112 protein-coding genes (2 of these 112 running past the window's edge) are annotated in these 112,408 nt (G+C 71.3%); 47 read left to right on the top strand and 65 right to left on the bottom strand.

All coding sequences use genetic code 11. The features are described 5' to 3' along the window. Positions 1-3,049, bottom strand: partial view of a UPF0182 family membrane protein gene (locus ACXJKD_RS06645; RefSeq protein ID WP_457253672.1) — the 5' portion only. The gene continues 26 nt to the left of window position 1, outside the view; 3,049 of the gene's 3,075 nt are visible here — the first part of the coding sequence; the start codon lies at positions 3,047-3,049; its stop codon lies off the left edge, out of view. Between the two features lie 155 nt (positions 3,050-3,204). On the opposite strand from ACXJKD_RS06645, the gene ACXJKD_RS06650 reads away from it, so the two are divergent. Then, positions 3,205-3,741, top strand: coding sequence for a PPA1309 family protein (locus tag ACXJKD_RS06650; RefSeq protein ID WP_457253673.1), 537 nt, complete (start codon positions 3,205-3,207; stop codon positions 3,739-3,741). Between the two features lie 37 nt (positions 3,742-3,778). On the opposite strand, the gene ACXJKD_RS06655 is transcribed toward ACXJKD_RS06650, so the two are convergent. Genes ACXJKD_RS06655 through ACXJKD_RS06665 form a run of 3 tightly spaced genes read right to left on the bottom strand, consistent with a single transcriptional unit; the run spans position 3,779 to position 6,458 of the window. After that, positions 3,779-4,852 carry a YlbL family protein gene (locus ACXJKD_RS06655; RefSeq protein WP_457253674.1) on the bottom strand — a complete coding sequence of 358 codons (1,074 nt, stop codon included), beginning with the start codon at positions 4,850-4,852 and terminating at the stop codon, positions 3,779-3,781. Next, complete coding sequence (locus tag ACXJKD_RS06660) at positions 4,849-5,301, bottom strand: molybdenum cofactor biosynthesis protein MoaE (protein WP_457253675.1); 453 nt, start codon at positions 5,299-5,301, stop codon at positions 4,849-4,851. The genes ACXJKD_RS06655 and ACXJKD_RS06660 overlap by 4 nt, the downstream gene beginning before the upstream one ends. Continuing rightward, positions 5,298-6,458, bottom strand: a complete 1,161-nt coding sequence (locus ACXJKD_RS06665; protein WP_457253676.1) for an NAD-dependent epimerase/dehydratase family protein — start codon at positions 6,456-6,458, stop codon at positions 5,298-5,300. The genes ACXJKD_RS06660 and ACXJKD_RS06665 overlap by 4 nt, the downstream gene beginning before the upstream one ends. A 61-nt stretch (positions 6,459-6,519) precedes the next feature. Between ACXJKD_RS06665 and ACXJKD_RS06670 the strand changes: the two genes are divergently transcribed. After that, positions 6,520-8,040 carry a zinc-dependent metalloprotease gene (locus tag ACXJKD_RS06670; protein WP_457253677.1) on the top strand — a complete coding sequence of 507 codons (1,521 nt, stop codon included), beginning with the start codon at positions 6,520-6,522 and terminating at the stop codon, positions 8,038-8,040. Beyond that, positions 8,037-8,621, top strand: coding sequence for an NUDIX hydrolase (locus ACXJKD_RS06675; RefSeq protein ID WP_457253678.1), 585 nt, complete (start codon positions 8,037-8,039; stop codon positions 8,619-8,621). The genes ACXJKD_RS06670 and ACXJKD_RS06675 overlap by 4 nt, the downstream gene beginning before the upstream one ends. Before the next feature lie 28 nt (positions 8,622-8,649). On the opposite strand, the gene ACXJKD_RS06680 is transcribed toward ACXJKD_RS06675, so the two are convergent. From ACXJKD_RS06680 to ACXJKD_RS06700, 5 genes are all read right to left on the bottom strand, one after another. Then, on the bottom strand, positions 8,650-9,219 hold the full coding sequence (locus tag ACXJKD_RS06680; RefSeq protein WP_457253679.1) for a M48 metallopeptidase family protein: 570 nt from the start codon (positions 9,217-9,219) through the stop codon (positions 8,650-8,652). A gap of 89 nt (positions 9,220-9,308) precedes the next feature. Further along, the gene (locus ACXJKD_RS06685) at positions 9,309-10,376 is read right to left on the bottom strand and encodes a phosphotransferase family protein (protein ID WP_457253680.1); all 1,068 of its coding nucleotides are present in this window, start codon (positions 10,374-10,376) and stop codon (positions 9,309-9,311) included. Next, positions 10,373-11,134, bottom strand: coding sequence for an SDR family NAD(P)-dependent oxidoreductase (locus tag ACXJKD_RS06690; RefSeq protein WP_457253681.1), 762 nt, complete (start codon positions 11,132-11,134; stop codon positions 10,373-10,375). The genes ACXJKD_RS06685 and ACXJKD_RS06690 overlap by 4 nt, the downstream gene beginning before the upstream one ends. Then, positions 11,131-12,381 carry an acyl-CoA dehydrogenase family protein gene (locus ACXJKD_RS06695; protein WP_457253682.1) on the bottom strand — a complete coding sequence of 417 codons (1,251 nt, stop codon included), beginning with the start codon at positions 12,379-12,381 and terminating at the stop codon, positions 11,131-11,133. Before ACXJKD_RS06695 ends, ACXJKD_RS06690 begins: the two co-directional genes overlap by 4 nt. A 134-nt stretch (positions 12,382-12,515) precedes the next feature. Then, entirely contained in the window at positions 12,516-13,340 is an 825-nt protein-coding gene (locus tag ACXJKD_RS06700) for an enoyl-CoA hydratase/isomerase family protein (RefSeq protein WP_457253683.1), read from the bottom strand. A gap of 132 nt (positions 13,341-13,472) precedes the next feature. Between ACXJKD_RS06700 and ACXJKD_RS06705 the strand changes: the two genes are divergently transcribed. The 3 genes from ACXJKD_RS06705 to ACXJKD_RS06715 all read left to right on the top strand — a co-directional run bounded on the left by ACXJKD_RS06705 (position 13,473) and on the right by ACXJKD_RS06715 (position 16,037). Further along, positions 13,473-13,631 carry a DUF5679 domain-containing protein gene (locus ACXJKD_RS06705; RefSeq protein WP_091788997.1) on the top strand — a complete coding sequence of 53 codons (159 nt, stop codon included), beginning with the start codon at positions 13,473-13,475 and terminating at the stop codon, positions 13,629-13,631. A 118-nt stretch (positions 13,632-13,749) separates the two neighbouring features. Further along, positions 13,750-14,703, top strand: coding sequence for a hypothetical protein (locus tag ACXJKD_RS06710; RefSeq protein WP_457253684.1), 954 nt, complete (start codon positions 13,750-13,752; stop codon positions 14,701-14,703). After that, the gene (locus ACXJKD_RS06715; RefSeq protein WP_457253685.1) at positions 14,700-16,037 is read left to right on the top strand and encodes an ABC1 kinase family protein; all 1,338 of its coding nucleotides are present in this window, start codon (positions 14,700-14,702) and stop codon (positions 16,035-16,037) included. Before ACXJKD_RS06710 ends, ACXJKD_RS06715 begins: the two co-directional genes overlap by 4 nt. A 24-nt stretch (positions 16,038-16,061) precedes the next feature. Here the strand turns inward: ACXJKD_RS06715 and ACXJKD_RS06720 are convergent, their stop codons facing one another. The 8 genes from ACXJKD_RS06720 to ACXJKD_RS06755 form a co-directional block, all read right to left on the bottom strand. After that, positions 16,062-16,256 carry a hypothetical protein gene (locus ACXJKD_RS06720; RefSeq protein WP_457253686.1) on the bottom strand — a complete coding sequence of 65 codons (195 nt, stop codon included), beginning with the start codon at positions 16,254-16,256 and terminating at the stop codon, positions 16,062-16,064. A gap of 2 nt (positions 16,257-16,258) precedes the next feature. After that, the gene (locus ACXJKD_RS06725; protein ID WP_457253687.1) at positions 16,259-16,852 is read right to left on the bottom strand and encodes an HhH-GPD-type base excision DNA repair protein; all 594 of its coding nucleotides are present in this window, start codon (positions 16,850-16,852) and stop codon (positions 16,259-16,261) included. 131 nt (positions 16,853-16,983) lie between these two features. After that, the gene (locus tag ACXJKD_RS06730) at positions 16,984-18,465 is read right to left on the bottom strand and encodes an alkaline phosphatase family protein (protein WP_457253688.1); all 1,482 of its coding nucleotides are present in this window, start codon (positions 18,463-18,465) and stop codon (positions 16,984-16,986) included. Between the two features lie 106 nt (positions 18,466-18,571). Further along, positions 18,572-18,757 carry a hypothetical protein gene (locus ACXJKD_RS06735; RefSeq protein WP_457253689.1) on the bottom strand — a complete coding sequence of 62 codons (186 nt, stop codon included), beginning with the start codon at positions 18,755-18,757 and terminating at the stop codon, positions 18,572-18,574. Next, entirely contained in the window at positions 18,757-19,044 is a 288-nt protein-coding gene (locus tag ACXJKD_RS06740) for a WhiB family transcriptional regulator (protein ID WP_457253690.1), read from the bottom strand. The genes ACXJKD_RS06735 and ACXJKD_RS06740 overlap by 1 nt, the downstream gene beginning before the upstream one ends. A 254-nt stretch (positions 19,045-19,298) precedes the next feature. Next, positions 19,299-19,535: a hypothetical protein gene (locus ACXJKD_RS06745; protein ID WP_056923860.1), complete on the bottom strand. Its 237-nt coding sequence runs from the start codon at positions 19,533-19,535 to the stop codon at positions 19,299-19,301. 148 nt (positions 19,536-19,683) lie between these two features. Then, positions 19,684-21,873: an ATP-dependent DNA helicase UvrD2 gene (locus ACXJKD_RS06750; protein WP_457253691.1), complete on the bottom strand. Its 2,190-nt coding sequence runs from the start codon at positions 21,871-21,873 to the stop codon at positions 19,684-19,686. A gap of 72 nt (positions 21,874-21,945) precedes the next feature. Then, complete coding sequence (locus ACXJKD_RS06755) at positions 21,946-22,410, bottom strand: PPOX class F420-dependent oxidoreductase (protein WP_457253693.1); 465 nt, start codon at positions 22,408-22,410, stop codon at positions 21,946-21,948. 182 nt (positions 22,411-22,592) lie between these two features. On the opposite strand from ACXJKD_RS06755, the gene ACXJKD_RS06760 reads away from it, so the two are divergent. Then, positions 22,593-22,862 (top strand): glutaredoxin domain-containing protein, encoded by a 270-nt coding sequence (locus ACXJKD_RS06760; RefSeq protein ID WP_457253694.1) that lies wholly within the window; start codon positions 22,593-22,595, stop codon positions 22,860-22,862. 75 nt (positions 22,863-22,937) lie between these two features. On the opposite strand, the gene nudC is transcribed toward ACXJKD_RS06760, so the two are convergent. Continuing rightward, complete coding sequence (gene nudC, locus ACXJKD_RS06765) at positions 22,938-23,915, bottom strand: NAD(+) diphosphatase (RefSeq protein WP_457253696.1); 978 nt, start codon at positions 23,913-23,915, stop codon at positions 22,938-22,940. 41 nt (positions 23,916-23,956) lie between these two features. Between nudC and ACXJKD_RS06770 the strand changes: the two genes are divergently transcribed. Beyond that, on the top strand, positions 23,957-25,447 hold the full coding sequence (locus ACXJKD_RS06770; RefSeq protein ID WP_457253697.1) for a phosphotransferase: 1,491 nt from the start codon (positions 23,957-23,959) through the stop codon (positions 25,445-25,447). A 31-nt stretch (positions 25,448-25,478) separates the two neighbouring features. Here the strand turns inward: ACXJKD_RS06770 and ACXJKD_RS06775 are convergent, their stop codons facing one another. The 4 genes from ACXJKD_RS06775 to moeB form a co-directional block, all read right to left on the bottom strand. Beyond that, entirely contained in the window at positions 25,479-28,937 is a 3,459-nt protein-coding gene (locus ACXJKD_RS06775) for an ATP-dependent helicase (RefSeq protein ID WP_457253698.1), read from the bottom strand. Beyond that, complete coding sequence (locus ACXJKD_RS06780; RefSeq protein WP_457253699.1) at positions 28,937-32,137, bottom strand: ATP-dependent helicase; 3,201 nt, start codon at positions 32,135-32,137, stop codon at positions 28,937-28,939. Before ACXJKD_RS06780 ends, ACXJKD_RS06775 begins: the two co-directional genes overlap by 1 nt. Before the next feature lie 92 nt (positions 32,138-32,229). Next, a complete protein-coding gene (locus ACXJKD_RS06785) occupies positions 32,230-32,571 on the bottom strand; it encodes an MGMT family protein (RefSeq protein WP_457253700.1) in 342 nt (113 codons plus the stop codon). A gap of 58 nt (positions 32,572-32,629) precedes the next feature. Then, positions 32,630-33,838: a molybdopterin-synthase adenylyltransferase MoeB gene (moeB, locus tag ACXJKD_RS06790; RefSeq protein WP_457253701.1), complete on the bottom strand. Its 1,209-nt coding sequence runs from the start codon at positions 33,836-33,838 to the stop codon at positions 32,630-32,632. Positions 33,839-33,929: 91 nt separating this feature from the next. Between moeB and ACXJKD_RS06795 the strand changes: the two genes are divergently transcribed. The 3 genes from ACXJKD_RS06795 (at position 33,930) to ACXJKD_RS06805 (ending at position 35,369) form a co-directional block, all read left to right on the top strand. Next, positions 33,930-34,571, top strand: a complete 642-nt coding sequence (locus ACXJKD_RS06795) for a TetR/AcrR family transcriptional regulator (RefSeq protein ID WP_457253702.1) — start codon at positions 33,930-33,932, stop codon at positions 34,569-34,571. Between the two features lie 138 nt (positions 34,572-34,709). Beyond that, a complete protein-coding gene (locus ACXJKD_RS06800; RefSeq protein ID WP_457253703.1) occupies positions 34,710-34,931 on the top strand; it encodes a DUF3107 domain-containing protein in 222 nt (73 codons plus the stop codon). Positions 34,932-35,102: 171 nt separating this feature from the next. Next, the gene (locus ACXJKD_RS06805) at positions 35,103-35,369 is read left to right on the top strand and encodes a GlsB/YeaQ/YmgE family stress response membrane protein (RefSeq protein ID WP_457253704.1); all 267 of its coding nucleotides are present in this window, start codon (positions 35,103-35,105) and stop codon (positions 35,367-35,369) included. Between the two features lie 108 nt (positions 35,370-35,477). On the opposite strand, the gene ACXJKD_RS06810 is transcribed toward ACXJKD_RS06805, so the two are convergent. Beyond that, entirely contained in the window at positions 35,478-36,170 is a 693-nt protein-coding gene (locus ACXJKD_RS06810; protein WP_457253705.1) for a ferritin-like fold-containing protein, read from the bottom strand. A gap of 225 nt (positions 36,171-36,395) precedes the next feature. Here ACXJKD_RS06810 and ACXJKD_RS06815 point away from each other — a divergent pair, with 225 nt between their 5' ends. Then, complete coding sequence (locus tag ACXJKD_RS06815) at positions 36,396-37,958, top strand: DEAD/DEAH box helicase (RefSeq protein WP_457253706.1); 1,563 nt, start codon at positions 36,396-36,398, stop codon at positions 37,956-37,958. Positions 37,959-38,105: 147 nt separating this feature from the next. Here ACXJKD_RS06815 and ACXJKD_RS06820 read toward each other — a convergent pair whose 3' ends face one another. Together ACXJKD_RS06820 and ACXJKD_RS06825 are read right to left on the bottom strand one after the other, a co-directional pair. After that, the gene (locus ACXJKD_RS06820) at positions 38,106-39,152 is read right to left on the bottom strand and encodes an NAD(P)-dependent alcohol dehydrogenase (RefSeq protein WP_457253707.1); all 1,047 of its coding nucleotides are present in this window, start codon (positions 39,150-39,152) and stop codon (positions 38,106-38,108) included. 113 nt (positions 39,153-39,265) lie between these two features. Next, positions 39,266-40,045, bottom strand: a complete 780-nt coding sequence (locus ACXJKD_RS06825) for a ParA family protein (RefSeq protein ID WP_457253708.1) — start codon at positions 40,043-40,045, stop codon at positions 39,266-39,268. A gap of 225 nt (positions 40,046-40,270) precedes the next feature. On the opposite strand from ACXJKD_RS06825, the gene ACXJKD_RS06830 reads away from it, so the two are divergent. Further along, a complete protein-coding gene (locus ACXJKD_RS06830; RefSeq protein WP_457253710.1) occupies positions 40,271-41,194 on the top strand; it encodes a hypothetical protein in 924 nt (307 codons plus the stop codon). A 10-nt stretch (positions 41,195-41,204) separates the two neighbouring features. Here the strand turns inward: ACXJKD_RS06830 and ACXJKD_RS06835 are convergent, their stop codons facing one another. From ACXJKD_RS06835 to ACXJKD_RS06845, 3 genes are read right to left on the bottom strand one after another with little or no spacing between them, the layout of a single operon-like run. Next, positions 41,205-42,116 carry a RecB family exonuclease gene (locus tag ACXJKD_RS06835; RefSeq protein ID WP_457253712.1) on the bottom strand — a complete coding sequence of 304 codons (912 nt, stop codon included), beginning with the start codon at positions 42,114-42,116 and terminating at the stop codon, positions 41,205-41,207. 10 nt (positions 42,117-42,126) lie between these two features. Next, complete coding sequence (locus ACXJKD_RS06840) at positions 42,127-42,744, bottom strand: MarC family protein (RefSeq protein WP_457253714.1); 618 nt, start codon at positions 42,742-42,744, stop codon at positions 42,127-42,129. Further along, a complete protein-coding gene (locus tag ACXJKD_RS06845) occupies positions 42,741-43,601 on the bottom strand; it encodes a PHP domain-containing protein (protein ID WP_457253715.1) in 861 nt (286 codons plus the stop codon). The genes ACXJKD_RS06840 and ACXJKD_RS06845 overlap by 4 nt, the downstream gene beginning before the upstream one ends. Before the next feature lie 69 nt (positions 43,602-43,670). Between ACXJKD_RS06845 and ACXJKD_RS06850 the strand changes: the two genes are divergently transcribed. After that, positions 43,671-44,711, top strand: a complete 1,041-nt coding sequence (locus ACXJKD_RS06850; RefSeq protein ID WP_457253716.1) for a hypothetical protein — start codon at positions 43,671-43,673, stop codon at positions 44,709-44,711. Positions 44,712-44,716: 5 nt separating this feature from the next. Here ACXJKD_RS06850 and ACXJKD_RS06855 read toward each other — a convergent pair whose 3' ends face one another. Next, a complete protein-coding gene (locus ACXJKD_RS06855) occupies positions 44,717-45,091 on the bottom strand; it encodes a YciI family protein (RefSeq protein ID WP_457253717.1) in 375 nt (124 codons plus the stop codon). Between the two features lie 199 nt (positions 45,092-45,290). Here ACXJKD_RS06855 and ACXJKD_RS06860 point away from each other — a divergent pair, with 199 nt between their 5' ends. The 9 genes from ACXJKD_RS06860 to ACXJKD_RS06900 all read left to right on the top strand — a co-directional run bounded on the left by ACXJKD_RS06860 (position 45,291) and on the right by ACXJKD_RS06900 (position 56,078). Then, positions 45,291-45,827: a MaoC family dehydratase gene (locus tag ACXJKD_RS06860; RefSeq protein WP_457253718.1), complete on the top strand. Its 537-nt coding sequence runs from the start codon at positions 45,291-45,293 to the stop codon at positions 45,825-45,827. Between the two features lie 45 nt (positions 45,828-45,872). After that, positions 45,873-47,396, top strand: a complete 1,524-nt coding sequence (glpK, locus tag ACXJKD_RS06865) for a glycerol kinase GlpK (RefSeq protein WP_457253719.1) — start codon at positions 45,873-45,875, stop codon at positions 47,394-47,396. A 3-nt stretch (positions 47,397-47,399) separates the two neighbouring features. Beyond that, positions 47,400-49,118 carry a glycerol-3-phosphate dehydrogenase/oxidase gene (locus tag ACXJKD_RS06870; protein WP_457253720.1) on the top strand — a complete coding sequence of 573 codons (1,719 nt, stop codon included), beginning with the start codon at positions 47,400-47,402 and terminating at the stop codon, positions 49,116-49,118. A 171-nt stretch (positions 49,119-49,289) separates the two neighbouring features. Continuing rightward, entirely contained in the window at positions 49,290-50,669 is a 1,380-nt protein-coding gene (locus tag ACXJKD_RS06875; RefSeq protein ID WP_457253721.1) for a cryptochrome/photolyase family protein, read from the top strand. Next, complete coding sequence (locus ACXJKD_RS06880; protein WP_457253722.1) at positions 50,666-51,439, top strand: CPBP family glutamic-type intramembrane protease; 774 nt, start codon at positions 50,666-50,668, stop codon at positions 51,437-51,439. The genes ACXJKD_RS06875 and ACXJKD_RS06880 overlap by 4 nt, the downstream gene beginning before the upstream one ends. A 3-nt stretch (positions 51,440-51,442) precedes the next feature. Next, complete coding sequence (locus ACXJKD_RS06885) at positions 51,443-52,876, top strand: tryptophan-rich sensory protein (protein WP_457253723.1); 1,434 nt, start codon at positions 51,443-51,445, stop codon at positions 52,874-52,876. A gap of 16 nt (positions 52,877-52,892) precedes the next feature. Beyond that, positions 52,893-53,321: an SRPBCC family protein gene (locus ACXJKD_RS06890; protein WP_457253725.1), complete on the top strand. Its 429-nt coding sequence runs from the start codon at positions 52,893-52,895 to the stop codon at positions 53,319-53,321. A gap of 3 nt (positions 53,322-53,324) precedes the next feature. After that, positions 53,325-54,326, top strand: coding sequence for a DNA topoisomerase IB (locus tag ACXJKD_RS06895; RefSeq protein ID WP_457253726.1), 1,002 nt, complete (start codon positions 53,325-53,327; stop codon positions 54,324-54,326). Between the two features lie 249 nt (positions 54,327-54,575). Continuing rightward, positions 54,576-56,078, top strand: coding sequence for an aminopeptidase P family protein (locus ACXJKD_RS06900; RefSeq protein ID WP_457253728.1), 1,503 nt, complete (start codon positions 54,576-54,578; stop codon positions 56,076-56,078). 132 nt (positions 56,079-56,210) lie between these two features. On the opposite strand, the gene ACXJKD_RS06905 is transcribed toward ACXJKD_RS06900, so the two are convergent. The 5 genes from ACXJKD_RS06905 to ACXJKD_RS06925 all read right to left on the bottom strand — a co-directional run bounded on the left by ACXJKD_RS06905 (position 56,211) and on the right by ACXJKD_RS06925 (position 60,343). Next, on the bottom strand, positions 56,211-56,954 hold the full coding sequence (locus ACXJKD_RS06905; RefSeq protein WP_457253729.1) for a PIG-L deacetylase family protein: 744 nt from the start codon (positions 56,952-56,954) through the stop codon (positions 56,211-56,213). Positions 56,955-57,066: 112 nt separating this feature from the next. Then, positions 57,067-57,660 carry a general stress protein gene (locus tag ACXJKD_RS06910; protein ID WP_457253730.1) on the bottom strand — a complete coding sequence of 198 codons (594 nt, stop codon included), beginning with the start codon at positions 57,658-57,660 and terminating at the stop codon, positions 57,067-57,069. A 109-nt stretch (positions 57,661-57,769) separates the two neighbouring features. Then, a complete protein-coding gene (locus ACXJKD_RS06915) occupies positions 57,770-58,981 on the bottom strand; it encodes an acyl-CoA dehydrogenase family protein (RefSeq protein ID WP_457253731.1) in 1,212 nt (403 codons plus the stop codon). 130 nt (positions 58,982-59,111) lie between these two features. Then, positions 59,112-59,468: a GntR family transcriptional regulator gene (locus ACXJKD_RS06920; RefSeq protein ID WP_457253732.1), complete on the bottom strand. Its 357-nt coding sequence runs from the start codon at positions 59,466-59,468 to the stop codon at positions 59,112-59,114. Then, complete coding sequence (locus ACXJKD_RS06925) at positions 59,468-60,343, bottom strand: hypothetical protein (RefSeq protein ID WP_457253733.1); 876 nt, start codon at positions 60,341-60,343, stop codon at positions 59,468-59,470. The genes ACXJKD_RS06920 and ACXJKD_RS06925 overlap by 1 nt, the downstream gene beginning before the upstream one ends. 253 nt (positions 60,344-60,596) lie before the next feature. Between ACXJKD_RS06925 and ACXJKD_RS06930 the strand changes: the two genes are divergently transcribed. Next, a complete protein-coding gene (locus ACXJKD_RS06930; RefSeq protein WP_457253734.1) occupies positions 60,597-61,433 on the top strand; it encodes a serine protein kinase RIO in 837 nt (278 codons plus the stop codon). A 52-nt stretch (positions 61,434-61,485) separates the two neighbouring features. Further along, on the top strand, positions 61,486-62,295 hold the full coding sequence (locus ACXJKD_RS06935; RefSeq protein ID WP_457253735.1) for an alpha/beta hydrolase-fold protein: 810 nt from the start codon (positions 61,486-61,488) through the stop codon (positions 62,293-62,295). On the opposite strand, the gene ACXJKD_RS06940 is transcribed toward ACXJKD_RS06935, so the two are convergent. From ACXJKD_RS06940 to ACXJKD_RS06950, 3 genes are all read right to left on the bottom strand, one after another. Then, positions 62,289-63,182 carry a L,D-transpeptidase family protein gene (locus ACXJKD_RS06940; protein WP_457253736.1) on the bottom strand — a complete coding sequence of 298 codons (894 nt, stop codon included), beginning with the start codon at positions 63,180-63,182 and terminating at the stop codon, positions 62,289-62,291. The two genes, ACXJKD_RS06935 and ACXJKD_RS06940, sit on opposite strands and share 7 nt — an antisense overlap. Before the next feature lie 366 nt (positions 63,183-63,548). Further along, entirely contained in the window at positions 63,549-64,442 is an 894-nt protein-coding gene (locus ACXJKD_RS06945) for an HpcH/HpaI aldolase/citrate lyase family protein (RefSeq protein ID WP_457253737.1), read from the bottom strand. Next, complete coding sequence (locus ACXJKD_RS06950) at positions 64,439-65,536, bottom strand: HpcH/HpaI aldolase/citrate lyase family protein (RefSeq protein ID WP_457253738.1); 1,098 nt, start codon at positions 65,534-65,536, stop codon at positions 64,439-64,441. Before ACXJKD_RS06950 ends, ACXJKD_RS06945 begins: the two co-directional genes overlap by 4 nt. Before the next feature lie 51 nt (positions 65,537-65,587). On the opposite strand from ACXJKD_RS06950, the gene ACXJKD_RS06955 reads away from it, so the two are divergent. From ACXJKD_RS06955 to ACXJKD_RS06970, 4 genes are read left to right on the top strand one after another with little or no spacing between them, the layout of a single operon-like run. Then, the gene (locus tag ACXJKD_RS06955; RefSeq protein WP_457253739.1) at positions 65,588-66,190 is read left to right on the top strand and encodes a hypothetical protein; all 603 of its coding nucleotides are present in this window, start codon (positions 65,588-65,590) and stop codon (positions 66,188-66,190) included. 21 nt (positions 66,191-66,211) lie between these two features. Next, positions 66,212-67,486: a magnesium transporter MgtE N-terminal domain-containing protein gene (locus ACXJKD_RS06960; RefSeq protein WP_457253741.1), complete on the top strand. Its 1,275-nt coding sequence runs from the start codon at positions 66,212-66,214 to the stop codon at positions 67,484-67,486. Next, positions 67,479-68,048 carry a DUF1003 domain-containing protein gene (locus ACXJKD_RS06965; protein WP_457253742.1) on the top strand — a complete coding sequence of 190 codons (570 nt, stop codon included), beginning with the start codon at positions 67,479-67,481 and terminating at the stop codon, positions 68,046-68,048. Before ACXJKD_RS06960 ends, ACXJKD_RS06965 begins: the two co-directional genes overlap by 8 nt. Positions 68,049-68,057: 9 nt before the next feature. After that, positions 68,058-69,260 carry an Mrp/NBP35 family ATP-binding protein gene (locus tag ACXJKD_RS06970; protein WP_457253743.1) on the top strand — a complete coding sequence of 401 codons (1,203 nt, stop codon included), beginning with the start codon at positions 68,058-68,060 and terminating at the stop codon, positions 69,258-69,260. Positions 69,261-69,359: 99 nt separating this feature from the next. Here the strand turns inward: ACXJKD_RS06970 and ACXJKD_RS06975 are convergent, their stop codons facing one another. The 4 genes from ACXJKD_RS06975 to sigE are packed head-to-tail and all read right to left on the bottom strand — an operon-like array spanning position 69,360 to position 72,707. After that, positions 69,360-69,710: a twin-arginine translocase TatA/TatE family subunit gene (locus ACXJKD_RS06975; protein WP_457253744.1), complete on the bottom strand. Its 351-nt coding sequence runs from the start codon at positions 69,708-69,710 to the stop codon at positions 69,360-69,362. Positions 69,711-69,721: 11 nt separating this feature from the next. Beyond that, the gene (locus tag ACXJKD_RS06980; RefSeq protein ID WP_457253745.1) at positions 69,722-71,437 is read right to left on the bottom strand and encodes a trypsin-like peptidase domain-containing protein; all 1,716 of its coding nucleotides are present in this window, start codon (positions 71,435-71,437) and stop codon (positions 69,722-69,724) included. Then, positions 71,434-72,063, bottom strand: a complete 630-nt coding sequence (locus tag ACXJKD_RS06985) for a hypothetical protein (protein ID WP_457253746.1) — start codon at positions 72,061-72,063, stop codon at positions 71,434-71,436. The genes ACXJKD_RS06980 and ACXJKD_RS06985 overlap by 4 nt, the downstream gene beginning before the upstream one ends. After that, on the bottom strand, positions 72,060-72,707 hold the full coding sequence (gene sigE / locus ACXJKD_RS06990; RefSeq protein WP_457254168.1) for an RNA polymerase sigma factor SigE: 648 nt from the start codon (positions 72,705-72,707) through the stop codon (positions 72,060-72,062). The genes ACXJKD_RS06985 and sigE overlap by 4 nt, the downstream gene beginning before the upstream one ends. 166 nt (positions 72,708-72,873) lie before the next feature. Between sigE and ACXJKD_RS06995 the strand changes: the two genes are divergently transcribed. Continuing rightward, positions 72,874-73,506 carry an O-methyltransferase gene (locus ACXJKD_RS06995; protein WP_344130275.1) on the top strand — a complete coding sequence of 211 codons (633 nt, stop codon included), beginning with the start codon at positions 72,874-72,876 and terminating at the stop codon, positions 73,504-73,506. Between the two features lie 97 nt (positions 73,507-73,603). On the opposite strand, the gene ACXJKD_RS07000 is transcribed toward ACXJKD_RS06995, so the two are convergent. The 3 genes from ACXJKD_RS07000 to ACXJKD_RS07010 all read right to left on the bottom strand — a co-directional run bounded on the left by ACXJKD_RS07000 (position 73,604) and on the right by ACXJKD_RS07010 (position 75,759). After that, positions 73,604-73,960, bottom strand: coding sequence for a hypothetical protein (locus tag ACXJKD_RS07000; RefSeq protein WP_457253747.1), 357 nt, complete (start codon positions 73,958-73,960; stop codon positions 73,604-73,606). Further along, on the bottom strand, positions 73,957-75,480 hold the full coding sequence (locus ACXJKD_RS07005) for a leucyl aminopeptidase family protein (protein ID WP_457253748.1): 1,524 nt from the start codon (positions 75,478-75,480) through the stop codon (positions 73,957-73,959). Before ACXJKD_RS07005 ends, ACXJKD_RS07000 begins: the two co-directional genes overlap by 4 nt. A 105-nt stretch (positions 75,481-75,585) precedes the next feature. Further along, complete coding sequence (locus tag ACXJKD_RS07010; protein ID WP_082592686.1) at positions 75,586-75,759, bottom strand: DUF3117 domain-containing protein; 174 nt, start codon at positions 75,757-75,759, stop codon at positions 75,586-75,588. 154 nt (positions 75,760-75,913) lie between these two features. On the opposite strand from ACXJKD_RS07010, the gene ACXJKD_RS07015 reads away from it, so the two are divergent. Continuing rightward, the gene (locus ACXJKD_RS07015; RefSeq protein WP_457253749.1) at positions 75,914-76,735 is read left to right on the top strand and encodes an enoyl-CoA hydratase/isomerase family protein; all 822 of its coding nucleotides are present in this window, start codon (positions 75,914-75,916) and stop codon (positions 76,733-76,735) included. A gap of 92 nt (positions 76,736-76,827) precedes the next feature. On the opposite strand, the gene ACXJKD_RS07020 is transcribed toward ACXJKD_RS07015, so the two are convergent. From ACXJKD_RS07020 to ACXJKD_RS07050, 7 genes are all read right to left on the bottom strand, one after another. Continuing rightward, positions 76,828-78,102, bottom strand: a complete 1,275-nt coding sequence (locus ACXJKD_RS07020; protein WP_457253750.1) for a hypothetical protein — start codon at positions 78,100-78,102, stop codon at positions 76,828-76,830. Next, positions 78,099-79,310 carry a hypothetical protein gene (locus tag ACXJKD_RS07025; RefSeq protein ID WP_457253751.1) on the bottom strand — a complete coding sequence of 404 codons (1,212 nt, stop codon included), beginning with the start codon at positions 79,308-79,310 and terminating at the stop codon, positions 78,099-78,101. Before ACXJKD_RS07025 ends, ACXJKD_RS07020 begins: the two co-directional genes overlap by 4 nt. Further along, positions 79,307-79,888 (bottom strand): DNA-3-methyladenine glycosylase I, encoded by a 582-nt coding sequence (locus ACXJKD_RS07030; RefSeq protein ID WP_457253752.1) that lies wholly within the window; start codon positions 79,886-79,888, stop codon positions 79,307-79,309. The genes ACXJKD_RS07025 and ACXJKD_RS07030 overlap by 4 nt, the downstream gene beginning before the upstream one ends. Then, a complete protein-coding gene (locus ACXJKD_RS07035) occupies positions 79,885-80,364 on the bottom strand; it encodes an SRPBCC family protein (RefSeq protein WP_457253753.1) in 480 nt (159 codons plus the stop codon). Before ACXJKD_RS07035 ends, ACXJKD_RS07030 begins: the two co-directional genes overlap by 4 nt. Positions 80,365-80,368: 4 nt before the next feature. Beyond that, the gene (locus ACXJKD_RS07040) at positions 80,369-80,638 is read right to left on the bottom strand and encodes a DivIVA domain-containing protein (RefSeq protein WP_457253754.1); all 270 of its coding nucleotides are present in this window, start codon (positions 80,636-80,638) and stop codon (positions 80,369-80,371) included. Positions 80,639-80,675: 37 nt separating this feature from the next. Beyond that, complete coding sequence (locus ACXJKD_RS07045; RefSeq protein WP_457253755.1) at positions 80,676-80,921, bottom strand: hypothetical protein; 246 nt, start codon at positions 80,919-80,921, stop codon at positions 80,676-80,678. A gap of 104 nt (positions 80,922-81,025) precedes the next feature. Beyond that, positions 81,026-81,823 carry an LOG family protein gene (locus tag ACXJKD_RS07050; protein ID WP_457253756.1) on the bottom strand — a complete coding sequence of 266 codons (798 nt, stop codon included), beginning with the start codon at positions 81,821-81,823 and terminating at the stop codon, positions 81,026-81,028. 64 nt (positions 81,824-81,887) lie between these two features. Between ACXJKD_RS07050 and ACXJKD_RS07055 the strand changes: the two genes are divergently transcribed. Beyond that, positions 81,888-83,240 (top strand): serine hydrolase domain-containing protein, encoded by a 1,353-nt coding sequence (locus ACXJKD_RS07055; protein ID WP_457253758.1) that lies wholly within the window; start codon positions 81,888-81,890, stop codon positions 83,238-83,240. 70 nt (positions 83,241-83,310) lie between these two features. On the opposite strand, the gene dapE is transcribed toward ACXJKD_RS07055, so the two are convergent. Then, positions 83,311-84,399 (bottom strand): succinyl-diaminopimelate desuccinylase, encoded by a 1,089-nt coding sequence (gene dapE / locus ACXJKD_RS07060; RefSeq protein ID WP_457253760.1) that lies wholly within the window; start codon positions 84,397-84,399, stop codon positions 83,311-83,313. A gap of 114 nt (positions 84,400-84,513) precedes the next feature. On the opposite strand from dapE, the gene dapD reads away from it, so the two are divergent. Both dapD and ACXJKD_RS07070 read left to right on the top strand, forming a co-directional pair. After that, positions 84,514-85,446 (top strand): 2,3,4,5-tetrahydropyridine-2,6-dicarboxylate N-succinyltransferase, encoded by a 933-nt coding sequence (gene dapD / locus ACXJKD_RS07065; protein WP_457253762.1) that lies wholly within the window; start codon positions 84,514-84,516, stop codon positions 85,444-85,446. After that, on the top strand, positions 85,433-86,320 hold the full coding sequence (locus tag ACXJKD_RS07070; RefSeq protein ID WP_457253763.1) for a hypothetical protein: 888 nt from the start codon (positions 85,433-85,435) through the stop codon (positions 86,318-86,320). Before dapD ends, ACXJKD_RS07070 begins: the two co-directional genes overlap by 14 nt. Positions 86,321-86,361: 41 nt before the next feature. Here ACXJKD_RS07070 and ACXJKD_RS07075 read toward each other — a convergent pair whose 3' ends face one another. From ACXJKD_RS07075 to fdxA, 3 genes are all read right to left on the bottom strand, one after another. Continuing rightward, positions 86,362-87,657: a citrate synthase gene (locus tag ACXJKD_RS07075; RefSeq protein WP_457253765.1), complete on the bottom strand. Its 1,296-nt coding sequence runs from the start codon at positions 87,655-87,657 to the stop codon at positions 86,362-86,364. 110 nt (positions 87,658-87,767) lie between these two features. After that, positions 87,768-88,913, bottom strand: coding sequence for a succinyldiaminopimelate transaminase (dapC, locus tag ACXJKD_RS07080; protein ID WP_457253766.1), 1,146 nt, complete (start codon positions 88,911-88,913; stop codon positions 87,768-87,770). A gap of 10 nt (positions 88,914-88,923) precedes the next feature. Beyond that, positions 88,924-89,250, bottom strand: a complete 327-nt coding sequence (gene fdxA / locus ACXJKD_RS07085; protein ID WP_056924243.1) for a ferredoxin — start codon at positions 89,248-89,250, stop codon at positions 88,924-88,926. A 21-nt stretch (positions 89,251-89,271) separates the two neighbouring features. Between fdxA and ACXJKD_RS07090 the strand changes: the two genes are divergently transcribed. Then, positions 89,272-90,306 (top strand): GNAT family N-acetyltransferase, encoded by a 1,035-nt coding sequence (locus ACXJKD_RS07090; RefSeq protein WP_457253768.1) that lies wholly within the window; start codon positions 89,272-89,274, stop codon positions 90,304-90,306. Positions 90,307-90,387: 81 nt separating this feature from the next. Further along, complete coding sequence (locus ACXJKD_RS07095; protein WP_457253769.1) at positions 90,388-90,801, top strand: VOC family protein; 414 nt, start codon at positions 90,388-90,390, stop codon at positions 90,799-90,801. 154 nt (positions 90,802-90,955) lie between these two features. Here the strand turns inward: ACXJKD_RS07095 and ACXJKD_RS07100 are convergent, their stop codons facing one another. The 6 genes from ACXJKD_RS07100 to ACXJKD_RS07125 form a co-directional block, all read right to left on the bottom strand. Further along, the gene (locus ACXJKD_RS07100; RefSeq protein WP_457253770.1) at positions 90,956-92,635 is read right to left on the bottom strand and encodes a VanW family protein; all 1,680 of its coding nucleotides are present in this window, start codon (positions 92,633-92,635) and stop codon (positions 90,956-90,958) included. Positions 92,636-92,648: 13 nt separating this feature from the next. Next, positions 92,649-93,197: a flavin reductase family protein gene (locus ACXJKD_RS07105; RefSeq protein ID WP_457253772.1), complete on the bottom strand. Its 549-nt coding sequence runs from the start codon at positions 93,195-93,197 to the stop codon at positions 92,649-92,651. After that, positions 93,194-94,096, bottom strand: coding sequence for an N-acetyl-1-D-myo-inositol-2-amino-2-deoxy-alpha-D-glucopyranoside deacetylase (gene mshB / locus ACXJKD_RS07110; RefSeq protein ID WP_457253773.1), 903 nt, complete (start codon positions 94,094-94,096; stop codon positions 93,194-93,196). The genes ACXJKD_RS07105 and mshB overlap by 4 nt, the downstream gene beginning before the upstream one ends. A gap of 4 nt (positions 94,097-94,100) precedes the next feature. Continuing rightward, positions 94,101-95,795 (bottom strand): ABC transporter substrate-binding protein, encoded by a 1,695-nt coding sequence (locus ACXJKD_RS07115; RefSeq protein ID WP_457253774.1) that lies wholly within the window; start codon positions 95,793-95,795, stop codon positions 94,101-94,103. 54 nt (positions 95,796-95,849) lie between these two features. After that, positions 95,850-97,733 (bottom strand): translational GTPase TypA, encoded by a 1,884-nt coding sequence (typA, locus tag ACXJKD_RS07120; RefSeq protein WP_457253775.1) that lies wholly within the window; start codon positions 97,731-97,733, stop codon positions 95,850-95,852. Between the two features lie 180 nt (positions 97,734-97,913). Next, positions 97,914-98,348 carry a (deoxy)nucleoside triphosphate pyrophosphohydrolase gene (locus tag ACXJKD_RS07125; RefSeq protein ID WP_457253777.1) on the bottom strand — a complete coding sequence of 145 codons (435 nt, stop codon included), beginning with the start codon at positions 98,346-98,348 and terminating at the stop codon, positions 97,914-97,916. A gap of 178 nt (positions 98,349-98,526) precedes the next feature. Here ACXJKD_RS07125 and ACXJKD_RS07130 point away from each other — a divergent pair, with 178 nt between their 5' ends. The 8 genes from ACXJKD_RS07130 (at position 98,527) to ACXJKD_RS07165 (ending at position 106,798) form a co-directional block, all read left to right on the top strand. Further along, the gene (locus tag ACXJKD_RS07130; protein WP_457253778.1) at positions 98,527-100,206 is read left to right on the top strand and encodes an ABC transporter substrate-binding protein; all 1,680 of its coding nucleotides are present in this window, start codon (positions 98,527-98,529) and stop codon (positions 100,204-100,206) included. 161 nt (positions 100,207-100,367) lie between these two features. Beyond that, positions 100,368-101,378 carry an ABC transporter permease gene (locus tag ACXJKD_RS07135; RefSeq protein ID WP_457253779.1) on the top strand — a complete coding sequence of 337 codons (1,011 nt, stop codon included), beginning with the start codon at positions 100,368-100,370 and terminating at the stop codon, positions 101,376-101,378. Then, positions 101,375-102,370 carry an ABC transporter permease gene (locus ACXJKD_RS07140; protein ID WP_457253780.1) on the top strand — a complete coding sequence of 332 codons (996 nt, stop codon included), beginning with the start codon at positions 101,375-101,377 and terminating at the stop codon, positions 102,368-102,370. Before ACXJKD_RS07135 ends, ACXJKD_RS07140 begins: the two co-directional genes overlap by 4 nt. A gap of 111 nt (positions 102,371-102,481) precedes the next feature. Beyond that, on the top strand, positions 102,482-103,501 hold the full coding sequence (locus ACXJKD_RS07145; protein ID WP_457253781.1) for an ABC transporter ATP-binding protein: 1,020 nt from the start codon (positions 102,482-102,484) through the stop codon (positions 103,499-103,501). Continuing rightward, complete coding sequence (locus ACXJKD_RS07150; RefSeq protein ID WP_457253782.1) at positions 103,498-104,619, top strand: ABC transporter ATP-binding protein; 1,122 nt, start codon at positions 103,498-103,500, stop codon at positions 104,617-104,619. Before ACXJKD_RS07145 ends, ACXJKD_RS07150 begins: the two co-directional genes overlap by 4 nt. A gap of 126 nt (positions 104,620-104,745) precedes the next feature. After that, a complete protein-coding gene (locus ACXJKD_RS07155; RefSeq protein ID WP_457253783.1) occupies positions 104,746-105,054 on the top strand; it encodes a 4a-hydroxytetrahydrobiopterin dehydratase in 309 nt (102 codons plus the stop codon). Continuing rightward, entirely contained in the window at positions 105,047-105,772 is a 726-nt protein-coding gene (locus ACXJKD_RS07160) for a VIT1/CCC1 transporter family protein (protein WP_457253784.1), read from the top strand. Before ACXJKD_RS07155 ends, ACXJKD_RS07160 begins: the two co-directional genes overlap by 8 nt. Positions 105,773-105,943: 171 nt before the next feature. Beyond that, positions 105,944-106,798: a trypsin-like serine protease gene (locus tag ACXJKD_RS07165; protein WP_457253785.1), complete on the top strand. Its 855-nt coding sequence runs from the start codon at positions 105,944-105,946 to the stop codon at positions 106,796-106,798. Between the two features lie 83 nt (positions 106,799-106,881). Here ACXJKD_RS07165 and ACXJKD_RS07170 read toward each other — a convergent pair whose 3' ends face one another. The 4 genes from ACXJKD_RS07170 to ACXJKD_RS07185 form a co-directional block, all read right to left on the bottom strand. Continuing rightward, entirely contained in the window at positions 106,882-107,115 is a 234-nt protein-coding gene (locus tag ACXJKD_RS07170; RefSeq protein ID WP_457253786.1) for a hypothetical protein, read from the bottom strand. A 112-nt stretch (positions 107,116-107,227) separates the two neighbouring features. After that, positions 107,228-107,887 (bottom strand): TOPRIM nucleotidyl transferase/hydrolase domain-containing protein, encoded by a 660-nt coding sequence (locus tag ACXJKD_RS07175; RefSeq protein WP_457253787.1) that lies wholly within the window; start codon positions 107,885-107,887, stop codon positions 107,228-107,230. An 89-nt stretch (positions 107,888-107,976) separates the two neighbouring features. After that, positions 107,977-108,846 (bottom strand): HNH endonuclease family protein, encoded by an 870-nt coding sequence (locus ACXJKD_RS07180; protein ID WP_457253788.1) that lies wholly within the window; start codon positions 108,844-108,846, stop codon positions 107,977-107,979. Positions 108,847-109,033: 187 nt separating this feature from the next. Next, positions 109,034-109,570, bottom strand: coding sequence for a hypothetical protein (locus ACXJKD_RS07185; protein ID WP_457253789.1), 537 nt, complete (start codon positions 109,568-109,570; stop codon positions 109,034-109,036). A 270-nt stretch (positions 109,571-109,840) separates the two neighbouring features. Between ACXJKD_RS07185 and ACXJKD_RS07190 the strand changes: the two genes are divergently transcribed. The 3 genes in view from ACXJKD_RS07190 to ACXJKD_RS07200 are tightly spaced (at most 26 nt apart) and all read left to right on the top strand, a layout consistent with a single transcriptional unit that may run on beyond the window. Further along, positions 109,841-110,392 (top strand): RNA polymerase sigma factor, encoded by a 552-nt coding sequence (locus ACXJKD_RS07190; protein ID WP_457253790.1) that lies wholly within the window; start codon positions 109,841-109,843, stop codon positions 110,390-110,392. Between the two features lie 26 nt (positions 110,393-110,418). After that, a complete protein-coding gene (locus ACXJKD_RS07195; protein WP_457253791.1) occupies positions 110,419-111,228 on the top strand; it encodes a hypothetical protein in 810 nt (269 codons plus the stop codon). Then, positions 111,228-112,408, top strand: partial view of a pilus assembly protein TadG-related protein gene (locus ACXJKD_RS07200; protein WP_457253792.1) — the 5' portion only. Its footprint extends 22 nt past the window's final position; 1,181 of the gene's 1,203 nt are visible here — the first part of the coding sequence; its start codon is at positions 111,228-111,230; the stop codon falls past the right edge of the window. Before ACXJKD_RS07195 ends, ACXJKD_RS07200 begins: the two co-directional genes overlap by 1 nt.

A 112,408-nucleotide genomic window follows, 5' to 3' on the forward strand; every position in this document is an offset into this window, starting at 1 on the left:
TCGCCGTGGGGGTGGCGGTCGTGGTCGGCGACGGCTTCACCGTCACCGAACCACCCTTGGGCGCAGCCGCCACGGCCCGCTGGATCGCCTCGCTGAGCTGCTTCTGTGCGGTGCCGTATGCCGCGAAGTCACCGGCCTTGAGCGCCTTCTGGCCCGCGTCGTAGGCCGCCTGGATGTCGGCCAGCGCCTTGGCGAGGGCAGCCGAGTCCGCGGGCGGCGGCGTGGTGGGGGTCCCGCCCGGGGTGGTCGGCGGGGTCGAGCCCGAGTCCCCTGCGGTGGCCCCGGAGTTGCCGCCGAAGAGTCCGTCCAGCGCACCGTCGAGCGTGTAGGCCCAGGCGAGCTTGTCACCGAACGCGACCACCGTGGCCCGCTGGAGGGGGAACGCCGAGTCGCCCTGGGCCCGCACGTAGATCGGCTGAACGTAGAGCAGGCCACCACCGACGGGCAGGGTGAGCAGGTTGCCCAGCGTGACGCTCGACCCGCTCTGGCGGGCGTTGTTGAGGAACTGGCTCAGGTTCAGGGCAGAGTCCGGCGAGGTGGCGTTGGAGGAGCCGATCTCGTTCTGCACCTGCCCCGGGCCGCTGACCTGGCTGTCCTTGGGCAGCGTGAGCAGCCGCATCGTGCCGTAGTCGCTGCTGCGCTGCCCCTTCGTCGACCCGGCATCCGCGTCGACCGCGAGGAAGCCGGTCAGGATCTGCCGGTCACCGACGGGCTTGAACGTCGTCGTGATCGAGAAGCGGGCGTCGTCCTGGTCGGGCATCTTGAGGGTCAGGTAGTAGGGCGGCTGCACGACGCTCGCCTCCTGGGCCGGGTCCTCGGGGATCTGCCAGTAGTCCTGGCCGCCGTAGAACGACGCGGCGTCGGTCACGTGGTACTTCGCCAGCATCTGGCGCTGCACCTTGAAGAGGTCCTCGGGGTAGCGGATGTGCGACATCAGGTCTGCGCTCATGTCGCTCATCGGGAGCACGGTGTTGTCGAACGCGTTGCTCCACGCCTTGAGCAGCGGGTCCTTGTCGTCCCAGGCGTAGAGCTTCACCGACCCGTCGTAGGCGTCCACGGTGGCCTTCACCGAGTTGCGCATGTAGTTGACCTGGCCGCTCCCGATGGTGGTGACCGCACTGGACCGCGCGGTCACGGAGTCGGAGGTCGCGCTGTCGATGTCGGTGAGGCGCGAGTAGGGGTAGTCGGCCGACGTCGTGTAGCCGTCGATGATCCACTGCACCCGACCGTCCACGACCGCGGGATAGGGGTTCCCGTCAGGGGTCAACCACGGAGCGACCCGCTCCACCCGCTCGAGCGGCTCGCGGTGGTCGAGGATCCGGCTCTTGTCGTTGACGGCGTCGGACAGCAGGAGGTTGAGCTCGCGGTACTTCAGCGCGTAGGCGAGCTTGCGCGGCAGCGAGCCGAGCGCGACACCGCCCTTGCCGGTGTAGGTGCTGTTCTTCTGCCCGGCCGCGCTGTTGTCCGGGTAGTCGAACTCGCGCGGGTTGCTGCCCGCCGCCGCTCCGACGATGGAGTACGACGGGGACTGCTCGCCGAAGTAGATGCGCGGCTCGAAGTCGGGCAGCTCGCCGGCCTGGGGGATGTTCCGCTCGTAGAACACCGGCTGGCCATCGGTCGTGCGCTGGTTGCCGAACGCGGCGACCAGGCCGAAGCCGTGGGTGTAGACGGTGTGGTCGTTGAGCCAGTTGCGCTGGTTGGCCGGGATGCCGTTCAGGTCGAGCTCGCGGACGGCCAGCACAGTGTCGCGCACCTTGCCGTCCACCTTGTAGCGGTCGACGTCGAGGGCGTCCGGGAACGCGTAGTAGGACTTCACCGACTGCAGCTGCTTGAACGTCGGCGAGACGACGATCGGGTCGACCAGGCGGATCCCGGGGATGGTCTCGGCGTCGTCGCGCAGCTGTCCCTGGGTCGCCTCAGTGGTCGCGGTGTAGCCCTCGGTCTTCACGTCGGCGATGCCGTAGGCAGCGCGGGTCGCCTTGATGTTGCGGTCGATGTAGATCTGCTCGCGGGACTTCTCCGAGGGCTTGACGATGAACCGCTGGTAGAGCGCCGGGTAGATGCTGCCCACGACGATCGAGGTGATGAGCAGCAGGGCGACGCCGACGATCGGCAGCCGCCACGAGCGCGACCAGATCGACGCGACGAACAGCCCGACGGTCATCAGCGCGGCGATGGCGAGGATCGCCTTGGCCGGCAGGACAGCGTGCGCGTCGGTGTAGCCGATGCCCGTCAGCAGTCGAGAGTCCTTGGTGGACAAGGCGTAGCGGTCGAACCAGTACGTGGCGGCGCGCACGAGGACCAGTGCTGCCACGAGGATGGCCAGGTGGGTCCGGGCTGCGCGCGACGTGCGCTCGGCGCGCGACTGGATCTGCAGCCCGCCGTAGACGTAGTGCGTGAACGCCGCGGCCAGCGTCGCCATCACCAGCGCCATCGTGAGGAAACCCAGCAGGAACTGGATCCACGGCAGCGTGAACATGAAGAACGACAGGTCCTTGCCGAACTGCGGGTCCTTCGTCCCGAAGGGCACGCCGTTGCGCCACAGCAGGTAGGTCTTCCACTGCCCTGACGCGCCCGTGCCCGCGAGCAGGCCCAGGATTGCGGGGATCGCGAAGATGGCGACCTTCCGCAGCGGTTCGATCGCCTCGCGGTACTGGTCGAGGTTCTGCTGCTGGGCGGTGACCGGAGCGTAGATCGGGCGGGTGCGGTAGGCGACGATCAGGCTGGACGCCACGACTGCCGCCGTCAGCACGAACGCGACGACGAAGAGCAGGATCTTGGTGGTCAGCTCGGTGACGAAGACCTGCTGGTAGCCGACCGAGTTGAACCACAGCACGTCGGTCCACAAGGACGCCATCAGCGACACCGCGAAGCCCAGGACCACCAGCACGACCAGGGTCGGCACCAACGGTCCGCGGCGCCTGCCGAAGGTCAGCGTCGGGGGACGACGGCCACCGGGGCCGGAGCCGGCTCCTCGCGGCGTCCCCTCCGGTCTGCCGCCCTCGCCACCCGGCTCGCCCTGGCCGAACCATTCAGAGGAAGAACTCACGCCACGCCCGATCATCCGTGCGACCGCCCGCGGTGGTCGCCTGCTGTAGTGGGTCCAACTTACCGAGCGCCTGTGGGGTTCCCACGGCAACCTTGGACACGGGTTGGCACCACCTGTGCACCGACTGGGTATGCCGCATACGGCACCATGGGCGGGTGAGCCAGACCTCCCGCCCTGTCGCCGACCCGCTGTCCATCGCCGCGCTGGACACCGAACGCCACGTCGCCGCCGCCGGGTGGGACCAGAACCCGCGGCTGTTCGCCCTGGTGCCGACCGCCGAGCTGCTCGAGCGCGAGCCCCACCTGCGCGCCCAGATGCGCGGGTCCGACCTGGCCGAGGGCGCGCTCAGCGCGGTCGAGCAGGAGGACCTCCCCCGCACCTCCAACCTCGAGAGCCTGCTCGGCGGCATCGCCTGGCCCGACAGCGTCGTCGGGGCGGCCCTCGCCGTCGAGCGCATCGTCGTGCCGCCGGAGGCCGAGCGCGACCTGCCGGCCCACACCGAGTCGGCGGTCGACGCGCTGGCCGCCCACCCCGGGCGTCAGGACGTGCGGCTGCTGGTCGCGGTGACCCGCGACGGCCAGAGCCGATGCCTGCTGCGCCAGCGGGCCAACGACAGCGACGACAAGGTCGCCCTCGGCGACGAGATCGCCCCTGGCCTGGTCCACGCGCTCACGGCGACGCTGCAGGCCTGAGCCGGCCGCGCGGCATACCCGCTAGCGCTCCACGCGGTTACTTCGTGCAGGTGGGGAGCGAGTCGGTGCGCTTGTCGGCGATCGCCTCGACCGCGGACCTGGCCTCGTCGAAGGTCGCGATCCTGACCACCCGCAGGCCGTCGGGCACGTGGCCGACGACCTCGTCGCAGTTGTCGGCCGGGGCGAGGAACCACGTGGCACCCCCTTCGTGCGCGCCGACGAGCTTCTGGCGGATGCCACCGATCGGCCCCACCTGACCCTTGGCGTTGATCGTGCCGGTGCCGGCGATCTGCGCGCCGCCGGTCAGCGGACCGGGCGTCAGGGTGTCGTAGACGGCCAGCGAGAACATCGTGCCGGCCGAGGGACCACCGACCTCGCCGGCGTTGATCTTCACGTCGATCGGGAACTCGAACCGGACACCGAGGAAGACCCCGACCGTGGCCCGGCCGTCGGCAGCGCGGGTCTTGGCCTCGACCGCCACGGGCTTGCCGTCGCGGACCAGTCCGAGGGCCACCGTCTCCCCCGGCCGGTGGGCCCCGACGCCGTCGCGGACGCCGGTCGAGTCGGTGACCGCCTTGCCGTCGACCGAGACGATCTCGTCACCTGCCTTGATCAGGCTCGCGGACGGCGCGTCTTTCGCGACCTGGGCCACGACGACGTGCTCGGTCACCTTCTGTCCGACCGCCTTGAGCGCCACCGCGACCGCCTCCTGCTGGGAGTCGATCATCTCGGCGGCGCTCTCCTCCTCGACCTGCTTGCCGGTCACGCCCTTGGGGAAGTACAGCTCCTCGTCGACGATGTCCTCGCTCGGACGGATCGCTGCGTTCAGCAGGTCCCAGACGGTGACCTTGTAGCCGGGCCCCCCGGAGATCCGCACGGTGGTGAAGTCGAGGGCGCCCTGCGTCGGGTAGGTCGGGGCGCCGGAGACGGTGATCAGCTGCTGGCCGGAGTGCTTTCCGAGGGTGTTCGTGACCGGGCCGGGCTTCATGATGACGTAGGGCAGGCCGACCATGACGGACAGCGCGCCGAGGGCGATCGCCAGGAAGAACCCGACCAGGCTCACGGTGGACTTGCGGCTGAGGCGGTAGGGGTCCTGCAGGGGCGTCGTCACGGCAGCCCCACCCACTCGTCGCTCCCGTCGGTGAACAGCTGGTGCTTCCAGATCGGGACCGTCCCCTTGAGGGTGTCGATGAGGTCGCGACAGGCGTCGAAGGCCTGTCCGCGGTGGGGCGCCGAGACGGCCGCCACGACGGCGAGGTCGCCGATCTCCAGGTGGCCCACCCGGTGCACGGCGGCGACCCGCGCCACCTCGTGCCGACCGGCGACCTCCGCGCAGACCCGGCTCAGGGTCTCCACGACGCTGGGGTGGGCGGTGTAGTCCAGGGCCGACACGTCGGCGCCGTGGTCGTGCTCCCGCACCACGCCGACGAAGAGGGCGATGCCCCCGCACCGGGGGTGCTGCACCGCCGTGAGCACCTCGTCGACGCTCAGCGGCTCGTCACGGACGTCGCTGAGCACCACCATGGGCTCGCTGTCGAGCTCCCTGACCGGATCGGTCATGCCGTTGAACCTTTCCTGCGGCGTCGCCGCATGATTGCCGCCGTTCCCACCAGGGCCACCGCGGCGCTGGCCGCTCCCAGAGCGGCATCCTTGCGGTCCAGTCTGCGTGCCGCCACCGCGTGCGACCCCCGGATCGCCTCCAGGAGCACGCCGAGACACGTCTCGTTGTCGTGGACCGGCACCCAGCCGCGACCGACCATCGTGCGGGCGGAGACCGCCCAGGGGAATGCCACGAAGGCAAGGTCGCTGGCAGGTGCCGGCAACACCCCAACGCGGTGGAGCCGGTCCGCAGTTCCCATCGCCGCCCTCAGGCTCAGCTCGACCTTGCGCATGCCGGTCAGCCGTTCGAGGTCGCGCTGCGTGAGGTGGCCCGCGGCCCCGACGGTCACGGCGCCAGTCACGCCCTGCGCCAGGACCAGCGCCACCGCGCTCCCCAGGTCGTCGACGTGGCAGAACTGCCACGCGGGCTCCGCGCCGCGCAGCGTGAGCAGCCGCGGGGCCTCGAAGTGACGCGTCACCACCGTGTCCACGCCGTCACCCACCAGCGCGGCAGGCCGCACGGCGGTGATGGTCAGCCCGGGGTGGACGTCGCGGGCCACCGCGATGAGCTGCTCGACGTCCATCAGGTCGCCGACCTGCCCCTCGTCGGACGCAGCCCGCAGCGGCGCGTCGTCGTCCAGCGGGACGGGGTTGTCGGCATGCGCGCCGTAGGTCTGCGCGGAGGTCACCACCACGAGGTGCCGCAGTCCCGCGGCGGCCGCCGAGGTGATGACCGTCTGCGCGACGCGCAGGTTGCGCTCACGCCGGGCTCGGGCGCCGATCGCCAGGTCGCGTTCGAGGTTGGTGCTCGTCGCCACGTATGCCGCGGCGCGGAGTCCCGAGAGCGCCGCAGCCAGGCTCGGGTCGCCCGGGTCGGCGTGCCGGAACTCGACTCCCCCGACCGCCGCAGGCTCGGTGCCCACCGCGACGACCGTGCCGATCCGCGCCTCTCCTTCGGTGCCACCAGGCTGCGCCGTGGTCGTGCCCCGCGCGGCTGCCGACACGAGGGCGCGCAGCACCGCACGACTCGCCGGGTCGGCCGTGCCGATCACCGCGACGTCGATCGCGCTACGCCGCGAGCGAACGGCGCCCCGTCCGGCCCGCCCGGGGGAACTCACTGTGGCCTCCGCGTGGTTGTCTAGTGAGAGACCATCCTCTCAGGACCGCTGAGGAGCAGTTGTGCCCGACCTTCCCCGTGACCATGACGACCAGGCTGACGACCAGGCTGACGACCAGGCTGACGACCAGCCCGACCCGCGCGACGAGTTCGACGACTCCACCGCCGACCCGAGCGGGCGACCGTCCGACGACGCCCTCGGCGATGCCCTGTCCCCGGAGATCGCGGAGGTGCTGGCGCGGCTGACCGGCGGCCAGGTCGACCCCGAGATGGCCAAGGCCCTCAAGGACATGGGTATCGACCAGGTCGACCCGGCGATGCTCCAGATGATGGTCGGCCAGATGCAGTCGATGTTCGCCAGCACCGACACCGACGCGTTCAACCTCACCCTCGCCACCGACACCGCCCGCAAGACGGTGTCCGAGGCGGGCGACTCGGTGGTCGGCGAGGCCGCGCAACGCCAGCTCGACCAGGCGGTCCAGGTGGCCGAGCTCTGGCTCGACGAGGTGACCGCCTTCGAAGCGCCCGGCATCTCGACGCACGCGTGGAGCCGGGCGGAGTGGGTCGAGGCGACGATGGCCACCTGGGGCACGCTCGTCGAGCCGGTGGCCGAGGGCGTGGGGCGGGCCGTCGGTGACGCCATGCGCGCCCAGCTCCAGCAGCTGGGCGAAGGGGGCCTGCCCGAGGGACTCCTGCCGGCCGGGATGGACCCCGCGGCCATGCTCGGTCAGATGGAGCCGATGCTCGCCAAGATGAGCGGTGCCATGTTCGGGCTACAGGTCGGCCAGGCCGTCGGCACCCTCGCCACCGAGACCGTCAGCGGCACCGAGGTCGGGCTCCCCCTGGTGGCCGACCGGTCGGTCGCGCTGCTGCCCGCCAACCTAGAAGCCTTCGCCGAGGGTCTCGGGGTCGATCTCGACCAGGTGCGGATCTACCTCGCGGTCCGGGAGGCCGCGCGGGTCCGGCTCTTCTCCGAGGTCCCGTGGATCGGGCCGCAGCTGGTCGCCGCCGTCCGCGACTACGCCCGCGACATCAGCATCGACACCGACCGCATCGAGAGCGCGTTGCAGTCCGTCGACGCCAGCGACGCGACCGCCCTCCAGTCCGCCCTCCAGGACCAGCTGTTCCGACCTGACCCCAGCCCCGCCCAGCGCGCCGCCCTGGCGCGGCTGGAGACCTACCTCGCGCTGGTCGAGGGCTGGGTCGACGTCGTCGCCGACCGCGCCACCCGGGAGCACCTGCCCCAGTCCGCAGCGCTCGGCGAGGCCGTCCGTCGCCGGCGGGCCACCGGCGGCCCGGCCGAGAAGGCGTTCGCCGGCCTGGTCGGTCTGGAGCTGCGCCCGCGCCGTCTGCGCGACGCCGCCAACCTCTGGGCCGCCCTCGAGGCCAAGCACGGACCGAACGGCCGCGACGCCGGGTGGGGCCACCCCGACGTCGCCCCCACCGGGGCGGACCTCGACGACCCGCTCGGCTACGTCGAGCGCTTCGGCACCTCCGAGAGCGCCGATCTCGACGCGGCCCTCGACGAGCTGCTCCGCGAGGGCGAGGCCGACCGGGGCGACGACGGCGCGGACGGGCGGTGACGGCACCGCCGACCGGCGTGCCCGCGGCATACCTCGCGTTGCGGGAGGACGAGCAACGCGTCCTCGCCGGCTGGACCGCACCCGACCCGGGACAGGACAGGCTGCGGCTCGAGCTGCTCGCGCACTGCGCCGAGCACCCGGACGCGATGTCGAAGCAGGGGCCACCAGCGCACCTCACGGCCAGCGCACTGGTGCTGAACCGTTCGCTCGACAAGGTGCTGCTCACCCTGCACGCGAAGGCCGGGCTGTGGCTGCAGTTCGGGGGTCACTTCGAGCCGGGCGACGAGTCGGTGCTGGCCGCGGCGACGCGCGAGGCCCGCGAGGAGTCCGGCATCGCCGACCTCGAGCTGCACCCGGAGCTCGCGCACCTCGACCGGCACGCGTTGCTGGCGTCGGGGTTCGGCCGGTGCACCGAGCACCTCGACCTGCGCTACGTCGGCGTCACCGACGACGAGGACGGGTATGCCGTGAGCGACGAGTCGCTCGACGTCGCCTGGTGGCCGGTGGACTCGCTACCCGAGGCCAGCCGCGACGAGATCGGACCCCTCGCCGAGGCAGCCCGGCGGGTGCTCGCCAGGTAGCCCCGGTGACCGAGCAGGTCGCCCCGGGTCAGTCGCTGGGACCGAAGTCGAGCGCGGCCTGGCCGAGCTCGTCGAACTCCGTCTCACCGTCGGACAGGTCGAGGCCGGCCGTCGCCGCGACGCCCTCGAGGTAGCCGCGCGCCCGCTCGAGCCGCGGGTAGCCCTCCAGCAACCGCCAGAAGTCTGGGCCGTGCCCCGGCGAGAGCAGGTGGGCCAGCTCGTGGAGGATCACGTAGTCGAGCACGAAGCCCGGCATGCCCCTGACCCTCGTGGAGATGCGGATGGTGCCGTCGGCGGGCGTGCAGGAGCCCCACCGGGAGTTCTGGTTGGTCACCCAGCGGATGCTCGTGGGCTTCGCCTGGCCCCCGAGGTAGCGCTGCGAGAGCTCGGCCGAACGGGTGCGCAGCTGGGCATCGCTGGGTCGTCGCTTCTTGTCACCCTTGGCCAGTCGCTCGAGCATCGTGTCGACCCACTGCTGCTCCTCGGCCTTGGTGAACCGCGCGGGGATGAGCACGATCGTGCGGCCGCCCTCGCGGTAGGCGCTGACGGTGCGGCGGCGCTTGCGGCTGCGCCGGACCTCGATGTCTGGACTCCCCATGCCACCACGATAGGCGAGCCGACCGACATGGCCGGTGATCCGCGCCGCGACGACGGCACCGCGACGCCAGGGCAGGGCGTGGGCACGGCTCAGGCCAGCAGCTGCGCCAGCCTGCGGTCGAGCACCTGCACGGCCGGTCCGAAGACGGCATACGCCTCGTTCGTGGTCTGCCCGTTGGCGTAGCGGTAGTAGATCTGCTGGGCGATGACAGCGAGCCGGAAGACGCCGTAGGCCTCGTAGAACACCGCGTCCTCGGCACTGACCTCACGACCCGCGCGCGCGCAGTAGCCCGCGATGAGCTCGGCCCTGGTGAGCATGCCGGGCAGGTGCGTAGGCACCCGTCGGAAGCTCTGGAAGTCGGCGTCGTCGTCGGCCTGCACCCAGTAGGCCAACGCCGCGCCGAGGTCCATCAACGGGTCGCCGACCGTGGCCATCTCCCAGTCGAAGATCCCCACGATGCGCGTGGGGTCGTCGTCGGCGAGGACGAGGTTGTCGAGCTTGTAGTCGTTGTGGATCACACAGCTGCCGACGTCGGCTGGCTGGTGCTCGTCGAGCCAGGCCATGGCGGCTTCGAGGTCGGGCTGGCCGGCGGTGTGCGCGCGCCGGTATCGGGTCGACCAGCCCTCGACCTGGCGGCGCACGTAGCCCTCACCCTTGCCCAGCGTGTCGAGCCCCGCCGCGGCCGGGTCGACCGAGTGCAGCTCCACGAGGACGTCGAGCATCGACTCGCAGAGCTGGCCGGCTTGGTCGGCTGACACGTCCACCGGCATCTCGCGACGAGGCACCGTCCCGACGAGGCGCTCCATGACGTAGAAGTCGCCGCCCACCACGGAGGGGTCGTCACACATCGCGACCATCGTTGCGACATAAGGAAAGACGGGTCCGAGCGCCGCCTGGATGCGGTGCTCGCGACCCATGTCGTGGGCACCTTTGGCCTTGGTGCCGCTCGGTCCCCGACGCAGCACGAGGTCGAGGCTGGGGAAGCGCAGGAGGTAGGTGAGGTTGGAGGCGCCGCCCGAGAACTGGAGCACCTCCGGCTCCCCCGCCAGCCCCGCGGCATACCGCTCGTCGGTGTGCGCGCGCAGCCACGCGACGGCCGCGTCGACGTCGAAGGCGTCCTCGGTGCGGACCGGTCGCGCGCCGGCGACCTCGCTCACCGCTCCTCCGCGAGCCGCGCCGCCTGGTGGCGCATCAAGGCGTCATATGCCGCGCGGTCGGCCCACTTGAGCGCGAAGGCCTGGCGGGCGGGTTCGTCGGGGACGATGACGTCGACGCCGTTGGCAACTCCCTCCAGCACCGCGGCGGCCACCTCGTCGGCCGTCACCGTCGCCCGTTCGATCAGGCCCGCCACGACGCGTCCGACCCGTCGGTCGGAGCCGCGCATCGAGCTGAGCAGGTTGGTCTTGAAGTAGGAAGGACAAACGGCAGATGCCTTGACACCAAAGGGATGCAGCTCGTGTCCGGTCGTCTCCGTGAAGGCCACGACGGCAGCCTTGACCGCGTTGTAGGAGCCCATGCCGGCGGCATGCACCAGCCCGGCGAGCGAGGCGACGTTGACCACGTGGCCGGACCGCTGCTGCTTGAACATCGGCGTGAAGGTGCGGGTGCCGCGGACCACACCGAGCAGGTTGACGTCGATGATCCGCTGCCACTCCTCGATGGTCGACAGCTCGATCCGGCCACCACCGGCGATGCCGGCGTTGTTGACGAGGATGTCGAGCCCACCCCAGGTCTGCTCGACGTGGGCCAGGGCGGCGGCCCAGTCGTCGTCGGACGTGATGTCGAGGACGAGGTCGACCTCGTCGGCGTCGCTGACGTCGGTGACCAGTACCTCGTCGCCGGCCGCCCGGAACGCGGTGACGAGGGCAGCGCCCAGACCCGAGGCTCCCCCCGTCACGAGGACCCGCCGGCTCACTGGTGCTTCCCGAGCTCGATGCGGCCGACGACGCTGCGGTGGACCTCATCGGGGCCGTCTGCCAGCCGCAGGGAGCGCGCGCCCACCCAGGCCGCCGCGAGCGGGAAGTCGGTCGTCATGCCAGCACCGCCGTGGAGCTGGATCGCGAGGTCGATGACGTCGAGAGCCATGGCGGGCACCTCGACCTTGATCTCGCTGACCGCGGACAGCGCCTCACGGGAGGCGCCCTGGTCGAGCAGCCAGGCCGCGTGCATGACGAGCAGGCGCGAGCGGTTGATGGCGATCCGGGCGTCGGCGATGCGCTCGAGGTTGCCGCCCAGCCTGGCGATCGGCTTCCCGAAGGCGGTCCGCTCGAGGGCGCGCTGGCAGGCCAGCTCGAGCGAACGCTCCGCGAGGCCGATGGCACGCATGCAGTGGTGCACGCGACCCGGCCCGAGCCGACCCTGGGCGATCTCGTAGGCGCGCCCGGGGCCGAGCAGGATGTTCGCGGTGGGCACCCTCACGTCGGTGAACGACACCTCGCCGTGGCCCAGCGGCTCGTCGTAGTAGCCCATCGTCGAGAGCATCCGCTCGACCTCCACGCCGGGGGCGTCGCGCGGCACGAGCACCATCGTGTGGCGGGAGTGCCGGTCGGCGTCGGGGTCGGACAGCCCCATGAAGACGAGGATCTGGCACTCCGGGTTGCCGATCCCGGTGGAGAACCACTTGCGGCCGTTGACGACCACCTCGTCGCCCTCGATGACCGCGGTGGCCGCCATGTTGGTGGCGTCGGAGGAGGCCACCTCCGGCTCGGTCATGCAGAAGGCGCTGCGGATCCGCGCGTCGAGCATCGGCTCGAGCCACTCCCGCTGCTGGTCGGGCGTGCCGTACCTGAGCAGCACCTCCATGTTGCCGGTGTCGGGCGCGTTGCTGTTGAACACCAGCGGCGCGATGGCGGAGCGACCCATCACCTCGGCCACCGGCGCGTAGTCGACGTTCGAGAGGCCTTCGCCGCCGTCGGTGCCGAACTCCGCGGCATACCGTCCGGCGTGCTCCTGGGGCAGGAACAGGTTCCACAAGCCCTGCGACCGCGCCTTGGCCTGCAGCTCCTTGATGACCGGCGAGGGCGTCCACGGATCGCCGCCGCTCTCGCGCCTGCCCTGGATCTCGGCGTGCAGGGCCGCCTCGACCGGCTCGATCTCGGTGTCGAGGAAGGCACGCACGCGGTCGCGCAGGTCGGTGGCGCGCGGAGACAGGGAGAAGTCCATGCGCCCGACCCTAGTGAAGCCGCCGAGGGCTCGCCCGTCCCCACTTCTGGCCACCCATGCCGCATCGACCCCTTCCTATCGGACCCGGGTGCGACACCGGTGGCCCGACGTGCCCGGGGGGGAAGAGAGCAGCGTCAGCGGCCGTGGAAGGTCGGCCGGCGCTTGGCTGCCGCGGCCGAGATGCCCTCGTGCAGGTCCTCCGTGGCGAGGGTGACGGCTTGGGCCAGCGCCTCCCACTGCAGGGCGTCCTCGAACGTCGCGTGCCCACCGTCACGCAGCGCCTGCAGCGTCAGGCGGGTGGCGACGGGCGCTGCCGCCGCGATGCGTTCGGCAGCCGCGATCGCCTCGGGCAGCACGGCGTCGACCGGCAGGGCGCGCGACACCAGGCCCAGCTCCGCCGCCTCGGTGCCGCTGATCACGCGACCGGTGAGCAGCAGGTCGCGAGCCACGGCGTGACCTGCGACGTTGGGCAGCGACCAGGTCGTCGCCATGCCGGGGTGCAGCCCCAGGGAGGTGAACGGCACGCCGACCTGGGCGTCAGCGGCGGCATACCGGAGGTCGCAGGCGAGCGCCACGGCGAACCCGGCGCCGATCGCCGCGCCGTTGACGGCCGCGATCGTGGGGACCTCGAGGTCGCGGATCGAGAGCCACGCGCGGTAGAAGGTGAGCATCCGGTCGCGGAGCTCGCTGACCGTCGCGTCAGGGTCCTGGACGATCCAGGAGAGGTCGCCGCCCGCGCTGAAGGCCGGGGCGGCTCCGGTCACCACGACGGCCGCGAGCGCCTCATCAGTGCGCAGCAGCCCCATCAGCCTCACCCAGGAGGCCGTCATGGCCGTGCTCATCGAGTTGCGTCGATCTGGGAGATCGAGTGTCACCACGGCGATCCGGCGTCCCGAGGCGTCCCGGGAATCCACCCGCAGGTCGTCGAACTGGGTCTCCCACCACGGCTGCGTGCTCATGGGGCGAAGACTAGGGGTGGGCCCTGAGCACGACGCACAGGCCCCCCTTGCGCGATTTTGTGCTCAGCATGGTCTAAGTTTGGCCGAAGTCCGACGGCGCACCGTGTGCCGTGAACAAGAGGAGACATGGCGATGGCTGAAGAGACCTACAAGGGCGAGTTCTACTGCGTGAAGTGCAAGGAGAAGCGCGAGGCCGAGGGCCGTGTCGTGGAGACCAACGGTCGCCGCATGGCCAAGGGCGTGTGCCCCGTGTGTGGCACCAACCTCAACCGCATTCTCGGCAAGGCCTGACACCAGGCTTTCCCAACGCGAGGGGCGGCACCGACCACTGGTCGGTGCCGCCCCTCGCGGCGTCCGGACCTGTGGATGGCGGGTCGGGTCGCCAGTGCGCTGTGCGAGATTGGGCCGCGTGACTGGACGCACCCTCTTCAAGGCCCTGTGGCCGGTCCTGCGCCGCAGCGCAGGAAGCGTGCAGTTCGGCACCGACCCCGCCCGCGCGAGGGTGGTGGAGGGCCTGCGTGCCGACGAGGTCGACGCCCTCCAGCTGCTCGACGGCACCCGTGAGCTTCCCGCGGCGCTGCAGACGCCGGCCGGTCGTGACCTGCTCGGCCAGCTCGTCGCCCACCGGCTGGTCGTCGACGCTGCGCCGCCCGCGCCCCAGCCGCCACCCGCGCGGATCCTGCTCGCCCACGACACGCAGGCCGTGCTGCGCACCGCCCCCACCGAGGGCCAGGCGTATGCCGCGCTGGCCGGCCGCCACGCCGCGCACCTCTTGGTCGTCGGCCGGGGTGAGCTGCCGCGGGCCGTCGCGGAGCAGCTGCGCCGCGCCGGTGTCGGCTCGGTGCGGCACGGCGCGCACGTCGCCGACGACTGGGAGCCACCTGCGCTCGTCGTCCTGGTCGGCTGCGGCGCCGTCGACTCGGCGACGGCCATCCCGTGGCGCGCCCGCGGCATACCGGTGCTGCCCGTCGTGCTGCACGGGGTGGAAGCCCTCGTCGGCCCGGTCGTCGTGCCCGACGGACCGTGCCTGCGCTGCCTCGACCTCGCCCGGGCCGACCTCGACCCGGCGTGGCCCGCCCTGCTCGGGCAGCTCCTCCCGGTCGCGGTCGGGGCCGGACCCGAGGTCAGCGGGGAGACCACGCTGGTCGCGCTGACCGCCTCGATGGCCGCGATGGTGGCGTTGGCGGTGCTCGACGGTCACGCGCTCCCCACGGGCCGGTCGTTGGAGGTCTCCCTGCCCTGGCCGGGGGTCCGGCAGCGTCAGTGGACCGCACATCCGCGGTGCGGGTGCGGTGCTCGATCCGACGGGTTCTGCCGACCCACTGACGGCGAGGTTGCCCCGCAGGTGAGAATGGCCGGGTGAACGAACTCCCTCGCCGTGCCGTCAGTCGCACGGCCCGACTGGCGAGCCTGCCCCTCGGCTTCGCCGGCCGCACCGCGGTGGGGTTCGGCAAGCGCGTGGGCGGCAAACCTGCCGAGGCGGTCGCAGCCGAGCTGCAGGCCCGCACGGCCGAGCAGCTGTTCAAGGTCCTGGGCGAGCTCAAGGGCGGGGCGATGAAGTTCGGCCAGGCCATGTCGGTCATGGAGGCCGCGCTCCCGGAGGAGATGGCCGGTCCCTACCGCGCCACCCTGACCAAGCTGCAGGAGGCGGCTCCTCCCCTCCCTGCCGCGACGGTGCACAAGGTGCTGGCCGAGGAGCTGGGACCCCGGTGGCGGACCGCGAAGTTCCAGTCGTTCGACGACAAGCCCGCGGCGGCGGCCTCGATCGGACAGGTCCACAAGGCGGTCTGGCGTGACGGTCGCGAGGTCGCCGTCAAGATCCAGTACCCGGGCGCCGGTCAGGCCCTGCTGTCCGACCTCAACCAGCTCGCCCGGGTGGCCCGGCTGGCCGGCGGGTGGATCCCCGGCATGGACATCAAGCCGATCACCGACGAGCTCAAGTCGCGGATGAGCGAGGAGCTCGACTACAACCTCGAGGCCGCCAACCAGCGCACCTTCGCCAAGGCGTTCCGCGGTGACCCGCACTTCGCCGTGCCGGACGTGCTGGTCAACAGCGAGCACGTCATCGTCTCGGAGTGGATGGACGGCATCCCGCTGTCGCAGATCGTCGCGTCGGGCACGCCAGAGCAGCGCAACGCCGCCTCGGAGCGCTACATGGCGTTCCTGCTCGTCGGCCCGGCCCGCGCCGGGCTGCTGCACGCCGACCCCCACCCGGGCAACTTCCGGTTGCTGCCCGACGGGCGCCTCGGCGTCATCGACTACGGCGCAGTCAACCGCCTGCCGTCCGGCCTGCCGCCCGCGATGGGCACGCTGGTCAGCGCGGCGCTGCGCGGCGAGGCCACCGAGCTCGAGAGGGGCCTGCGGTCCGAGGGGTTCATCAAGCCGTCGATGTCGCTCGATGCCGAGGCGCTGCTGGACTATCTCGGCCCGTTCATCGAGCCCCTGTCACACGCCGAGTTCACCTTCAGCCGGCCGTGGCTGCGGGGCGTGGCTGCCCACGTCAACGACATCCGCCGGCCCGAGTTCCTCGTCGGCATGAAGCTCAACCTGCCGCCGTCCTACCTGCTCATCCACCGGGTCTGGCTCGGCGGGATCGGCGTGCTGTGCCAGCTGGGTGGGACCGTCTCGGCCCGGCAGATCGTGGTCGACCACATGCCCGGCATGCAGCTCCAGCACCTCCCGCCGCCCGTCGACTGACGCGGATCACCAGCCTGACGCGGGTCACCACCAGGCGGAGTCGAGCTTGCCCTCGATGCTGCGCAGGTGCTCCCGGCTGCAGCGGTCGCAGGTCCAGACCTCGCGGCCGTTCTCGGTGCCGCGCGTCCAGGTGATCGCGGCCAGGGCAGGATCGCCCGACACGGTGCCGCAGGTCGAGCACACGGGAGGAGTCTCGGCGGGTCTGCCCTGGTCAGCCACGGCTACTTCTTCGTCAAAGCGGCGTCCTTGGCCTTCGCCGCAGCCTTGGCGGCCTGCTTGAACTCCCGCACCTTGGCCAGTGACGAGGCGTCGACGACGTCGGCGACCGACCGGTAGGAGCCGTCCTCGGCATACGGCCCGATCGCCTCCTGCCACCCGGGCGGGCGCACCTCGAGCTGCTTCCCGACCAGGGCGGCGAAGATGCGGGCCTTCTGGTCGCCGAACCCGGGCAGCGCCTTGAGCCGCTCGATCAGGTCGCGGGTGTCCGTCGCCTCGGTCCAGATGGTCTCGGCCCGGCCGTCGTACTGGTCGCGGACGACGGCGGCGAGCTGCTGCACCCGGCCCGCCATCGACCGGCCGTAGCGGTGGATCGCCGGCGGCGTGGCGCAGAGGTCGGCGAACGACTCCGCCTCGGCGGCGGCGATGGCGTCGGGCGCCAGCGTCCCGAACCGGTCGAGGATCTTCCACGGCCCGCGGAACGCGTGCTCCATCGGGTACTGCTGGTCGAGCAGCATCCCCACGAGCAGCGCGAACGGGTCGTTGCTCAGCACCTCGTCGGCGGCCTCGTCCTGGGCGATGCGGATCTGCGTAGCCATGCAGGCAGCCTAACGAGGCTGAGCAGAGCCGCTAGCCCTGGAAAGTCGGCCAACTGGCCCCCTTTCCGGGCCGCGTCGCGCAGATCGCCTGGAAAGTGGGCCAGTTGGCCCCAAATCTCGAGGACGGCTCCTCACAACAGGTAGACGAACCCCGGGCCCTCGTCGCGGTAGGGGATGCCGAGCGCATCCAGCGCCGGCTTCCACGAGCCGGTCACGCTCGGGTCGGCGCCCTCGAACCCGTGGTCAGCCGTGAGCAGGAAGGTCACCTCGTCGAGCACCCCCAGCCCCTCGAGGTGGTCGAGGAACACGACGAGCCGGGCATCGCTCTGGCGCAGCGAGTCCCGCGCGATCTGCGACCGCGGCCCGCCGGCGTGGTGTCCGGCGTCGGTCACGACGTGCGCCCACCAGGTCAGCGTGGGCGCGTCCTCGGCGGACTCCCACAGCTGCAGGACCTGCTGCAGACCCATGTCATCCACCTGCACCCCCCAGCGGAAGTACGCGTCCGCCAGGTGCTCGGGCCGCTCGACGAACGGGGACTCCTCCGGGACCGGCAGCAGGTCGCCCATGCCGGTGGCGGCCGCGTCGAACCCGCCGGCTGCCCTCAGCAGCGCCATGGTGCCGTAGTCCGCGCCCCGGTCGATGGCCTCGTCCACGCTCGCGGTCCGGGGTGAGTCCCCTTGCGGCACATGGTCGTTCACCATCTCGAACACTGTGCGGACGCCGGGTCGGAGCCACTCCGCGCTGCGGTGCCAGGTCTCGGCATCGTTGGGGACGACCCGTTCCTGCAGTCTGCGGTCGTAGTAGACGTTGCCGAGCACGCCGTGCCGCCCCGGGCCGACGCCGGTCAGGATGGAGGTGTGGTTGGTGAGCGTCACGCTCGGGAACTCGGCCACCGCACCCCCGCGCAGCGCCAGCCCGTGCTCGATGAGGCGGGCGACCCCGGGCAGCTCGCCGGTCTCGGCCAGGTGGAGCAGGTCACCGCAGTGCGCCCCGTCCCAGAGCAGACCGACGACTCGCCGACGCTGCCCTTCAGCAGCTGGTTCGAGGTATGCCGTGAGGGCACGGCCGTCGAGCTCGGCGCCGTCCGCGTCGCGCAGGTCGGCCGACGGCACACCCGACAACACCGCGAGCGTCGGGGCCACGTCCACGAGCCGGGCGTGGTCGTCGACGAAGCCGAGCGTCGCCACCCCGGGACCCGACATCACCAGGGGGGCGCGCGACTGGATGACGTCGAGCGAACCGTGCTCGCCCGCGTGACCGCCCTCCGCGACGAACCAGTGCCGTGGGGTGTGCACGACGGCGACGTCGGGACTGCGGTCGACGTCGCCGAACAGCGAGCGGATCCGCTGCGCGGCATACGGGTAGGCGTTGTCGGTGGACACCCGCGGGCCGGCGGCGGCGAGCTCGACCTCGTAGGGCAGGAAGGCCATCGGGTCCTCGCTCGCCACGGGGTCGATCCCCGACAGGACCTCGTGGCCGCCGTTGGCGTGCAGCCGCACGGTGCCCAGGTGGTTCGCGGCGTGGGCCACCCCGTCCTCGACCCACACCGCCAGGTCGACGACGGCGGACAGGTCGGGAGCGGTCAGGGCCTTGACCACGGCTTCGCGGGACATGTGCGGACGCTACCGAGTCGAGGGCTCCGGGCACTCCCGAAGACATGAAAGAACCCGCCGGGACGACCTCCAGAGCGGAAGGTCCCGGCGGGTTCGGGCACGGGGGTCACCGGGCCAGCATGCGAGGCATGGCGAGCAGCAACTCGTGCTGCGCCTGTGCCTCGAGCCGGCGCTGGTACTCCCGTTGACGGCGCCGTCGATGGGCGCGCGCCAGGTCGGCGTACAAGGCCTGGAACATGGTGAAACTCCTGGTGTGTGAAAAGTGTTCGATGGTGTTGACGGTCGGCGTCATCAGGCGGCGACCGGGTTCTTCCGCGGCCGGCCCCTGGGCCGCTTGCGTGCGACGACGACCCCCTGGACGAAGAGCTCGCCGCCCCACACGCCCCACGGCTCGGACCGCTCGAGCGCGCCTGCGAGGCAGGCGGCCAGGGCCGGGCACATGTGGCACAGCGACTTCGCGAACTCGACGTCGGCCGGGCTCTCGGCGAACCACATCTCGGCGTCGTTCTCCTGACACGGGATGCCGGCGCCTGCGATCGCGGCCTGCTCGTTCAGGTCGTGGAGTGCGCTCAGATGCATCGGGTGTCACCTCCCTCTCGTCGAACCGCCACGGTGGTGGCGGATATCCCTGTTTCCGTCTGGCCGGTGGCTCCCCGGTCGGGGGCCGGCCCGTTCTCTTCGGTGTCGGACTTCATCTCTGGTGGTGCTTCTTCCTGCTCGGTGTGGTGCGGAAGAAATCTGTTCGGACAATCAACGGCGTTGGACAAACAGAAAGGCCGCGGATCCCGGATATCGGGTTCCGCGGCCTCGGAGAGGGCCTGCTGGCTGGTGGCCTAGACAGGTGGTTCTCCGAAGGGACGGAACGCGAGATCCTTGGTGGCGCCGAAGCCGCCGACGTAGAACGTCGGAACCGGGGCATCGGTGATCACACGGGTGGCGATGGGCGCGGGCACAGTGGTCCCCTGGACCCATCCACGGCTGCCTGCGAGGAGGACACGGCCGACCTCGGGGCACACGGAACGGACGCGGGACATGTGAGTCGCGTCGATCGTCATCGTGAAGTTCTCCATTGGGACCTACCCTCCTTCGTGTGCTCGTGGACCCCAGCGCATCGCGCGCGACACCCTGGGCTGGTGTGTTGATCCAGAGTACGGGACGCCCCTGCGGGGCAGCAACGCATTTATCGAGATTTCCTGCAAAGAATTGGTGAACGAACGCCTATTCGTCGGAATCCGTTGCGGTAGAACGAGTTTCGAGCACAGATTCGACGTCCGCGCCGCCGATGAGGGCCAGCACTTGCGCGCCGTAGAGCCCGAGCTTGCGGGCCCCGACCCCGGAGATCTGGGCCAGCTCGCCCTCCGAGCCGGGCTCGCGCTCGGCGATCACCGTGAGCGTGGCGTCGGTGAAGACGACGTAGGCCGGCACGCTCGTCTCCCGCGCGACGGCCAGCCGCCACGCACGCAACCGCTCGAAGGTGGCCTCGGAGTAGGTCGGCGGACAGGTGTCGCAGCGCCCGGTCTTGCGCTGCGCCGCGGTCGTGAGCTCGGTGCCACACGAACGGCAGTGCGCCGGCAGCGCTGGCTTGAGGGCCTTGCCCCGCCCGCCCTTGGCGGCCCCGACCTTCGCCGAGCCCTTGGGCTGCGAGCGCGCGCCGTCGCCGAGGATGCTTGCCGCGCCGTCCAGGAACCGCGACGGCCGACGGCTGGCTCGCGCCCCGGGGGTGCGGGCGCCCGACCACGAGAGCCGCAGCTCGCGCCGGGCCCGGGTGACGCCGACGTACATCAGCCGGCGCTCCTCCTCGATGGCCTCGGGGGTCTCGGCCATCATGATCGGCAGGTAGCCGTCGGAGATCCCGGCGAGGAACACGACGTCCCACTCCAGTCCCTTCGCGGCGTGCAGCGAGGCGAGCGTGACCCCCTGGACCGCGGGGGCGTGCTGGGCCGAAGCCCGCTCGTCGAGCTCGCGGATGAAGTCGGGCAGCCGGGCCTCCGGGCTGGTCACGACGAGGTCGTCGGACAGCGCGGCGAGGGCATTGAGCGACTCCCACCGCTCGCGACCGGCGCCTCCCGAGCTCGGCGCCTCCCGGGTCCACCCGGCGCCGAGGAGCACGTCGCGCACCAGCTCGGGCAGCGGCTTGGACGCGTCGTCGGACCGGGCCGCACCCCGCAGCAGCAGGATCGCGTCACGCACCTCGCGCCGGGAGAAGAACCGCTCCCCGCCCCGCACGAGGTAGGAAACCCCCTGGTCGGCCAGCGCCGACTCGAAGGCCTCGGACTGGCCGTTGGTGCGGAACAGGATGGCCATCTCGGCCGGCGAGACGCCGTCGGACACCCGCTTGGCGACCTCCGCGGCGATGGCGGCGGCCTCGGCGGGGTCGTCCGGGTGGGCGGTCAGGACCGGGGTCGGCCCGTCCTGCCCCTGGGCCTGGAGCACCACCGCGTTGCTGCGCATCGCCCCAGACGGCCCCCGCACGACGAGGTTGGCGAGCCCCACCACCTGCGGCGTCGAGCGGTAGTTGCGCACCAGCCTGACCACCTCGGCCTTGGGGTGGCGGGTCTGGAACTCGAGCAGGTGGCGGGGGCTGGCCCCGGTGAACGAGTAGATCGTCTGGGCGGGGTCACCGACGACGCAGAGGTCGTCGCGCTCCCCCACCCACAGGTCGAGCAGCCGTTGCTGGAGCGCGTTGACGTCCTGGTACTCGTCGACGACGAAGTGGCGGTACTGCGAACGCACCGCCCGGGCGATGTCGTCGCGCTCGGCCAGGATCCCGACGGTCAGCAGCAGCACGTCCTCGAAGTCGATCACGCCGCGCTGGGTCTTGACCTGCTCGTAGGCCTCGAGGACCCGCGCCATCGCGGTGGCGTCCAAGCCGGGCGGCTCGCGGTGCGCGGCCCGCGCCCCCGCGGCATACGTCTCGGGGGTGAGCATCGACACCTTGGCCCACTCCACCTCGGCGGCGAGGTCACGGATGGCGGTGCGGTCACGCGCGAGGTCGAGTCGCAGGGAGGCGGCGGCCTGGGCGACCGCCGCGGCCTTCTGGCTCATCACCTCAGGCGCAGCGCCCCCGATCGCCTGCGGCCAGAAGTAGTGCAGCTGCCGCAGGGCTGCCGCGTGGAAGGTGCGGGCCTGCACCCCGGCGACGCCGAGCGTGCGCAACCGGGTGCGCATCTCGCCGGCCGCGCGTGCGGTGAACGTGACCGCGAGGACGCGTTGGCCCTGGTAGGCGCCGGAGTGGACGCCGTAGGCGATCCGGTGCGTGATCGCCCGGGTCTTGCCGGTGCCGGCGCCGGCGAGCACGACCATGGGTCCCAAGGGGTGCGCCGCGACCTCGCGCTGCTCGGGGTCGAGCGCGTCGAGGATGTCGTCGGCGGAGGAGGGCACGGGTATGCCGTGGGGCTGGGTGGGCATCGCCGCGATCCTGTCATGGGCGACCGACGGCGGTGGCCACCGGACTCGTCACTCGACCGGTCATGGCTGCCCTCACTGCACGAGGCCGTAGACCCGGGTCACCCTCAGCCGCAGGATGCGGCGGCCGTCCTGCACCATGGCCCGCCGGTAGTCGTCCCAGTCCGGGTGGTCCTCGCCACGGATGGTCCGGTAGAGCTCGACCAGCTCGTCGACCACCTCGTCGTCCTCGGCCACGGCCACCGGTGAGAACCCAGCGTCACCCTCGAGCACGGCATACGACCAGCCCTCCGGCGAGGTGACCATGAGCGACCCCCTCGGGTCGCGCAGGAGGTTGGCCACCTTCGCCCGGCCGTCGACCACGGACACCCGCACCGTGGGAGCCGCCGGGTCGCTGCGGTCGAGGGCGAAGTTGACCATCGAGAGCTGCGGCCGGCCGTCGCGCTTGAGCGCCGCGAGCGCCCCGAGGTTGCGGCCGGCAGCCAGGGCGAGCAGGGCGGGGTCGAACGCGGCCGGCTGTGGCGCCTGTGGTGTCTGCACCGCCTGTGCTGCCTGTGCCGCCTGTGCTGCCTGTGCTTTCTGTGCCGCGTGTGCTGCCTGTGGTGCGGCTGGATCGGGGGCCATGGGACATCATGGTCATAGAGGTCACACCACGGCGAGGAAGAAGCGCCGCACGGCCGTGGTTGTATGGCTTGACAGTCTCCGACCCCCTGAAAGAGATCATGAGCGCCAGCGCCCTGAAGCACCCCGCCCCCGGTTCCGTGACCATGTTCAGCACCTCCTGGTGCGGTTACTGCAATCGTCTCAAGGCCCAGATGGGCCGCGAAGGCATCGCGTTCACCGAGGTGAACATCGAGGACGTGCCGGAGGCCGTGAAGTTCGTGATGGACGCCAACGACGGCAACCAGACCGTCCCCACGCTGCTCTTCCCGGACGGCTCGTCGGCGACCAACCCCTCGATCCACGAGGTCAAGCAGCGCCTCGCCTCCTGATCAGGAGCACCCAGACACCCACGAGACCCCGGCCACCGGCCGGGGTCTCGGGCTGTCTGCCTCCCGGCCCGGAGCTCAGTCGGGAGCGACCTGGGCCAGGTCGTGGCCGAGCCAGCGCTCGATGAGCCGGCGGGCGATGGACAGGCGCGTGGACGGGCTGACCTCCCCCGCGGCGAGGATCTCGCGGTACTCGTCGCGGGTGAACCACCGCGCCTCGGCGATCTCCGACTCCTGCAGCCGGAGGTCCTCGCCGGTCGCCTTGGCAGTGAAGCCGACCATGAGCGAGTTCGGGAAGGGCCACGGCTGGTCGCCGAGGTACTCCACGTCGTGGACCTGCAGGCCGACCTCCTCGTGGACCTCCCGGGCGACCGCGGCCGCCAAGCTCTCCCCCGGTTCGAGGAAGCCCGCGAGCACCGAGAAGCGACCGGTGCCCCAACCCGCCCCTCGGGCGAGCAGCAACCGGTCTCGATCGTCGATGACCGACATGATCACGGCCACGTCGGTCCGCGGGTAGTGCTCGCTGCCGTCCCGGCCGCACCGGCGCAGCCACCCCGCCTGGATCGGCTCGGTGGGGGCACCACAGCGCGGGCAGTGGCCGTGGGTCGCGTGCCAGTTGGCGAGCGCCAGAGCCGTCGCGAAGACCGTGGCGTCGCGGTCGGACAGGTCGGCGCCGACCTGGCGCAGCCCCCGCAGCCGCTCCCAGATGCCCCCGTCCGGCGCCTCCATCTCGGGTGCCGGTCGCGCGACAGCGAGGTATGCCGTGCCGTCGCCGTCCTGGCCCAGGAACAGGACGAGCGCATCAGCATCGGAAGGGATCGGGGCGCGCAGGTCCAGGGCGGGGGCCCCGCCCGCGGCGTCATCCCCCGGCCGGTCTCGCTGGTCGCCTGCGCCCAGGCGGACCGGGACCTTGTCGCCGTGCACCTCCAGGACCCGGGTCGAGGAGTCGGCGAGCAGTCGGTCGAGCAGGTCCGGCTGCGCCCGCAGCTCGGCGTGACGGTCGAGACCCGGTCGGGCGAGCGCGAGATTCGGGAGAGTTTCGGTCAGGAGGCCCACGCCTCCACCCTAGGCGCGCCCGCACGGCATACGGTGACCGTGTGGACCGCAGCCCCCTCTTCCTCGCAGCGCTCGCGAGCGCTGCCGTGCCGGGCCTCGACCCGGCCAGCGTCGAGGCGCTCCCCGGGACAGCCGACCACCCCGACCAGGCCAACGGCTACGACGTCGCGTTCGTGCAGGACACCCAGCACCGGCGCTGGGTGGTGCGGGTGCCGCGCAGCCAGGCGGCCGCAGCCCAGATGGAGTCGACCTTCGGCCTGCTCGCGCTGCTGGCGCGGCGGCTTCCGTTCAGCGTGCCGACCCCGAAGGGCTTTGCCGCCCTCAAGGAGGGCGGCCGGGCCGCGATCTACCCCTACCTGCCCGGCCAGAACGTCGACTTCGCCCAGCTGCCGCCCGGGCCCGGCCTGGCCGCCGAGCTCGGACGGGCGATCGCCGCGCTGCACAACGCCGACCACGGCCTGTTCGACGAGGCCGGGCTACCTGCCTACGACGCCGACACCTACCGCACCCGGCGGCTCAGCGAGCTCGACCGCGCGGCTGCCACCGGGCACGTGCCGACCGGGCTCCTCGCGCGCTGGGAGAAGCTGCTGGAGGACGTGACGCTCTGGCGGTTCGCCCCTACCCCGACGCACGGCGACCTGACCGGCGACCAGGTGCTCGTGGTCTTCGACGACGACGGCGACGCGGCGAGCGGCCGGGTGAAGGCGTTCACCGGGTGGGAGGACGCCAAGGTCGCCGACCCCGCGGACGACTTCTTCGCGTTGGTCAGCCAGACCTCGTCGCAGGCCCTCGAGACGCTGATGGAGGCCTACGCGCACGCCCGGGCCGAGCGGCCCGACGCCCACCTGCTCACCCGTGCCCGGCTCTCGGCCGAGATGCGGACGCTCTCGCAGCTGATGTCCGCCGTGTCGGGCGGCGACCGACTGCAGGTCGAGCGCCTCGCCTCGGCCCTGCGGCGCCTCGACGAGCGCGTGCACGCCGAGGAGGAGGCGGCGAACGACTACCGCCGAGCCGGCAGCGGTCCCGCCAAGAGCAACCCGGTGCTCGTGCCCCCGGTCATCGAGGACGCGGAGGACGACGACGAGGACGACGTCGAGGTGATGTTCGCCCCTACGGCCGACTCCGACGACGACACCGACACCGCGGGTGACAGCGCCGACCCCGACGGTGACAGCGACGCCGACGCCGACGCCGACGGTGGCAGCGACGGTCACAGCGACCTGGCGTCACCGATCCCGGTCCGCCACGTCGAGTTCGAGGGTGAGGACGAGGACGAGGCGGAGGGTGAGTTCGAGGACGAGCTCGCGACCGACGGTGAGGGCGGCGCCACCGCGCTCGAGGGTGAGCTCGAGGACGAGCTCGAGGAGGAGCTCGAGACCGCGGGTGCGCTCGAGGGCGAGCCCGAGACCGCGACCGACTCCGTCCACGACGTGACGGCCGAGATCGACGTGAGCTCGCTGCGCCGTCCCGAGGTCATCGAGGGCGACGACCCTGGTCCGGAGTTCGAGCCCGGCTACCGCCCGAGCCCCTAGCTGCCCACCACGTCAGCAGGCTGACCCCGACCTAGGCGTCGGGGACGGTCTCCAGCAGGGCGGCCAGAGCCACGTCGTCGGGCAGCTCTGGCCAGACCGTCTCGCCGGTGCCCGCGTAGTAGAACGCCGCGTCGACCTCGTCGAGGTCGAGGCCACGCAGTCGGGCGAAGCCGACGCGGTAGGCCGCCAGCTGGAGGGCCCGCGACCGCGCAGACACCCCGCTGGGCTTGGACCCCGTCTTCCAGTCGACGATCGTGAAACCGCCTCCGGGGCGCGGGAAGACCGCGTCGATCCGTCCTCGGACCGCGATCCCGTCGATGACGGTCTCGACCGCGATCTCGATCTCGGCCGGGGTGCGGTGGGCCCACTCGCTGGCGAGGAAGCGCTCCTTCATGACGGGCAGGGCCGCATCGTCGCCCGGGTCGTCGTCCGCGCTCCCGGGCAGGTCGAGGATGTCGACCATCGCCGCCTGCGCATAGTGCTGCTCGACCCACGCGTGGAACGCCGTGCCGCGGCGAGCCGCGAGCGCAGGTGGTTCGGGCATCGGCCGACGCAGCGACGAGGCGAACCGGGCCGGGTCCTGGGCGAGGCTGACGACCGCCGAGGCCGACAGGTGGCGCGGCATGAGGACCGTCACGTCACTGCGGTGCGCGAGCCTGCGGCGCTCCTCGAGGAGCAGGTCGAGCTCCTCCAGCACGGTCAGGGCGTCGCCCGGCAGCGGGAACATGCCCTGCTCCCCCAACGCTGGCGGAGCACCCGAGCCGTCGACCTGTCCGGCGACCGCAGCGCGCACCGCCTCTGCCCCCGCAGCCAGCGCAGCCCGACGGTGGGCCAAGGGGTCTGCCGGCCACTGCACGCTGACCGCGGTCGCGGCGGTCGGGTTCACGGCCTCGGCGGGCTGTGCGGGGTCGGGAAGGTCGACCCAGGCGAGGCGCGTCACCGGCAGCGCCGGCTCGGCCTCGACGACCTCGAGCAGGAAGCGGGACGTCACCTTCGGTGTCTTGCCGTCGGTCCAGACCGGGGCGGTCAGCAGCATGTCTGACCTCGCCCGCGTGAACGCGACGTAGGCGAGGCGTCGCTCCTCGTCGACCCCGTGCTCGCCGCCGGCCCGCAGGAACCGCTCGACCCGCGTCTCCATGTCCTTCCAGTCTCCGGCCCCCTCCCAGTCGAGCAGCGGCAGCCCGTCACGGTCTCCCCGCAGGGCGTAGGGGATGCCACCGTCGGAGAGGCCACCGATCCAGCCGCGCTGCTTGGGGTCGGACATCGTCCACGCCGTGCCGTCGGAACGACTCGCGGCGGAGGCCAGCGCCGGGAACGAGCCCTCGACGAGCCCGGGGACGGCTACCGCGTCCCACTCGAGCCCCTTGGCCGCGTGGATCGTCAGGATCTGCACGGCGTCGGACGACGCCTCGATGTAGCCCTTGTCGAGCCCTCGCTCCTCCTTGAGGGCTGCGGCCAGCCAGGCCAGGAAGCCGCCGAGGTTGGGTCGGTCAGCACTGACCGTGAACGTCGCGGCGACGTCGGCGAACGCGTCGAGGTGCGCTCGGGCCGCGGCAGGGGTGTAGCCCTCACGGGCGAGCACCTCGATGTCGAGCCCGAGGGCGCGCTCGGCTTCGCCCACCAGGTCGGCCAGGGGCAGCGCCGACAACGAGCGCAGTCGGCGGATCGCCTGCTGCAGTCCGCGGAGGCGGCCGAGTCCCACGTCGCTCACCCGCTTGCCGTCCCAGCTGGTCCAGCCCGGCCGAGGCGGGTCGTCGACGGCCTCGACGATGCTCACCCGGTCGGAGCTGTCCGGTGACTGGTCGCGCACCGGCCGCGGGGCGGGGGTCGCGTCGCCCCCGCCGCTCCCGGCCGCGGAAGGGCCCGGCCCCGAAGCGGCCGTCGCCGTACCGATGACCGCCCCTTCGGCATCGTCGTCGTCCTCCGGGGCCGACCGGTCGTCGATGCCGAGACGCAGGTCCTGCTGGTGACGGGCCCACGCCATCAGCCCGTCGAGGTCGGCCGCCCCCAACCGGCAGAGCGGTCCGGTGAGCAACCGCATGAGCTGGTCGCCGCGGCTGGGGTCGTGCACGACGTGGAGCAGCGCGGTGATGTCCTCGACCTCGGGCGTGAGCAGCAACCCACCGAGCCCGACCACCTCGTAGGGGACGCCCTTGGTCTCGAGCGCGTCGATGAGGGGCGCGAACTGGGAGCGCTTGCGGCACAGCACGGCAGCCGACTTCGCGCCTGCCGCTCGTCGCTGCGCCAGCCAGTCGGCGACCAGCGCCGCCTCCTCACCGGCGGTCTCGACCCGCGCCGCCACGACCCGGCCCGCTCCGGCGCCGGGCCGGGCGGCGAGCTCGTCGACCGGCACGGTCGAGCGCTCGCGCAGGGGCTCGGCCACGGCGTTGGCGACGTGGAGCACCGCCTCGTCGTTGCGCCAGCTCGTGGCGAGTGGGAGCACGGGCGCCAGTCCCTCGGGGCCACCGAACGCACGACGGAACTCGCCGAGGGTGGTGGCGCTGGCGCCACGCCAGCCGTAGATCGACTGGTGCGGGTCGCCGACCGCGGTGACCGGAGCCGGCTCCCCCGGCGCGACGAACAACGACTGGAGCAGCTGGAGCTGCGCGGCTGAGGTGTCCTGGAACTCATCGAGCAGGACGGCCCCGAACCGCTCTCGCTCGATCTTCCCGATGTCCTCGAACCCGATCGCCAGCTTGGCGGCCAGCGCCATCTGGTCGGCGAAGTCCATCGCGTCGCGGGTGCGCTTGAGGGTGAGGTAGCGCTCCACCATCGGCAGCACCCCGGCGCGGGCCAGGAGCTGCTCCCGCATCTTCTTCACCTCGCCGGGCAGGTCCTTGCCGCGGGCGCCGACGTGTGGCGGAAGAGCGGCCAGCGAGCCGAGCGCCCGCTCGAGGTAGGCCGCGACGTCGTCGACCTCGACGAGGTGCTCGGCCATCTCACCGGCCAGGTCGACGACGGCTGCGGTGACCGTCGACTCGGCGAAGCGGACCTCGTCCATCGGGCCGTCGTAGCCGGCCACGACCTCCGACGCGTACTGCCACGCAGCCGCCTCGGAGAGCAGCCGCGACTCGGACTCGTAGCCCAGCCGCAGGGCGTGCTCGCGGACCAGCCGTCCGGCATACGAGTGGTAGGTGGACACGGTCGGGGTGCCACCGAGGACCTCGGCACCGGTCACCGCGTCGTCGGTGCGCGGGTGCCAGACGTCGCGCTGCTGGAGCAGCCGGAGCCTCGCGCCGATGCGTTCGGACAGCTCGGTGGCGGCCTTGCGGGTGAAGGTCAGGCCGAGGACCTGGTCGGGCTCGACGAACCCGTTGGCGACGAGCCAGACCACCCGGCCGGTCATCGTCTCGGTCTTGCCCGACCCGGCACCCGCGACGACGAGCACCGGGGACATCGGCGCCTCGATCACCCGCACCTGCTGGTCGGTGGGCGGCGGCTGACCGAGCGCTGCGGCGATCTCCTTGGCAGACAACAGGGGACGCGCCATCACAGCACCCGCCCCTCGGGCTGGGCGGGGCACGACGCCCGCACCTGGCAGAGCTTGCACCAGTCGCCCACGGTCGCCTGGAACGTGGAGCCCGACATCCCCTCGGCCGTGCTGGTGACCAGCTCGGCGGCCCACTGCGGCTCGGGGTCGGCACTCAGCGGACCCTGGGCCTGCAGGGTCGTCTTCACGAGGGCCGCCTTGCCGACCTGGAGTAGCGCGGCTCCGGCTGAGCGGTCTCCCAGCTCTCCGAAGGCGCCGCGCTCGACGCCCAGCTGGTAGGCCCCCAGCTGCGGATGACGGTCGAGCTCCTCGGTGCGGGGCTTGCTGCTGCCGGTCTTGTAGTCGACCACCCGGAGCGCCGTGCCGTCGGGCGTGCCCTCGATGCGGTCGACCTTGCCGCTGAGCACCGCCCGACCGAGGACGACCTTCATGTCCACCTCGGCCCCGAGCCGGACCCAGCCCCCCGCACGGGCCTCGTCGAAGTACGTCGCCAGCCGTCGGACCATGCCGTGGGCCTCGTGGCGCTTGCGGTCGGAGACCCAGCCGGCCGGCATACCGAGGCGCCCCCACCGGGCGTCCACCTCGGCGACGAGGGTGTCGGCATCGACGTCGCCGAGCTCGGCGGCGATGTCGTGCACCAGCGTGCCGATGTCGGCCGCGCCGACCGACGGGCCGTCGCCCCCGACCGAGCCGAGCATCCAGCGCAGGCCGCAGTTGCCGAAGGACTCCACCTTGCTCGGCGACACCCGCACCTCCTGGTTGGGCTCCCGCAGCGGTCGGTCGTCGGACAGCTCGCGCAGCACCCACCACTGGGCCGGGTCGGCCCCGGGGACTCCCTCGCGGGTCAGCCGGGCCAGCGCTGCCACCGCCGTGCGGCGCACCACGGCGTCGTCGGAGACCAGCTGTCGGCGGAGCTCACCCACGAGGGTCGGCAGGGTCATCGTGCGCGCAACCTCGGCGAAGGGCCGATCTCCTTGGGTGGCAATGGTTTCGGGGTCGACGACATCGAGGTAGACCGACGGCTGCTCGTCGTCGGAGCGCACTGCCGTCACGACGACGCGGTCGCTCGCCCTGGTGAGCGCCACGAGGAACGACCTGGTCTCGTCGTAGCGCACCGCGGCCTGCGCGGCCCGGAAGGTGCCCGCCCGCCCCGACACGACGTCGACCAGGTGCTCCGATCCGAGGAGGGAGCCACGCAGGCGCAGGTCGGGCCAGACGCCCTCCTGCACCCCCGCGACGACCACCAGGTGCCACTGCCGGCCGGCGGCGGCCTGGGGGGTCGTGACCGTCACCGACTCACCGACGGGTGAGCGCGCGACGAGGGTGTCGCCCGGGATGTCCTGGCTGCCGATGTGGGTGAGGAACTCCTCGGGACCGGCCTGCGGGAGGCGGTCGACGAACTTGGCCGCGGCGTCGAACAGCCCGACGACGGCGTCGAGGTCACGGTCGGCCCGCCCAGCGCCGGCGCCCCCGGCGAGCGCGGTGGCCTGCCACTCGCCGCCCAGCCCCGTCGCGGCCCACATCGCCCACAGCACCGACTCGGCGCTGACCCCGGCCTCCCAGCGCCAGGCGGGTCCGGTCGGGGTGTCGTCGACCACGCCGCGCGCAGCCTTGACACCGGCGGCGATGGTCGCGGCGACGCGGCGGGCGGGATGCCCCTCGGCCCCCACCTCGACCAGCGCACCCGGCGCGAGGAGCGCCTCGGCGAGCAGCTCGTCACTCGTGCGACCACCACCACCCTCGAGCTCGAGCCGCCGCAGGGCGCGACGCAGCCGGCGCAGCCCGACCGCGTCGGCGCCGCCGATCGGCGACAACAGGGTGTCGACCGCGACCTGCGCGGACAGCGGCTCGTCGAGGCCGCGGGCCCGGTCGAGCACCACCTCGAGCAGGGCCAGCAGCGGGCGCACCGCCACCTCGTCACGGACCGGCAGGTCGGTGGAGGTGCCGGCCACGGGGACCCCTGCAGCCATCAGCACCCGCCGCAGCGTGGAGGTGCGCCCCTGGCCACGCACGATGACCGCCATCTCGGACCACGGGATCCCGAACCTCAGGTGGGACTCGCGCAGCTCGGCGGCCACGTGGCTGGCCTCCTGGCTCACCGCCCGCAGCAGCCGCACCTCGACGCGGCCCCCGGCGCGCCCCGCGGCCGCACCCCGCTGGACGCCGCCGGCGAGCGCGCCGATCTTGGGGGCCACCCGCGCCGCAGCGTCGACGACCGCCTGCGGCAACCGGTATGCCGTGGGCAGGACCAGGGTGCGCGGCTCACCGCCCGCGGGGCCTGCGGACCGGTGGCCGTCCGCGGCGGAGCCGAGCTGCGCCCACCCGTCGCTCAGGTGGCGGGGGTCGGCGCCGCGGAAGGTCTGCACGGCGCTGTCAGGGTCGCCCAGCAGGACGAGGTCGAGCCCGGGCGTGGCGATCGTCCGCAGCAGCCGCGCCGCGGCCGAGGTGAGCTCCTGCGCATCGTCGACCACGACCAGGCGCAGCCCGTCGACGAGTCGTGCACGGGCTGGCGAGTCCTCCTCGAGCAGGTCGGCCGCGGCACCCAGGATCCAGGCCGGGTCGTAGGCGCCGGGTGCGGACAGGGCCGTGACCTCGTCGTACTCGGCCAGCACCTCGGCCGCCGCCACCCACTCGGGTCGGTCGTGCTCCCGGCCGAGCCGGGCGAGGTCGTGCGGCTCCAGGTCGTGCTCGACCGCGCGCATGAGCAGGTCGCGCAGCTCGCCGCGGAACCCCCTGGTGGCCAGGGCGAGGTGCACCCGCTCGGGCCAGGCGGGGCCCGTGCCCTCGGCAGCGTGTCCGGCCAGCAGCTCGCGCAGGATGACGTCCTGCTCCGGCCCGCTGAGGAGCCGGGGGGTGGGGTCACCGCGCAGCGCCGCGGCCTGGCGCAGGATGCCGAACCCGAGGGCCTGGTGCGTGCGGGCGAGCGGCTCCGTCGAGGTGCCGCCGAGCCGGGCCGTGACCCGCTCGCGCAGGCTGCCGGCCGCGACGCGCGAGGAGGTGAGGATGAGGCACTGGTCGGGCGTCGCCTCGCCCGACTCGACCCGGGAGACGACGGCCTCGATGGCCGTGGTGGTCTTGCCGGTGCCGGGGCCGCCGAGCACGCGCAGCACTGCGCCGCGGTGGGCGAGGGCTGCCAGCTGGACGTCGTCGAGCGGCGGCGCCTCGGCCACCACGCTCGGGGCGCGGCGGAGGTTCAGCACGGGCTCATCCCACCATCCGCGACCGACAGCGCGTGGGACGCCCCGCGTCCTCGGTCACCGCGTCTGCCACGGCGCTGGGCGTGCCGCACGAGTCAGGGCTGCGGCGGGGGGACAGGTGCCGTCGCCTCCAGCCAGCGCGCCCGGGTGAGGTCCACCCGCCGTCCATCGACCTGCCCGCGCACCAGGGGGGTGCCTTCCTCGCGGTAGTGCGCGAGCGCCTCGTCCTCGAGCCCTTGCGGGAAGTAGCCACCGGAGCGGATCACCCGCCACCACGGCACGTCCGAGCCGTAGCGCGCCATGACGTTGCCGACGCCTCGGGCCCCGCCACGCCCGAGCAGGTCCGCGATGTCTCCGTAGGTCATCACCCTGCCCTCGGGGATCGTGTCGACGACCTCGAGGACGTCGTCGGCGAACTCGCTGGGGGCCCCAGTCACACGCCCGGCCTGCGTCACCATCGCCGTCCCACCTCGCTGGTCGAGCCCACCCGACGCATCAGTAGACCGGCAGGCTCGGGTCGACGTCGTGCACCCAGGCCAGCACCCCGCCCGAGAGGTTCGCGACGTCGGTGCGGCCGGCCGCGACCAGCAGGCCGGCCGCCTCTGCCGACCGGACCCCCGACTTGCACAGCAGCACCACCGGGGTGTCCGCCGGCAGCTCGGCCACGGCGGTCCCGTCGCGGAACCGGTCGAGGTGCAGGGCCCGCGACCCCGGGATGGACACGACGGCACGCTCCCCCGGCTCACGGACGTCGACCAGCTCGAACGCCCGGTCGCCGCTCTCCCGCTCGGACAGCATCTGCGCGAGCTCCGTCGCCGAGACGTCGGCGAAGCCGGGCACGGCACCCTCCTGCTCCTCGTGCGCGTCGGAGGCACCCGGCATACCGCAGAACTGCTCGTAGTCGACCAGCGAGGTGACGGTCGGGGACTCACCGCACACGGGGCAGTCGGGGTCGGCCCGCACGGTCAGCGAGTCCCAGGTCTGGCGCAGCGCGTCGTGCACGAGCAGGTGCCCGACAAGCGGATCACCTTGTCCCACAATGAGTTTCAGCGCCTCCGCCACTTGGACGGATCCGATCGCCGCGCACAGGACACCCAGCACGCCGCCGGTCGCGCACGACGGCACGGCGTCGGGTGGGGGCGGGTCGGGGAAGACGCAGCGGTAGCACGGCCCGTGGCCGGCGAACCACACCGAGACCTGGCCGTCGAACCGGTAGATCGACCCCCAGACGTGGGGCAGCCCCAGGAAGACGCACGCGTCGTTGACGAGGTAACGCGTCGGGAAGTTGTCGGCGCCGTCGAGGACGACGTCGTAGTCGGCCAGGATCTCGAGGGCGTTCTCGGAGGTGAGTCGCAGGTCGTGGCGGACCACGGTGACCAGCGGGTTGATGGCTGCGACGGTCTCGGCGGCCGACTCCGTCTTGGACCGCCCCACGTCGGCGACACCGTGCACGACCTGGCGCTGGAGGTTCGATGCGTCGACCACGTCGTCGTCGACCACCCCGATCGTCCCGACGCCGGCTGCCGCGAGGTACATCAACGCCGGCGACCCGAGACCGCCTGCCCCGACCACGAGGACGCGCGCGTTGGCCAGCCGTCGCTGGCCCTCGACGCCGATCTCGGGCAGCAGGATGTGGCGGGCGTACCGGGCCATCTGCTCGGTGCTGAGCTCGGGTCCGGGCGCGACCAGCGGTGGGATCGCCATGTGATGCAGGTTACCCACCCGTACGATGTGTCCGACACCGCAGTCAGGCTGCACCACCGCCCAACGCCGCACCATCGAACAGAAGGCCACCATGTCGATCCGAGCAGTCCCAGGCACCGACAACGCCCGCGGCCAGCGTCTCCCGCGGTCGGCCCGCCGCGCGCAGCTCCTCGAGGCCGCCCAGGCCGCCTTCGTCGAATCCGGCTACCACGCCGCCGCGATGGACGACATCGCCGACCGCGCAGGGGTCTCCAAGCCGGTGCTCTACCAGCACTTCCCCGGCAAGCTCGAGCTCTACCTGGCGCTGCTCGACAAGCACAGCGAGGCGCTCGAGCAGCTGGTGCGCGAGGCGCTCGCGTCGACCCACGACAACAGGGAGCGGGTCTACGCGACGATCGCCGCGTACTTCGACTTCGTCTCGCGCGACGGCGCCGCGTTCCGGCTCATCTTCGAGTCCGACCTCACCAACGAGTCCGCCGTGCGCAACCGCCTCGACGCGGTGGGCCTGGTGTGTGCCGAGGCGGTCGCCGAGGTCATCGCCGAGGACACCGGCCTGACCGACGAGGACGCCTCCCTGCTGGGCATGGCGCTCACCGGGCTGGCGCAGGTCAGCGCGCGCCACTGGCTCGCCCAGGGGTCCGACGTCCCCAAGGACGAAGCGGCGCTCCTCATGGGCGCGCTCGCCTGGCGAGGGCTCGGGTCGTTCCCCAAGGTGGGCGGGGAAGGTTCCTGACACACCGCTCGTTAGCCTTGTCGACAGACCCGCACGCGCTCGTATGCCGCGTGCCCACCGTGGACCGTGACCTCCCCTTCCGGGGGCGCCGCGGCCACACCCAGAACACCTGGGTCAGCCCAGAAGAGAGGAACCACCGTGGAGGTCCGCATCGGTGTCCAGAACGTCGCACGTGAGGTCGTCTTCGAGTCCAGCGAGGGGGCGGCAGAGGTCGCGGCAGCGGTGAGCGCGTCGCTCGAGAAGGGCACCGTCCTCACGCTGACCGACGACAAGGGTCGCCAGCTCCTGGTCCCCGCGGCGGTCCTCGGCTACGTGCAGATCGGTGAGTCCGAGAAGCGCGGCGTCGGCTTCGGCGTCTGACGCCCGCACTTTCCGCATGACAGGCGTCTGACCTGCACAAACACGACGCGATCGTGTCCACTCCGTGACCCGACACGCCGCGGCCATGAGTGCGGTTTGCCGTGACCCGTGGTGGGGTAATGGTGCAACGCGAACGGTCAGCCGCTCGCTTACACGAAAGTGAGGCAGCACATGGAGATCATTGGCGTCATCATCGCGGGTGCCATCATCGGCGCTCTCGCCAAGCTGGTCATGCCAGGTCGGCAGGCCGGCGGAATCATCATCACGATCATTCTCGGCATCATCGGCGTCATCATCGGTTACTACCTCGCGGCAGCGCTGGGCGTCGAAGCCACCAACGGCATCGACTGGGTCCGATGGATCATCAGCATCATCGTCGCGGTCGTGCTCATTGCGGTCTACGGCGCGGTCACCGGTCGACGGAACACCGCCGTCTGACGACCACCGCCTCACACCGAAGGGCCCCGTCCACCAAGGACGGGGCCCTTCGTGCATCCCCACTCCCTGCCCCCACCCCGGAGCCAACCCATGCAAAGAGCGTCGGGGTCAGGCGGCGAGGCCGAGGCGACCCATCCGGCGGGTGTGCTCGTCGGTCAGCCGCGCGAACATCCGGCCCAGCTCGGCCAGGTCGGCGCTCGGGCGGTCCGGTCCACCGACGCCACCCACCAGCAGCGAGGCCAGGGCGTCGCGCTCGACGGCCACCTGCTGGGCCTGCGAGAGCGCCTCACCCACGAGCCGGCGACCCCAGAGGGCGAGCCGTCCGGCGATCTTGGGGTCGGCCTTGATGGCCTCGCGCACCACCTTGACGACGAACTCGGCCTGCCCGACGTCCTCCATCGCGGAGTGCACCAGGGCTTGGGTCGAGGGGTCGACGTAGGCCGCGATCTCCCGGTAGAAGTCGGTCGCGATGCCGTCGCCGACGTAGGCCTTGACCAGGCCCTCCAACCAGCTGCTCGGCTTGGTCCGCTCGTGGAAGGCGTCGATCGGGGCGAGGAAGGGGGCCATCGCCCGCTCGGGATCGATCCCCATCTCGTCGAGTCGCGCCACGAGGATCTCGTAGTGCCGGAACTCGGCGACCGCCAGCCCGGCGACGGCGGCCTTGAGCGGCTGGCTGGGCGAGAGCTCGCTGTCCCCGGCCAACCGGGTGAACGCCGTGAGCTCGCCGTAGGCCAGCACCCCGAGCAGGTCTGCGACCGCGTCGCGGTACTGCGGGTCGGCCAGCCAGTCGTCCTTGGTCATGTCGGTCACCCTAACGGCGCGCGCCGTGAGGGTGACCGAGCAGGCCGTCGATGCGGGGATGTCACGCCCACCGGGCTAGACTGCTGAGGTCAAAGGTGCCCGGTCGGCACGAATCAGCCGCGGACAGGCTCCGCGACCCCGCTCTCAAGCATTGACGAAGACCTCCGATCGGCCCGCTTGCGCGAGCGCGCCCCCTCTGGGCGTGCCCCCGATCGAGAGAACTTCATGACTGAGACCACCACGGGTGCTGTTGCGCCCGCAGACCCGACGTTCGCGGACTTCGACGTCCACCCCGACATCGTCGCCTCGCTGAGCGATGCCGGCATCGTCTCGCCGTTCCCCATCCAGGCGATGACCCTCCCGGTCGCCCTCGGTGGCCACGACATCATCGGCCAGGCCAAGACCGGCACCGGCAAGACGCTGGGCTTCGGCGTCCCGATGCTCAACCGCACGATCGCCCGCGGCGACGACGCCTGGGACACCTTCCCCCATGCGGGCAAGCCGCAGGCCCTCGCCGTCGCGCCGACCCGTGAGCTCGCCGTCCAGGTCGCCAGCGACCTCGAGCGGGCCGGCAAGCGCCGTGGCATCCGCGTGCTCACCGTCTACGGTGGCCGCGCCTACGAGCCCCAGATCGAGGCGCTGCGCAACGGCGTCGAGATCGTCGTCGGCACCCCGGGTCGACTCATCGACCTCGCCAAGCAGGGGCACCTCGACCTGTCGCACTGCAAGTCCGTCGTGCTCGACGAGGCCGACGAGATGCTCGACCTCGGCTTCCTGCCCGACGTCGAGAAGCTGCTCGCGATGACCTCGCCGGCCCGCCAGACGATGCTCTTCTCGGCCACCATGCCGGGCGCGGTCGTGGCCCTGGCCCGCCGCTACATGAGCCAGCCGACGCACATCCGCGCGATGGGCGACGACCAGGAGAACGCCCACACCGTCAAGGCCGTGGAGCAGTTCGTCTACCGCGCCCACGCGATGGACAAGGTCGAGATGCTGGCCCGCATGCTCCAGGCCGAGGGGCGTGGCCTGACCATCATCTTCAGCCGCACCAAGCGCACCGCCGCCAAGGTCGCCGACGACCTGATCGACCGTGGTTTCGCCGCTGCCCCGATCCACGGGGACCTTGGCCAGGGCGCCCGCGAGCAGGCCCTGCGCGCGTTCCGCAACGGCAAGGTCGACATCCTCGTCGCCACCGACGTCGCCGCCCGCGGCATCGACGTCGACAACGTCACGCACGTCATCAACTACCAGTGCCCCGAGGACGAGAAGACCTACCTGCACCGCATCGGTCGCACCGCCCGCGCCGGCAACACCGGCATCGCGGTCACCTTCGTCGACTGGGACGACCTGCCGCGCTGGGGCATGATCAACAAGACCCTCGACCTCGGCATCCCCGAGCCCGAGGAGACCTACTCCTCGTCCGAGCACTTCTACGAGCAGCTCGACATCCCGCGCACCGCCAAGGGCCGTCTGCCCAAGGCCGCGCAGAAGCTCGCCGGCCTCGGCGCCGAGGTGCTCGAGGACCTCGGGGAGACCGGCAAGTCAAGCGGTCGTCGCCCGGCTGGCGGTGGACGCAGTGGACGCGACAGCGCCGGCGCCGGTCGCGACGGCGCCGGTCGCGACAGTGGCCCGCGTGGTGGCCGTGAGGGTGGTCGCGGTGGCGAGCGTCGCAGCGACGGCGCCGCGTCGGCCCCGAGCGAGGGCGGTGACGCCGCCAAGCCGCGTCGCAACCGCAACCGTCGCCGCACCCGCGGCGGAGCGGCCGGGGAGACCAGCACCCAGGCCTGACCCGCCGCCACTCACGACGAACAGGTATGCCGCGCGGCTGGGACGCGCGGCATACCTGTTTCGTCTCGAGGTGCCTGAGTCAGTGCCAGAAAGCCCGGGATTCCGGTCGTTTCCGCACGGACCGGTGGCCGGCCCTGTCCCGGAGGGTCAGGCGCCGATCGTGGCGGTGTCGATGACGAAGCGGTAGCGCACGTCGGAGCCGACGACCCGGTCGTAGGCCTCGTTGACCTGGTCGGCGCTGATCGTCTCGATCTCCGCGGCGATGCCGTGCTCGGCCGCGAAGTCGAGCATCTCCTGCGTCTGCGGGATGCCGCCGATGTTCGAGCCTGCGAGCACCTTGCTCCCGCCGATCAGCGAGAAGGCCTGGAACGAGCTGGGGTCACTGGGCGCACCCACGTTGACCATCGCCCCGTTGGGCTTGAGCAGCGAGAGGTAGTCGTCGAACGGCAGGTTGGCGCTCACCGTGTTGAGGATGAGGTCGAACTGGCCGCGCAGGTCCTTGAACGTCGAGGGGTCCTTCGTCGCCCGGTGGTCGACCGCGCCGAACCGCGTGCTGTCGGCCTGCTTGGCGGTCGACTGGCTGAGGACGGTGACCTCGGCACCGAGGGCGGCGGCAAACTTCACGCCGAGGTGTCCGAGCCCACCCAGGCCCACGACGGCGACCTTGGTGCCGGGACCGGCTCCCCAGCGCTTGAGCGGGTTGTAGGTGGTGATGCCGGCGCAGAGCAGCGGCGCAGCGACGTCGAGCTCGAGCGCGTCGGGGATGCGGACAGCGAACCGCTCGCTGACGACGACCTGCTGGCTGTAGCCACCCATGGTCTCCTCGCCGTCGTAGCCCTTGCCGTTGTACGTCATGACGGCACCCTTGGCGCAGAACTGCTCCTGGCCGTCCTTGCAGAACTCGCACTCGCCGCACGAGTCGACCATGCAGCCGACGCCGACGCGGTCGCCGACCTGGTAGCGGGTCACCCCGTCACCGACGGAGGAGACGACTCCCGCGATCTCGTGGCCCGGGACCATGGGGAAGATGGCGCTGCCCCATTCCTCGCGGACCTGGTGGATGTCGCTGTGGCAGATGCCGGCGTAGGCGATGTCGATGGTGATGTCGTCGTCACGCAGGTCGCGGCGCTCGATGGTGGTCGCTGTGAGCGGGGCGCCTGCGGAGGCGGTGGACAGGGCAGCAGTGCGGGACATGAGTCTCCTCGGGGGTTGGGGTTTCAGTCACCGTCGAGGGACAAGTCCCAGCCGGGTGCCGATATTCCTCCCTGAGCGTCCGGCCTCCGTGGCTCAGGCGGCCTCGGCGCTCGTCAGAGCTTCTTGGCGAGCGCAGCCGCCACGTCACGGTAGGCCTTCGCGCCCTTCGACGTGCGTGAGGTCGCGAGGATCGAGCGCCCCACCGCGGGCGCCTCCGCGAACCGCACCGTCTTCGGGATCGGCGGATCCAGCACGGGGAGGTCGTACCGCTCACCCACGTCGGCGAGGACCTCCCGGGCGTGGTTGCTGCGACCGTCGAAGAGGGTGGGCAGGATCCCCCACACCTCGAGGTCCTTGTTGAGGATCTTCTGGACGTCGCCCACCGTGTCGAGCAGCTGGCCGACACCACGGTGGCTGAGCATCTCGCACGGCATCGGGATGATCAGCGCCTGGCTGGCCGTGAGGGCGTTCAGGGTGAGCACGCCCAGGCTCGGGGAGCAGTCGAGCAGGATCACGTCGTACTCGTCACGCACCTCCTCGAGCGCCGTGCGCAGGACGTACTCCCGACCGGGCCGCGGCAGCAGCTGGGCCTCCGCCCCGGCGAGGTCGATCACGCTCGGCACCAGGTCGACCCCGTCGTCGCAGGCCACCCGCACGTCGGCGATCGAGGCCCGGCCGAGCAGCACCTCGTTGATCGAGCTGTCCACCTCGTCGGGGTCGACACCGAGGCTGAAGGTCAAGCAGGCCTGGGCGTCGAGATCCACGAGGAGCACGCGCTTGCCCTGCTCGGCGAACGCCGCGCCCAGCGAAGCGACCGACGTCGTCTTCGCGACGCCGCCCTTCTGGTTGGCCACGGAGACGATCGTGGCCGGCTTCCTGCGTGTGCTCGCCACCAGTGGCCGCCCTTCTTCTGTGAGTGCCCCGAGGGATGCGTATGCCGGTGGGCCAAGTCTGTCAGGTGGGTGCGCCGTCCCCGTCGCCCCCCGCCTGACCGAAACCTGGCGTTGTCCCTGAATCCGGCCCCCGCGTCTGTATGGTTGAGGCTTCAAGAGCTTCGGTGCTCGGGGCTGCACCGCGCCGACACATCGGCCGCAGCGCCCGCGCAGGGGGTGGCAGCAATGACATCTGGGGACGCCGTGGACGGCGCCACCCGCGATAGGCCGCGCCCAGGCGATCCGGATGCCTTCTCCGACGCCTTGCGCACGGCCATCGCCAGCAGCGGCCGGAGCCTGGAGGCCCTGCGCCGCAGGCTGGCGGAGCGCGGGACCCCCGTCAGCATCGCCACCCTCAGCTACTGGCAGTCGGGTCGCAGCAAGCCCCAGCGCGGCTCGTCCCTGCGCGCGGTGCTGCACCTCGAAGAGCTCCTCCAGCTGCCCCCCGGACACCTCCTGGACCGGATCGGCCCCCGCCGTCGCCCGTTCCTGCCCCAGCAGGAGCTCGCCTTCGGTGGCCTGCCCATCGACCACCCGGACGCCGAGCTGGCCCTGGCCGACCTGGGCTTCGGAGCCAACCCGGCCCTGGTCGACGTGACCATCCACGACACCCTCGACGTCGACGACCAGGGCGTCGAGCGCGTGCGGACGATCCGCAACGTGGTGCGGGCGGTGCGACCCGGCGCCCAGCGCCTGCCCGCGCTGCTCACCATCGACGGGCCGAGCGGCGAGCGCGCCGAGTTCGTGGCCGTGAGCGGCTGCACCCTCGGCCGACAGGTGTCGCGCCCCGAGGTGGGGGTCTTCGCCGCCGAGCTGGTGCTCGACCGACCGCTGCGACTCGGGGAGTCCGCCGCGGCCGAGCACCGGGTCCTGATCCCCCGCGACCTCGGCGCCAGGCACTGCATCGAGTACTACCTCGTGCGCGAGGTGACCGAGCTGATGATCTGGGTGCGGTTCTCCCCCGCCCGGCTGCCCGCACGGGTCGTGACGTACAGCAGCCTCGGGGGCCGGACCGTGTCCAACCCGGTCCACCTGAACGGGTCGACGAGCGTGCAGCACGTCCTGCACCAGGTGGGACCAGGGGTGGTCGGGGTCCGCTGGGACTGGTGAGCCGGAACGCTCAGTCGGACCTCGTCGGGCCCGCCGCCCCCGCGGGCGCCGGCTGCTCGAGGGCAGCCCAGTCGGACTTCTCCGGACCGAACGCCTGGCCCGCCGGGCAGTGGGCCCGGAAGTCACACCACTGGCAGATCGGGCCGACCTTGGCCGGGAACCGGCTCGAGTCGACGCCGAGCTCGGCATAGTCCTCCTCGGCCCGCCGGGCCTCGCGGGCGATCGACTCGGCCTCGTCGATCTTGCGCTTGAGTGACTCGCCCGTGTGCTCGTGGCTGGCGACGGACCCGCTCGGGACGTGGTGGAGCTCGACGCGGACGCACTTGCGGCGGAACATCTTCCACACCGCTGCGGCGTAGAGGGCGAGCGGGAGCGACGTGCGCGCGTCGTCGGCGGTCGGCTCCCAACGGCTCATCTTGTAGTCAACGACGGCCAGCTCGCCGGCGCGGTCGTCGAGCCGGTCGATGCGGCCCTGGAGGGTGAAGACCTCGGTCTTCAGCGACACGGTCCGCTCGATGCCCAGCGGCTGGTGGGCGGGGTCGACGTCGTCCAGGTAGGCGACGACCTGGCCCTGGGCCCGCTCACGCCACGCGATCGACTGGTCCGCGTCACGGAACCCCACGTCGATCCACGACGTGCGCACCAGCTCGGCCCCAGCCGCCGGCGACCGCTGCTCCACCGGGAGGTCCCACCAGTCCCGCAGGGCGTTGTGCACGGCCACCCCGACCAAGGTGTGGGCCCGCTGCGGCCGCGTCGGCGGAGCCGGTCGGTCGAGGTACTGCATGCGGTAGCGACGCGGGCAGTCGACCCACGCCAGCAGCTTGCTCGGGCTGGCCCGGAACAGGCGACGCGGCATACCCACGAACTCCTGCTGGACGCCACGCCCGTCGAGCCCCTGGTCGCCTGCCTCCCCCGTGCCCATGCCGACCACGCTAGGCGGTGCCGCCGACAAAGGCACGGATGCTGTCGGCGACCATCTGGACCGCGATCGCGGAGAGCAGGAGGCCGGCGATCCGCGTCACCAGCACCGTCCCGCTGTCCTTGAGGACGCGGTGGACCTGGCTGGCGAAGCGGAAGAACAACCAGACGACGAACATCGTGGCGACCAGGCCGGCCGCGACGGCGACGTAGTCGCCCACGGCGTCGGCCCTCTTGACCTGCAGCATCGTCGCGACGATGGCTCCCGGACCGGCCAGCAGTGGAGTGCCGAGCGGCACGAGGGCGACGTTGACCCCGGCGTCGGCGTGCTGCTCCTGCTCCGACCCGGTCAGCAGCTGGAGCGCGACGAGGAGCAGCAGCAGGCCACCGGCGCCCTGGAGGGCCGGGAGCGAGATGTGGAGGTAGGTGAGGATCTGCTGCCCGAACACGGCGAAGAGCACGATCACGCCCAGCGCCACGAGGGACGCGCGCCGCGCCGCCGCAACCTTCTGCTTCTGGGTGAGCGAGGAGGTCAGCGCGAGGAAGATCGGGAGCGCACCGGGCGGGTCCATGATCACCAGCAGGGTCACGAAGACCGAGCCGAAGGTCTGCAGGTTGATGATGTCGTTCACGCTCGTGCCGCCCTGACCACGTCGATGCCGCTGGTTGCCTGTTCCTCGATCTGCGCGAGCACCTCCGGGGTGGTGGTGTTCTCACCGAGCCGGTTCTCCTTGCCCGCGCCGTGGTAGTCGCTCGACCCGGTGACGAACAGCCCCAGCCGCGCCGCGAGCTCCACCGCGTGGGTGCGCTCGGCGGGAGTGTGGTCGCGGTGGTGGGCCTCGAGCCCGGCCAGGCCGGCGTCGGCCATCCGCTCGATGACCGAGTCATCGACGGTCCAGCCCCGACCGTTCGCGAAGGGGTGCGCCATGACCGGCACCCCGCCGGCCGCGCGCACGAGCTCGACCGCGCGCACGGGGTCAGGGGCGTAGTGGGAGACGTAGTAGCGGCTGCCGTTGCGGAGGACGTCGGCGAACGCCTCGCCGCGGCTCTGCACGTAGCCGCTCGCGACGAGCGCGTCGGCGATGTGGGGCCGGCCCATCGTGGTGCCGACCCCCGCCTGGGCCCGCACCTCCTCGATCGTCACGGGTATGCCGTCCGCGGCCATCAGCTCGACCATCCGGTCGATCCGGGTCACCCTGGAGTCGCGGGCCCGGTCCAGCTCGTGCAGCAGCCCGCCGGCCTCGGGGTCGACCAGGTAGGCGAGCAGGTGGACGCTGATCCCGCGCTGCGAGCACGACACCTCGACCCCGCGCACCAGGTCCACGCCGAGCTCCCCGGCGGCGTGCACGGCCGCGGGCCACCCGGCATACGTGTCGTGGTCGGTGAGGGCCACCACGTCGAGCCCGGCCCGCGCGGCCTGGGCCACGACGAGGTCGGAGGGTTCGGTGCCGTCGCTCGCGGTGGAGTGGGTGTGGAGGTCGATCGGCACCTGCCAAGGGTAGGGCCACGGACGCCCTGGCCCGGCCTGCGGGTCGGACCACCGTGTCATCATCGGCAGGTGACCCCCCGTTCGCGACTGCCGATCCGCGATGCCGAGGGCGCAGACCGCTTCGAGGTCTTCCTCGTCTGCTCGGTGCTGTCGATCGCACTGACGCGGATGCTGTTGGCCGCCACCGGCTTCCCGCAGCTGGGCAGCGGCACGCTGCACCTCGCACACCTCCTCTGGGGCGGTCTGGGGATGCTCGGCGCCCAGCTCATGTTCATGCTGTTCCTCAGCCGCACGGCCCGGAACGTGGCGACGGTGTTCGCCGGCATCGGCTTCGGCCTGTTCATCGACGAGGTGGGCAAGTTCGTGACCGGCGACAACAACTACTTCTACGAGCCCGTGGCGGCGATCATCTACGGCACGTTCGTCGGGATGTACCTCGTCGTGACGTTCGTCGTGCAACGACACCCGATGACTGATCGGAAGCGGGTCGTCAACGCCGTCGAGCTGCTCAAGGAGTCGGCGGCGCACGACATGGACCACGCGGAGCGGCAGCGCGCGATCGACCTGCTGCGCGAGGTGGGCGACTCCGAGCCCTTGGCCCGGCCACTGCGCCACACCCTCGAGGGTCTGTCGGTCACTGCGGTCTCCAGCTCGTTCATCGCCCGCGCCTACGCACGAGCGCGGCGGACGATCATCGGTCTGCCACGGCTCGAGCTGGTCAAGCGCACCGCGGTGGCGGTGCTGCTCGCCTTCGTCGTGGCGTCGGTCGGACGACCGGTCGTCCTCCTGACCCGCACCCCCACGACGGGCGACGTGATCTACGCGCTCTTCAGCGTCGCCTCGGCGGCTCTCGCCGTGGTGGCCACCGTCCGGTGGGTGCGCGGAGACCGGGGCCGCGCCCTGCGGATGTTCGAGATCGCGCTGCTCGGAGAGCTGTTCGTGGTGCAGTTCTTCCGGCTGCTCGACCAGGAGTTCGCCGGCTACCTGCTCGTCTTCATCAACCTCGCCCTCCTCGGGCTGTGCCGTGGGTTGCTGTTCGAGCACCGCAACCCACGGCGGACCGACGCGGACCCGGTCATCCCCGTCGGGACCGACCGCGCCGCCTCCTGACCGGGTCAGGTGGCGACGGGGCGCAGCTCGACGGTCTCTCCGGGGCCGGCGAACTTCTCCGCGACCTCCTCGGCCCGGTCCTGGCTCGCGACGTCGATGAGGAAGAAGCCGGCGAACTGCTCGACGGTCTCGGCGTAGGGACCGTCCGTGATCTTGCGGCGTCCGGCGTGCCAGCGGACGAGCCGCGCGTCGGCGGGGTCGCCCAGGGCCTGGCCGCCGATCAGCTCGCCGCTGTCGGACATCTCCTGCATCACCGACTCGAAGTCGGCCTCCAGGGTCGCGCGCTCCTCCGCGGACAAGGCCTGGTGCTCGGCGACGAAGTCGCTGGTGGGGTGACCCCAGGGCTGCGGCTTGGAGTGGATGAGGATGACGTACTTCATGGTCGGGCTCCCTGTTCGGGGGTGGGTGGCCGTGCGGCCCTGTCACTACCCTGACGGCCCGCGACCAGGGCTCTCGATCTTTTCGTCCACGGTATTTGCCCGAAGTCCTTCCGAGAGCCTGGCCGCGCCCTCGGTGACGGTCGGCTGTGAGGGAACGCACGCGGCATACCGGTGTCCTCGAGGTGCCACCCTCGGCAGGATGGGGGCCATGCAATTCGGACGCAGCTACGAGGAGTTCGAGGTCGGTGCGATCTACAAGCACTGGCCCGGCAAGACGGTGACCGAGTACGACGACCACCTGTTCTGCCTGCTCACCATGAACCACCACCCGCTCCACCTCGACGCCAACTACGCGGAGAACACCACGCAGTTCGGGAAGAACGTGGTGGTCGGCAACTACATCTACTCCCTCCTGCTCGGGATGAGCGTGCCCGACGTCTCCGGGAAGGCGATCGCCAACCTCGAGGTCGAGTCACTGCGCCACGTCGCCCCGACCTTCCACGGCGACACCATCTACGGCCAGACCGAGGTGCTCGACAAGTGGGAGTCGACGTCCAAGGACGACCGCGGAGTCGTGCACGTCGAGACCAAGGGCTACAACCAGGACGGCACCCTCGTCTGCATCTTCCGCCGCAAGGTGATGGTGCCCAAGGACTCCTACCTCGAGGCGCGCGGCGGCGAGCAGCCCGGCCGGCCCGAGCTGGTGGAGCCCGCCCCCAAGCCCCCCACGAGCTAGGCGGTATGCCGCGTGGTCGACACGGTGCCGCACTAGGGTCACGTCATGGCCGATTTCGTTGGTGCTGTTGACCAGGGAACGACGAGCACGCGTTTCATGGTGTTCGACCACGACGGCGACGAGGTGGGCCGACACCAGCTCGAGCACGAGCAGGTGATGCCGCAGGCCGGCTGGGTCGAGCACAACCCGCTCGAGATCTGGGAACGCACCCAGACCGTGATCGGCTCCGCGCTCTCGCACCTCGACCTCCAGCCGTCCGACCTGTCCGCGCTGGGCATCACCAACCAGCGCGAGACCACGGTCGTCTGGAACCAGCGCACCGGTCGACCGCTGCACAACGCGATCGTCTGGCAGGACACCCGCACCGACCGCATCGCCCGGGCCCTCGACCGGTCCGGCCAGGGTGACGTCATCCGCGAGCGAGCCGGCATCCCGCCGGCGGCGTACTTCTCCGCGGGCAAGGTCCAGTGGATCCTCGACCACGTCGAGGGCGCCCGCGCCGCCGCCGAGAGTGGTGACGCCCTCTTCGGCACCATCGACACCTGGCTGCTGTGGAACCTCACCGGCGGCACCGACGGCGGGGTGCACGTCACCGACGTCACGAACGCCAGCCGCACCATGCTGATGGACCTGCAGACCCTCGACTGGGACGACGAGCTGCTGGGGTTCTTCGACATCCCCCGCCAGATGCTCCCCACGATCCGACCGAGCTCCGACCCCGAGTTCTACGGCCTGACCCGTCCGGGGGGCCCGCTCGGCGGTGAGGTGCCCCTCGCCGGCGACCTGGGCGACCAGCAGGCCGCGACCGTGGGACAGGTGTGCTTCGCGCCCGGCGAGGGCAAGAACACCTACGGCACGGGCAACTTCATGATCCTCAACACCGGCGAGGAGATCGTGCGCAGCGAGTCCGGGCTGCTGACCACGCTCTGCTACCAGCTCGGCGACGCCAAGCCGGTCTACGCGCTCGAGGGCTCGATCGCGGTGACCGGTTCGGCCGTGCAGTGGCTGCGCGACCAGCTCGGGATCATCTCCGGGGCCGCGGACATCGAACGCCTCGCCAAACAGGTCGACGACACCGGCGGCCTCTACTTCGTCCCCGCCTTCTCCGGGCTGTTCGCCCCCTACTGGCGTCCCGACGCCCGCGGCGCCATCGTCGGCATGAGCCGGTTCAACACCAACGCCCACCTGGCGCGGGCCACGCTCGAAGCCATCTGCTACCAGACCCGCGACGTCTCCGACGCGATGACCAAGGACAGCGGGGTCGAGCTCGAGGTGCTCAAGGTCGACGGTGGCGTCACGGCGAACGACCTCTGCATGCAGCTCCAGTCCGACATCCTCGGCGTGCCGGTGTCCCGTCCCGTGGTCGCCGAGACGACCGCGCTCGGCGCGGCCTACGCTGCTGGTCTGGCCACCGGTTTCTGGTCAGGCACCGACGAGCTCCGCGCGAACTGGCAGGAGTCGAAGCGGTGGTCACCGACCTGGTCGGACCGGCAGCGCACCGACGGGTATGCCGGGTGGCGCAAGGCCGTGGAACGCACCCTTGACTGGGTGGACGTCGACGAGGGGTAGGACATGGGTCTGGCAGGCACCACCACCGCGCTCTCACCGCAGGGCCGCGAGCGCGCGATCGAGGCCCTCGGCAGCGGCGAGGAGCTCGACCTGCTGGTCATCGGCGGCGGCGTCGTCGGCAGCGGCACCGCCCTCGACGCCGTCACCCGGGGCCTGTCGACCGGGCTGATCGAGCAGCGCGACTTCGCCAGCGGCACCTCCTCCCGCAGCAGCAAGCTCATCCACGGCGGCCTGCGCTACCTCGAGATGCTCGACTTCGCCCTCGTCCGGGAGGCGCTGCACGAGCGCGGCCTGCTCCTCACCCGCCTCGCCCCCCACCTGGTCCGTCCCGTCCCGTTCCTCTACCCGCTGACCCACCTCGGCTGGGAGCGCGCCTACGTCGGATCGGGCATCGCGCTCTACGACGCGATGGCCGTGAGCTCGGGCCACGGCGCGGGCCTCCCCCGCCACCGACACCTCACGCGCCGCCAGGCCCTGCGGCTCATGCCCAGCCTCAAGAGCAGCGCGCTCACCGGCGCCGTCCAGTACTACGACGCACAGGTCGACGACGCCCGTCACACCATGGAGCTCGCCCGCACGGCCGCCAGCTACGGCGCGCACGTCGCGAATCGCGTTGCTGCCATTGGATTCCTACGGCAGGGCGAACGCGTCACCGGGGTGCGCGCTGTCGACAAGCTCACCGACCGCGAGTTCGTCATCAACGCCAAGCAGATCGTCAACGCCACGGGCGTGTGGACCGACGACACCCAGGCGATGGTCGGCGAGCGCGGTCAGTTCCACGTGCGGGCGTCCAAGGGCATCCACCTGGTCGTGCCCCGCGACCGGATCCACTCCTCGACCGGGCTCATCCTGCGCACCGAGAAGTCCGTCCTCTTCGTCATCCCGTGGGGCCGGCACTGGATCCTCGGCACGACCGACACCGACTGGGCGCTCGACAAGGCGCACCCTGCTGCCACCCGCGCCGACATCGACTACCTCCTCGACCACGTCAACCGGGTGCTGGCCACCCCGCTGACCCACGAGGACGTCGAGGGCGTCTACGCCGGCCTGCGGCCCCTCCTCGCCGGCGAGTCCGAGTCGACCAGCAAGCTGTCGCGCGAGCACGTGGTGGCCCACAGCGCCCCCGGGCTGGTCGTCGTGGCGGGCGGCAAGTACACGACCTACCGCGTGATGGCCAAGGACGCCGTCGACGAGGCGGCCCAAGCCATCCCGGGGCGGATCGCCGACTCGACGACCGACACCATCCCGCTGCTCGGCGGGGTCGGCTACCAGGCGGCGTGGAACCAGCGCCAGACGCTCGCCCGCTCGTCCGGCCTGCACGTGGCCCGCATCGAGCACCTCCTGCGCCGCTACGGCGCCCTCACCCAGGAGGTCCTCGACCTCGTCGCGGAGCGACCCGAGCTCGGCCAGCCGCTCGACGGCGCGGAGGACCACCTGCGGGCCGAGGTCGTCTACGCCGCCTCGCACGAAGGAGCCCTGCACCTCACCGACGTGCTCACCCGGCGCACCCGGATCTCGATCGAGGCCTGGGACCGAGGGGTCTCGGCCGCCCCCGCCGCTGCTGCGCTCGTCGCGCCGGTGCTCGGCTGGGACGAGGCCCGCACCAAGGAGGAGATCGAGATCTACCTCGGTCGCGTCGAGGCCGAGCGCATCAGCCAGACGATGCCCGATGACGCCAGCGCCGACGAGGCCCGTCGGAGCGGGCCTGACGGCACCCTGTGAGCTCCTCCGCAACGACACCAAAACATTGGACGAACTTTGAACATTGCAGGTCAGAGGGTTAGCGTGGGACCGCCTGGCGGCTGAGCCCCTCGCGGCTCTCGCCCGACCACCGCGTCCGACCGAGGCTGTGTCCGACCAAGGCTGTGTCCGACGACGGAAGGAGAGCCCCCGATGGCTTCGCCGAGCATCCTCTGGCTGCGCCGCGACCTGCGCCGTGCCGACCTTCCGGCGCTCGGGGCCGCGCACTCCGCCGGCTCGGGTGAGGTCGCCGTCGTCTTCGTCCTCGACCCCACCCTGTGGACGGGCGCCGGCGACGTCAGGCGCGCCTGGCTGGCCGAGAGCCTCAAGGCCGCCGACGCGGCATACCAAGGGCGGCTCTGTGTGCGGGAGGGCGACCCGGTGGAGGTCGTCCCGGCCCTGGCCGCCGAGCTCGGCGCGCGATCGGTCCACGTCTCCCGCGAGACCACGCCCGCAGGGCGACGCCGCGACCGCGCCGTGGCCGCTGCGCTCGGCGAGGCCGGTGTCGACTGGGTCGAGACCGGCAGCCCGTATGCCGTGGGGCCGGGTTCGGTGCTCAACGGCTCGGGCACGGAGTACAAGGTCTTCACGCCGTTCTCGAAGGCCTGGCGCGAGCACGGCTGGCCCGCCCCGGCCACCGAGCCGGACGGCTTGCGCCTGGCGCAGGTGCGGTCCGACCTGGCGGCCCTCAGCACCCTCAAGGAGGCCCGCGAGGTGGCCGGCCTCCCCACCCTCCCCGACGCGGGCGAGGCGGCGGCCTTGGAGCGGTGGGCCGACTTCCGCGACGGGGCGCTGGCCGACTACGGCAGCAACCGCGACCGGGCCGACCTCGACGGGGTGTCGCGCCTCTCGCCGTACCTCAAGATCGGGGCCGTGCACCCCCGCACCCTCCTGGCCGACCTGGCGGACGGCCGCCGGGAGCTCGGCCAGGGAGCCGACCGGTTCGAGACCGAGCTGGCCTGGCGCGAGTTCTACGCCGACGTCCTGTGGCACCACCCGCGATCCGCGTGGCACGACCTGCGGCCCGCCCTGTCGGGGATGGACTACGACGACGCCGGGGAGGCAGTCGAGGCCTGGCGCGAGGGACGCACCGGCTACCCCGTCGTGGATGCGGCGATGCGCCAGCTGCTGCGTGAGGGCTGGATGCACAACCGGATGCGGATGGTCACCGCCAGCTTCCTCACCAAGGACCTGCACGTGTGGTGGCCGATCGGGGCGAGGCACTTCCTCGACCACCTCATCGACGGCGACGTCGCCTCCAACAACCACGGCTGGCAGTGGGTGGCCGGCACCGGGACCGACGCCTCGCCGTACTTCCGCGTCTTCAACCCGATCACCCAAGGGCTGCGCTTTGACCCGCACGGCGACTACGTCCGTCGTTACGTGCCGGAGCTCGCCCACCTCGACGGGCCGGCGGCCCACGAGCCGTGGAAGCACGCCGAGGGCTACGCCCACGACTACCCCGAGCGGATCGTCAACCACGCCGACGAGCGCCGCGAGGCGTTGCGGCGCTACGAGTCGGTCCGCGGATGACCGAGCGCACTCCGGGCGCCCACCGGGCGTCTGCCGCGAGCCGGGGGCTGCACCCGGTGCACGAGGTCCGCGACTTCATCCGCGCCGCCCTCGTCACGCCGGTCGCCCGCGACCACACCGAGAGCGACGCGGCCTTCCGCCGTCGCCGGGTCGTCGCCCTGGTCACCCTCGTCGTCGGCGCGGTCGTACTCGGGTTCGCCCTGCGCATCCAGCCGGGCGACCCGATGTTCTACATCGCGACCCTCGGCCTCGCGGCCGTCTGGGCCATCGGGGCCTTCGCCTCGGGGCCGCTCCACCTCGGCCATGCCCACACCCGCGCCGGCGGGGAGGATGCCCGGCCGATCGTCCAGTCGCTGGCGCTCGGAGCGCTGCTGCTCGCCGTGTTCCTGGCGGGCGCTGTGGTGGTGGCCCAGGTGCCGGTCCTGCGCGACCCCGTCGAGCACCTCCTCGACCACGCGCGCCTCGGCTCGCTCGCGCTGGTGGCGGCGCTCACCGCGGTCAACGGCATCGCCGAGGAGCTGTACTTCCGTGGCGCTCTGTACTCCGCGGTGGGCCGCCGGCATGCGGTGGCGATCACCACGGTCGTCTACGCGCTGACCACGGTCGGGGCCGGCATACCGCTGCTCGTCCTGGCCGCCGGCCTGCTCGGGCTGCTGACCGCCCTGCAGCGCCGCGTCACCGGCGGCATCCTCGGCCCGGTCGTCACGCACCTCACGTGGTCGCTCGGGATGCTCTTCCTCCTGCCCGCCGTCCTGTCCACCGGAAGCTGACCCATGACCGACGCCGCACCCCTCGCGACACCACGGACGACACCTCGCACGGCGCTCGTCACCGGCGCCACGGGCTACATCGGTGGCGAGCTCGTGCCCGCCCTGCTCGACGCCGGGTGGCGGGTGCGCGTGCTCACCCGCACCCGCTCGAGGCTCGAGAGCCACTCCTGGCAGGAGCACGTCGAGGTGGTCGAGGGCGACGCCACCTCACCCGACGACCTCGGCCGCGCACTCGACGGCGCGGAGGTCGCCTACTACCTCCTGCACTCGATGGACGGGCACGGCAGCTTCGTCGACCGGGACCGCACGATGGCGCAGGGCTTCGCCGCGGCGGCCGCCGACGCGGGCACCGCCCGAGTGGTCTACCTCAGCGGCCTGCACCCGTCGGGCGAGCTCTCCGAGCACCTCGCGTCGCGGGTCGAGGTGGGCGAGATCTTCCTGGCCGGCCCCGTGCCCGCCACCGTCCTGCAGGCCGGAGTGGTGCTCGGGCACGGCTCCGCGTCGTTCGACATGCTGCGCCACCTCACCGAGCGGCTGCCCGCGATGGTGGCCCCCAAGTGGGTCGACAACCGCATCCAGCCGATCGCCGTGGACGACGTCGTGCACTACCTCGTGGGCGCGGCCGACCTCCCCGAGGACAGCAACCGCACCTACGACATCGGCGGTCCCGAGGTGCTGACCTACGCCGACATGATGCAGCGCTACGCGCAGGTGGCGGGTCTCGGGCGCCGCCTCATCGTGTCCGTCCCCGTGCTGTCGCCGCGCCTGGCCGGGCTGTGGGTCGGCCTGGTCACACCGATCTCCGCCGGCATCGCGCGCCCGCTGGTCGGCAGCCTGGTCCACGAGGCGGTCTGCCACGAGGACGACGTGCAGACCGCGATCGGGCCCCCACCGGGCGGTCTCGCGGGCTTCGACACCGCTGTCCGGGCGGCGCTGCGGAGCGTCGACCCCCTCCTGTGGCGGCGGACGGTCGAGCGCACCGCCGGCACCGTCGCCGCGGCAGCGCTCGTGGGCTCCCTCCTCACCGCTCCGAAGTCGCGCTGGTACGCCTCGCTCGACAAGCCGTCCTGGCAGCCCGCCCCCGCCGCCTTCCCGGTCGTCTGGACCGGCCTCTACGCCGAGGTCGCCCTGCTGACCGCGGCTGCCTCCGCCGTGCTGGCGGAGCGCGGCCACCCCGACCGGGCCCGCGACCTCGAGCGGGCGCTGGCGGTCAACATGGTCCTCAACGCCGGGTGGACCGGGCTGTTCTTCCGCGCCCACCGCCCGTGGGTCGCCGCCGCCGAGTGCGCCGCCCTCACCGCGAGCAGCGTCGACCTCGCCCGACGTGTGGCTCCGGCCGGACGGGGTAAGGCCACCGGACTGCTCGCGTATGCCGGGTGGTGCGCCTTCGCGACCGCCCTCACCACAGCCATTGCCCGACGCAACCCGCGTCACTGAGCACAGGAGCACGTGAATGCCCACCGTCCAGCGCACCGTCACCACCACCGCTCCACCGACCCGCGTCCTGCCCTACCTGCTGGACTTCGCGAACGCCGTGGAGTGGGACTCCGGCACGGTCGCCTGCGAGCTCCTCTCGGGTGACGGCTCCCCCGGCACCGTCTGGCACAACGTGTCGAAGTTCGCGGGCCGGACCGTCGACCTCGACTACACCCTCGAGAGCGTCTCCGACCACGGGTTCGTCATCGTCGGTCGCAACGAGACCACGACCAGCCGCGACACCATCACCGTCTCGCCCGACGGCGCCGGTTCCTCGGTCGACTACCAGGCGGAGTTCGCCTTCACCGGGCTCGGCCGGTGGCTCTGGCCGGTGGCGATGCCGTTGCTCAGCAAGCTCGGCAACGACACCGCCCGCACCCTCAAGTCGGCCCTCGACCGGCTGTAGACCGTGCCCAGGTTGCGGAAGGTCTCGCCCCAGTCGAAGGGCTGGCGGCGTCGGAGGGCCGGCAAGGGCTTCGTCTACCTCGACGAGAACGGCGCCCGGCTGGGCGCCGCCGACGTCGAGCGGATCCGGTCTCTGGCGATCCCGCCTGCCTGGGCGGACGTCTGGATCTGCCCGCTGCCCCAGGGCCACATCCAGGCCGTGGGCACCGACGTCGCAGGTCGGCGGCAGTACCTCTACCACCCGGTCTGGAGGCTCAAGCAGGACCAGACGAAGTTCGACCGCGTGCTGGCCGCCGCCGCCAAGCTGCCCGCAGCGCGACGACGGATCCTCTCGGACCTCGCGCTCGAGGGCATGCCCCGCGGACGGGCTGCGGCCACCGCCGTCCGCCTGCTCGACCTCGGGTACTTCCGCATCGGCAACGACGCCTACACCCAGGACAACGGGTCGTTCGGTCTCACGACCCTCGAGCGCCAGCACGTCCGCCGCCGCGGCGACGTCATCGTCTTCACGTTCGTCGGCAAGTCGGGGATCGAGCACACCATCGAGATCGACGACGCGGCCGCCATCGAGGCCCTGGACCGGATGCGGCGGCGCAAGTCGGCGAGCAAGCGCCTGCTGGCCTACCAAGAGGCCCGACGCTGGGCCGACCTCGACTCCACCGCCGTCAACGCCTACCTGGGCGACCTGCTCGGCGGCGAGCTGACCGCCAAGGACTTCCGCACCTGGCACGCGACCGTGCTGGCCGCGGTCGCCCTCGCCGCGAGCGACGAGCCGGGCGACACGAAGGCATCCCGCAAGCGCGCGGTCAAGGCAGCCGTCGACGAGGTGGCCGGCTACCTCGGCAACACCCCCACCATCGCCAAGAACTCCTACATCGACCCACGGGTGCTCGACCGCTACGAGACGGGCGCCACCATCGACGTCGAACCGTCGCGCTACCGCACGCCCGAGCGTCGCCAGGCCGCGATCGAGAAGGCTGTGCTCGCGCTCCTCGCCGACGACTGACCGCCACCCGGTGGCCCGGCCGCCTCGACCATGCCGGCCCACCGGTCGAGGCACTCCGCAGCGCCACCGTGCAGCGCGGCATACGCACCTCCCAGGCCCAGCGCAGCGACCAGCAGGACACCTCCGGCGATGATCACGGGTGCCTGGCCTTGCCCCTGTGTCGCGCCATGGAGCGATGCTGGCAAAGGACGTCTCGACCCAGACCCACCATTCGGGTGACGCCGTCTGGTGCCATGGCACGATGGGCGGGTGAGCGAAGAGCAGAAGAAGCCGGAGAACCGTGCCCGCCCGACGACCGATGAGTTCCGTGCGTTCGTCGCCGAGGACTGGGCCCCCCGCCCGCCCGGCSCCAGCGAGCTGAGCGAGGCAGCCCGGTATGCCGCGGCGCGTCGTGAGGCGGTCAGCGCCGCGTTCCAGGGCGACCGGCTGGTGATCCCCGCCGGTGGCCTCAAGGTGCGCAGCAACGACACCGACTACGTGTTCCGGCCGCACACCGCGTTCGCCCACCTCACCGGGCTCGGCGGCGACCGTGAGCCGGACGCCGTGCTCGTCCTCGAGCCCCGCGACGACGGCACGCACGAGGCGATCCTGTACTTCCGTCCGCTGGCCGGCCGGGACACCGACGAGTTCTTCGCCGACGCCCGCTACGGCGAGTTCTGGGTGGGGGCCCGCCCGACCATCGAGGACGTCGAGATCGAGCTCGGCGTCACCGGACGCCACATCGACGAGTTCTCCGATGCCGTCGTCAAGGACGCCGGCGAGGTGACCGTGCGGCTCGTCCGCGACGCCGACCGTGACCTCACTCGCGAGCTCGACACCGCCCGCACGTCGGACGCCACCGCCGCCGGCACCGAGCAGGACGACCTCACCGAGGCCGACGACGAGCTGGCGCACTTCCTGTCGCACCTGCGCCTCACCAAGGACGAGTGGGAGGTCGAGGAGATGCGCAAGGCCGTCGAGGCGACCCACCACGGGTTCGACGCCGTCATCGCCGACCTCCCGTCGGCCGTCGCCAAGGGCCGCGGCGAGCGCTGGGTGGAAGGCGTCTTCGGCCTCACCGCACGCCACGAGGGCAACGGCGTCGGCTACGACTCCATCGCCGCCGCCGGCGACCACGCCACCACGCTGCACTGGATCAAGAACACCGGTGAGCTGCGCGAGGGCGACCTCATCCTGCTCGACGCCGGGGTCGAGGTGGACTCGCTGTTCACCGCCGACATCACCCGCACGCTCCCGGCCAACGGCACCTTCACCGATGCCCAGCGCGAGGTCTACGACGCCGTCTACGCCGCGCAGGAGGCGGGTCTCGCAGCGGTCAAGCCGGGCAACAAGTTCTCCGACGTGCACGCCGCCGCGATCAAGGTCATCGCCGAGCACCTGCACGCCTGGGGCCTTCTGCCCGAAGGGGTTTCGGTCGAGGACACCCTCGACAAGGAGCACGGCCAGTACCACCGCCGCTGGATGGTGCACGGCACGAGCCACCACCTCGGACTCGACGTGCACGACTGCGCACTCGCCACCCGCGAGGAGTACATGGATGCCGAGCTGCTACCGGGCATGGTGCTGACCGTCGAGCCCGGGCTCTACTTCAAGGCCGACGACCTCAAGGCACCCGAGCGGTTCCGTGGCATCGGCGTGCGCATCGAGGACGACGTGGTGGTGACCGCGGACGGCCACGAGAACCTGTCGGCCGCCATGCCCCGCTCGTCGACCGCCGTGGAGGCCTGGATCCGCGACGTCCAGGCGCGCTGACCCCGGCGCTAACCCATGCAAAAGGCGAGTTAGCGCCGGGCAGTCACTCCTGCCCCGTCGCTAGCCCATGCAAAAGGCGAGTTAGCGCCGGGCCGTCACTCCGGACCCGGGCCAGCTCGCCGGCGCCTGGGGTCAGCGCCGCTCGACGACGTCCAGGGTGAGGGCTTTCTCGACACCGGCCGCCTGGCCGCCCCACCCGAGGATCATGCCGATCAGCTCAGCCGGCTTGGGGAACGTGTCGGGCAGCGCGGCGTTGTAGGCCTGGTGTGCCTCGAGCGAGGCCACCGCCTGGTCGAGGTGGTCCGCCACGTCGACGTAGTGCGTGGCCGTCGGTGAGCCGCTGAAGCAGAGTCGCTTGACGTTCCACGGCTCGAACCCCTCGTCGACCAGCTCGGGGAAGATCCAGCGGTTCCCCGCGTCGGCCACGGCGTCGACGCAGGCGAGGCCGACCGCCCGGTGGTCGGCCTGGTTGAGCATCCCCTGGACGAACCGGTCGCCGTAGTGCCCGGTGATGACGACGTCGGGCTTGCGGCGTCGGATCTCGCGGGAGATGTCGCGGCGCAGGCCCAGGCCGTACTCGACGTTGCCGTCGCGGTGGCTGCCGAAGTCCACCTCGGTCACGCCCACGATGGCCGCCCCGTCGCGTTCCTCCTGCTCGCGGACGCCGGCCGCCTCGTCGGGGTGCATGGTGTCGATGCCTGCCTCACCCTTGGTCAGCAGGAAGTACGTCACGGTCTTGCCGGCCGCGGTCCACTTGGCCACGGCCGCGGCGGTGCCGTACTCGATGTCGTCCGGGTGCGCCACGACGCACAGGACGGAGGTGAAGTCGTCGCCGAAGTCGGCGAGGGCGGGCTTGTCCCCTGCGGTCTCAGTCATGCGCACGAGGGTATGCCGCGTGGGCGCGACCGCGCCTCCCCACCGCGCCATCCGGCGTTGTTCGGAAGATCCGCCGGGCCAGGACCCGGCTCATCTTCCGAACAACGGGGCTTCAGACCGACGGCGGGGGTGTCTGCTGCGCCTGCTCGCTGGCGGCGCGCTGGCGCTCGGCCTCCCGGGCGGCGTCGACCTGGGCCTGCGCCGCTGCCATCGGGTCCATTCTGGTCAGGAGCTCACGACCCTGGGCCGCGAACTTGTGCTCCACGAGCACCTCGTACTGGGTGGCCACGACCTGCATCACCGACGTGAAGTCCCGGTTCCCACCGGTCAGGGCGTAGCCGATCAGCGCCCAGACGAGGCCGAAGACGGCACCGAACGCCACCGTGAGCAGCACCCCGATGAACCCGGCGCCGTTGCTGCCGGTGTCGAGCAGCGAGAAGATCAGGCCCACGAAGAGGCCGAGCCACGCGCCGGAGACAAGACCTCCGACTGCGACCCGTCGTCTGGTGAGCCGACCGGTGACGCGCTCGAGCTGCTTGAGGTCGGTGCCGACGATCAGGACGTTCTGCACCGGGAACTCGTGGTCGGACAGGTAGTCGACGGCCTTCTGCGCCTTGTCGTAGGTGTCGTACCGCCCGAGCGACATCGGGTACTCCAGCGTCAGGACCGCGCGGGACCTGGCCATGGCATTCGGCTGCGTGCTCATGGCACCAGTGTGTCAAAGCCTGCTGGGAGGCCGCTGGACGGCACCCGATCGGGACCTGTGGTGTGCCGCGTGGCCGGCCACGCGGCATACCCTCAGCTCTTGAGTGCGACTACTTCTTGACAGCGAAGTCCTCGAGGAGGCGGCGGCCGATGATCATCTTCTGGATCTCGGCGGTGCCCTCGCCGATGAGGAGCATCGGGGCCTCGCGGTAGAGGCGCTCGATCTCGTACTCCTTGGAGTAGCCGTAGCCACCGTGGATGCGGAACGACTGCTCGACCACGTCGGCACAGTTCTCGGCGGCGAGGTACTTGGCCATGCCGGCCTCGAGGTCGTTGCGCGCGCCGGCGTCCTTGAGCCGCGCGGCCTTGACCATCATCTGGTGGCTGGCCTCGACCTTGGTCGCCATGTCGGCCAGGCGGAACAGGATGCCCTGGTGCTCGGCGATCTTCTTGCCGAACGTCTCGCGCTGCTGGGAGTAGGCGATCCCGAGCTCGAAGGCCCGCATCGAGACCCCACAGGCCCGGGCGGCGACGTTCACGCGGCCGACCTCGACGCCGTCCATCATCTGGTAGAAGCCCTTGCCCGGCTCACCACCGAGGATCTGGGCGCTGGTGGTCTGGTGTCCCTCGAGCACCATCTCCGTGGTGTCGACGCCCTTGTAGCCCATCTTCTCGATCTTGCCGGGGATGGTGACGCCCTGGGCGGTCTCGCCGAAGCCTGCGGTCTTGTCGATGAGGAACGTCGTCATGTTCTTGTAGACGGACTCAGCCCCGAGGTCCGTCTTCACCAGCACCGCAACGAGATTCGCGCTTCCACCGTTGGTGAGCCACATCTTCTGTCCGGTGATCGACCAGGTGTCGACGCCATCGACCGGCTCGCCCTTGACGGCCTTGGTCCGGATCGCCGAGACGTCCGAGCCCAGACCCGGCTCGCTCATCGAGAAGGCGCCACGGATCTCGCCGGTCGCCATCTTCGGCAGGTACCTCTGCTTCTGCTCCTCGGTGCCGTGCTGCAGCAGCATGTAGGCGACGATGAAGTGGGTGTTGACGATGCCGCTCACCGACATCCAGCCGCGCGCGATCTCCTCGACCACCAGCGCATAGGTGAGCAGCGACTCCCCCAGCCCGCCGTACTCCTCGGGGATCATCAGCCCGAAGATCCCCATCTCCTTCATGCCCTCGACGATGTCGGTGGGGTACTCGTCCTTGTGCTCGAGCTCCTGCGCCACCGGGATGATCTGCTCGTTGACGAACTCGCGCACGAGCTTGACCAGCTCCGTCTGCTCCTCGGTCAGGCCATCGGTCTGCTGGAGTCGGGACATGCGGTTCGCCACCTTGCGGTTCGGAGGGATGCGATTCGGGATCAGGCCCTCCCGCGAGTATGCCGAGTGGCCCAGTCCCAGCACAGGTTCGGGCCGTGTGAGCCTCCCCACCCGCCCCCTCCGGAGCCGGCTACCAGGCCTGGCGCAGCCGGCCGATCGCTGTGTTGAGGTCCACTCCCCGGCGCTGGGCCGCTCGAGCCAGCAGGACCGCGGCGGCTCGCAGCTCGTCGTCGACGTCGTCCCGGGCCGGCCGAGGTTGGACGACGGTCCCGTTGCGTCCCAAGGTCGCGACGTGACCCTCGCTCTCGAGCTGGCGGTAGGCCTTGGCGACGGTGTTGGTCGCCACGCCGAGGTCGCCAGCCAGCTGCCGCACCGTGGGAAGCCGCGTGCCCGGAACCAGCGAGCCGTCGAGGATCCCATCCGTCACCGCGTCGACGATCTGCTCGTAGACCGGGACGGTCGACTCCGGGTCGAGCCGAAACAGCATCAGACCACACCTTCCAGCGCGTGCCGTCGGGCCCACTGGTGGTTGATGTCGGACGCTGCGACCCAGGCCAGGCCGCAGACCACCGTTGCGGCTGCCACCCCGATACCAGCTGCTGGCGCGATGACCCAGCGCTCCGACCCACGAGCGTCCGTGAGCAGCGGTATCAGGGGAAGGCCCGCTCCCGTCGCGGCCAGCGACCACATCCCTGCACAGATGTCGCGAAGGCTCATGGCCCGAAGCACCTCGGCCCAGACGAGCCCACCAGCAGTGGTGGCGTCCGCAGGCGCCGCCAGGGTGCGGCGGGCCAGCGGGACGGCGAGCAGTCCGACCCCAAGGCCCATCACGCCGCCTCCCACGATCCCCAGCCACAGTGTGGGCGAGGCCGCCTCGACTCCTGCCAAAGCGACGCCGTAGACGATGGCGGCGAGGGGCACGGCCGGCGCCAGGCGGAGCAGCACCGCTTCCCCGGGAAGCAGGTAGTCGCGCAGCTCCCGACGATGCAACGTGACCAACCGTGCTGCCCCAGGTCGCAGCCTGAGGGATCGAAGATGCCCCACGATCGTCCCGATGGTTCGACAGGCGCACAGGGTGAGGATTCCGAAGTAGCTGGCGCCGGCTGCGATCGTCTCTGCCGAGAACGCCGCGAATGCGGCCAGGACGACCGCCAGCCCGACCGAGGCGCCGATCCAGGTGCTCAGGTAGCGCCTGTTGAGGCGAGTCCACAGTGCCGGCCAGTCCTCACCGGGCTCGGCGGGGTAGGCCGCCTTCGCGACCTTCACCGCCTCGCGCTGGACTGCACCGCGCCGCACGGACGGCAAGAACGCGCCGCCTCCGATGAGCGCCATCACGCCCACGATGGCCGCTGTCCAGATCATCAGACCCCCTTTGTTGCTCCCTTGTAGTACTACAAACTAGCGCTCCGCGAAGCCCTTGTCTGCAGCCCTGGATAAATCAGTGGCGGAACACGGGGCTGGCCTGTCACGCTCTCCGGGTATGCCGCGTGGCACCGGGCCGCGCGGACGACTCCCTCTCGCAGGGACGACTGCATCAACCGAAGGAGGCACGAGATGTCCATCACTGTCCTGGGCACGTCCGCTGCCCTTTCCCTTCGTTCGATGGAGTCCACCCATGCAGTTCCAGGAGCACCTCTCCTTCTCGTTTGACAGCCTTCCCGACGCACCCCCCGAGGGCGAGCGTTGGTCCAGCTGGGACGGTGCAACGCACGGTCCGAAACCCCGACCCGACTGGGTCATCACCGCGCTCGGCGCCGTCGAGTCCGACCTCGGCGTCCTCAAGACCGGCAAGGAGGCTGACGTCCACATCGTCCGGCGCTGGCTGCCGGACGGCACGACCACGCCTGCCGTCGACTCGTTCCTCGCCGCCAAGCGCTACCGCACCGGCGAGCACCGGATGTTCCACCGGGACGCCGGCTACCACGAGGGCCGACGGGTCCGACGCAGCCGCGAGATGCGGGCCATGGCTCGGCGCACCGAGTTCGGCAAGGAGCTGCTCTCCGGGCAGTGGGCCGTGGCCGAGTTCGAGGCGTTGGCCGCCCTGTGGGAGATGGGTCTGCCCGTCCCCTACCCCGTACAGCTGAGCGACCGCGAGATGCTGATGGAGTTCATCGGCGAGCCCGGCGAGGCGGCGCCACGCCTCGCGCAGACCCGCCCGTCGGCCGACCTGCTGCCCGAGCTGTTCGAGCAGCTGCGCACCTCGATGATCACGTTGGCCAAGCGCGGCTGGACGCACGGCGACCTGTCCCCCTACAACGTGCTGCTGCACCGCGAGCGGCTGGTCATCATCGACTGGCCGCAGATCGTGGACATCATCGGCAACCCGCGTGGCTTCGAGTTCCTGGAGCGCGACGTCACCAACATGTGCCGCTGGTTCGTCAGCAAGGGGCTCGAGGTCGACGAGGGCGAGCTGCTCGGTGACCTCGTCGCCGAGGCGACCTCGCGCTGGTAGCGGGCCACGCGGCATACCGAGGTCCGGGCGTGACTCGTCCTAGGGTGAGGCCATGTCCACGATCACCCGCCGCACCCTGCTCGCCGGCGCGGCGGGTGCCGGCGGGCTGGCCCTGGCCGGCGGGCTGGCCCTGGCCGGCTGTCGTGGCCCGGACGCCCCGGACGTCGCCGTGCGGTCCGGCTCGCTGCGCAGTGGGCACTGGCCGGGCCGCGACATCCACTGGCAGCTCGCGCAGCAGACGCAGGACGTCACCACGCCCGCGCCGCTCGTGGTCGTCCTGCACGGCAAGGGCGGCGACGCGACGCACGCCTTCCGGATCATGAAGCTGCAGGAGCACGTGCGCTCGGCCGGGGTCACCCTGGCGTCGGTCGACGGCGGCGACTACTACTGGCACGCCCGCCGGGGCGGTGTCGACACCGGCGCCATGGTCGTCGAGGACTTCCTGCCGCTCATGCGACGGGAGACCGGCTACGAGGGGAAGGTCGCCTTCCTCGGCTGGTCGATGGGTGGCTACGGGTCCCTCCTGCTGGCCAGCGAGCTCGGACCGGACCAGGTCTTCGCGGTGGTCGCGGAGAGTGCCGCCCTGTGGACCGACCCGGGGCTGAGCGCGGCAGGGGCCTTCGACGACCGCGAGGACTTCGAGGCCCACGACGTGTTCGAGCGCACCGACGTGCTCTCGAAGATCCCGGTCCGGATGGACTGCGGACGCTCCGACCCGTTCGTGGCCGGCAACCGGGCCTTCGGCAAGGTCCTTCCGTCGGCGGAGCTCACCTTCGACAAGGGCGGGCACACGGCGGAGTACTGGACGAGCCACGGCGGTCCACAGCTCGAGTGGGTGCGCGAGCAGTACGACCGTCAGTAGACGGTGACGCGACCGCCGATCGGCATGATCTCGTTGGCCCAGATCATGTCCATGGCGGGGTTGCTGACCCGCGCACAGCCGTGCGAGGCCGGGTAGCCCGGGACGTTGCCGGCGCCGTGCACCGCGATGCCCCCGTTGAAGTAGCGCGGGCGCCAGAGGTCACCCAGCGGGCCCTTGTCGAGATGGTTGACCGAGCGGAAGGTGCTGAAGGTGCCCGCCGGGGTGAGTGCGGTGCGGGTGTTGCCCTCGCTGGTGTACTGCTCGCCGCTGCCGGTGCTCGTGTTGAGGACCATCGTGACGCTGCCACCGCGCACGACGAGCAGGAGCTGGCGGGCCTTGTCGATCTCGATGCCACTGCCACCGATCCGCGACTGTGGGCGGACGCCGTTCTGCAGGGCGCGTCGCGTGGCTGGGCCGAAGACTCCGTCACGGCCGAGTCCGGCCGTCTTCTGCAGGGCCATCACCGCCTGGGAGGTCAGGCCGCCGTAGACGCCGTCGGCCGAGCCGTTCCAGTAGCCGAGGGCGGACAGCCGCTGCTGCACCTGCCTGACGTAGGGACCCTGGTCGCCCGAGTGCAGGGTGTCGCCCTCGGTCGGGACCGGCTTGGGGGTCGGCTTGGGCGGGGTGGGCTTGGTCGTCGGCTTCGGCGTGGCCGTCGCGGTCGTGTGCACCGGGGTGGTCGGGCCCGCCGTGACGGTGTCCGTCGGCTCCGGCGTCGTGGGGTCGGTCGTCGCGGGGTCGGTGGCCGAGGTCGTGCCCACGGCTGCCGAGGGAGTCGCCGAGGTGTTCTTGCCGAAGGTGATGCCTCCGCACCCGCCGAGCGCGAGCGCGCCGACCAGCACCGAGGCAGCCAGCGCCGCACGTGGTCCAGTCCGCCTGCGGTCCATCGAGTCCCCTTCCCTGGCCGGCGGACGCGGTCCGCAGGCGACGCCTTGTCAGTCATGGTGACGCACTGGTCCGCGTTTCGGTTGTCCCCCACGCCGAATCGTGACCATCGCGAGCTGTCCGGCCCGGGGCGGCGCTCCCTGTGCGCGCGCCCCCGGGCCGGTCGCCACGTCCCCCGACATGGCGCGGACGCCCTCCCCGAGGGCGACCGCAAACACCAAGACGCAGCGGAGGGCCGAAAGGTTGCCCCCGTTGCCCTGTTGATTTCTCAACAGCCGCACTTCTGGCCACTGGTGCGGCACGGACCGCCCCGCGAAGGCCAACCTGCGGCACCGGTGGCCAGGAGTGCGAGTCCAGCCGAGGCCGGGTCAGCCCTCGCCGAGTGCCGTGATCGCCTCGTGGGTCGCCAGCACCCGCTGCGCCGTCTCGACGTGCAGGCTCTCGACGAGCCGCCCGTTGAGCGTCACAACACCGGCCCCCGCACCGGCCTCCCAAGCCGCGAGCACGGCCCTGGCGTCCTCCACGGCGGCCTCGCTCGGCGCGAACGCCGCGTTGCACGGGTCGACCTGTCCGGGGTGGATGAGGGTCTTGCCGTCGAAGCCCAGCTGACGCCCCTGGGTGCACTCGGCCTCGAAGCCCTCGAGGTCTTTCACGTCGTTGTAGACGCCGTCGAGGATCACCGTCCCCGTGGCCCGAGCCGCCAGGAGGCACAGCGACAGCCCGGTGAGCAGCGGCGCCCGACCGGGCACGTGCTCGGCGTGCAGCTCCTTGGCGAGGTCGTTGGTGCCCATCACGAGCACGGTGAGCCGGTCGGACGCGCCCGCGATCTCCTCGCAGTGGAGCATCGCCTGCGGGGTCTCGACCATGGCCCAGAGGGCGGTGTGCCCAGGAGCACCGGCCGCCTCCATCGCAGCGACCAGGGCGCGCACCTCGTCGCCCGACCCGACCTTCGGCACGACGACCGCATCGGGCCCGGCCGCACAGGCTGCGCGCAGGTCGGCATCGTGCCACTGCGTCCCGATCCCGTTCACCCGGATCGCCAGCTCGCGGCGGCCGTACTCGCCCGACCGGGCCGCGGCGCAGGCGTTGTCGCGCGCCGCGTCCTTCGCGTCGGGGGCCACCGCGTCCTCGAGGTCGAGGATCAGGGCGTCGACGGCGAGGGTCTTGGCCTTCTCCAGCGCCCGCTCATTGGACGCGGGCAGGTAGAGCACCGAACGCCGCGGTCGGTATGCCGTGGTGTCCACCACGTCAGGCACCGTCACGGTCGCGCACCGTCGCCATCACCGGAACGCGGCTCCGCGGCATACAGCTGCGCGAGCTGGGGGTCGGTGGCGGCGAGCCGCTCCGCGAGCTCGAGCATCACCTGGCACTGCTTGAGGGACGCGTCGTCCTCCATCTTGCCGTCGAGCATCACGGCACCCGTGCCGTCGCCCATCGCCTCGACGACGCGGCGCGCGTGGGCGACGTCCTCGGCGGACGGGCTGAAGACCCGCTTGGCGATCTCGATCTGCACCGGGTGCAGCGACCAGGTGCCGACACAGCCGAGCAGGAAAGCGTTGCGGAACTGGTCCTCGCAGGCCACGACGTCCTTGATGTCACCGAACGGCCCGTAGTAGGGGAAGATCCCGTGCATCGCGCAGGCGTCGACCATCCGCGCGATCGTGTAGTGCCACAGATCCTGTTGGTAGGTCTGGCGACTCGCGTTGACGGCGTCCTCGACGCCAGCCGGGGGGTCCTGCCGCACGAGGTAGCCCGGGTGCCCACCGCCGACCCGCGTGGTCTTCATCCGTCGGTCTGCCGCGAGGTCGGCCGGGCCGAGCGAGAGACCCTGCATGCGCGGGCTGGCGCCGGCGATGGCCTCGACGTTGGCGACACCACGAGCGGTCTCGAGGATCGCGTGCACGAGGATCGGGCGCTGGAGGCCGGCGCGCGCCTCGAGCTGCGCGAGCAGCCGGTCGACGTAGTGGATGTCCTCGGGCCCCTGCACCTTCGGGACCATGATGACGTCGAGCTTGTCGCCGACCTCCGTGACGAGGGTGGTGAGGTCGTCGAGCACCCAGGGGCTGTCGAGCGAGTTGACCCGGGTCCACAGCTGGGTGGAGTCGCCGAAGTCAGTGGCGCGGGCGATCTCGACGAGCCCAGCCCGCGCGGCCTCCTTGCGGTCGGCCTTGACCGCGTCCTCGAGGTTGCCGAGCAGCACGTCGACGGTGCCGACCATGGCCGGGACCTTGGCGGCCATCTTCTCGTTGCTCGGGTCGAAGAAGTGGATCACGCGCGAGGGGCGCGAGGGCACCTGCGTGAGCGGGGTGGGAGCACCCACCGCCAGTGGGGCGAAGAAGTCCTTGGGGCTGCGCACGCGGCGACGCTAGCAGCGACAGTCTCACCGCGGTTATGACACAGTTCACGTGTGACCGAGCCCGCGCGCGAGCCTGCCGACGGCGGCGCCGCGCCGACGCCGCTCGACGTCACCGCGACCACCCCCCTCACCGTCACGCCGGTCAACGTCACCGCCCTGTTCGCCGAGGCGGCGACCAAGTCCGGTCTGATGTGGGTCCAGCCCCCCGGCGACCGCGCGTGGCCGTTCTGGCACGCGTGGGCCGACGAGACCGTGTATGCCGTGTCCGGCCCGGGCGAGCAGACCTTGCCGTGGTTGCCCGAGGAGGTGCTGCTCATCCTCCGGAGCAAGGACACCGGCGGACGGTTGCTCACCGTCCAGGCCACCGTCCACGAGATCGGCCCCGCCGACGAGGGCTGGGACGCCGCGACCGAGGCCCTGCGGGCCGGGCGGCTGAACGCCTCCGAGGACGCGGTCGAGCGGTGGGCCCGCGAGTGCACCGTGCGGGCGCTGCGGCCGTTCGGGACTCCCGTGGAGGGTCCGGGGTCCTACCCCACGACCTCCGGCGCCGCACCGCCGCCGCCCAGCGAGGCCACGACCGCGACCTGGCGCCCGTGGCACTGGCGCGGACGACCACGACGACGGCGCGGGAACCGCCTCCCCGACGACGGCTGACCAGCCGGATAACCTTGCGGCGTGAGCACTCCGTCGCGCGTCTTCGTCGGCCGCCTGACCAGCCTGAGCGTGTTCGACCCGCTCGGTGACCAGGTCGGTCGCGTCCGCGACGTCGTCGTCACGTTCGGCGCCTCCCGCCGCCGTCCCCGCATCATCGGCCTCGTGGTCGAGGTGCCCGGTCGTCGCCGGGTCTTCGTGCCGATGACGCGCGTGACGTCCGTCGACGGCGGGCAGGTCATCACCACCGGGCTGGTCAACATGCGCCGGTTCGAGCAGCGCACCAACGAGGTGCTCGTCATGGCCGAGATCCTCGAGCGACCGGTGACCGTGCACGACCCCGAGGGCGACTACGAGGCGACCGTGGAGGACGTCGCCATCGAGCGCGAGCGCAGCCGCGACTGGGCGATGTCGAAGGTGTTCGTGCGGCAGGGCGCGGCTCGCAGCACGCTCGGGCCGTTCCGACGTCGCCGCGGCGCCACGGTGCTGGTGCCCGTCGAGGACGTGACCGGCATCCACCAGTCCACCGCCGGGCAGTCCGCGGCGATGCTGCTCGAGACCTACGACGACCTGAAGTCCGCCGACCTCGCCGGGGTCATCCACGACCTGTCCCCCAAGCGCCGGGCCGAGGTGGCCGAGGCGATGGACGACGACAAGCTCGCCGACGTGCTCGAGGAGCTGCCCGAGGACGACCAGGTCGAGATCCTCGAGACCCTGCCCGTCGGCCGCGCCGCAGACGTCCTCGAGGCGATGGAGCCCGACGACGCCACCGACCTGCTGCACAACCTCACCGCCGAGAAGCAGGAGGAGCTCCTCCAGCTGATGGAGCCCGACGAGGCCGCCGACCTGCGCCGGTTGCTGACCTACGACGAGGAGTCGGCCGGCGGCATGATGACCACCGAGCCGGTCATCCTCGGTCCGGAGGCCTCGATCGCCGAGGCGCTGGCCGTCGTCCGCCGGGCCGAGATCTCCCCCGCCCTCGCGTCCACCGTCTACGTCTGCCGCGCTCCGCACGAGACCCCCACCGGCAAGTTCCTCGGCATCGTCCACATCCAGCGGCTGCTGCGCGAGCCTCCCCACGGCGCCATCGGGGGCATCCTCGACAAGGAGATCGAGCCGCTCACGGCGGACGCCCCGCTGGGCCAGGTGACGCGGATCCTCGCCACCTACAACCTCGTCGGCGTCCCCGTGGTCGACGCCGACGGCCGGCTCATCGGTGCGGTCACCGTCGACGACGTCCTCGACCACATCCTCCCGGACGACTGGCGCGAGGACCGGCACGAGGTGACCCATGGCTGAGCGCGACCGCCGGGTGGCGTCCAGCCGGCTCGACCAGCCCCGCGAGACCCGCAGGGCCCTGTTGCCGCGCCCCACCATGAGCCAGGAGACGTTCGGGCGCTGGAGCGAGCAGTTCGCCCGCTTCATGGGCACCGCCGCGTTCCTCATCGCCATGACGGTGTTCGTCGTCTTCTGGGTGATCTGGAACCTCGTGTCGCCCAAGGAGTGGCGGTTCGACAACTACCCGTTCATCTTCCTCACGCTCATGCTGAGCCTGCAGGCCTCGTATGCCGCGCCGCTCATCCTGCTCGCCCAGAACCGGCAGGCCGACCGCGACCGGGTCGCGCTCGAACAGGACCGCGCGCGCGACGAGCGCAACCTCGCCGACACCGAGTACCTCACCCGCGAGGTCGCGTCACTGCGGCACGCGATGGGCGACGCCGCCACCCGCGACTTCGTCCGCTCCGAGCTGCGTGGGCTGCTCGACGAGCTCGAGGAACGCGGCCTGGAGGTGCGCCGACGTGAGGCAGACGACAGCCTGTCGGGCGCGACCGGTTCTTCGAGGGACCAGGGCGCGACCTAACATGGGGGCATGTGCCCCAGCCCCAGCGACACCTCGAGCGACGCCCAGAGCGACGCCCTCAACGACGGCGGGTCTGCGGCTGCCCCGGTGACCGACGACGCCCTCCACCAAGCGCTGACGACCGTCATCGACCCCGAGATCCGCAAGCCCGTGACCGAGCTCGGCATGGTCGAGAGCGTCACGGTCGACGCCAGTGGTCGGGTCGCCGTGACCATCCTGCTCACCGTCTCGGGCTGCCCGATGAAGGACACGCTCACCAAGGACACCACCGCGGCCCTGTCGAAGGTGCCCGGCGTCACCGGCGTCGACGTCACGCTGGGTGTGATGAGCGACGAGCAGCGCGTGGCGCTGCGCCAGCAGCTGCGCGGCGGCACCGCCGAGCGCGAGATCCCCTTCGCGAAGCCCGGCTCCCTCACCCGCGTGTATGCCGTGGCCTCCGGCAAGGGCGGGGTCGGCAAGTCGTCGGTCACCGTCAACCTCGCCGCGTCGCTCGCCCAGAGCGGGCTGCGCGTGGGCGTGGTCGACGCGGACGTCTACGGCTTCTCGGTGCCGCGGATGCTCGGCGTCGAGCACCGGCCGACGCAGGTCGACGACATGATCCTGCCGCCGATCGCCCACGAGGTGAAGGTCATCTCCATCGGGATGTTCGTGCCCGGCAACCAGCCCGTCGTGTGGCGTGGACCCATGCTGCACCGCGCCCTCCAGCAGTTCCTCGGCGACGTCTTCTGGGGCGACCTCGACGTCCTCCTCCTCGACCTCCCGCCGGGCACGGGCGACATCGCCATCTCGGTCGCCCAGCTGATCCCGAACGCCGAGATCCTCGTGGTGACCACTCCCCAACAGGCTGCGGCCGAGGTCGCCGAGCGCGCGGGATCCATTGCGCTGCAGACGCACCAGCGGATCGTCGGGGTCATCGAGAACATGTCCTGGCTCGAGCTGCCGGACGGTTCGCGGCAGGAGATCTTCGGGTCGGGTGGCGGTCAGGCCGTGGCCGACTCGCTCACCCGCGCGGTCGGCGCCGACGTGCCGCTGCTCGGCCAGATCCCCCTCGACGTCAACCTCCGTGAGGGCGCCGACCAGGGCATGCCGGTCGTGCTGCGCAATCCCGAGTCGCCTGCCGCGGTGTCGCTGCGCGCGATCGCGCGCGGTCTCGCGACCCGGTCCCGCGGTCTCGCCGGTCGTTCGCTCGGCCTGTCCCCCGTCGGCCGCTGAGCCCGTCGGCATCTCATGCAAAAGGCGAGTTAGCGCCGGCCTCGCGCGGCGCTAACTCGCCTTTTGCATGGATTAGCGCCGCCGTGCCAGCGGGAGGACCTACGTCGCGTCGTCGTCGTAGGGCGTCGGCTTGGTCGCGTCGTAACCTCCGGTGCTGGCGGCAAAGGTCGGAGGAGTCCCGTCGGCCTCTGCGGGGTTCGGGTCGAGCAGCGCCTCTCGCACGATGCGACGCGGGTCGTACTGCCGCGGGTCGTACTGACGCCAGTCGATGTCATCGAACTCCGGCCCCATCTGCTCGCGCAGCTGGCCCTTGGCACCCTCGGCCATCGCCCGCGCCTGGCGCACCAGGCGACCCAGCTTCGCGGCATACTCCGGCAGTCGTTCGGGACCGAGGATCACCACCGCCAGCACGATGATCGCGATGAACTCCCAGCCGTTGATGCCTGCCATGGTGCGCTCTCCTACTTGCCCGAGCCGGACAGGGTGAGGGTGACGCTGATCGTCTCGCTGCCACGGCGCACCTTCATCGACACGTCGTCACCCACGCTCTTGGCCCGGATCGCCACGACGAGGTCGTCGGGGTCGGTGACCCGGCGGCCGTCGAACTCGACGATCACGTCGCCGGGCTTGATCCCGGCCTTGCCCGCAGGACCCTGGGGGTCCACCGGCGGACCGCTGGTGTCGCTCTCCTTGGACAGGATCCGCACCCCGTCACCCGTGAACTCGCGGTCCAGCACCACACCGATGACCGGGTGCTGGGCCGAGCCGGTCTTGATGAGCTGTTCGGCGGTCTTGACCACCTGGTCGCTCGGGATCGAGAAGCCGACGCCGATGTTGCCCGACTGGGTGTCCGTGGCTCCCGGGACGCGCGCGATGGCGGAGTTCACGCCGATCACCTGACCTGCCATGTTGAGCAGCGGCCCGCCACTGTTGCCCGGGTTGATCGCGGCGTCGGTCTGGATCGCGTTGATGAACGACTGCTGGTTGCCGTCACCGCCGGGGCTGACCGGTCGGTTGAGCGCGCTGACGATGCCGCTGGTCACGCTGGACTCGAGCCCGAGGGGCGCACCCACCGCGATCACCTGGTCGCCGACGACGACGTCCTTGGACGACCCCATCACGAGCGGGACGAGGTCGGTGCGGTCGGTCTTGAGGACGGCCAGGTCGTAGGAGCCGTCCCGCCCGGCGATGGTGGCGTCGATCTCGGTGCCGTTGGACAGCTCCACCTTGATCGTGCCTCCGCTGGCGGCGCTCGCGACGACGTGGTTGTTGGTGATGATGTGGCCGTCGCGGTCGAGCACGAAGCCGGACCCGGTGCCGCCGCCGTCGGCCCCGTCGACCTTGATGGTCACGACGCTCGGGAGCGCGTTGGCCGCGATGTTGGCGATCGACCCCGGGGGCCGAGCGGTCGAGCCCGCACCAGCCGACGGGATCGACGAGGGCGTGCGGTCGAGCCTGCCGAAGTCGACGCGTCCGGTCGCCCCCAGCCAGCCACCGAACACGCCACCGAGGCCCGCGGCAACGAGCGCGGCGATGGCGGCCACGGCGACGAGGGCACCCCAGCCGGGTCCCTTCTGCTGCGGGGCCGTCGCCTCGGGCGGACGCTGGCCGACCCACGGGGTCGGCTGGCCGGCATACCCGGCGTCTGCGGTGGGGCTGGTGATCGGGTCCCAGCCCGCGCTCGTGGTCTGCGGGTTGTTGTTGGCCTGGGCGGCCGGGTATGCCGGGTGGCCGGCTGACTCGGTGGGGAATCCGGTGGGGGCGGCGGAAGTGGCCCCGGCGGGGACGTCAGTGCCCTGGGTCTGGACGTCGTCGAACGGCCACCCGGTCGGCTCCGCGGCCCAGACCGGTCCGGCCCCGGGGGTGTCCGGCGCACCGGGGGCACCGGTGGCCGCACCAGCAGCTGCACCCTGGGTGGGCGGACCCTGGAGCTCCTGGGTGTGCGTCAGGTCGACGGGCTGGGTGTAGTCGCCGCTGCCACGTCCGGGCGGGGCCCAGGGGTCCCAGGCGGGTTCGGCGGTGGGAGCGGCGGCTGCGGGGATCGGCGCGGACGTCGCGTCGGCCGTCGGTCCGGGACGGACCTCGGACGAGTCGGAGGAGAGGTCGGAGGAGAGGTCGGAGGAGGGGTCGGCGGGCGTCGGCCGGTCGTGGCCTTCCGGGTCTCGCTCGTCGCTCATGGAGTCGATTGTGCCGAACGACCACGCACCGTGCCCACAGAGGGTGTGGCAGAGGGGCCGGACGGCGAGCCGCCGAGCCCGGGCACCGTGAAGGCAGCCGTCGCGAAACCCGGGCTGACCGGCTTGGCGCGCTGTACGACGGGTGGTGCGGTGGGGTTCGTCGAGGTCAGGCCACCGCTCACCACGAGGCTCAGCGCCGCAGCAGCGCTGGCCCCGGCGGCCAGACCCGCGTAGACGGTCGCCCGCCCGGCCGAGCGGTGCAGCGCGGGAGTGCCGCGGTCGACGACGCGGACCGGCGCCACCGGGATGGGTGGGAGCAGTGGGGCCCGGGTCGCGCTCGTGCCGTCGGGCCCGGACGGCGGCATGTGCGTGGCCAGCGCCAGCAGCATCCCGCGCAGGTCACCCGGGACCGGGGAGCCGGCCGAGGAGCGCAGCGCCGAGAGCACGCGCCGTTCCTCGTCCACGGCGGCGCGGCAGCACTGGCAGGCCACGACGTGGCGGTCCCACCGCAGCAGGGTCGCGTCGTCCATCGCCCGGTCGGCGTAGGAGGTCAGCTGGTCGCCGAGGCACCGGCCGCGCGCGCTGAACGACGCACTCGCGACACCGGTCCACCCTGGGCGGGTCACCGTGATCCCGGCACCGCCCGGCCGAGCACCGGGATCCGGCGCTTGGTCACTGGCGCACGGTCGGCGTCCACGGCGGGACGGGCGAGCTTGGGGTCACGGTGCGCGAGGGCCTCACGGAGCTGGGCGCGGCCACGGTGGATGCGCGAGCGCACGGTGCCGAGCTTGACGCCCAACGTCGCGGCGATCTCCTCGTAGGACAGGCCCTCGATGTCGCAGAGCACGACGGCCGCCCGGAAGTCAGGTGACAGGGCATCGAGCGCGCGTTGGACGTCGTCGTCGAAGTGGGTGGCGTCGAAGGCGGCCTCGGGACCGGCCTCACGGGTGGGCAGCCGGGCGGCGGACTCGTCGGACAGCGCATCGAACCGGATGCGCTGCTTGCGACGCATCTTGTCGAGGAAGACGTTGGTCGTGATGCGGTGCAGCCAGCCCTCGAACGTGCCGGGCTGGTAGCTGTGCAGCGAGCGGAAGACGCGGATGAACACGTCGTGCGTGAGGTCCTCGGCGTCGTGCGGGTTGCCGGTGAGGCGGTAGGCCAGGCGGTAGACGCGGGCTGAGTGCTGCTCGACGATCTCTTCCCAGGTCGGCGGGACCCACGCGGGTCCTTCCTGGGCGTCCCCCTGGACGTCCTGCCGGGGCGTACCGATCGTGTCGGTCGCGGTCACGTCCCTCACCTCCGTCGAGCGCCGGGCGGCGCACACCTGTCATTCGGTCCAGACGACCGAGTGGCTTGCATCGTTCCCCAACAACCTGAGCGTTCCCTGTATGCCGCGGTGCCCGGTTCGCGGCGTTCGCGGCAGTAGGGTTTGGCGCATGAGCGCACAGAAGCCGGCCAGCTGGGCCTACGCCGAGGAGTTCGTCACCGAGAACGAGGTGATCGAGTCGGCGCGGCGCCGGGGCGAGGAGCTGGGGGCCACTCCGGTCGGCAACGGCGCCGGGGTGCTGCTGCGACTCCTCGCGGCTGCGGTCAAGGCCAAGTCGGTCGTCGAGGTGGGCACCGGCGCGGGCACCTCGGGTCTGTGGATGCTCCAGGGCATGCCGGAGGACGGCATCCTCACGACGATCGACGTCGAGGCCGAGCACCAGGGTGTCGCGAAGAAGGCCTATGCCGAGGCCGGCATCGCCCACCAGCGCACCCGGGTCATCACCGGTCGGGCGCTCGACGTGCTCCCCCGGATGACCGACGGCGCCTACGACATGGTGGTCATCGACGGCGACAAGGTGGAGTACCCCGAGTACGTCAGCCACGGCATCCGCCTGCTGCGTTCCGGTGGCGTGCTCGTGCTCGACAACATGCTCTGGCACGACAAGGTGGCCGACCCGGCCGCGCGCGACGAGCAGACGTCGGTGCTGCGTGACCTGGGCAAGGCGCTGCGCGACGACGAACGCCTCATCCCCGCGCTGCTGCCGGTGGGCGACGGCGTGCTGGCGGCCGTCAAGCGCTGACGCGTGGCTATCTCATGCAAAAGGCGAGTTAGCGCCGTTGTCGGGCGGCGCTAACTCGCCTTTTGCATGAGATAGCGTCGCCGGCTGCGGGGACAGGTCAGGCGGAGCCGGGACCGGGGCCGCGACGGAACCGGCCCGGACCCTCGGCGATCGCGACGACCTCGAAGGGCTCGATCAGGGTCGGCGCCGAGCCGATGATGCCGCTGCCGGCCGACTCGGCGGCGGTGGCGGAGAACTCGCGCTGGAAGTCGTCGCGGTAGACCTTCTCGTCGAAGACGTAGGTGCCCTCGAACCACTGCCCCTCGACCATCCGCCAGGTCTTGAAGGCGAGGCCGTCGAGGAACATGAACTTGGCCATCGACGTCCCGACGACGTAGTCGCGCAGCTCCTGGGCCACCCCTTCGGGTGCGGACTCCAGGGACCAGCGCACGCTCAGGCCGTATCCGGCGTTCATGACATCTCCTCCAGCCAGGTGAGCAGCAGGCGGGCACCGAAGCCCGTCCCGCCCTTGGTGAGGAGTCCGCGGTCGACGTCGGAGCGACCCACCCCGGCGATGTCGAGGTGTGCCCAGCGTCGCGCGCCCACGAACTCACGCAGGAACAATGCTGCCGAGATCGAGCCACCACCGCCTCCGGTGCCCGCGATGTGGTTGATGTCGGCCACGTCGCTGTCGAGGCCGGCCCGGTAGTCCTCCACCAGCGGCATCGGCCAGAGCAGCTCCCCGGTCGCCTCCCCCGCGGTCACGAGCGCACGGGCGAGGGCGTCGTCCGTGGCGTAGACCGGGGCCATCGACCGACCGAGCGCGACGCGGGCGGCACCGGTGAGCGTGGCGATGTCGAGGAGCACTGTCGGGTCGAGGTGCAGGTCGGCGTAGGCGAGGGCGTCGGCCATGACGATGCGTCCCTCCGCGTCGGTGTTGCCGATCTCGACGGTCCGCCCGCCGTACTGGGTGACGACGTCACCGGGCCGGTATGCCGCGCCGCCGACGCCGTTCTCGGCGAGCGCCAGCAGGCCGGTCACCTTCACCGGCACCGCGAGCTCACGACAGGCGGCCAGCACCGCGAGGACGATGGCCGCACCACTCATGTCGGTCTTCATCGCGAGCATGCCGTCGGCTGGCTTGATGTCGAGGCCGCCGGTGTCGAAGGTGATGCCCTTGCCGACGAGCACGACGCGCGGCGTGCGGGCCGTGGCGCCTTCGGGTGCGTAGTCGAGCTGCACGAGACGCGGCGGGGTGGCGGAGGCGGCGCCGACCGCCAACAGCCCGCCGAAGCCCTCGGCCTTCAGCTCACGCTCGGTCCAGACGCGCACGTCGAGCCCACTGCGGCCCGCCAGCGTCCTGGCCTGGGCGGCGACCCACGCGGGGTTCTTGGTGTTGGAGGGGACGACAGCGAGGTTGCGGGCGAGCATGGTGGCGCGGGCTCGCACCACCGAGTGCCGCACGGACGGCTCGTCGTAGGACCCGACGAGGGCGACCTCTGCCGCAGGAGCGGAGGCCGGCGCGGCGTCGTCGCGGACCCACCGCGGGCTGGCGTAGCCGCCGAGGGCCAGTCCCTCGGCCAGCGCCGCCTGGACGGCTCGGGACGTGCCGCCGCCGACCGTCGTCACCAGCGCAGCATGGCCCTTGCCCGCCCGGCCGAGCGCCGCACCGGCGGCGCGCAGGTCGGCTGCGGCGCCTCCGGCGACCCCCACGAGCAGCACCTTTCGCGCCGGGCGCTCGCCCGGCGGGAGCGGGATCGTCGTGACCGACCCGGCCTCGGGCTTGGGCTCGTAGGTGGCCGACACCGCTGCGGCGTCGAGGCCCACCAGCGTCAGCGCCTTGGCCGTGGCCCCGGTCAGCGGCAGTCCCCCGGTGGGCACCGGGAGGGCCAGCAGGAGGTCGGCGGGGTCGAGGTCGGCCAGGACGTCGGCCAAGGGCTCTGCCGAGATGGTCCAGACGCTGGCTGCCGGGTCGAGCAGTTCGGGTGCACGCACGGACTCGACCCTACCCACCCGCGGTGCGGCCGCGGCATACCCCTGCACGCGCGAGGACCCCCGCCGGCTGGTGCCGATGGGGGTCCTCGAAACGTGCGGTGGGGACTACTTCAGGCCCTCGCAGTTGGTGATCGCGTCGCCGAGGGCGCGGACCTCGTCAGGAGTCATCTCGACGACGAGGCGGCCGCCACCCTCGAGCGGCATGCGCAGGACGATGCCGCGACCTTCCTTGGTCACCTCGAGCGGGCCGTCGCCGGTCCTCGGCTTCATTGCCGCCATGAGTGTCCTTCCGTTTGGCGTGGTCTGCTGTTGGCCACGCGGATCCACGCCAGTGCCTGTGATCAGTCCCGCGCGCGCCAGATTTGCTCCATTATCCCGTGAACCACCTCACAGGCGAAATCCGGGTCCGACGACGGTCCGGCAGGATGGCGGCATGACCGACACGACCAGCGACGCGACCACCCAGCCGAGCTCCCTCGTCCTCGTCGAGCGCGACGGCGCGGTGGCCACGGTCCGCCTCAACCGACCCGACGCGATGAACTCCCTGGACATCGCCACGAAGGACGCGCTGGTCAGCGCCCTGACGGACGTCGCCCAGGACCCCAGCGTGCGCTGTGTCGTCCTGACCGGCAGCGGCCGCGCCTTCTGCGTCGGCCAGGACCTGCGCGAGCACATCACCCTGCTCCAGAACGACGACCCCTCGCTCTGGGACACCGTGGCCCGGCACTACAACCCCGTCGTCGAGCTGCTCGCGACGATGAACAAACCGGTCGTCGCAGCAGTCAACGGGGTGGCTGCGGGAGCCGGTGCCGGGTTCGCGCTGGCGGCCGACTTCCGCGTGATGGTCGACAGCGCGGGCCTCAACCTGGCGTTCGCCGGCATCGCGCTGTCGTGCGACTCCGGCACGTCCTGGTCGCTGCAGCGGATCGTCGGGCCCGCGAAGGCCAAGGAGCTGCTGCTCCTCCCCCGCACGGTGCCAGCCGAGGAGTGCCTGTCGCTAGGCCTGGTCACGCGCGTCGTCACCGCGGACGAGTTCGACGTCGCCGTGACTGAGCTGGCCACCAAGCTGGCCGCAGGGCCGACGCTCGCCTACGGGTCGATCCGGCGCGCCGTCGCGTTCAGCTCCGGTCACGGCCTGAGCGAGTCGCTGGCCACCGAGGGCGACTACATGACGCTGACCGGCGCGACCTCCGACCACCGGGCCGCCGTCGCCGCGTTCCTCGCCAAGGAGAAGCCGGTCTTCACCGGCGCGTGACCGTTGCTCCACCCAGCACAGGTTCCTTGTTGGCGGACACCCTGCAACCTGTCCCTCTGCCAGCAAAGTCTGCTAGCAAAGGTTGCTCGAGATCACGGCGGGGCTGAGGCCCAGGGGGTGTAGGTCAGCAGCGTGCAGGTGAACCAGAACAGCCCCACCAGGAGCACCAGCGCGACCACGCCCACCCGGCGGCGCCAGTGCGCCACCACCTTGGCGCCCGTGGACGTCCGCATCGCCACCGAGGCGACCACGGCAGCGAGCGGGAAGTCGAGCAGGAGGAAGCGCCACATGCTCGTGATCGGGCGCACCACCGCGAGCAGGTACAACGGGTAGGCCAGCGCCCAGACCCGCAGCTCGACAGCCAACCATCGGCCGTGCCGACCGAGGATCAGCGCGATGTAGGTCGCGACGAGCCCCACGAGGATGACCACCCCGACGAGGCCGTGGGCCTCCCACGCCCAGGAGAGCCAGAGCACGAACGGGCCGGACTCGGGCTTCTGGCCCCACGCGGCCTGCACGTCGAAGAACGCCCTGGGCAGGCCGCTGGTGATGCCGACGACCACCGGCCACGCGATGGACGACACGGCGGTCGCGACGAGCATGAGCGCCGCGGTCACCCGCTGGCCGCGCAGCGGTGTCACCCCGGCCACGCGGTCGTCGCGCCACCGCAGCACGAGGTGGGCGATCGCCGCGCAGGCGATGCCGGGGGCAGCCGCTCGGGTGAAGCCGAGTGCGAGCACGAGGACGACGACCCAGGCGTAGCGCCGCTGCATGAGCAGGAGCAGCGACCCCGCGATGAGCACTCCGGCCAGCGCCTCGGTGTACGGCATCACGAGGATGCCCGTCGCCGGGTAGAGGCACCAGAGCGCCCCGGTCACGAGGGCGAGGCGCTCCCGGGCCGGTTGGGGCGAGGCGTGCAGCGCGAAGTTGAAGCAGCGCCAGACCAGCAGCGTGCAGACGGCACCCAGCACGAGGTTGAGGCCCACCCCGGCCACCTCGAACGAGAGGCCGGTGAGCATCAGCCCGCGAACCAGGAAGGGGAAGGCCGGGTAGAACGCCCACGCGCTGTACGTCAACAGGCCCGTGTCGGGGTCGGCCGGCAGCGGGACCGGGTAGCCCTGGGTCGCGACCCGGCGGTACCAGATGCTGTCCCAGTTGCCGAGCATGTCGCCCACCGTCGGGTCGAGGTGGCCCACCCCGGCGGGGGTCTGGAACCACGTCGCGGCGACCCAGATGGCGACCAGCGCGATGACCCGGGTCACGGCATACACGAGGAGCAGGAAGACGACGGGACGCCGCAACGCCCACTTCCCCACTGCGCTGCGCCCCTGGGAGGTCACGACGGCGCGCAGCCCGGTCACGGTCACGGCGGGTAGTCCGAGGGCGGGACGTAGACGAGCAGCTTCCAGATCCACATGGCCTGCCCGGCGATGCCGATGGCGACGAGGATGCTGACCTTCGTCCAGAGGTACCGGACCCGCCGCTGGACCCCCGCCCCGCCGAGGACCCCCGCCCCGCCGAGGACCACCGCGATCAGCGGGAACAGCGGGATGGCGTAGCGGAAGATGCTCGTGAACGGGTCGAGCACGACGGCGAGGTAGGCCGGGTAGGCCAGGCACCACGCACGCAGCTCGGTGCCCAGCCGGGTCGCCCAGGGGCCGCAGGTGAGCACGACGATGGTCGTCGCCAGGGCAGCCAGCGCGACCGGGCCGTAGACGGCGCCACCCTCGAAGTCCCGGAAGGTCCACTGGGACATCCCCAGCCAGGGTTTGAACGGGGTGATGACGTTGCCCACCCGCCAGGCCGCCATCGTGTCGGTGTAGGCACTTCGCACCCCGGTCACCTGCCAGGCGATCAGCGGCCACGCCACGGCACCGACGGCAGAGGCAACCAGGGCGAAGGCGCCGGCGGCGTACTCACCGGGCTCGACCGGGTCGACGGCGCGACGACGCCACCGCAGCAGCAGCATCAGTGCGACGACGATCGCCACCGGCACGGCGATCGGCCGGGTGACACCCAGCACGAGGGCCAGGGCGCCGGTCATGACCCAGTTGCGTCGGATCAGCGCCCAGAGCAGGCCGCAGAGCACCAGCATGGCGATCGCCTCGGTGTAGGCGATCTGCAACGAGACGGCCGCGGGGAAGGCCCCCCACACCGCGACCGTCGCGAGCGCGACCCGGGGGCCGACCCGCTCGGCCAGGAGCCGGCCCATGATGAGCGCCGCCCCCAGGCCGCACAGCAGCGAGAGCGTCGACGCCACGACCGGGAAGCCCAGGTGCGTCACGGACATGAGCAGCCGCGCGAGGATCGGGAACAGCGGGTAGAAGGCCCAGGCGTTCTGGGACACCCGACCGCTTCCGGGGTCGACGGGCAGGACGTGGGGGTAGCCGTGCTCGGCGACGTGGCGGTACCAGCTGCCGTCCCACAGCACCGTCATGTCGATCGGCTCGACGGTCGGCCCGGTCCAGTCGGGCATGACGACCTGGTCGCGGCTGGCCAGCACGAGCAGCACCGCCGACACGGCCCGCAGCGCGAGGTAGACCAACGCCACCCTCACGCCGAGGGTGCGCATCATCGGGCTCCGCCCGCCCGGTGGCAGCCGGCCAGGTGGTCGTCCACTAGGCCGCAAGCCTGCATCGCGGCATACATCGTCGTGGGGCCGACGAAGACGAAGCCGGCCTTCTTCAGGGCCTTGGCCAGCGCGACGGACTCCGGCGAGGTCGCCCGGAAGTCGGCCGTCGTCTGCGGCGGGACGTGGTGCTCGGGCACGTGCGACCAGACCAGCTCGTCGAGCCCTCCCGCCGCACGCAAGGCGAGCACCGCCGCGGCGTTCGTGATCGCGGCGTCGACCTTGAGCCGGTTGCGGACGATGCCGGTGTCGGCCATGAGCCGGGCCCGGTCGGCGTCGTCGAACTGGGCCACCACCTCGGGGTCGAACCCGGCGAAGGCGGTGCGGAACCCTTCGCGCTTGCGCAGGATCGTGATCCACGCCAGGCCGGACTGGAACGCCTCGAGGGTGAGCCGCTCGTAGAGGGCTCGCTCGCCGTGGACGGGCACTCCCCACTCGGTGTCGTGGTAGTCGAGGTAGTCGGGAGTCGAGCCCGCCCAGGCGCAGCGCGTGACCCCGTCGTCGCCGACGATGAGTCCGCTCACCGCCCGGCCTCCCGGCCCGCGGCCCGCGCTCGCTGCTCGGCGCGCGCGAGCATGGCGTCGACGGCCCGACCGTAGAGCCGCTCGCTGGCCCGGGTCAGCAGCGGCGCGAACAGCCGCTTGAACGGCAGCGGCCTCACCACCACGCCCTCATGCCAGTCCAGACGAGTGCCGGCACCCTCGGGTTCGACCCGGACCTCGGCCCAGCCGCCGAGCAGTCGCCCGGTCTTGACGATGCGGAAGGATCCGCGCCCGTCGTCGCCCGGAGGCGCCCACGCCGACACCAGCATCGAGTCGGAGAACCCGACCGGCCCGAGACCGCTGACCCCCGCGAAGCCCCAGCCCAGCCGGGGACCGCCCGCGTCGACCCGCATGCGGGTCAACGGCATCCAGTCACCGTATGCCGCGAAGTCGGTCACGACGTCCCACACCGTCGCGGGTGGCGCGGCGCACAGGCGGGTGAGGTGGAAGTCAGCCATGGGGTCAGCGGTGCTGGTCCCCGGCCTCGAGCTCCGCGATCCTGGTCTGGAGCTGGTCGAGCACGGCGTCGACCTGGTCCATGCGGTAGCCACGCAGCGCGGTGTCGAACCGCACCGCCGCGATCTCCCCGGGACCGAACTCCTCGGACAGCACCGGGTCGGCCTGGGTCGTGGTGGCCTCGGACAAGGGGTCGTAGCCGACCCGCCCCACGATGAGGGCGGCGAACCCCCCGACGAGGAGCACGCCGACGGCGATGAAGAAGACCCAGATCACGGGCCGATCGTCGCACGAGTTGCTGACGACGACCTAGTCAGCCCGCCGTACCGAGGTCACGGACGTCGTCGTCGGACTGGCCGATCGCGGTGCGCGTCAGCATCTCGACGAACTCGGGGACGTCCTCGGGGGCGAGGCGCAGGGTGGCCCGGCACACGGTGTCCTGCCAGATCGACAGGACCACCCGGCCGGACTCGGGGTGACCGGAGATGCGCAGCGTGCGACCAGCGACGTCCCGACCGACGATGACGTCACCATGGCGCGGCAGCGGCGAGATGGTCACCGACCCATCATCCAATGAGCCGACCAGTCCCGTCCATCCCCCGCTTTCCGGGTCGAGCGCCTCGGACGGCGCCATGGCCCCGTCCCAGACACCCGAGCTGGTCGCTACTCGGGGCGCTTGGGTGCGACCTGGTCGTCGGCCTCGGTCACGAGGCGGACCGCCTCGTCCACGTCGTCCGTGAGGTGCAGCAGGTCGACGTCCTTCAGGCTGACCGTGCCGGCCTCGAGGACGGTGCTGCGCAGCCAGTCGAAGAGGCCACCCCAGTACTCGGTGCCCATCAGCACGATCGGGAACGACGTGACCTTCTGGGTCTGCACGAGCGTCACCGCCTCGAACAGCTCGTCCAGCGTGCCGAACCCACCGGGCAGGACGATGAACCCCTGTGCGTATTTCACGAACATCGTCTTGCGCGCGAAGAAGTAGCGGAAGTTCACGCCGAGGTTCACGTGCTCGTTCAGGCCCTGCTCGAACGGCAGCTCGATACCGAGGCCGACCGACGCACCGCCGGCGTCACGGGCACCCTTGTTGGCCGCCTCCATGGCGCCGGGACCGCCACCGGTGATCACGGCATACCCCTGCTCCACGAGGCGACGCCCCACCTGGGTGGCCAGCTCGTAGAAGGGCGTGCCGGGCTTGGTGCGCGCCGACCCGAAGACGCTCACGGCGGGCCCGAGCTCGGCCAGCGCGCCGAAGCCCTCCACGAACTCGCTCTGGATCCGCATGACGCGCCAGGGGTCGGTGTGCAGCCAGTCGCTCGGGCCGCGGCTGTCGAGGAGTCGCTGGTCGGTGGTCGTCCCGGGCACCCGCGAACCACGCAGCGTCACCGGACCCGTGTGGTAGTCGAATCCCGAGTAGTCGTCGTCGCGCTCGGTGGCGCCGGAGGTCTGCGTCTCGTCGGTCACGGAGCCAACCTACGCGAGCGGCACGGGCCCGCCTGCCAGGACCGCGGTCGCTAGGGTCGACGGCGTGGACACCACCTTGCAGCACGCCACCGTCCGACGACTGCGCGACCTCGCCATCGACCGCCAGCGCACCGGTCGGGTGCCGGGTGTGGCGGCTGCCGTCGTCCGCCGTGGGGAGCTCCTCTGGTCTGACGGGGTCGGCACCGTCGACGTGGCCGCGCCCCGCGTGCCGGGCCCCGACGACCAGTTCCTCGTCGCCTCGAACACCAAGACCTTCACCGCCGTGCTGGTGATGGCCTTGCGTGACGAAGGTCGGCTCGACCTCGACGACACCGTGGACCAGCACCTGCCGGAGGTGCAGCACCGGGCGACCGTGCGGCAGGCCCTCTCCCACGCGACCGGCCTGGCCCGCGAACCCCTCGGCGACGTCTGGGAGACCCTCGACCAGCCCGACGCCGCAACCCTGGTGAGCGACTTCAACTCGATCGAGCGGGTCGGGCGGCCGCACGACCACTGGCACTACTCCAACGTCGTGTATGCCGTGCTGGGCCAGCTCGTGGAGCGCCTCGACGGCCGTTCGTGGGAGGAGTCGCTGCGGGCGCGGATCCTCGAGCCCCTGGGCATGACCCGCACCACGGTCGGCTTCGACGACGGCCCCCGGGCGACCGGCTACCACGTGCAGCCGTTCCACGACGTGCCCCGCGTCGAGCCGGTGGTCGACCTGCGGGCCATGGGCCCGTGCGGCGCCCTGGCGAGCACCGTCACGGACCTCGCGAAGTGGTCGGGCTTCGTGGCCGACCCGGACGCCGCCATCCTGTCGCCCGACACCCTCGAGGAGATGTGCCAACCGCAGCTGATGGTCGACCCCGACGGCTGGGGCGGTGCCATGGGCCTGGGCTTCTTCCTGATGCGCTCGCCCGGCAAGCGGACATGGGTCGGGCACACCGGCGGCATGCCGGGCCAGGTGACCGGCGTGTTCACCCACCGGGAGAGCGGCACCGGAGGGATCGTGCTCATGAACAGCTCCTCCTCCCCCGACCCTGCGGCGTTCGCGATCGCCCTGGGTGAGCACGTCCTCGAGCACGACCCGGCCGAGGCCGAGCCGTGGCGACCGGGCACCTCCGTGCCCGAGGACCTCGAGCCGCTGCTGGGCCGATGGTTCTCCGAGGGGTCCGGCTACACCTTCTCCGTCCGCGAAGGACGACTCGAGGCGCGGGCCGACAGCGCACCCGCGGACCGCCCCCCGTCCGTCTTCGAGCGCCTCGACGACACGACGTTCCGCACCGTCTCGGGTCGAGAGCGTGGTGAGACGCTGCGGGTCACCCACGACGCCGAGGGTGCCGTGGTGAAGCTGAACTGGGCGACCTACCTCGTCAGTCGCGCGCCCCTGGGGTTCGGCGAGTCACCCGAGGGGTGACGGGGGGCCGGAACGGGCTCTGGCGGCATACGCCTCGTGCCCAGATGCCTCCCGCTCGGGTGACGCGCGATCAGGCCAGCCAGCGCAGCAGCGCGGCCTCGGCCGACTCGAGCTGGCCCACGGGCACCCGCTCGTGGTCGTGGTGGGCGAGGTTGGGGTCGCCCGGTCCGAAGTTCACGGCGGCGATCCCCATCTCGGAGAAGCGGGCCACGTCGGTCCACCCCTCCTTGGCGATGACCGGCACCGCGAGGGCCTCGACGAAGGCCTTCGCGGCCGGGAGGTCGAGGCCGGGGCGGGCCCCGGGGGCGTTGTCGAGGCAGACCACGTCGTAGCCGTCGAACAGGTCCTGCACGTGGTGCAGGGCCTCGTCGGCCGACTTGTCGGGGGCATAGCGGTAGTTGACCGTGATGACGCACTCGTCGGGGATGACGTTGCCGGCGATGCCTCCGCGGATGCCGGCGGCGTTCATGGCCTCGTGGTAGTCGAGCCCGTCGACGGTCACGGTCGAGGTCTCGTAGGCGGTCAACCGGGTGAGCACCGCGGTCGCGTCGTGGATGGCGTTGCGGCCGTTCCACGGACGAGCCGAGTGGGCGGCGACCCCCTTGACCGTGACGTCGACGCGCAGGGTGCCCTTGCACCCACCCTCGACCTGGCTCGCGGTGGGCTCCAGGAGCACCGCGAAGTCGGCGTCGTCGATGAGCTCGGGGCGCTGCTGCTGCACGTGGAGCAGGCCATTGAACCGGCTGTCGATCTCCTCGCCCTCGTAGAACACGAAGGTGAGGTCGCGGCTCGGCTCGGCCACCAGGGCCGCCTTGAGCTGGACCGCCACGCCACCCTTCATGTCGACGGTGCCCCGGCCCACGAGGTCGTCACCGTCCCGCCGGGTGGGGAGGTTGGCGGGCTCCTTGGTGAGCGGGACCGTGTCGATGTGTCCTGCGAGGACGACCCGCTCGTCGCGACCGAGCTCGGTGCGGGCGACCAGGGTGTTGCCGATCCGCGTCAGGGCCAGGTGGCTGAGGGGGGCCAGCGACGCCTCGATGGCGTCACAGACCGCCGCCTCGTCGCGGCTCACGGACTCGATGTCGCAGAGCGCTGCCGTGAGCGTGACGATGTCCGCGGAGAGGTCGAGTGGCACGGTGTCGACAGGTGAGTTCGCCATGCCCGAACCCTATCCACCGCCAGTTGTTCGGAGGATCCGCCGGGTCCTGGCACGGCAGATCTTCCGAACACCCGCGGGTCCGGGCGACACCCCTTCGTCTCGTAGGCTGGCCCCATGAGCAGCGCACGCACGGCCTGGGGCCACGGACTCGCGACGATCCACGACAGTGGCGCCGTCCTCGACACCTGGTACCCGCAGCCCGTCCTCGGCGACCGGCCGTCGGAGGCACCGACTCCGGCCGAGCTCGAGGCGCTGGTCGGCAAGGACGACGTGCGCAAGGTCCGCCGCGAGGTGGTCACCACCGAGATCGACCTCGACGCCGCCCCCGTCGACCCGGCTGACGCCTACCTGCGCCTCCACCTGCTCTCCCACACCCTCGTCGCCCCCAACACCATCAACCTCGACGGCCTGTTCGGCGTGCTGGTCAACGTCGTCTGGACGACCCAGGGGCCGTGCGCCGTCGACGGGTTCGAGCTGACCCGGGCCGGGCTGCAGGCCCGTGGCCCCGTGCAGGTCCTGGGCGTCGACAAGTTCCCGCGGATGACCGACTACATCGTGCCCGCCGGGGTGCGGATCGGTGACGCCGACCGGGTCCGCCTGGGCGCCCACCTCGCCCCGGGGACGACCGTCATGCACGAGGGCTTCGTCAACTTCAACGCCGGCACCCTCGGCCACTCCATGGTCGAGGGCCGGATCAGCCAGGGCGTCGTGGTCGGCAACGGCTCCGACATCGGTGGAGGCGCGTCCACCATGGGCACCCTGTCGGGCGGCGGCACGGCTCGCGTGAGCATCGGCGAGCGCTGCCTGCTCGGGGCCGAGTCGGGCCTGGGCATCGCCCTCGGCGACGACTGCGTGCTCGAGGCCGGCCTCTACCTCACGGCCGGCACGAAGGTGACGCTCACGGACGGTCGGGTGGTCAAGGCCCGCGAGCTCTCTGGCCAGTCCAACCTGCTCTTCATCCGCAACTCGGTCACCGGCACGGTGGAGGCCCGCGCGCGTGACGGCCACGGCATCGTCCTGAACTCGGCCCTGCATGCCAACGACTAGGCGCGGCGGCGTCGTCCTCTCGGAGCAACGGCCCCCTTCGCGGACCCGCACGCTGGCCACCCGCTTCGTGCTCCTGCTGTTCGCCGCTGGACTCGTGGTCGCCGGCGTGGTCGGCGGCCGAGGGCTGGTCAGCAACTTCGGCGGCCCGCGCTGCCAGGCGTCCGCAGGTGGGGCGAAGGTCGACTTCGACCCCAGCCAGACGGCATACGCGGCCACGATCGAGGCGGTGGCCGAGAAGCGGGGGCTGCCTGCGCGCGCCGCCACCATCGCGATCGCGACGGCGATCCAGGAGTCCAAGCTGCGCAACCTGAAGTACGGCGACCGCGACTCAGTCGGGCTGTTCCAGCAGCGGCCGAGCCAGGGCTGGGGCACGGTCGACCAGATCCTCGACCCGGTCTACGCCACCAACAAGTTCTACGACGCGCTGGTGAAGGTCGACGGCTACGAGAACATGCGGATCACCGAGATCGCGCAGGAGGTGCAGAAGAGCGCCTACCCCGAGGCGTACGCCGACCACGAGACCGAGGGCCGGCTGCTCGCCTCGACCCTCAGCGGCCACTCACCTGAGGGCATGGGCTGCCGCCTCGACGACGCCACGTCCGGCGACCCCGCGGCGCTGAAGTCCGCGCTGTCGAAGGAGCTCGGCGTCAAGGCCAGCGTCAGCGGTCGCACCCTGACCGTGGCTGCCGGTTCCGAGCGCGCCGCCTGGAGTGCCGGTGCGTATGCCGTGGCGAAGGCCTCGGTGCACGGCGCCACGTCGGTGCAGGTCGGCTCCCGCGAGTGGACCCGCACGCGGAACTCCTCCGGCTGGGAGTGGCACGACGCGAAGAAGGGCGGCCTGGCCAACACCGTGACCGTCACCTTCGCCCCCTGACCACCCGTCGGCACTGGGCGCGACGTGAAGGTGCGGGAGGGTCAGCGGGTGGTCATGGCGACGTAGTCGCGCTCGGTGGCACCGGTGTAGATCTGGCGCGGGCGGCCGATCTTGGTCTGCGGGTCCTCGATCATCTCGCGCCACTGGGCGATCCAGCCGGGCAGCCGGCCGAGCGCGAAGAGCACGGTGAACATCCGCTCGGGGAAGCCCATCGACTTGTAGATCAGGCCGGTGTAGAAGTCGACGTTCGGGTAGAGCTTGCGCTCCACGAAGTAGTCGTCCTCGAGGGCCCGCTGCTCGAGCTGGAGCGCGATGTCGAGCAGGGGGTCGGAGACGCCGTCCTTGGTGAGGATCTTGTCGGCCGTCTTCTTGATGATGGCGGCGCGCGGGTCGTAGTTCTTGTAGACCCGGTGGCCGAAGCCCATCAGCTTGACCCCGTCCTCCTTGTTCTTGACCTTCTTGACGAAGGTGTCGACGTCGCCGCCATCCTGGTGGATCGTGTTGAGCATCTCCAGGACCGCCTGGTTGGCGCCTCCGTGCAGCGGCCCGAACAGGGCGTTGATGCCGGCCGAGATCGACGCGAACAGGTTGGCGTTGGACGAACCGACCAAGCGCACCGTCGAGGTCGAGCAGTTCTGCTCGTGGTCGGCGTGCAGGATGAGGAGCAGGTCGAGCGCCTTGACCATGTCCTCGTCCATGTCGTAGGGCTCGGCGGGGAAGCCGAACGTCATGCGCAGGAAGTTCTCCGGCACGGACAGGGAGTTGTCGGGGTAGAGGAACGGCTGGCCGACCGACTTCTTGTAGGCGTAGGCCGCGATGGTCGGCAGCTTGGCCAGCAGGCGGACCGTGGAGATCTCCACCTGCTCCTTGTCGAACGGGTCGAGGCTGTCCTGGTAGAAGGTCGAGAGCGCGGACACCGCGGACGACAGCACCGGCATCGGGTGGGCGTCGCGGGGGAAGCCGCCGAAGAAGGCCTTGAGGTCCTCGTGCAGCAGCGTGTGGCGCCGGATCTTCTGGTCGAAGTCGTCGAGCTGGGCCTGGGTGGGGAGCTCGCCGTAGATGAGGAGGTAGGAGACCTCGAGGAAGCTCGACTTCTCGGCCAGCTGCTCGATCGGGTAGCCGCGGTAGCGCAGGATCCCCTCGTCGCCGTCGATGTAGGTGATGGCGCTGCTGCACGACGCGGTGTTGACGAACCCGCTGTCGAGCGTGACGTTGCCAGTCACCTTCATCAGCTTGGAGATCTCGTAGCCGTCGTTGCCCTCGGAAGCCTTGACCAGGGGGAGGTCGAGGGTCTTGTCCCCGGCCGTCAGGGTGGCGCCAGCAGTTGCGTCAGTCATGCGAAATCCATCCTCCACGTGATGCGGGCGCCCAGATCCGTGTGCCACCGGGCGCTTCCCGCGCACTGCGACGCTACCCCACCATCGCGGGCCTCAGGGAATCGACCCGACTAGCGCGCGAGACGCTCGGCCGCTGCGGCGATGCGCTCGTCGGTGGCGGTGAGGGCGATGCGCACGTGCTCACGTCCGGCCTCGCCGTAGAAGCTGCCGGGCGCCACGAGTATGCCGCGCGCGGCCATCGCGTCGACGGTCGCCCAGGCGTCCTCACCCCGCGTCGCCCAGAGGTAGAGGCCCGCGTCGGAGTGGTCGACCCGCATCCCGAAGCCCTCGACGGCAGCGCGCAACGTGGCTCGCCGCGCGGCATACCTGGCCTTCTGGTCGGCCACGTGGACGTCGTCGCCGAGCGCGACCGTGAGGGCCTGCTGCACCGGCCACGGCACGATCATCCCGGCGTGCTTGCGCACCTCGAGCAGGCGTCGCACGAGCGCCACGTCGCCGGCGACGAACGCGGCTCGGTAGCCGGCGAGGTTGGACTGCTTGCTCAGCGAGTAGACGGCGAGCAGCCCGTCGTGGCTGCCGCCGCAGACCCGCGGGTCGAGGATGCTCGGCGTCGTCGGAGCGGCGTCGTCGCCGCCATCCGGTCGCCAGTCGAGCTCGGCGTAGCACTCGTCGCTGGCCACCACGACGCCGTGCTGGCGCGCCCAGGCGACCACCTTGGCGAGGTGGTCGATGCCGAGGACGCGGCCGGTCGGGTTGCTCGGACTGTTGAGCCACAAGAGCTTTGGCGTCGTGGCGGCGGTCAGCGGGCCCAACGCGGCGAGGCCGTCGACCACCTGCGGCCGAGCCCCCGCCAGGCGCGCGCCCACGTCGTAGGTCGGGTAGGCCACCCCGGGGAAGCCCACGATGTCGCCCTCCCCCAGACCCAGCAGGGTCGGCAGCCACGCGACGAGCTCCTTCGAGCCCACCGTCGGCATGACCCCGTCGGGGTCGAGGTCCGGCACCCCGCGCCGGCGGGCGAACCACGTCGCCACCGCCTCGCGGAGCTGGGACGTGCCGTAGGTCTGTGGGTAGCCCGGCGCGTCAGCGGCGGCCCGCAGCGCCTCCTGCACGACCTCGGGGGTCGGGTCGACGGGCGTACCGACCGACAGGTCGACGATCCCGCCGCCGGGCTCGCCAGCAGAGAAGGAACTCGCCCGCTCCTTGTACGGAGCGAGCGAGTCCCAGGGAAAGTCAGGCAGAGCCCGCAGGCTCGTCACGTGGCGTCGCTCACTCGTCGTGGACCTGCGGCGGCAGGTCGGCGATCAGCGGGTGGTCCTTGGGGATCAGGCCCAGCTTGGCCGCACCGCCCGGGCTCCCGAGGTCGTCGAAGAACTCGACGTTCGCCTTGTAGTAGTCGGCCCACTGCTCGGGGGTGTCGTCCTCGTAGTAGATCGCCTCGACGGGGCAGACCGGCTCGCACGCACCGCAGTCGACACACTCGTCCGGGTGGATGTAGAGGGACCGCTCACCTTCGTAGATGCAGTCGACCGGACATTCCTCGATGCAGGCCTTGTCCTTGAGGTCCACACAAGGCTGGGCGATCACGTACGTCATGCCGCACATACTATGCGGCTCATGTCGGCAGACGTCAGCAACCTCCCCCTCGGGTCCCGAGTCGTGGTCAGGTGGCGGCTGGAGACACCGGACCCGACCACCGGCGCGACGCTCACCGACGCAGTCGGCACGCTCGTCGCCCGCGACGCGCAGAGCGTCCAGGTCGAGACGTCCCGCGGCGTCGTGACGATCGAGGTCGCGCGGGTGACGGCCGCCAAGGAGGTGCCGCCGAAGCCGTCCAGGCGAGGCGCGGCCCACCTCGCCCTGACGATCGAGGACCTGCAGCGGGTGATGACGCCCGCGTGGGGAGCGGTCGAGCGCGCGACCGTCGGCGACTGGGCGCTGCGCGCCTCCGCCGGCTACACCCAGCGCGGCAACTCCGTGGTGCCCGTCGGCGACCCCGGCAAGCCCCTCGCCGACGCCGTCGCGGACGTCGAGGACTGGTATGCCGCGCGCGGACTCCCAGCCAAGTTCGCCCTCGCCGGGCCCGAGGGCTTCGACCCCGCCGACGACCCGTTGGGTGCGCTCCTCCTGGGTCGGGGCTACCTGGTGGGCAGCCGCACCCTCAACCTCACGGCCGCGCGGGAGACCATCGCCGCAGCCGATCCCGGCGGCCCGGCCGTGACTCTCGGCAGCGAGCTCACGCCCCAGTGGCTGGAGGCCTACCGGCTCACCCGCGCGACCGTGCCGGGCGCCACCGAGGCGGTCCTCCGGGACAGCCCCCGCGTGGTCTTCGCGAGCATCACGCCCGGCGGAGGCCTGTCGCAGCAGCTCGGCCTGCGCGCTGCGGATGCCGCCGGGACCAGACCGATCGCGTTGGCACGCATGGGAATCGGTGCCGGATGGGCGGGGCTTGGCGCGGTCTGGACCGACCCGGCATACCGAGGTCGCGGACTGGCCGCCCACCTCACCGCTGCCCTCGCGGCACACCTGCGCCACGAGGACATCGGGCTGATCCACCTCCAGGTGGAGCACGACAACGACACCGCGGTCCGTCTCTACCGGCGGCTCGGCTTCGACGTCCACTCGTCGTACGCCTACCTCACCCAGGGCTGACCAGCCCGACGCCTCGCGTCGCCGGACCCGCACACCGAAACCGGCTGGCGCGCAGTCGTCCGGAACGGCCAGAGTGACGCCATGACGTCACGCATCTCGCACACCAGCATCGACTCGCGCAACGCCCACGACCAGTCGGTCTGGTGGGGCCAGGTCCTGGGCTTCTCCGAGGACCCCCGCGACCCCAACCTCCCGGGTCACGAGGAGTGCATGATCTTCTCGCCGGACGGCCGCCAGCGGGTGCTCTTCATCGAGGTGCCGGAGGGCAAGACGGTCAAGAACCGCGTGCACTTCGACCTCTGGCCGACCGACCGCACCATGAACGAGGAGGTCGAGCGGCTGTTCGGGGCCGGCGCGACGCTCGTGCACGACCTGCGCGACCACCACGGACCCGGCACGGGCTGGGTCACGCTGGCCGACCCGGAGGGCAACGAGTTCTGCGTGCTGCGCAGCGAGTCCGAACGACCGGACCCCTACGCCCACCTCGTGAGGTAGACCGAATAGGTCGGGTCGCCCGGCTCGCTCCGGTCGATCAGCTGTGGGACAAGACCATCAGGCGGCCCTGACCGAGGTGCCGGAGACGAGGGCGCCGGCGGTCCTGGTGACGCCCTGGGCGGAAGGCCGACACCAAATCGACCCCTCGGAACGCTCAGCTTGCGGCCGGATGCGTGCAGGTGACCTTGTCTTCGGGGATGTAGTGCGTGGTGAAGTTGGATGAGCGGATCGTCTTGCCGGCCTTCTTGAAGACCCGGGTGACCGTGACGTCGAAGCCGGTGCTCGGTGACTGGGTCACGCACCCGGGCTTGTCGTCCACGATGGTCTTCGGCTGCACGACGTTGCGCCGCGGGCTCTTGACGCTCTCGATGTCCCACACCTTGGTGCCGTGGAACGTCACCGTCACGGACCCGTTGGAGACGAAGGCCTGGATGAGGATCCCGTAGCCCGTGTCGTTGGTCCACTTCTGGTCGACGTCGGGCCAGGAGATCGTCGCCTCGCGGCCCTCGGGGTAGCGCGAGATGTAGAAGCTGTGCGCGAGGTACTCGTCGATCCGTACGCCCGAGAAGAACGCCGCGTTGAACGTCGTCGTCGACAGCTGCGAGATGCCGCCGCCGTAGTCCGTCGTGAGGCGGCCGTTGTTGATCACGGGCGCGGGGTTGTAACCCTTGGCCGCCGTGCGCTGGCCGAGCACCTTGTTGAGGCTGAACTGCTCGCCCGGGCCGACGTAGGTGCCGTTGAGGGTGCGCGCCGCGATGGTGATGTTCTCGGTGCGTGGCGGGTTGTACGGGAAGTAGGTGGTGAAGGTCGAGACCACCTCGCGCGGCTTGATCTTCTCGGCCTCTGCGGTGGTCAGCTTGGGCTGCACCACCGCACTGGTGACGGTCGCGGTGCGGGTCGACGAGGTCAGCGCAGGGACGAACGTCGACACGACCGACTTCTCGTCGAGGGTCGTGCCGGCAGCCGACGGCACCACGACCGGCTTGGTCCCCTGGAAGGTGATCTTGGCGTCACGCGGTTTCGCCTCGAGACCCACAGTGGAAGCCGACTTCCGCACTGCCGCAACGAGTTTGACGTTGTCGATCGCCGGAGCGAGGTGGCCGGCCGAGTCCGGCTTCATCGCCAGGGCAGGCGCGAACACCGCGGGCGGGACGGCGAAGGTCTTCGCTCCCACCTTGACCGTGACCGGTGCGGACACCGCGGGCGCGGCGAACTCGGCCACCGCCCGATCCACCTCCTGCGCGCTGACAGCGGGAGCAACCTTGTCGAGCTGTGGAGTGATCGAGGTGGTGCTGGGCCAGCGGGCAGCGACCTCGTCGGCGGTCTTCTCCACCGAGAGGGTCGCCCCCTCCACCGGCTCGACGACCTTGACCTTGCCGGCCGGGAAGGTCACCGATCCTTGGACGACCTTCGTGTCGAGGGTGGCCTCGGCGCCCTGGAGCGCGGCGCGCAGCTTGTCGCGGTCGACGCTCGTCTCGAGCTTCTCCGCGGACCCGCCGGACAGGTTGTTCCAGACATCGGCGGGGTTGAGGCTGAAGCCCGAGAGGCCGTCGACGGTGCCCGCGTAATCGATCGCGAGACCGGCGGCCTTGGGGTCCAGCTGGAAGGTCTTGTCGCCCGCCTGCAGCGTGACCTTGGCGCCCTCCCGCGTGGCCAGCGCACGGCGCAGCGTGTCCTCCGCGGACTTCGGCGCCATGCCACCCACGGGCACCCCGGCGACGGTGGAGTTGGAGGGGATGTGCCGCCCGAGGAACCACGCCATCCCGAGGTAGCCGGCCAGCAGCACCGCGACGGCGATGCCGAAGCGCAGCCCGGCCGAACCGCTGTCCTTCACAGGCAGACTCCCCTCACTTCAGCGCCTGGTATCGGCTTCGGTAGTACACCAGCGCATCTGCGGGGTGCTCGGTGCTCGCCAGCGAGACTACTTCGCCGACCACGATGCTGTGGTCACCGGCGGGGTGAACCGCCGTGGTCCGCACCTCGAGGGTGGCCAGGGCGTCGTCGAGGAGGGCCACCCCAGTCGCGCTGCCGCGGTGGTGCGCGATGCGGTCCAGCTGCCCGTGCAACGGCCGTCCCTGCGTGGAGAGCCACTGGGCGACCGCTCGCTGGTCGGCGCCGAGCACGCTGACGCCCCAGACCCCCGACTCGACGATCGCGTCGTGGAAGCGTGCGTCGACCTCGACGCAGACCAGCACCAGCAACGGGTCCATCGAGACCGAGGTCAGCGCGTTGGCCGTCATGGCGTGGTCGTGACCAGCGCTGAAGGTGGTCAGCACGGTGACACCGGTGGCGAACCGTCCCATGGCCAGGCGGAACTGGTCGCCGTCCACCGGCGCTGCCGGTGCCACGGCACCGTCGTCGGCCGACATCGGGAGGGGAGCGTCGGCGGGGCTCACCGGTCACCGCCCAAGAGGTCGGTATGCCGCCCGCTCGCCTGCGCGTCGGACGGCGCGAGCAGGCCCGTGGTCGGGTCGAGGCGGGAGAAGCCCTCGCGGCCCGGGATCCGGGCGGCGATGTCGTTGGACAGTGCATAGACGTCACCGGACTCCGCCACGGTCACCTGCGTGACGTGTTCGCGCAGGGCCGCGGCCTGCACCGGCACCAGCTCCGGGCTGACCACCTCGTGCGTCACCAGCTCGTCGGCGACGACCGACGGTGGGTAGTCACCGTCCGGGTCGGGGAGTTTCCACCCGGTGCCGGTCGGAGGGTGGTCCCCCAGCCACTCGCGGTCCTGGCGCGCCCACGACTGCGGCACCAGCACGGCATACAGGGCCGGTCGCTCCTCGGGAGGCAGGGAGGCGACGGCCGCGCAGGTGACGCGGTGGGTCTGGACGTGGTCGGGGTGGCCGTACCCACCGTGCTCGTCGTAGGTCACCACGGCGCCCGGGCGCAGGCGCCTCAGCTCGTCGGCGACGAGCGCCGCCGCCTCGTCGACGTCGGCGTTCGAGAACGCGTCGGGGTTCGCCGCGCTGGGCGTGCCGGCCATGCCGGAGTCGCGGTAGCGCGACAGCGCACCCGCGGCGGGGTCCGCGCCCAGCACCTCGTGGGTGACGCCGAGGGCAGCCATCGCGGCCCGCAGCTCCTCGAGGCGATGGGCGCCCAGGACGTCGTCGTGGGCGGCGTCGAGGTGCTCCAGCTCGGGCGGGATGACCTCGCCCTCCTCCCCGAGAGTGCAGGTCAGCACGTGCACCCGGTGGCCGTCCCGCACGTAGCGGGCCATGGTGAGGCCCGCAGTCAGTGTCTCGTCGTCCGGGTGGGCATGGACGAACAACAGGCTCTCGGGCTGGGGGCTCACGTCGCTATTCCACACCCACGGCCGCGAGGTCGACGAACCCGCCCAGTGCCTCGTTGGCCGACAGGCCGGTCACCGAGCTGCCCGCCACGAACAGGGCCTTGCGCTGGGCCAGCGCCACGAACACGCCACGCTCGGCCAGCGACGCGTCGAGCCGGTTCCACGCGTCGGCGCGGGCGGTCGCGTCGGACAGCGTGCCGATGCGGGTGATCTCGGCATTGACCGCGGAGTCGACGAAGCCACCGAAGTCACGGCCGTTGCCACTGTCGGACAGGTTGAGGCGGCTGTCGAACAACGGGGGGATGACGGTCGAGGCCGACGGCCAGGCGGGCGCCCAGTTGGCCCAGAAGACGTCGGTCTGGGCGGAGCGGGTCGGCTTGGACACCTCGGCGAAGTAGTCCTGCTCAATCGGCTGGAGGGAAACCGTGAAGCCGGCCGACTCCCAACCGTTCACGAGCGCGGCCATGGCCTTGTCGGCGGTGGGCGTCGAGCGGTAGGACACCCGGATCTTCACCGGCAGCGTCAGCCCGGCCTCCTGCAGGGCTGCCTTCGCCGCGCCGGCGTCCCCCGTTGGACCAGCGCCCACGGGATCGGAGTCGGTGTGCCCGGGCAGAGCCGGGCCGATGAGGGAGTATGCCTCGGTGGCCGCGCTCGCCCCGCCGAGGGCGTTGACGTAGCCCTCCCGGTTGGTCGCGAGGGCCAGTGCCTGGCGGACCTTGGGGTTGCGCATGACGCCGGTGCTGACGTTGGGCGCGAGGTAGTCGACGAACTGGGCCGACGGGTTCACCGATCGGGCCTTGAGGGGCGCGTCGGTCAGGACGTGCTGCTGCATGGCCGGCGGCGCGGAGTCGAGCGTGACCGCACGACGGTGGACGCCGGCGTCGTTGATGACCTGCTGCACCGCGGTCTGCGACTCTGTGCCCTCGACGTAGTCGATCGAGGTGGGCTTCGCCTGCCGGATCGGGTCAGAAGCCTTGTCCCAGCGAGGATTTCGCTCGAAGGTGCCGCCCGCACTGGGGTTCCAGGCATCCTTGAGCTGGTAGGGGCCGTTGGAGAACACGGCATACGTGCCGTCTGCGGCCTTGTCCTGCGACTGCTTGACCGGGGCGAACACCGGCAGCGCGACGACCTGGTTGAAGTCGGCCATCGGCGTGCTGAGCCTGAACGTGACCGTCGTGCCCTCGCAGGACACTGCCTTGTCGAACGCCGCCTGGCCCTTGGCATCCTTGGCGAACGGCCCCTCGTAGACCGACGACCCGTCGGCCTTGCGCGGGATGTCCAGGTAGGCCAGCGGGAAGTTGAGCCCCTCTGACGCGAACGGGTCGGCGAAGGACCGGGAGATGCCGTAACGCACGTCGTCGCAGGTGACCGGCGACCCGTCCTGCCAGCTCACGCCGTCACGCAGCGTGAAGGACCACCGCTTCAGGGTGGTGTCCACGGCGCCGCCCGTGGTGGCCAGGTCGCCCTCGACCGCGCGCTGCCGGGCGGCATCGGCGCCGGCGGGGAAGGCCGTGAGCGTGCGGATGAACACCCGGCCCGCGAACGCGATGTCCTGCGGGGTCGAGATCCGTTGCGGGTCCCAGGTGGCGACCGGCCCCAGGGACAGGACGGTCAGCTGACCAGCCGGGCCGGCGTCACTGGACCCGTCAGTGGCCGTGCCGGTGCAGGCCGACACCGTGAGCGCAGCAGTCGCTGCGCCCACGGCCAGGACCGTGGTCCTCCGTGGTCGGAGGGCCTGCATCGAGGGCCGCACGCCTCAGGCGTTGCGCGCCCGGGCGGCGCTACGGGCGCGGATGGTCTGGTCGAGCTCGACCTTGCGAATGCGGACCGCCTCGGGGGTGACCTCGACGCACTCGTCCTCGCGGCAGAACTCGAGCGACTGCTCGAGGCTCAGCTTGCGTGGCGGCACGATCTTCTCGAAGTTGTCCGAGGAGGAGGCGCGCACGTTGGTGAGCTTCTTCTCCTTGGTGATGTTGACGTCCATGTCGTCGGCGCGCGAGTTCTCGCCGACGATCATGCCCTCGTAGACCTCCGTGGTCGGGTCGACGAACAGCGTCCCGCGCTCCTGGAGGTTCACCATGGCGTAGGCCGTCACGACACCGGTGCGGTCGGACACGAGCGAGCCGCTGGTGCGGGTCGTGATCGGGCCGAACCACGGCTCGTAGTCCTCGAACACGTGGTGGGCGATGCCCGTGCCGCGCGTCTCGGTGAGGAAGAGCGTGCGGAATCCGATGAGACCGCGCGACGGCACGAGGAACTCCATCCGGACCCAGCCGGTGCCGTGGTTGGTCATCTGCTCCATGCGGCCCTTGCGGGTGGCCAGGATCTGGGTGATCGGGCCGAGGAACTCCTCGGGGGTGTCGATCGTGAGGCGCTCGACCGGCTCGTGCGTCTTGCCGTCGACCTCGCGGGTGACCACCTGCGGCTTGCCGACGGTCAGCTCGTAGCCCTCGCGCCGCATCTGCTCGACGAGGATCGCCAGGGCGAGCTCACCTCGACCCTGCACCTCCCAGGCGTCGGGGCGCTCGGTGGGGAGCACGCGCAGCGAGACGTTGCCGATGAGCTCCTTGTCGAGGCGGTCCTTGACCATGCGCGCGGTGACCTTGGACCCACGGACGCGACCCACCATCGGGCTGGTGTTGGTGCCGATCGTCATGGAGATGGCCGGCTCGTCGACCGTGATGACGGGCAGCGGGATGGGGTTCTCGGCGTCCGCGAGGGTCTCCCCGATCATGATCTCCGGGATACCGGCGATGGCGATGATGTCGCCGGGGCCAGCCGACTCGGCGGGCTTGCGCTCCAGCGCCTCGGTCATCAGCAGCTCGGTGATCTTGACCCGCTCGACGGTGCCGTCGACCTTGCACCACGCGACGTGCTGGCCCTTGCGGATCGTGCCGTTGTGCACGCGCAGGAGGGCGAGGCGGCCGAGGAAGTTGGAGGCGTCGAGGTTCGTGACGTGGGCCTGGAGCGGCGCCTCGTCGTCGTAGACCGGCGCGGGGATCGTGGAGAGGATCGTCTCGAAGAGTGCCTCGAGGTCCTCGGCGTCCGGCAGGCCGCCGTTCTCGGGGCGGTTCATCGACGCGCGGCCGTTCTTGGCCGAGGCGTAGACGATCGGGAACTCGATCTGGTGCTCGTCGGCGTCGAGGTCCATGAACAGCTCGTAGACCTCGTCGACGACCTCCGCGATACGGCTGTCGGGACGGTCGACCTTGTTGATGCAGAGGACCACGGGCATCTTCGCGGCGAGCGCTTTGCGGAGCACGAACCTGGTCTGCGGCAGCGGGCCTTCAGACGCGTCCACCAGCAGCACGACGCCGTCCACCATGGACAGACCGCGCTCGACCTCGCCACCGAAGTCGGCGTGGCCGGGGGTGTCGATGATGTTGATCGTCGCCCCGTCGGGCAGACCCGCCTCGGCGGCCGCCTTGCCGGCGTAGTGGATGGCGGTGTTCTTCGCGAGGATGGTGATCCCCTTCTCGCGCTCCAGGTCGCCGGAGTCCATCGCCCGCTCGTCGACGTGCTGGTGCTCGCCGAACGCACCGGCCTGCCAGAGCATCTTGTCGACCAGCGTGGTCTTTCCGTGGTCGACGTGGGCAACGATGGCGACATTGCGGATGTCACCGCGGGTCTTCATAGGCATGAGCACCATTGTCTCAGGCTTTCGAGCACGCCTTGACCACGCGCGCCTGCCCGCGTGAGCACACCCACACGCCGGTATGCCGCGTGGCTGGCCGTGCAGGCAGCCCACCCGGCCGTCCACTCACCACCGAGTGAGCGCATTCGGTGCCACCTGGGGTCGATTGAGCCTGATGGCGCTCACTCAGTGCAGGAGGGGGGCTATCGCGTCGACGATGGGGAGGTCCGCCGGAAGCCAGGGCACGGCATACAGCTCGTCGGCAGCCAGCCAGCGCAGCTCGTCGTGGTCCTCGATCGGGGCCGGCTCACCGGCGGTGACCGTCGCGAACCAGACGGTCATCGCCCATGACTCACCGAGCGGCCACCGACCACCCTCGAGCGGTCCGGGCACCCGCTCCCCCAGCGTCACCGCCACGCCGAGCTCCTCGCGCAGCTCGCGGTGCAGCGCCTCCTCGGGCAGCTCCCCGGGGTCGATCTTGCCGCCCGGGAACTCCCAGCCACCCGCCAGCGCGGGCGGTTCGGTGCGCCGGGCGGCCAGCAGTCGCGTGGGGCGGGCCAGGTCGTCGACGACCGCGGCGCCCACGACCTCGCGGACCGGTCCTGCTGCCATTTCGGACATGTGTCTCACTTTTGTTAATTTCCGCGGCGCACGGGTCCAGCGACCGCAGTTCTCGCTAGGGTCTGCCGACAACCGCAGAAGGATTGCGCACGCTTTCTTCCTGCGGAGGAGCACCACCCAGCACCACCCTTGGCGCCCGACCGGGTCGACCAAAGATCGCACATCAAGCGAGGTATACATGAAGCTCACGCGGAAGGCGGCCCCGGTCGTCGCCTTGGCGACGACGCTGGCCCTCACGCTGGCAGCCTGTGCCCAGTCCGACCGAACCTCCGACGGCAATGCGTCGAGCGGCGGTGGAGACGTCAAGGACACCATCACCTTCGGCGCCGCCGGCGCCCCGGAGCTCTTCGACCCCTTCTACGCCACTGACGGTGAGACCTTCCGGGTCACCCGCCAGATGATGGAAGGCCTGGTCGGCATCAAGCCGGGCACCGCCGACATCGAGCCCGAGCTGGCCACCAAGTGGGAGGCCTCTGCCGACGGCAAGGAGTGGACCTTCTCCCTGCGCGAAGGCGTCAAGTTCTGGGACGGCGAGGCGTTCAACGCCGAGGCCGTCTGCTACAACATGGAGCGCATGTTCGACCAGAACACGGTCGCCCAGGGCGGCCCGGCTGGTTACTGGGCAGACGTGATGGGGGCGTTCAAGTCCGACGCCGCCAACGCGCTCTACCAGAGCTGCTCGGCCAAGGACGACATGACGGCGGTCATCAAGATCAGCCGTGCGACGTCCAAGTTCCCGACGGCGCTGTCGCTGGACTCGTTCTCCATGCAGTCGCCCAAGGCGCTCAAGGCCGGTGACGCCAACAACGTCACCAAGCAGGGCGAGGGCTTCGGCTACCCGGCCTACTCCAAGAACCCGGTCGGCACCGGTCCCTACAAGCTCGACAAGTTCGACGAGGCCAACAAGACGGTCACGCTCGTGCGCAACGACGCCTACTGGGGCGAGAAGGCCAAGACGGCCAAGCTCGTGTTCAAGATCATCCCCGACGAGAGCACCCGTCGCCAGGAGCTCGAGGCCGGCAGCATCGACGGCTACGACCTCCCGAACCCGGCCGACTGGAAGGGTCTGAAGGACTCGGGCAACAACGTCCTCGTGCGCCCCGCCTTCAACATCCTCTACATGGGCCTCAACCCGGCCAAGAACCCGAAGCTGAAGGACCTGAAGGTCCGTCAGGCTCTCTACTACGCCCTGAACCGTGACCAGCTGGTCAAGACCCAGCTGCCCGAGGGCGCAACGGTGGCGACGCAGTTCATGCCCGAGACCGTGGCCGGCTACAACAAGGAGCTGCAGCCCTATGGCTACGACAAGGCCAAGGCCCAGGCTCTCCTCAAGGAGGCCGGCGCCGAGGGCATGACCCTGACGTTCGCCTACCCGTCCGAGGTGTCGCGTCCGTACATGCCGGACCCGCAGAAGATCTACGAGGCGCTGCGCAGCGACCTCGAGGCGGTCGGCATCAAGGTCAAGGTCGTCACCAAGCCGTGGAACGGTGGTTACCTCGACACGGTCGACAACGGTGGCTACGACGCGTGGCTGCTCGGCTGGACCGGTGACTACAACTCGCCCGACAACTTCATCGGGACCTTCTTCGGCAGCCTCAAGACGAACGACTTCCACACCAGTGCGACGTCGTACGGCGCGAAGCTGTCGGCCGACCTCCAGGCTGCGGACGCGATCGTGGACGAGGGCCAGCGCGCCACCGCCTACGAGAAGCTGAACCAGGAGATCATGGAGCAGGACCTCCCGGGTCTGGCGATCAGCCACTCCCCGCCGGCCCTGGTCGTCAGCAGCAAGCTGAAGGGCCTCGTGGCCAGCCCGCTGACCGCGGAGACGTTCTCGACGGTCACGGTGAACAAGTAGATCTGAGGTTCGCCTCGGACAGCTCTTCCTAGGACTGTGGCCGTCCCAGCAGAATCGCTGGGACGGCCACAGTCATGTAATAGCGTCGTTCTGTTGTGGACGGTCGTCGGACGTGATCGACTCCGGTCATCCCGACCGCCAGTGAAGGAGATTGAGCCACCGTGCTGAGATTCATCCTGCGAAGGCTGCTGCAGATGGTGGGGGTGGTCTTCGTCCTGTCCCTGCTGGTCTTCCTCTGGCTGCGCAGCCTCCCGGGCGGGACGGTGTCCGCCATCCTCGGCGAGAAGGCGACCCCCGAGCGCCGCGCCGCCCTCGAGAAGGCCCTCGGCCTCGACGAGCCGATCTACGTGCAGTACTGGGAGTTCGCCAAGCGTGCTGCCAAGGGCCAGTTCGGCTCCAGCACCGGGGTCCAGCCAGGTGTCGACGCCATGCAGGTCTTCATCCAGCGCTTCCCCGCCACCTTGGAGCTGAGCTTCTTCGCCCTGTTGTTCGCGATCGCGCTGGGCATCCCGCTGGGCTACATGGCCGCCCGCCGCCGGGCCTCGTCGTTCGACAACCTCTCGGTCGTCGGGTCCCTCATCGGCGTCGCCGTCCCCGTCTTCTTCCTCGCCTTCCTGCTCAAGTACTTCTTCGCCATCCAGCTGCACTGGCTGCCCGTCTCCGGTCGCCAGGACCCGAGCCTGAACGCCACGCGCATCACCGGCTTCTTCGTCCTCGACGGCGTGCTGACTCGCGAGTGGGATGCGGCGTGGGACGCCCTCAAGCACCTGCTGCTCCCGAGCCTGGCCCTGGCCACCATCCCCTTCGCGGTGATCTTCCGCATCACCCGTGCCTCGGTGCTCGACGTCATGGACGAGGACTACGTGCGCACCGCCGAGTCCAAGGGCCTGACCAAGAAGGTCATCCGCGGTCGGCACATCCTCCGCAACGCCCTGCTCCCCGTCGTCACGACGATCGGGCTGCAGACCGGCGGCCTGCTCGTGGGCGCCGTCCTCACCGAGCGCGTGTTCTCATGGGGCGGCATCGGTGAGGCGGTCGCGGTGGCCTTCACCAAGCGCGACTACGCCGTCCTCCAGGTGTGCATCCTCATGGCGGCCATCACGTTCGTCGTGATCAACCTTCTCGTCGACATCGCGTATGCCGTGATCGACCCCCGAGTGCGGACGAGGTGACCCCAGTGCCGAACCCCCTGGATCCCACGAACAAGAAGAACCGGATCGACGACCTGGCCGCCAGCGCCGGCGGCACGGCGACCGTCACCGTCGACGACGCAGGACACATCGAGGAGAGCACCGGCGTCTCGCTCATCGCGAGCGCGTGGCGCCGACTGCGCCGCAACCCGGTGTTCCTGCTCGGCGCCGGCATCACCCTCGCCTTCATCCTGCTGGCTATCTTCGCCCCCCTCATCGCCCCGCACGACCCCACCAAGGGCCTGCTGCTCGACAAGGTCCGGCCGCAGAGCAACCCCGTGCCCGGAGCCGAGCCCGGGTTCCCGCTGGGCGCCGACACGTCCGGCCGCGACGTGCTGTCGCGCCTCATCGTCGGCAGCCGCCAGACCCTCATCGTCGGTGTCTTCGCCACGCTGTTCGGCCTGATGGGCGGCCTGTCCCTGGGCGTCCTCGCCGGCGCCTTCGGGGGGTGGGTCGACTCGCTGGTGATGCGCATCGTCGACGTCATGCTGTCGATCCCGTCGCTGCTGCTCGCCGTCTCCATCGCCGCGCTCGCGTCGCAGCCGAGCCAGTGGACCGTCATCATCGCCATCGCGACCGTGCAGGTGCCGATCTTCGCCCGGCTGTTGCGCGGCTCCATGCTGGCCCAGCGCGCCAGCGACCACGTCCTTGCGGCGAGAGCCCTGGGGGTGAAGAAGTCGGCCATCGTGTTCCGGCACATGCTGCCGAACTCCCTGGGCCCGGTCATCGTGCAGGCGACCCTGGTCATCGCCGGCGCCATCATCGACGCCGCCGCGCTGTCCTTCCTCGGCCTGGGCAACCCCGACGACCGCCAGCCGGAGTGGGGCCAGATGCTGGGCAAGGCGCAGAACAACATCTTCGACAACCCGGCCCTGGCCGTCTGGCCGGCGCTGTGCATCATCGTCGTCGCGCTCGGATTCACCCTCATGGGTGAGTCACTGCGCGAAGCCCTCGACCCCAAGAGCAGGAGGTAGGGCGACCATGACCGAGCTCCACTGGCCAAGCTCCTCGCCCTGCCCACGCAGAGCGTGGGACCCGCGGGCCTCCTTGCTCCTCCGTCGCTCGTTTCCTCAGGGAGTCGTCGCATGACCGAGACCATCGAGAACGTCCAGACCCGAGGCAACCGCGAGGAACCCCTCCTGTCGGTGCGCGACCTGCGCGTCACCTTCACCCGACAGGGCGAGAAGCCCTTCGTCGCCGTCGACGGCGTCAGCTTCGACGTCCGTCCGGGAGAGACCGTCGGCCTGGTCGGCGAGTCGGGCTGCGGGAAGTCGGTCACGTCCCTGGCCATCATGGGACTGCTCCCCCAGCGCGGCGTCAAGGTCGAGGGCGAGGTCCTCTACGGCGGGGCGAACCTGCTGACCCAGTCCCGCGAACAGATGCGTGACCGGCGAGGTCGCGACCTGGGCATGATCTTCCAGGACCCGCTGTCGTCGCTGAACCCCGTGGTGCCGATCGGCCTCCAGGTCACCGAGGTCCTCGAGCGACACAAGGGGCTGTCGCGCAAGGCGGCCACGCCCCTGGCGCGCGAGATGCTCGAGAAGGTCGGCATCCCCGACCCGGTCCGGCGTCTCAAGGACTACCCCCACCAGCTGTCGGGTGGCATGCGACAGCGCGCGCTCATCGCGATGGCGCTGGCGTGCGAGCCGCGCCTGCTCATCGCGGACGAGCCCACGACTGCCCTCGACGTGACGATCCAGGCGCAGATCCTGGCGCTGCTCAAGGACCTGGTCGAGGAGAACGGCACCGCCCTGGTGATGATCACCCACGACCTCGGCGTCGTCGCCGGCCTCGTGGACCGGGTCAACGTGCTGTATGCCGGGCGGATCGTCGAGCGCGGCGACCGCCACCCGCTGTTCGCGACTCCGCGACACCCCTACACCCACGGCCTGCTCGCCTCGATCCCCCGGCTGGACGGGTCGCGCGGCGAGAAGCTCACCCCGATCCCGGGGTCGGTGTCGGACAATCTGCCCTGGGCCAACGCGTGCGCTTTCGCGCCGCGCTGCTCGCAGCCGATCGACGTGTGCGTCCAGCGCACGCCTGAGTTCGTCGAGGACGGGTCGCGAGCGCTCCGTTGTCACAACCCCGTGGAGGTGACCCGATGACCATCAGCGACGAGATCCTGGTCGACGTCAAGGGAGTGAAGGTCCACTTCCCGATCCGCAAGGGCGTCATCTTCGACAAGACCGTGGGACACGTCTACGCGGTCGACGGGGTGGACCTCCAGATTCGCAAGGGCGAGACCTACGGCCTGGTCGGCGAGTCCGGCTGCGGCAAGAGCACGCTCGGCCGCGCCATCCTCAACCTCGAGCCGCCCACCGCCGGCTCGGTGGACTTCGAGGGGGTCGACATCGCCTCGCTCAAGGGCGAGGAGCTGCGCCACAAGCGGCAGGACATCCAGATGGTGTTCCAGGACCCGATGGGCAGCCTGGACCCGCGCCAGACCGTGGAGTCCCTCCTGCTCGAGGGTATGAAGGCGCACGGCCTCGCCAAGGACTCCAAGCAGGCGAGCCAGCGGCTGCGTGACCTGCTCAAGGCCGTGGGGCTGCCCGTCGCGGCGCTCAAGAAGTACCCGCACGAGTTCTCCGGCGGCCAGCGCCAGCGGATCGGCATCGCCCGGGCCCTGTCGGTGAACCCCAAGCTGATCGTCGCCGACGAGCCCGTCTCGGCGCTCGACGTGTCGGTGCAGGCCCAGGTCATCAACCTGCTCGAGGAGCTCCAGGACGAGTTCGGCCTCACCTACCTGGTGGTGGCCCACGACCTGGCCGTCGTGCGGCACATCAGCGACCGGATCGGCGTGATGTACCTCGGAGCCCTCGTCGAGGAGTCCGACGCGGAGGACCTCTACACCAAGCCGCTGCACCCCTACACGCGGGCGCTGATGTCCGCGGTGCCCGTGCCGGACCCCCTCATCGAGGACCGTCGCGAGCGCATCCTGCTCACCGGCGACCTGCCCTCCCCGGCGAACCCGCCGAAGGGCTGTCGCTTCCACACCCGCTGCCCGTGGCGGCAGGAGACCAGGTGCGACACCGAGCGCCCCGAGCTGCGGGTCATCGACATCGACGGCGTGCCGGCGAGCCACCGCGTGGCCTGTCACTTCGCCGAGCAGATCGCTGCCGGAGAGCTGAAGACCCACGAGGTCAAGGCCCAGCTCACGTCCCAGAGCGACCACGGTGTCGACACCGACTTCATGGGCCCGGCCTCCGTCACCGAGGCTCTCTGAGCCCCACCACGACGACTGGTATGCCGCGTGCGCACCGAGCGCACGCGGCATACCTGTCTCTGGGGGCGAGTGAGGTGAGGCTGGGCTTCGATGACAGGCGTGGACTTCCTTGCCAGAGTTGGGGTCATGAGCCGACTGCTGACCGACGAGGAGATCGGGCGCCAGCTGGGCGACCTGCCCGGGTGGACCCGCGAGGGTGACGAGATCAGGGCGAGCTACGAGGCGCCGGACTTCCCGACGGCGATCCGGCTGGTCGACGAGGTCGCTGTCGAGGCCGAGGACATGGACCACCACCCCGACATCGACATCCGTTGGCGCACAGTCACGTTCGTGCTCTCCACCCATTCCGAGGGCGGGCTGACGCAGCTCGACATCGAGCTCGCCCACCGGGTGGCCCAGTCGGCCGCCCGTCTGGGGGCGACCGCCGGTGGCTGAGGCAGTGACGCAGGTGGAGCCCCACGACGGCGAACAGCACGATCAGGGCATCGGCGCCCGGCTCAACTGGCTGCGCGCCGGCGTGCTCGGCGCCAACGACGGCATCGTCTCCACGGCGGGCATCGTCATCGGGGTCGCGGCGGCGACCGTCGAGCGCTCGACGATCGCGACCGCCGGCATCGCCGGCCTCGCCGCCGGGGCGATGAGCATGGCGGCCGGCGAGTACGTGTCGGTCAGCACCCAACGTGACACCGAGAAGGCGTTGCTGGCCAAGGAGAAGCGTGAGCTCCGCGAGATGCCGGAGGAGGAGCTCGAGGAGCTGACGCAGATCTACCAGGACAAGGGGCTGACCCCCGACCTCGCGGCCGAGGTCGCCCGCCAGCTGACCGAGCACGACGCACTGGGCGCCCACGCCGAGGCCGAGCTGGGCATCGACCCCAACGAGCTCACCAACCCGTGGCACGCCGCCTGGGCCTCGATGTCGGCCTTCACCCTCGGCGCCCTCCTGCCGCTGCTGGCCATCCTGCTGCCCCCTGCCGGGGCCAGGATCTGGGTCACCGCCGTGGCGGTCGTCGTGGCGCTGGCGTTCACCGGTTGGGGCAGTGCCCGTCTGGGCCGGGCGCCCGTGCGGCCGGCCGTGCTGCGCAACATCGCGGGCGGTCTGGTCGCGATGCTGGTGACCTATGCGATCGGCGCTCTCGTCGGCACCCAGGTCTGAGGCGTTCCTGGTTCCCACCCGGCTGAGGGAACTCGGCCGGCAGACGTCGCCGCGGTGGTGAGCACGCGGCATACGCGCAGAAGATCCCCCCGATGACTCTGGACAGGTGACCCCCGAGGGGTTTGAATGCGCTGGTCGCCCACGGGGGTGACCAGACTGTAGGGAGTCCGCATGAAGCTTCGTCGCGCGCTGGCCGTCTTCGGCATCAGCACCGCCATGGTCGGGGGCACCACCCTCGCCGCATCAGCCATCACCGGGGGTGACCTCGACGGCAACGGCCACCCCAACGTGGGCATGATCGCCTTCTACGACGGCACCGGCCGGTTCCGCTGCAGCGCCACCCTGGTGTCGCCGACCGTCCTGGTCACCGCAGCGCACTGCACCGACGGCACGGTCGGCAAGACGGCCGTGACGTTCAAGTCGGTCGTGGCCGAGGCCCCACCGTCGCCGCTCCCGGCGGCTGCCAACCCCGCTGCGGGCTACACGTCCGCAGAGCTGACGGCGGCTGGCTTCCTCAGCGGCACCTCCCACACCCACCCGGGCTACTCGGACTTCACCGATCTGAGGAACTGGAACGACGTCGGCGTCATCGTCCTCGACGCCCCCGTGGCCGGGATCGCGCCCGCGACGATCGCCCCGACCAACTACCTCGACAAGTACACGCCCAACGTGCTGAACAAGACGCTGTTCACGGCCGTCGGCTACGGCACCGAGGTCCGTCAGGCGGAGTCCGGCCCGCAGAAGCCGACGCCGATGTCCTACCCGATCGTCCGTCGCGTCACCGACGAGGTGGGCCAGAAGCTCACGCCGCAGATCCTGCAGGTCAACGGCAACGAGAACGACCCGCGCGGCGGCGGCGGCACCTGCTTCGGCGACTCCGGTGGCCCGTCGTTCAACGGTGGTTACCAGGTGACCGTGACCAGCTACGGCTACACGTCCAACTGCCGCTACCTCGGCGGTCTCCAGCGGATCGACATCCCCGTCGTCCAGAACTGGCTGGCCGGGTTCGGCGTGGGCCACGCCTGACCCGATCTGACCTCGACGTGGCGGCACCCTCTCGTGGGTGTCGCCACGTTCGTCGTCGTGGAGAGGCCTTCCGGGCAGCCCGACTAGACGTCGTTCTTGCCGACGGCGACGACGCCGACCGCCGAGTCGGCCACGGCGGCCATCCTGACGTGGGCCGGCGCGTGGGTGGCGGCCAGCGCGCTGCCCGTCCCGGTGACGGGGATGGAGAGAGCGGCGAGGACGAGCGCTGCGGCAGCGACGCGGTGGCCACGTCGCCGGAACGGCGCGTGGAGTGCGGCGAGCGGAGCAGGACGGGGGGCGAGGGCTGCGGTGGTCATGGCTCCACCGTGCCGGGCCGCCCTCTACCCGGGGTGTGCGGTGACTGTGGAGTCCCTGTGCGTGCCATCCCTCGCGATCGGGGCGGGCCGAGCCGGGCACCGGTCTCTGGTGTCAGCCGCGTCCCTCGGCGGTCCGATCCGAGGCTGAAGCCGCCCCGCGGAGCTCCTCGAAGGTCGGTCCGGACCGGGAGATCGCGTCGAGCAGGCCGGTCAGCGGCAGCGGCAGCGCGTCCAGGTCGAGGGCCCCGGCCAGGGCTCCGGCCATCAGCTCCTTGCGCCCCGAGGCCGCACCCGCGAACCGGTGGACCCGGTCGTGGAAGGAGCCCGTCACCCAGGCCGGCTGCTGGGTCAGCATCGCGAACCGCTGGGTGAGACCGAGCTCCTCCAACACCCTCCGGGTGCCCTCCTCGCCCAGATGGCGCACCAGCTCGTCCTCGAGGTCGCGGTCGCAGACCTGGAAGCCCCACCAGGGCAGGTCCTCCGGTCCGTCCACGGCACACCCGACCCGGCGCAGGGCGCGGACGAAGAAGGGCGCCTCCGGGGCGTCGCACATCCCCAGCACCCGCGGGCTGTCGACGGCTGCCGCCGCGTCGAGCAGGTGGCGGCGGATGTTGGTCGCGCCGTGCATGTCGACCAGCTCGACCCCTCGCGCCTCGAGCGAGAGACCTGCGCGCTCGGCGACCACGCGCACGGCCGCGACGTCGGAGGCTCCCTCCAGCAGCACCCAGACGAGCGCGCCCGTGGGGACCTGCGTGGACACGGACCCGGTCATACCCGTCAATCTGCCAGATCGACCCAGTCGGGCGCCGGAGGATTTCCGGGCCGCCGTGGTCTCGCGACCTCAGGGTGGTCGGGACGACGTCAGCGTGGCAACGCCTGCCCGGGGCAGGTGGTGAGCACCCGGACCATGGCGTCACGCTCGGCCGTGGTGACCGCCAGCGCGTAGCGGTGCTTGACCGCGATCTGCCGCGCGACGTAGCCGCACCGGACGGCCTTGCGCGGCGGCAGCCAGGTGGCGGCGTCGCCATCGCCCTTGCGCTGGTTGGTGGGTCCGTCGACCGCGAGGAGGTTGAGCGGGTCGTTGGCGAAGGCCGTGCGGGTCTGCGTCGACCACCGCTGGGCGCCCTTCTGCCACGCGTCCGACAGGGCGACGACGTGGTCGACCTGGACGGCGTTCGAGGTGCCCCTGCCCCGGACGAAGGCGATCCGCGTGCCGGTGTAGGGGTCGTCCAAGGTGCCGGTCAGCACCAGGCAGCCGTGGGTGCCCTCCTTGAGGGTGGTGCCGGTGAGGTCGCGACGCAGGATGTCGTTGCGGGTGTCGCAGCCGTTGCGGTCCACGTCGGCCCAGGCCTGCCCGAACAGGTCGCGGTCGTAGCCGGTCCTCGGCGCCCGACCCTTGACCCTCAGGGTGGCCAGGGTGATCACGGCGGCGCCCGGCCGCACCGTGGCGGTCTGACTGGGCCCGGCTTTCGACGCGGTATGCCGCGTGCTCGGCGCCGCGACGGAGCCCGAGGGACCGGTCGTGGACGGGAGGGCAGCCGTGGTGACCGGCGCCGTCGTGGGGTGCGCCGTGGCGGCGGGGGGCGGCGTGGTGGTGGTGCTCTTCGGCCCGGTGGTCGACGTTGCGGGCGCGACGGAACCGGCACTGGCAGGAGCGCAGGCCGCAAGTGCGAGGGCCGCGAGCATCGACCCGGCCAGGGCTGGCCAGTTGGAGTCGAGTCGACGGATCATGAGGAGGGACAAGCACTTTCACTCGGTGGCGGCCACGCTAGGCCGACGGCACCCTCGCCTGCGCCGAAACCGGACAACCTTGCCCGAACGGACGAGCAGATACTCGTCCGAGCCGCCCTGGACGACGGCGCGGGGCCCCGTGACGGGGCCCCGCGCTGAGGCGACCAGTCCTCGACGTCGGGTCGGTTCAGAGAGTCGTGGTCACCACCGTGAGGGTGAGCAGCCGGCTCTGGCCGCCCCACAGCGCGTACAGCCCGCCGGTGCCGGTGCCGGTCTGCGTCACCGAGGTGATCGCACCCAGCCCACTGTTGCCGGGGCACCCGTCGCCGACGGCCGGGACAGCCTGGCCGGTCGAGGTGACCGCACCGAAGCCGGTGAGGTACCACCCGGTCATCGGGCCCTGCTTGCCGCTGCTGTTGGTGCGGGCGTCGCTCCCCACGGTCGCCTTGACCGACGAGCGCTTCGTGTTGGTGATGACGTGGTGACCGCCGGGGTTGTCGAACTCGCAGACGACCTCGTAGGTGGCCGTGCTGTCGTAGGCGAACGTCACACCCCCGACGTTGTCCTGCATGGCCTTGTTGTTCCAGCCGTAGGCGCTCTGGACCTCGCCCTTGCCGACCCAGCCCACGCCGCCGGCGTCCATCGTGTACGCGGATGCCGCCCCGGCAGCTGCGAGCAGCAGCCCGACCCCCAGCGCGGCCGCAGCCACAGTCTTCCTGAACATGAGCAGTCCCCTCGTTCGCGGGCGACCCCTGCGGTCCCCCTTGGGGCGAAGGATGGGGTAGCCAGCCGATGCGGGTATGGCTTTGGTCAAGGAACGGTCAAGGCAAGGGCAAGGCCAAGCCGTTCAGGCGAGGACATCCGCGACCAACAGGACAATTGTCCCAAGCGTTCACCAGGTGAGGTCCTCCCGCCAGATCACTGACTCATCCGAACGGGCGACGGCGTGGGCGAACCGCCACTCCACTCGCTGCCTTCTCCAGATACTGACCGCGTGGTGCGCGAGGACTTCGCGGAACTCCTCTCGAGGGCACAGGCCGGTGACGAGGAGGCCTTCTCACGCCTGTGGTTGGACCTCAACCCTCGACTCGTGCGCTACCTGTCGCTGGAGCCCGGGCGCAATGCCGAGGACCTGGCAGCCGAGACCTGGGTGTCGGTCGTCAAGGGCCTTCGCCGGTTCCGCGGCAACGAGATCGAGTGGCGTGCCTGGGTCTTCACCACGGCCAGGCGGCGGGCCCTGGATGACGCACGGCGCCGGTCCCGGCGACCGCGGGAGGTGCTCGGCGACCCCCAGGACCAGGCCTGGGCCGTCCCCGACCCCAGCCTCGGGGTGGTGGAGGACCTGAGCCCCGGATCGGTGCTCGCACTGCTCTCGACCCTGCCACCGGTGCAGGCCGAAGTGCTGGCGCTCCGAGTGATCGCGGGGCTGCCGGTGGAGACCGTGGCCGCCATGCTGGGCAAGAGCCCGGGAGCAGTCCGTGTGTCTGCCCACCGCGGTCTGCGGGCGCTCGCCGCCACCTTGCGGAGCCAGGGCGTAACGCAATAGCCGGTCACGGCGCTTCATCCAGTGCCATGACAGATTTCACCCACCCCACCGGCCGCGGCGACGAGCCCGAGATCTCGGACGCCGACCTGGACTCGGTGCTCAAGGGCCACCGTCCCCTCGAGAGCGCCCCCGAGGTCCAGCGGGTTGCCGACGCCATGAACGCACTCACCTCGCCGCCCGAACGCAGCGAGCTGGCCGGATACGCGCAGGCCATGGCGGCTTATGGCGTGGCCTTCGCCCGGCCCCGATCCCGAAGGGTCGCGATGACTTCCTCAGCAACTGGCCTCAGGACCCTGGCATCTGCGGCCGGTGCCGCGGTCGCACTGGGCGGCGTGGCGACGATCGTCTTCGCGTCAGGTGTCATGGGCCCAGCTCATCCGACGCTGGTCACACCGGTGGCCACGAGCGCGACCGCTGGCGCCACCACGAGGCCGAAGGCCGACAAGACCGGGACACCCGTCGGCCCCGACGCGTCCGGCCCGGCAGCGTTCGGACTCTGCAACGCGTGGACCCACCACCAGGCCACGGACAAGGACAAGCCCGGCAACTCGGTCGCCTTCCGCAACCTGGCCGAGGCGGCAGGAGGCGAGGCGAAGATCGCCGCCTACTGCGCCAAGGTCCCCCACCCCGGCTCGCCGAACGCCACGACGACGCCCAAGGACAATTCGACGTCGAAGGCGCCCAAGCCGGGCAAGACAACACCGCCGGGCAAGGCCAAGAACAGCGGCACGGGGACCACTCGCACCCCTGGCGCCGGCACGACCACGACCACCCCGCCCGCAGCGACGCTGACCACACCCGGACCGGCCACCACCCTCCCCACGAGGGCCTCCTGATGGGGCTCGCCGCCCCGAGGAAGGGCGCCCTCCGGGGTCGCCTCGGGATCGAACGGTCGGATCGGGGCGCGGTCGCGGTCACCGTGGCGGTGATGATGGTGGTCCTGGTCGGGATCGGGGCCTTCACCCTCGACTTCGGCTTGTCCTACGCCAGTACCCGACAGCTGCAGACCGCATCGGACGCCGCGGCTCTGGCGGCCGCCAACGTCTTCGCTGACAAGACCGGCAGCTGTGCGACCATCCTCGCCACGCCCGCCTGGACCGCTGAGGCGGCGAACGCCGCGTCCAGCATCCGCGAGGACAACCGGCCGGGCGGCACGGAGGCGAGCTACAGCGCCACCTGCACCCCCAAGGGGTCCATCCGGGTCAGGTACGAGTCGGCCGGCTCCACGCCCACCCTGCTGGGCGGCGTCTTCGGTCACCACGGCCCGTACTCCACTGCGCGACCCGCGACCGCCATCGTCTCCGCTCCCTCCGAGGTGATCGGGGTGCGGCCCTATGCGGTCTGCGGGAGCCAGCTGCCCACGGTGCTGCCGTCCACCGTCTTCCAGATGACGCTCCCATCGACCGGGAACTCCATGTGCCCCGGCGCCAGCAGCAGCGGCAACTGGTGGTCGATCGACTGCCCAGAGGCAGGCAGCAACAGCACCACCTACCTGGGCACGGCGACCGAGTTCGGTTGCACCGACCCGATCTCGATCGTGCCCAACCAGTCCCCTCGCACCGGTTCGGCGCTGCGCACCTACCTGGAGGGCAGCTGCCCGGCCAAGTCCAGCTCCTGCCTGGGCGCCAACAGCGGAAACCTGGGCGGCACACCCATCCTGCAGGCCTGGAACTCCCTGGTGAGCTCGCACAAGCACATCCTGCTGCCCGTGTTCTGCGGGGTGCCCCCCTGTGACCAGTCGGCAGTGGTGAACGCCGGCGGCAACAACGCCATCTACCCCGTCCAGGCCCTGCTCGGAGTCGTCGTGTGCGGCTACCACTTCGGCGGACAGGACAGCTCCGCGTTGAGCATGACCGGTGAGTGCGCCGGTCCGACCAACAACCCCTCGTCGCTGACGCCGGCGACCGGAGGAAACCAGGACAACTACCTCCTGCTCAAGGCCGTCAAGCTGAAGGTCGCCGGCTCCAGCGACGAGAGCGACTGCGCCCTCGGCAGCGCCTGCGACCTGCAGGTCCG

Source organism: Pedococcus sp. P5_B7, assembly GCF_054049895.1.

Bases quoted from the DNA above. Each gene is read 5' to 3' on its own strand.
- ACXJKD_RS06705 (WP_091788997.1), top strand. From the start codon at position 13,473: ATGGCTGAAGAGACCTACAAGGGCGAGTTCTACTGCGTGAAGTGCAAG.
- ACXJKD_RS06775 (WP_457253698.1), bottom strand. From the start codon at position 28,937: ATGGCGCGTCCCCTGTTGTCTGCCAAGGAGATCGCCGCAGCGCTCGGT.
- ACXJKD_RS06805 (WP_457253704.1), top strand. From the start codon at position 35,103: ATGGAGATCATTGGCGTCATCATCGCGGGTGCCATCATCGGCGCTCTC.
- ACXJKD_RS07090 (WP_457253768.1), top strand. From the start codon at position 89,272: ATGTCGGCAGACGTCAGCAACCTCCCCCTCGGGTCCCGAGTCGTGGTC.
- ACXJKD_RS06725 (WP_457253687.1), bottom strand. From the start codon at position 16,852: ATGGCTACGCAGATCCGCATCGCCCAGGACGAGGCCGCCGACGAGGTG.
- ACXJKD_RS07165 (WP_457253785.1), top strand. From the start codon at position 105,944: ATGAAGCTTCGTCGCGCGCTGGCCGTCTTCGGCATCAGCACCGCCATG.
- ACXJKD_RS07000 (WP_457253747.1), bottom strand. From the start codon at position 73,960: ATGAACGCCGGATACGGCCTGAGCGTGCGCTGGTCCCTGGAGTCCGCA.
- ACXJKD_RS07075 (WP_457253765.1), bottom strand. From the start codon at position 87,657: ATGACTGACGCAACTGCTGGCGCCACCCTGACGGCCGGGGACAAGACC.
- moeB (WP_457253701.1), bottom strand. From the start codon at position 33,838: ATGGCGATCCCACCGCTGGTCGCGCCCGGACCCGAGCTCAGCACCGAG.
- dapD (WP_457253762.1), top strand. From the start codon at position 84,514: ATGAGCAGCGCACGCACGGCCTGGGGCCACGGACTCGCGACGATCCAC.
- ACXJKD_RS07025 (WP_457253751.1), bottom strand. From the start codon at position 79,310: ATGATGCGCACCCTCGGCGTGAGGGTGGCGTTGGTCTACCTCGCGCTG.
- ACXJKD_RS06860 (WP_457253718.1), top strand. From the start codon at position 45,291: ATGGGGGCCATGCAATTCGGACGCAGCTACGAGGAGTTCGAGGTCGGT.
- ACXJKD_RS06695 (WP_457253682.1), bottom strand. From the start codon at position 12,381: ATGGACTTCTCCCTGTCTCCGCGCGCCACCGACCTGCGCGACCGCGTG.
- ACXJKD_RS07185 (WP_457253789.1), bottom strand. From the start codon at position 109,570: ATGTTCAGGAAGACTGTGGCTGCGGCCGCGCTGGGGGTCGGGCTGCTG.
- ACXJKD_RS07155 (WP_457253783.1), top strand. From the start codon at position 104,746: ATGAGCCGACTGCTGACCGACGAGGAGATCGGGCGCCAGCTGGGCGAC.
- ACXJKD_RS06730 (WP_457253688.1), bottom strand. From the start codon at position 18,465: ATGTCCCGCGAAGCCGTGGTCAAGGCCCTGACCGCTCCCGACCTGTCC.
- ACXJKD_RS06750 (WP_457253691.1), bottom strand. From the start codon at position 21,873: ATGCCCACCCAGCCCCACGGCATACCCGTGCCCTCCTCCGCCGACGAC.
- ACXJKD_RS07070 (WP_457253763.1), top strand. From the start codon at position 85,433: ATGCCAACGACTAGGCGCGGCGGCGTCGTCCTCTCGGAGCAACGGCCC.
- dapE (WP_457253760.1), bottom strand. From the start codon at position 84,399: ATGGCGAACTCACCTGTCGACACCGTGCCACTCGACCTCTCCGCGGAC.
- ACXJKD_RS06680 (WP_457253679.1), bottom strand. From the start codon at position 9,219: ATGGGGAGTCCAGACATCGAGGTCCGGCGCAGCCGCAAGCGCCGCCGC.
- ACXJKD_RS06820 (WP_457253707.1), bottom strand. From the start codon at position 39,152: ATGTCCCGCACTGCTGCCCTGTCCACCGCCTCCGCAGGCGCCCCGCTC.
- ACXJKD_RS06910 (WP_457253730.1), bottom strand. From the start codon at position 57,660: ATGAGCACGCAGCCGAATGCCATGGCCAGGTCCCGCGCGGTCCTGACG.
- glpK (WP_457253719.1), top strand. From the start codon at position 45,873: ATGGCCGATTTCGTTGGTGCTGTTGACCAGGGAACGACGAGCACGCGT.
- ACXJKD_RS07035 (WP_457253753.1), bottom strand. From the start codon at position 80,364: ATGGCTGACTTCCACCTCACCCGCCTGTGCGCCGCGCCACCCGCGACG.
- ACXJKD_RS06920 (WP_457253732.1), bottom strand. From the start codon at position 59,468: ATGCTGTTTCGGCTCGACCCGGAGTCGACCGTCCCGGTCTACGAGCAG.
- typA (WP_457253775.1), bottom strand. From the start codon at position 97,733: ATGCCTATGAAGACCCGCGGTGACATCCGCAATGTCGCCATCGTTGCC.
- ACXJKD_RS06880 (WP_457253722.1), top strand. From the start codon at position 50,666: ATGACCGAGCGCACTCCGGGCGCCCACCGGGCGTCTGCCGCGAGCCGG.
- ACXJKD_RS06915 (WP_457253731.1), bottom strand. From the start codon at position 58,981: ATGTCCCGACTCCAGCAGACCGATGGCCTGACCGAGGAGCAGACGGAG.
- ACXJKD_RS06935 (WP_457253735.1), top strand. From the start codon at position 61,486: ATGTCCACGATCACCCGCCGCACCCTGCTCGCCGGCGCGGCGGGTGCC.
- ACXJKD_RS06995 (WP_344130275.1), top strand. From the start codon at position 72,874: ATGAGCGCACAGAAGCCGGCCAGCTGGGCCTACGCCGAGGAGTTCGTC.
- ACXJKD_RS06975 (WP_457253744.1), bottom strand. From the start codon at position 69,710: ATGGCAGGCATCAACGGCTGGGAGTTCATCGCGATCATCGTGCTGGCG.
- ACXJKD_RS06885 (WP_457253723.1), top strand. From the start codon at position 51,443: ATGACCGACGCCGCACCCCTCGCGACACCACGGACGACACCTCGCACG.
- ACXJKD_RS06890 (WP_457253725.1), top strand. From the start codon at position 52,893: ATGCCCACCGTCCAGCGCACCGTCACCACCACCGCTCCACCGACCCGC.
- ACXJKD_RS06815 (WP_457253706.1), top strand. From the start codon at position 36,396: ATGACTGAGACCACCACGGGTGCTGTTGCGCCCGCAGACCCGACGTTC.
- ACXJKD_RS06700 (WP_457253683.1), bottom strand. From the start codon at position 13,340: ATGAGCACGCAGCCGTGGTGGGAGACCCAGTTCGACGACCTGCGGGTG.
- ACXJKD_RS07195 (WP_457253791.1), top strand. From the start codon at position 110,419: ATGACAGATTTCACCCACCCCACCGGCCGCGGCGACGAGCCCGAGATC.
- ACXJKD_RS07175 (WP_457253787.1), bottom strand. From the start codon at position 107,887: ATGACCGGGTCCGTGTCCACGCAGGTCCCCACGGGCGCGCTCGTCTGG.
- ACXJKD_RS07150 (WP_457253782.1), top strand. From the start codon at position 103,498: ATGACCATCAGCGACGAGATCCTGGTCGACGTCAAGGGAGTGAAGGTC.
- fdxA (WP_056924243.1), bottom strand. From the start codon at position 89,250: ATGACGTACGTGATCGCCCAGCCTTGTGTGGACCTCAAGGACAAGGCC.
- ACXJKD_RS06875 (WP_457253721.1), top strand. From the start codon at position 49,290: ATGGCTTCGCCGAGCATCCTCTGGCTGCGCCGCGACCTGCGCCGTGCC.
- ACXJKD_RS07130 (WP_457253778.1), top strand. From the start codon at position 98,527: ATGAAGCTCACGCGGAAGGCGGCCCCGGTCGTCGCCTTGGCGACGACG.
- ACXJKD_RS06870 (WP_457253720.1), top strand. From the start codon at position 47,400: ATGGGTCTGGCAGGCACCACCACCGCGCTCTCACCGCAGGGCCGCGAG.
- ACXJKD_RS07010 (WP_082592686.1), bottom strand. From the start codon at position 75,759: ATGGCGGCAATGAAGCCGAGGACCGGCGACGGCCCGCTCGAGGTGACC.
- ACXJKD_RS06795 (WP_457253702.1), top strand. From the start codon at position 33,930: ATGTCGATCCGAGCAGTCCCAGGCACCGACAACGCCCGCGGCCAGCGT.
- ACXJKD_RS06760 (WP_457253694.1), top strand. From the start codon at position 22,593: ATGAGCGCCAGCGCCCTGAAGCACCCCGCCCCCGGTTCCGTGACCATG.
- ACXJKD_RS07095 (WP_457253769.1), top strand. From the start codon at position 90,388: ATGACGTCACGCATCTCGCACACCAGCATCGACTCGCGCAACGCCCAC.
- ACXJKD_RS07125 (WP_457253777.1), bottom strand. From the start codon at position 98,348: ATGTCCGAAATGGCAGCAGGACCGGTCCGCGAGGTCGTGGGCGCCGCG.
- ACXJKD_RS06835 (WP_457253712.1), bottom strand. From the start codon at position 42,116: ATGGGCACGGGGGAGGCAGGCGACCAGGGGCTCGACGGGCGTGGCGTC.
- ACXJKD_RS07180 (WP_457253788.1), bottom strand. From the start codon at position 108,846: ATGATCCGTCGACTCGACTCCAACTGGCCAGCCCTGGCCGGGTCGATG.
- ACXJKD_RS06740 (WP_457253690.1), bottom strand. From the start codon at position 19,044: ATGCATCTGAGCGCACTCCACGACCTGAACGAGCAGGCCGCGATCGCA.
- ACXJKD_RS06905 (WP_457253729.1), bottom strand. From the start codon at position 56,954: ATGACTGAGACCGCAGGGGACAAGCCCGCCCTCGCCGACTTCGGCGAC.
- ACXJKD_RS06745 (WP_056923860.1), bottom strand. From the start codon at position 19,535: ATGGAGAACTTCACGATGACGATCGACGCGACTCACATGTCCCGCGTC.
- ACXJKD_RS06940 (WP_457253736.1), bottom strand. From the start codon at position 63,182: ATGGACCGCAGGCGGACTGGACCACGTGCGGCGCTGGCTGCCTCGGTG.
- ACXJKD_RS06810 (WP_457253705.1), bottom strand. From the start codon at position 36,170: ATGACCAAGGACGACTGGCTGGCCGACCCGCAGTACCGCGACGCGGTC.
- ACXJKD_RS06660 (WP_457253675.1), bottom strand. From the start codon at position 5,301: ATGACCGATCCGGTCAGGGAGCTCGACAGCGAGCCCATGGTGGTGCTC.
- ACXJKD_RS07170 (WP_457253786.1), bottom strand. From the start codon at position 107,115: ATGACCACCGCAGCCCTCGCCCCCCGTCCTGCTCCGCTCGCCGCACTC.
- ACXJKD_RS06925 (WP_457253733.1), bottom strand. From the start codon at position 60,343: ATGATCTGGACAGCGGCCATCGTGGGCGTGATGGCGCTCATCGGAGGC.
- ACXJKD_RS06970 (WP_457253743.1), top strand. From the start codon at position 68,058: ATGTGCCCCAGCCCCAGCGACACCTCGAGCGACGCCCAGAGCGACGCC.
- ACXJKD_RS06855 (WP_457253717.1), bottom strand. From the start codon at position 45,091: ATGAAGTACGTCATCCTCATCCACTCCAAGCCGCAGCCCTGGGGTCAC.
- ACXJKD_RS06930 (WP_457253734.1), top strand. From the start codon at position 60,597: ATGCAGTTCCAGGAGCACCTCTCCTTCTCGTTTGACAGCCTTCCCGAC.
- ACXJKD_RS06830 (WP_457253710.1), top strand. From the start codon at position 40,271: ATGACATCTGGGGACGCCGTGGACGGCGCCACCCGCGATAGGCCGCGC.
- ACXJKD_RS06980 (WP_457253745.1), bottom strand. From the start codon at position 71,437: ATGAGCGACGAGCGAGACCCGGAAGGCCACGACCGGCCGACGCCCGCC.
- ACXJKD_RS06735 (WP_457253689.1), bottom strand. From the start codon at position 18,757: ATGACGCCGACCGTCAACACCATCGAACACTTTTCACACACCAGGAGT.
- ACXJKD_RS06965 (WP_457253742.1), top strand. From the start codon at position 67,479: ATGGCTGAGCGCGACCGCCGGGTGGCGTCCAGCCGGCTCGACCAGCCC.
- ACXJKD_RS07015 (WP_457253749.1), top strand. From the start codon at position 75,914: ATGACCGACACGACCAGCGACGCGACCACCCAGCCGAGCTCCCTCGTC.
- ACXJKD_RS07145 (WP_457253781.1), top strand. From the start codon at position 102,482: ATGACCGAGACCATCGAGAACGTCCAGACCCGAGGCAACCGCGAGGAA.